Origin of the sequence: Arthrobacter sp. AL12, from assembly GCF_029960645.1 — a bacterium.
GTDB lineage: Bacteria > Actinomycetota > Actinomycetes > Actinomycetales > Micrococcaceae > Arthrobacter.
In genome coordinates this window covers 472,952-568,311 of the sequence record NZ_JASBQY010000001.1, presented here as the reverse complement: position 1 = coordinate 568,311, position 95,360 = coordinate 472,952, and the positions used below count along the sequence as shown (strand labels likewise).

Genomic DNA, 95,360 nt, shown 5'->3' with positions numbered 1-95,360 from the left:
ACTCCATCGCCGACGAACTCAACGACCGCCCACGAAAAGTTCTAGGCTTCTACACGCCCCGGGAAGCATTCATCAAGCTACTCAACGACAACGTTGCTTAGACGAGTTGACACCGCCGGCCCCTTGGACGCAGCGTGCCGCAATCCCAACAAGAAGCTGGGTTCCGAACTTTGGGGATGCTGCCCAACCGCGTGGTTCCGCCTGGTCAGTCCACTGTCACGGAACCCCCGGGAAGGGGAGTGCCGGTATCGCCCTGGCTCCGCTTGCCAGGTCTAGGACCGGGCCGGGGTGGGAAGGGTCAGGAGGCAGTCGGGCCGAAAATTGGGCGCGGTGCAGCGTTGGAGGCCGGGGTGGCGGTGAGGTACATCCATCCGCTAGTCAAAGTAATCATTATCCCAACCTCCTTTTCTGTTATGCCGTGGCTCCGGCTGTCTGGCCGGGCGACGAACGCCTCGACCCCGGCAGGACGCTCAGGGGTCAGAAGTAAAAATACACCAGGAATGCAGCGCTTGACTACCGCATTCATAAACTTTCTTGAAGTTATTCTCTAAATCGTGTTTATAGTCCCCAGCGGACCACTGCCGGGGTCTTCTTATCCCAGCCGAGCGTGCAGACTTTGGCGGTTCCCAGGATGAAGTGCCGACCCTCGTGTGGGTCGAGCCCCAGCCACCGGGCGGTGAGGATCCGGGAGAAGTGTCCGTGGGCCACGATCAGGACGTTGTCCAGGCCTGATTCCAGCACCCGCGCCACAATCTTGTCGGCGCGCGCGGCGACGTCGTCGAGGGCTTCGCCGTTCGGCACCCCGTGGGTCCAGATCAGGTATTCCGGGTTGTCCTTGCGGATGAGGTCCGAGCTGATGCCCTCGTAGTCGCCGTAGTCCCACTCGACCGCGAGCGGCTCCAGCTGGGCGTCGGGGAAGCCGGCAAGTTCCGCGGTCCGGCGTGCCCGCCGCAGCGGGGACGTCAGCACCAGGTCGAAGTCGACGGCGTCAAGGACCTTGCGTGCCTCCACGGACTGCTGCTCCCCCTCCACGGTGAGCGGGAGGTCGGTGAGGCCGGTGTACTGGCCGCTCTTGGACCACTCCGTTTCGCCGTGCCGCAGGATCCACAGCTGCGGGCGGGGGGCGTTGGAAGGTGCAATCACTTAGGACTCCTCAGTTGAGAGTGCGACGGCGGACTCGGGCTGCGCAGCCCACCATTCGTGCAGTTTGGCCTCGGCGACGGCGGGTTCCAGCGGGCCGTGCTCCATCCGTTCCTCCAGCAGGAACTTGTAGGCGCGGCCAACGACAGGGCCGGGCTTGAGTCCCAGGAGCTCCATGATGCGCCCTCCGTCGAGGTCCGGGCGGACGGCTTCCAGGGATTCCTGCTCCCGCAGGGCCGCGATCCGGGCCTCGAGATCGTCGTAGGCGAAGGCGAGCCGCTCGGCCTTGCGCTGGTTGCGGGTGGTCACGTCCGAGCGGGTCAGCCGGTGCAGCCGTTCCAGCAGCGGACCGGCGTCGGTGACATAGCGGCGGACGGCCGAATCACTCCAGCCTGCTTCGCCGTAGCCGTAGAAGCGCATATGCAGTTCCACCAGCCTGGCCACGGCCTTGATGGTGTCGTTGTCGAAGCGCAGCGCCTTCATCCGCTTTGTCGTCAGTTTGGAACCGACCATGTCGTGGTGCCGGAAGCTCACCGCGCCGCCCGGTTCGAAGCGGCGCGTGGCGGGCTTGCCGACGTCGTGCATCAGGGCAGCGAACCGCAACACAAAGTCTGGCCCGGGCACCGCGCCGGCGGCATCCGTTTCGAGTGCGGCGGCCTGCTCCAGGACCTGGAGGGAGTGCTGGTAGACGTCCTTGTGCCGGTGGTGCTCATCCGATTCGAGGCGCAGCGCGGAGACCTCGGGCAGCACGAAGTCGGCCAGCCCGGTGTCCACGAGCAGGTCCACCCCGGCCCGGGGGTGCGTCGCGCAAATGAGCTTGACCAGCTCCTCGCGGACCCGTTCCGCGGAGATCATGGTGATCCGCTCCGCCATCTGGGACATCGCGGCGCGGACGTCCTCGTGCACCGTGATCCCCAGCTGCGCCGCGAAGCGGGCGGCGCGCATCATGCGCAGCGGATCGTCGGAGAAGGAGGATTCGGGCGCCCCCGGGGTCGCGAGGACGGAGGCATGGAGGTCGCGGACGCCGCCGAACGGATCGACGAGCTCCAGCGCGGGCAGGCGCAGGGCCATGGCGTTGATCGTGAAGTCCCGGCGCAGCAGGTCATCCGTCAGCGACGTTCCGAACGCCACCGCGGGTTTGCGGGAGTCGGGATCGTACGACTCGGCGCGGTAGGTGGTGATTTCGATCTGGAAGCCTGCCTTGCGCATCCCGATGGTGCCATAGGCGCGCCCGATTTCCCAGTAGTTGTCAGCCCACTTCCTGATCAGGGCAACCGTCTGGTCCGGGGTGGCGTCGGTGGTGAAGTCCAGGTCGGGGGACACCCGGCCCAGGAACAGGTCCCGCACGGGCCCGCCCACAAGGGAGAGTTCGTGGCCGGCGTCAACAAACCGCTGGCCAAGCTCCAGGACCACAGGGTCTACCTGGAAATCGACAGTGTGCGGGTCAGTCTTGTGATGTGCGTGCGCCATAGTTTCTTAAGCTTGTCAGAAATCCCGGCCAGCACCACACCGAATGCTCCCCAAGTCCGGTCGCTGGCACCGAACCTAAGGGACGGAACGGGCGATCCACTTTCCCGGCCGTCCACTTTCCTGCCATGTTTAGGTCATCAAGTGCGGACAAGAGTCGTTAGAGTGGACTTCATGGCCCATCCCGTACCGAGCGCTCCCGGCAGGAGGACAAACGCACCGTTGCCGTCGGCAATCGGTGCCAATGTCGCGCCGGTGCAGCACTCCGGACAGGTTTCCCTCCCTACGGTGGAGGAAATCTCCGCCGGCGGCGTTGTGGTGGACACTTCCGACGGCGAACTCCGGGTTGCGATCATTGCCCGCCTTAACCGCGGCGGGCGGCTGGAATGGTGCCTGCCCAAGGGCCATCCGGAAGGCAAGGAAAGCAACGAGGAAGCCGCCGTGCGGGAGATCGCGGAGGAAACCGGCATCGAGGGCAAGATCCTCGCACCTCTGGGAAGCATCGACTACTGGTTCACGGTCAGCGGACACCGCGTCCACAAGACCGTCCACCACTACCTGCTGCAGGCCACGGGCGGGGAACTGACGATCGAAAACGATCCGGACAAGGAAGCCGTGGACGTCGCCTGGGTCCCCATCCACGAGCTGGCCCGGAAGCTCTCCTTCCCGAACGAACGCCGCATCGCCGACCTCGCCAAAGAAGTCCTGCCGGAACACCGCTAGGCCCCCGCAATCCCCTTAAGGGTCGCGGATAGCGCCGAAAGCCGTGCCCGGGTGAGACGATGAAGACGATGTCATCAGCCAAACCCACCCCCGCGCACTCCGGCCCCGCCGATTCCAAAGCCGTCCAATCCGGAGAAGTCCGTTCCAGCGCCATCATGGCTGCGGGAACGCTCGTCTCGCGTTTCCTGGGCTTCGCCAAGACCTGGATGCTGGCGGCCGCCCTCGGGCTGGGCTCCACAGTCAACGACACGTTCATCAACGCGAACAACCTGCCGAACCTGATCTTCCTGCTGGTGGCAGGCGGCGTCTTCAATGCCGTCCTGGTGCCCCAGATCATCAAGGCCAGCAAGGCTCCGGACAAGGGGGCGGACTACATCAGCCGGCTGCTGACGCTCGCTGTGCTGGTGCTGCTGACGCTCACGCTGGCGGTAACGCTGCTGGCGCCGTGGGTCATTGAGCTGACGACGCAGGGATACTCGCCGGAGCAGAAGGCCCTCGCGGTGTCTTTCGCGTTCCTGTGCCTCCCGCAGATCTTCTTCTACGGCCTCTACGCCCTGCTGACCCAGGTGCTCAATGCCCACGGCGCCTTCGGGCCCGCGATGTGGGCGCCGATCCTGAACAATATTGTCGCGATCGCGGGCCTTGGCATGTTCATCTGGACCTTCGGCGCCAATGCGGCCAATCCCCACACCCTGGACACCTGGGGCTCCACCCAAACCTTCCTGGTCGCGGGATTCTCCACCATCGGTGTCATCGCCCAGACCGCCATCCTGCTGGTCCCGGTCCTCCGGCTCCGGCTCGGGCTGCGGCCGCGTTTCGGCTGGCGCGGGGTCGGACTGGGCCAGGCTGCCAGGCTGAGCGTCTGGACCTTGGCGACGGCCGCCGTCGGGCAGCTGGCCTTCCTCTACGTCATGCGCATCGCCACGATCCCGGGCGCGGAACGGCTCCGGCTGGATCAGGCAGGGGATCCGGCCGCCGACACACTGCCGGGCAACGCCGTACTGGAAGTGGCGAGCCAGCTGTACCTGCTCCCGCACTCGATCATCGCGCTGTCGCTCGCCACCGTGCTGTTCAACCGGATGACCCGGGCCTCGCAGGACGGGGACCACGCCGCGCTGCGCAACGCGCTCTCCCACGGCCTCAGGACCATGGCCGTTGCCACGGTGTTCGGGGCCCTGGCCCTGTTCGCGCTGGCCGGGCCGCTGGGCATGTTCTTCTCCGGCGGGGTGCCCCAGGACGGAGTCATGCTGGCCCAGACGCTGACCATCCTGGCCCTCAGCACACCGTTCATGAGCGCCAACTTCATGATGTCCCGCGTGTTCTACGCCAATGAGGACGCCCGGACACCGTTCTTCATCCAGCTGGTGCTGGCCCTCGTGAACGTGGTTGCCGCCTTCAGCATCCAGTTCCTGCCGTTCGATCAGATCATCTTCGCCATCGCCGTCCTCTACACCGGCGGCAATATTCTGTCCGTGATCGTCAGCGCGATCTTCCTGCGCCGGCTCCTGGGGCACCTGGACGGCCCGCGGATCGCCAACGCCTATATCCGGATGGGCTACGCCGCGCTGGGTTCCGCGCTGGCCGGTGCCGTGGCCTTGTGGCTGATGGGCAGCTACAGCCGGGACGGCTTCGCCTGGAGCACCCCCGCCGCCGCTCTGGTGACGATTGTCGTCGTCGGGCCCGTGATGCTGGCGGCCTATCTGCTCCTGCTGAAGCTCTTCCGGGTGACCGAGCTGAGCGACCTGCTGCAGCCGCTTTTGGGGCGCTTGCGCCGCCGATCGGCTGCGGAGCCCGCTACCGGGACGCTTCCTGGCGGCGCCAGCGCCGCCCATCCGAGGCCAGAACGCGCCACTGTCGCGGTGGACACCGGACTCATTCCAAGGATTTCCGGGGAATTCGACGCCGCCTCCTTCCGAGCCGGTCCCGACCTGTCCGAACAGGACGAGCGTGCCGGGCGCACCGGACCGGAAGGCGGCTACCTCCCCGCCGAGGATCAGCCCAGTACCGCGGAGGGCGGTCTGGGCGGCGATGTCCACCTGCCCGGGCGCAGGACTTACCAGGGCCCTGCGGGGCACAACCCCTATTTCCCGTTCGGCGGCAAGAAGAAAAAATAGTAACCGGCCGGGTCCGTGGCGCTGTGCTTCCGTGGCCGGGACCAGCGCATCGGCTAGGATCGAAGACTAACAAGGGGAGTTGCAGACCAGGGGTCGACCGGCTTTACCGGACGGCCTGCGGTCACTGATGAAGTGATCAGCTCGGCAGCTCCCGACAGTCTAGGAGGAGCCCGTGTCCCACCCGATCGATGTCGGATCAGTACTAGGTGGCCGTTACAAGGTCACAGCCACTGTACTGACCTCACATGACCAGGATCTGGTGCTGGACGGTGTGGACCAGGTACTCAACCGTTCCGTGAGCATCCTTGTGGCCGGCCCCGACAATGCCGATCAGGTGGCCCAAAGCGCCCGCGAAGTCGCCACAGGGGAACGTCCCGGCCACGTACAGATCCTCGATCTGGGGGTCAGTGAGGACACGACCTACCTCATCACCAACCACACCTCGGCGGCTGACCTGCTGGACCTTGTCGTATCGTCCCACCCGCCCTACGTCGAGCCGTTCTTCACGGACACGCTGGGCAGCGAAATCTTCGGTCAGCCCCGCTCCCACGAGCCCGAAACCTACGACGGCCTCTACGACGAGGAAGAGGTGGACGCGGGGTACATCAACTACGGGCACAATCAGAAGCCCGCTGCGCCGGCGCAAAAGGCCAAGCCGGCGGTGCCGCCGGTTTCCCCGGCCCGACCTCCATTGCGTCCGGCCTCATCTCCCCCCGCCGCCGGCCCAGCCGGCGCCGCGGGGCTGGCTGGCGGTGCCGCAACGGGTGAAGCCGCAGCGCCGGCGTCATCCAGTGCGAAGTCCCCGGACACCGCACCCCAGGCGGCCGCCCCGCACGCGACGGCTGCCCAGCCGGTCCAGGGAGGCTCCCCGACACCCGCCGCACGTGACTCCGCGCCGTCAACTCCTGCGGAAAAACCAAAAGTGTCGTTATGGTCAGAGGACGACTATGACCAGCCCGCCCCCGACGCCCGGCGGAGTCCCCAGCAGGGTCAAGAACCGGCGGTTGCCGCTGCGTCCGGGAGTGCCTCCGCGGACCACGCCCCCGGGTTCTTTCCGGGCTCGGCCCCGAGCAGCGACTCCGCGGCAGATGATGAGTACTACGGCAAGGATGAGGAACCCCAGCGCGGACCCCGCTCCATGCGCTGGCTGGTTGGCGGATTGCTGGCCGCGGTCCTCGTCGTCGGCCTGGTTCTGGCCGTGACCAATCTCGGCAGTCTCTTCAAGACCACTCCTGAGCCCATCGCAGGCGGCACTACGTCCGCCAGCGCGCCCGGTCCGGCGTCGGCAAAGCCGTCAGGTACCGCCAGCGCCGCGCCGGCCTCCGGTCCGCCCGTCATCGAGGACGTTACACGGCTGGGCAACTTCGATTTTGCCGCCACCTATGACAGTGACCTGGTCAAGACCTTTGACGGCAATGCCGCGAGCTACTGGTCCGACATGGAATTCGCCACCGACAACTGGGGTGGCCTGACCGCCGAGGTTCCGCTCGTCGTCAAACTCCAGAGCCCTGCCGAGGTCTCCTCGGTGACGCTGAGCCAGCTGGGGGCCTCCGGCGGCAGCATCAGCGTCTTCACCAACGACCAGCCCTCGCTGGACGGCGCCAAGCAGGTGGGCAGTAACAGCTTCACTTCCCCGGCTCTGACGATGCCCCTGCAGGAGCCCACCACCGCCGAGTATGTCATCGTCTCCATCAAGACCCTGCCTAAGCTGGCCGCCCCGAAGACCCGCTACGGGTATGGCCTGCGTCTGGCCGAGATCAAGGTGCAGTAGCAGGGCCCGCGACCACAAGGGTTTCCCGGCGGTGCCCGGTGCCAGAACGGTATCCTGAGAGACGGCGTCCTTCCGTGATGCCCGAGTCCGACCGGAATATTCAGCACCAAGTGTTAGTTGTGCCATGTGGCCGGCCATCCAGGCGGGCGCATCGACAAAGGAAGAGGTTCACCGCTAAGTGAGCAACGCAGAAAACACCGCGTCCGAAGTACGTGATGTCATCATCGTAGGCTCCGGCCCCGCGGGCTACACCGCCGCGGTGTACACGGCGCGCGCCAACCTGAAGCCGCTGCTCCTGGCCGGATCGGTTACCGCCGGCGGCGAGCTGATGAACACGACGGACGTCGAAAACTACCCGGGTTTCCCGGATGGAATCATGGGCCCGGACCTGATGGAAAACTTCGAGAAGCAGGCTGCCCGGTTCGGCACCGAAATCCAGTTCGAGGACGTTACCGAACTGGAACTCGACGGCGACATCAAGACGGTCACCATCGGTTCGGGGGAGACCTTCCGGGCGCGCTCCATCATCCTGTCGACCGGTTCCGCCTACCGTGAGCTCGGGCTGCCGAACGAGAAGCGCCTTTCCGGGCACGGTGTCAGCTGGTGTGCAACCTGCGACGGTTTCTTCTTCAAGGGCCAGGACATTGCCGTGATCGGCGGCGGTGACTCCGCGATGGAAGAAGCACTGTTCCTCACCAAGTTCGCGAAGTCGGTGACCGTCGTCCACCGCCGCGACGCACTGCGTGCCTCCAAGATCATGGCCGACCGCGCCCTGGCCCACGAGAAGATCAGTTTTGTGTGGAACACCGGTGTTGAGGATGTCCTCGGACAGGAGAAGGTCACCGGTCTCCGGTTGAAGAATCTCTTGGACGGAACCGAGACAGAGCTCGCCGTCACGGGCGTCTTTGTGGCGATCGGCAACGATCCACGCACCGATCTCGTCAAGGGAAAGCTGGACCTGACTCCGGAGGGCACAATTGCCGTCGAAGGACGCACCTCGCAGACCAGTATCAAGGGTGTCTTCGCCGCTGGCGACGTCATCGACCCGACGTACCGCCAGGCCATCACGGCCTCGGGGTCCGGCTGTGTAGCCGCCCTCGACGTCGAGCACTACCTCGCAGACCTCCACGCCTAATCGGCGCGCAGCAACCTACCGAAAGAGAGACAGGGCCATGAGCAACGCAAAAGACGTAACAGACGCTAGTTTCGGCACCGACGTATTGGCTTCTTCCAAGCCGGTCATCGTGGACTTCTGGGCCGAATGGTGCGGCCCGTGCCGCAAGCTCGGGCCGATCCTCGACGAAATCTCGGTGGAATACAGCGAGAAGGTGGACGTCGTCAAGGTCAACGTCGACGACAACCCGGCAATCGCCGCCCAGTACGGCATCACCTCCATTCCCGCCGTCTACCTGTTCCAGGACGGGGAAGTGAAGGGCACCGTGATCGGGGCCCGTCCCAAGCAGTTCTTTGAGAAGGAATTCGCGGACGTTTTGTCCTAGGACAGATGCGGTCTGTGGCAGCACAGACCGGGTACCACAGTGGCCCCACTTCCGGCAACGGGAAGGGGGGCCACTTTTTTGTGAACTGATGAGGTGCTGGGCTTTTGTGCAGGTCTGGCCAGGCGCACATCAGCATAGGTGGCAGATAGCAGGCATGTAAAACAACCTTAATACGGCGCTTATGTCGGTAAAATTGCCTGATTCCCATTTGCCGCTTCAAGGCTACCCCCGCCCTGCCCTGGGTAGATGGTCAAGTTGTGCGGGGGATTCGGCGTGAGTCGCCGATGCCAACCAACCACGTTTCACGTGAAACAAGATGCGGCGCAGCCCGACCTGCCTCTACATCTTTGATTGCGCTCCGGTATGGGGGTTGGCGACAGTGACCCTTGTTTCACGTGAAACATCGGCATCGAACCTGTCGCCTGCTGTGCATATCACCGCCTTTGGCGCGAAGCTCCGGGCCTGATCCTCGACCCACACCCACGGCAGCGCCCCGGCCCGCTTTCTCTGTTCCGAGCACCGGGCCCTAGTCCTTCAGGAAACGGGCCGGCGACGTCGCCTACTGCCGACGGCATGCCGTTGCGATGCCGGGAAGGGGGACAGACCATTTCCTTCGGGATTGAGACCCTCACCCGCGGCGGATCCCGGGGTGCAGGGCGCTGCCTACTGTGCGTCACCATTCAATAGGCATCAGTTGTCCCTGGACCGCTAGACAGTATCGGCATATCAGAAAAAGTTGCCCCCAAACAGCAGCGGGATCGCCGGCAGGGCCCGCTGCTGCGCCCCTTGATCCAAACCGGATGGCGCGCGAAGAACGCCGGCTCAGCGCGTGCGCAATGTTTCACGTGAAACGTCCCCTCTCTGCCGAATAACTGGCACAGACTGCGGTTGCCGCGAAGCGTTGCGGAAGGGTTTGGCGCCTCGTGCCAGCGATCCGGGGGTATCAACGCTGTTTCACGTGAAACAATACCTCGCCGCAGGCCCCTAGTTGTCCTCTTTCGGTGCCTCGGAAGCACCACGGCGCTGAGGTCAACTGCCCGACGCATCGGCAGCTCCGTATTTCACGTGAAACATCCTTCAAGCAGGATCGTGCATCGGGCAGCGTTGCGGGGCGTTTCACGAAACGATTCGACGAAGCGGTGAACCCAAAGACCTGCCCAAAGACGCCAAAAGAGGACCAAAGAGACAGCACATGGCATGCCGGCAATTCGATACAGGACTCTCATCTACGAGCGGAACTAGACCCTGCGGCGCAAACCGGTGGATAGCGGATCTTACTTGGCTTGCTTGTGGACCTACCAAGAACCACCCTTGTTGACGGTCAACCCAGCATACGCCGAGGGGAAACCGCGGGTTGTGCACCGCTAAGGGTGCCTAAGCTGGATCACTCGCGTCGGGATGCCTCCATCGGTATTTGGAGCAGTGAATTGGGCGTCTCATGAGCGCGTTTCACGTGAAACATCATCATTCGCATCCACCCAGCGGCAATGCCGGCGCGCTGGGGGAGTTCCCGCTGCAGACGAGGGTCTCCATTGTGGCCTGAACCTGCCCTGGAAGCCACCACGCCGCCTTGTCGCGCCGTGGAGGACACACTATGGCCCTCCACCGCCACCGCGGCGGCAGAGACGTCGAGGCGCACGGGTTTCGAGGCACAACGGTCGTACGAGCGGAGGAGGGTCCGGGCGCCCGGACGCGCAAGACCGGGGTGCACCAAGGACCATCACGGACTTCGTGTCTGTCTGATCTTGCCTTCCCGTTGATGTAGGTAACCAGATAGGCCCCAGGTCTCTAGCTCCAAGACCATATTTCCCGCGGGACCCTGCCAAGCCAAGGGTGTTGTGTCCGCGTTCAGCCGCCGACGACGGCAGGCGGCGGGCGGCAGGTGGTAGGTGGTAGGCCAGTCTTGGATGCCGTACCCGGGAGGGGCAGGTGTGCAAGTCCTAGCCGGCTTCCGATCCCAGGAGGCAAGAACCATACCCGACAATCATCACATCAGCTGGCAAAGCCTCGACTTTTCAACGAGCGTAGAGAGGGGATCTGAGTTCCCAGAGATTACATCGTGCTACACCGAGCGAAGGCACTGCACCGGACCGAGTGCCGCGACCCGCAGCTCCCGCCGTGCGAAGGGAACCACATTCCGTCCAGTGATCTGCCACGTGGGACCAGACATCCCGCCCCTAGAGTGCTCCTTCCTGGGACAACGGGAGGACCGGCCGCAGCCGGCCCGGCTGCTGAAGCCGTTTCCCTGCACGAAAGCAGATGCTGTAGCAAGTGATCTTCGGGTAGGAGCCCAGGACTCGAACCCGTGGCTTCTCCAGGATCGACTCTCCCGACACAGGGTGGTATTCCGAGCCGACCAGAATCTTGCCTACGCCTAGCGTCGGCTCTTAGAAGCCTGCACGAACCGTCTCTTGACGTCCCAGCAGACGGAGAGCTCAGCCAGAGGGCTTTGAGTCCTCGCAGGCAACTCCGCAAGGGGTGGGCAGCCATAGTGCAGAGAGTGGCGTTGTTCAGCTGCCCTCCCGCGGCTGGAGCCGAGATGCAAGGGTGGGCCGTCGCCGGGTGGTACAGGTGGACAGTCCTCCGTTGCTTTGTTTCTGTAAACGGAGGGCCGGACGTTTGCTGCAGCTGGCCCGGGGGATCTCCGATGGACACTACCCACAGGTTTTTCCACAGATGTTATGCACATAGTTATCCACAGACCATGAGGGATTTATCACAGCCCCGTGCAGCGGTCCTGCACCCGGACGGGAGAGTCAGTCCATCTCCCACATCAGGACGCTGGGGAGCAGCGCTGCCAGCGGCCGGTGATCCTCAACTGCAGACACAACCGCGACCTGGATCAACCGGACGAATGCTGCATGAATCACCGAAAAATTAACCACCAGCAGGGGATTTAGAGAACGCGGCCGTGCGTGAATCAGCTCACGGTTCAGCTCGCGGCATTGTTTCACGTGAAACAGGTCAAGTGTCCTTCGTCGAACAGGTGGCTCCGCTGTTCACGCGGCGTCCACTGGCCCAGTGCCAGGGCATTCGTTCCAACCCGTTGGTCGAACCAATCCACAAAGTTATCCACAGCAATATCCACCGCCATTTCCAACGGTTTATCCACCGATTCCCCGATTCTTGAAGGCGCCTCATTGGGTCGGGGCACGGCGGGCTCACCACCCACCGACATCATTTGCACCGTTCTTCGACCTCCCAGAACTTCTGCCCGCCGCGATCAGGACGATGTCCCGCTGTCCCCTGCGGAGGGGGGCCGGCTGGGAACCAGACGGTTCCCGAACAGAATCCGAGTGGCCTCCTAACAAGCTGCCCCCTTCCTCAAGGGACAGCAGCGGCAGCACCTCCGTTGCGCAGCCTTCGAATCGGGCCCCACCCTGCGGCTGGCCGGAACTCCCGCGATCTTCATGATCGTCCCGGTCCGTCGTTTGCTGCCACTGTGGGGCCCTGGAGGGCTCTCCAAGCTCCAACAAGCCCCATGCTGATTCTCAGATCCACGGCTTAGCGACCAACGGCGCCCAGGGGCCCCTGATGCCCTCGGAGCCCTGTTGGACGTCAGCGGGCCGGACAGCGGCCGTGGCATCAACAAGGCGGCCAGCGGTCGCTCCTGCGGTGACTCTACTTCCGCTTTACAGCACTCCAGCGGTGCCGTGGCAGTCCATGACATGGCATGCAGTGCCGGCGACCGGAGCCCGGCAGCGCTGAGCAGACAGATGAATGCGGGTCCCTGGAAGGTGGGTAGAGGGAAAAACTCTTGCGCCGGGGAACCAAGAGCTCGAGAAGTAGCCGACTGTTCTCGGCCCACATAAGGGGCTCCGGGCTCCCTCGGATCCTTTCCGGGGAGTCAGTGTCTGTATCCGCGACATTCAGGCGTAGGAGCCGTTCCAAGCTGCGCTGGCAGCCGCTGGGTGGCCGCGCCGGCCCCGGTCGCGCCTGAGTCGGACCCGACTGGAGCGCCGTCCAGGAGCGCTAGGGCCGCCGGTACCTGCTCCTATCGAAGGCCAACATCACTGGATGTTTCACGTGAAACCCACCGTACCCACGTACCCACGTACCCACGTACCCACGTACCCACACCCTTGAACACACCTCGTTCCCGTTCTCTAGATCGAGCGCCAAACTCACCCTTAACCTACGAAGGTGTACGCGCCCGGCGGGGCTTGCCGACCGCACCATGGCGAGTTTGGCTCCACTCCCGGAAACGAGGAAGGTTCTTGGCCGTCTACGAACCGCCACTCTGTCTCCGTCGGCCAGACTCGGTGCTGTGATTGTTGTCTGCCCCCTCGGTGACGTCTCACTTCACTACGGCCTTCCAGGCGCCGGGCCCCAATTCCAACGACCGGTCGGGTGCCGCTTTGTTTCACGTGAAACAAAGCGGATACCCGTCCAGCCTAAACAACCGCCTCGAGGGTGACAAAGAGGAAGACTGGGAAACTCTCGTACTCAATGACAAGGCAGTAGGGGACTGGAGACCAAACTGGGGGGCTCATCGAGTGTTGCGACAGCCCCGGCAACCATCTAGTGGCCCGTCTATGTTGCCATCCTGCAGCGATGCCCACCGTTCTCTCACAATTGGCCGGTATATACGCACGTCCGCCCATGCGGTGCAAGGAACAAATACCGCTAGGGATCAATTTGTGTGCCAGGAAGCGCCCTGGTAGGAACCTGTTGGAGGTGCTGCTCATGCTCCTGCCTGTCAATTCCCCCGAAATAGGCAGGGGTTCATCCAATTCCATGCCCGACACCGGGCTGAACCCGCCAGCCGAATTGCACGTCATGTTCCGAAGGATACCGATCCGGAACGCACTCACCACCTGCGGAGTTTCCCTTGCCGGCTCCGGAGAGGTGGAAACTCCCGCGAAGCGTGTCTTCGCCAAGTCGGTGGGTCCCTTCTTGTTTCACGTGAAACAAGAGGATCCCTGTTCCTCCTGAGTGGACCAGATTAAGGGATCAGTGACGGACCAACGGTTCGTAGCCTGCGGTGATGCATACCCTTGCATAACAACCTGGGATGCAGTCTGCCGCCACCGACCCCCGGTTGGCAGGAATCCCTCAAGCTGGCAGTCCGGCTACCTTGGCACGATCGGGCATGCAGCGTGGACGAAAACGGCGCCTCACGGCAGCGGACATAACCCAGCCAACAACAAAGGGACCTGTTTCACGTGAAACAGGTCCCTTCGACGATGTGGTGGGTCAGCTGGAGGCTCCCGGCGACAAGACATCCATGATCCGGTTAAGGTCCTCCACGCTCGCGAACTCGATGCTGACTCGCCCCTTGCGTGCACCGAGGGAGATCTTTACGTTGGTGTCGAGCCGGTCCGAGAGCGAAGAGGCCAGGTAGTCCAGTCGCTCGTGCCGGGCCCCGGGACGCGGAATGTTGTTTTTCGGCGTCCCCGACGGATTTTGGTAGAGCGTCACGGCCTCTTCGGTCGCGCGGACCGACATGCCTTCGGCCACGATTTTCTGCGCCAGGCGTTCCATGGCGGCAGCATCCGGGAGTGCCAGGAGTGCGCGGGCGTGTCCGGCAGAGATCACACTGGCGGCCACACGGCGCTGGACCAGCGGCGGCAGCTTCAGCAGCCGGAGCGTATTGGACACCTGGGGGCGTGAACGACCGATTCGGTCGGCCAGTTGTTCGTGGGTGGTGCCGAAGTCCTCCAGGAGCTGCTGGTATGCGGCGGCCTCTTCGAGGGGGTTCAGCTGGCTCCGGTGCAGGTTCTCCAGAAGGGCATCACGGAGGAGGTCGTCATCGGTCGTGTCTCGGACGATGGCGGGGATGGTTTCAAGTCCCGCGGCCTGTACTGCCCGCCAGCGACGCTCGCCCATGACGAGCTCGTAGGGTTCTCCACCTTCTTCAGTTGAAGTGCGGACAACAATTGGCTGGAGGACACCGATTTCACGAACCGAGTGAACCAGCTCCGCCATGTCGTCCTCATCGAAGACTGAGCGCGGCTGCTTGCGGTTGGGGTGGATGTCGGTGACCGCGATTTCGGCAAAGCGGACGCCGGGTACCTCGACGAGGTCGACACCCCGATCCTCCGTCGAGGGAACCGGCACGCCGGCTGCCGCCTTCTGTGCGGCAGGCGTAGCTGATGCTCCCGCCGGCGTCTTACCCTTGGCCGCAGATGTCTTCCGTACCGTTGTCTCTTCTGCCTCGGGTACAGTCTTCGCGTCCGGCCCGTTGGAGGAGGGCCCCTCCGGTGCCGGCGTAGATGCGGGCGACTGCGGCTTTGCAGTTTCTTCCCCCTCGGGGACTCTGGCGTGTTCCACCGTGGCCGCGGCCTCTGCTGCCGGTGTCCGCTTTCGGGCCTCCGGAAAGAACAGATCCACGGGACGGGACGGCGCTGAACCGTTGCCGGCAGCCGCAGCGGAACTTGGAATGAGTGCCCCAAGTCCACGGCCGAGGCCGCGTCGCTTATCGCTCATGGATAAATCCCTCCATTGGAAGAGCCTGGCAGCACCGGGCTCTAGCTAGTGCAATTCTCGAAAAGATTCTAACGTTCCGCGATTTCGGCTGCGGCTTCCAGATAGGACAGGGCACCGCTGGATGAGGGATCGTAAGTCATCACGGTCTGCTGGTAGCTAGGAGCTTCGGAAATGCGCACCGAACGGGGGACGACGGCGCCGAGGACCTGCTCGGGGAAGTGTTCCCGTACCTCTGCTGCCACCTGGGCAGCAAGGTTGGTGCGGCCGTCGTACATGGTCAAGAGAATTGTGGAAACTACCAGATCCGCATTCAAGTGCTTCTGGATCATTTCGATGTTCTTCAGCAGCTGGCTCAGGCCCTCAAGGGCGTAGTACTCGCACTGGATCGGGATGAGCACCTCGCTGGCTGCACAGAAGGCGTTGACGGTCAGCAGCCCCAAGCTGGGCGGGCAGTCGATGAAGATGTAGTCAAGCCGCTCCTCACCGTTCTTCGCCCGCTCCGTGGCGTACACGTCAATCGCACGGCGGAGGCGCTGCTCGCGGGCAACGAGGCTGACCAGCTCGATCTCGGCGCCGGCGAGGTGGATGGTGGCAGGTGCGCAGATCAGCTTGGCGATGTCCGGGCAGGGTGCCACAACGTCCCGCAACGGGATGTCGTTGATGAGCACGTCGTAAATGCTGTCAACGTCGGCGTGGTGTTCAATTCCGAGGGCAGTCGACGCGTTGCCCTGCGGATCGATGTCGATGACCAGCACATTCAAGCCTGCAGCTGCCAGGGCGGCGGCAATGTTGACCGTGGTGGTCGTTTTGCCGACTCCGCCCTTCTGGTTGGAGACGGTGAAGATCCGGGTCTTCTCCGGCTTCGGAAGTTCGCGACCCAGAAGGCGTTCCCGGCGTTTGTTTTCACGGGCGAGCTCGCGGGCGATGGGGCTGGAATCGTCGATGGACTCCAGTACATTCGCGGGAGAGGCAACAGATGTTTCACGTGAAACGCCCGCCATGCCAGTGTTCTTCGCAACCGATACCGTGCGATTTCCGGTGTAAGCGGGAGCAACCGCGGGCGCAGCGAAAGCCCGTGCGGACCCCAGGGACACAAACGGGGGAATCCGTCGTGTGGAGGCTTCGCTACTGGTCACTGTGACACACTCACTCTCGTTCGGCTCTTTCTGCCGGTTACTAGCCTAACCTCTTACCCTTGGCGTCCAAGGGCAACGGGCTGAGGCTAGGCAATCTTTTGAGGCTTATTCACAACGATTCGGACAACAGTTGTGGGTTCTTCGAGGAGGTCCTCACCCACCAGTACAACGGAAGTCTGCTTACCGCCAAGCTTCCGGATCACCTTTGCGGCTTTTTCGATTTCCTCGCCGGCGCTGCGCCCTTTGATCGCGATAACTTCACCTTTGCCCGCCAGCAGAGGAATAGTCAGTCCTGCGAGATTGGAGAGGGCGGAAACGGCGCGTGCCGTGACAACATCGGCGTTCACCTTACCAACCGCCAGCTCGGCGCGGGTGCGCATGATGGTGACGTTGTCGAGTCCGAGGTCGTCCACGACTTCCTGGAGCCAGATAACACGGCGTTCGAGGGGTTCGATCAGGGTCAGTTCCAGATCCGGCCGGGCAATGGCCAGGCACAACCCGGGAAGGCCGGCTCCGCTGCCGACGTCGGCCACATGGCTTCCCTGGGCAATCTGGCTCTCGATGACGGCACAATTCAGCACGTGCCGGCTCCACAGCCGGGGCACTTCGCGGGGCCCGATCAGGCCCCGTTCCGTTCCGGATGTGGCCAGGTGTTCCACATAGCGCTTGGCCAGGTCCAGCCGATCCCCAAAGATCTTCTCGGCTGCCTGCAGTTCGGCGGGGGTAATTTCAACCATCAAGCTATCCGCGGTTTCACTCTGCGGAAACGACGATGTGGCGGTCGGCGCCTTCGCCTTCGGACTCGCTGATGAGCCCCAAATCGGCAACGGCATCGTGCACGATTTTCCGTTCGTAGGCGCTCATCGGCTCCAGAGCCACGGTCTCGCCGGATTCCTTCACGGAAGTGACGGCATCCTCCGCAATCTTCTGCAGCTCGCCGGCCCGCTCGGAGCGGTAGCCGCTGATATCCAGCACCAGCCGGGAACGGTTTTCCGTCGCGGAAAGCACAGCAAGCCGGGTCAGTTCCTGCAGGGCCTCGAGGACTTCGCCGTCCTTGCCTATGAGGCTGTCAAGGCCCGCTGACTCTTCCTCAGCGACGATCGAGATGTACGTGCGGCCGTTGCGTACTTCAATGTCAATGTCGCCGTCGATATCGGCAATGTCCAGCAGTTCCTCAAGGTAGTCCGCTGCGACGTCGCCTTCTTCTTCCAGACGGCTGGCGGAGGTGCCCTCGCCCTCGGAACCCTCAGACCCTCCAGCGCCGGCGTCCGAGTCAACGTTCTGCTCGTTATCCTGGACCGCACTCAGGGCGTCGTCCTGCGCTTCGATGGCTTCCGTGGAAATAGCGTGTTCGGTGCTCTCGGCGGACATTATTTCCTCTTCCTGTTCTTGCGTTGTGGCTGGACGCGCTGGCTCTTGGCCAACAGGGCCGCGGCGGCGGCGGCCTCAGCGGCCTCGGCCTCTGCTTTTTTGGCGCCCGACAGGGGCAGCGCCGGCAGACCCTTGGCGGCACGGCGTTCGGCCAGGGCCTTCGCGGCGGGGGATCCCGGCGTCGGCATGCGGCGGATCACGAAGAACTGCTGCGCCATGGTCCAGAGGTTGGTGGTGGTCCAGTAGATCAGGACGCCGATGGGGAAGTTGATGCCGCCCACGCCGAAGACGACCGGCAGGATGTAGAGCATCATCTTCTGCTGTTTCATGAACGGGCTGGCCATCGCCTCTTCGGACATGTTCTTGGCCATGATCTGCTTCTGCGTGATGAACTGCGAGGCCGTCATGGCCAGGATCATCACGATCGAGAGGATCCACACCGAAACCTCGTTGCCGCCGGGAGGGGTGCCGTGCAGCAGCGTGGCGGATAGTGGGGCACCGAAAATGCTGGACTCATCGAACTGAACCACCTGCTCGTGGCTCATGGCGCCGATGCCCTTGCCGCTGTTGGCCGCCGTCGTAATGCCGGAGAGCACGGTGAAGAGGGCAAAGAAGAACGGCATCTGGATCAGCATGGGCAGGCACGCCGAGAACGGGTTGGTGCCGTGCTTTTTGTACATGGCCATCTGTTCCTGGGCCATGGCCTGTCGGGACAGCTGGTCGGTCTTGCCCTTGTATTTGTCCTGCAGCTTCTTCAGATCCGGCTGCAGCAGCTGCATGCCGCGCTGGGCCTTGATCTGCTTGACGAAAACGGGAATCAGGGCGGCCCGGATCACCAGCACCAGCCCGATGATGGACAGCGTCCACGTCCAGCCGTTGGCCGCGGGCATGCCGAGGGAGCTCAGTCCATCGTGGAAGACCACCATGATGGCGGACACAAGCCACTTGAACGGAAACATGATTGTTTCAAAGAAATCCATACGATATCCCTATTCGTTAGGCCGCAGAGCGGCCTTCTCCATCAGTCTGAGCAGCCAGGTACTTGTCCGGATTGTTCAGCACAACAATTGTGGGGGTTCGGCCTGCGGGCCACTCGCAGTTACCGGCGGGGACATGGTCCACACCGCCGGCATTCCAGGGATGGCAGCGCACCAGACGCTTGGCCGCCAGCCAGCTTCCCTTGGCCGCACCGTGGACCGTGATCGCCTCAAGGGCGTAGGCCGAGCAGCTGGGGAAGAAGCGGCAAACCTGGCCGTACAGCGGTGAGATCACCTTGCGGTACGCCAGGAGCAACAGGATGAGGATATTGCGGGGCAAGTTCCAGACTGCCCGGCCAAGCCATACTGCTGCGGATTTTGCAGGAGGGACGACGGCGGCAGTTGAGTTATGCACGCGGGGTCCCTTCCTGTGTTGTCTCGTAAGAAACTGAAGAAGCAGCCTTCGGAAGGCGGCCGCCCAGCCGTTTCATGTTGCTTTCCAAGGCGGCGTCATAGTCTGACCGAAGCTGCTCGAAGCTGGCACCCGCCGCGGCGGGCAGGGCCCGGACCACGATCGCGAACCCGCTGCCGTGCTGCCGCAACGACAAGGCGCCGACTTCTCTCAGTCTCCTCTTAACGAGGTTCCTGACAACAGCGTTCCCGACACTCTTGGAAACGATGAATCCGATCCGGCTTGGTTCATCGGCAGCGAGAGCTGCCGTATATAACACTACGTTCCGGCGTCCATTGCGGACACCGGAACGTACGGTTGTTGAAAAATCGGTTGATGTCCTCAGACGGTTGCGGGTGGCCAGCACCTTTACACTCGCACAGGGATGTGGACCGACGAGTCAGTTATTTAGGCCGACAGCTCGATGCGACCCTTGCCACGACGGGCTGCCAGGATGGCACGGCCGGCACGGGTACGCATACGAAGGCGGAAGCCGTGCTTCTTGGCTCGACGGCGGTTATTCGGCTGAAAAGTCCGCTTGCTCACGTTAGTTACTCCAGTGGGATCAAAGGTGCGCCCACCCGATCAAGGGGAAGAACTGGTCGACGCTAAGTTTTGTATGTGCCGCTTCCCTCGACTCACAAGACGCTGGGCGTCGGGTGAGATTCAAATGAGGCGAAAAGCGTACACATGGGACTTCACAACGTTAGGGCTTGCCGCCCTCCCGAGTCAAACCGGGGGGCGCGCCGCGCATTTTCCACAGTTGTGGCTAAGTGCCGCTCCGGCCTGTGGATGAAGCGCATCACGCACCCCGTTTTCGAACTACAACGGTGTGATTATCCACAGGACAGATCCCAGCTATCTTCTGGCCTTTTGATCCCCTACAGTGGCTCAGTAGCCCATTATCCACGGACTGTGCATAACCCTGTGGATTATCCGGGGTCCAGTGCGCTGGATCGGCCCGTGCGGCTGCAGGTAATGAAGGCAAGCAAGTTTGAGGAACTGATTGATGACAGTAGACGAAGCCAACCAAGCCAACACTGTCGGAAGTTCCTGGCGGCGGGTCGTAAGCCTGCTGGAGAACGATCACCGTGTGTCACCCCGGCAGCGTGGCTTCGTCATCCTCGCCCAGGCCCAGGGCCTGATCGGTTCCACCCTGCTGGTGGCCGTGCCTAATGAACTCACCCGCGAAGTGCTGCAGACGCAGGTCAAGGAAGCCCTCGACGACGCCCTCCGGAGAGTGTTCTCCGACGAAATCCGTTGCGCGATCGACGTCGACACCGATCTGGTGCCGCTCCACACGGAGCCGGAGCCCGCCGTCGAGCTGTCCCTGGCGGCCGATCCCTCGGTGGAGCTGAAGCCGCAGCCGATGCTGCCCAGCACCTCCCACGAATTTGGCCGGCTCAATCCAAAGTATGTCTTCGACACCTTTGTGATCGGTTCCTCCAACCGCTTCGCCCACGCCGCGGCCGTCGCGGTTGCCGAAGCGCCCGCCAAGGCCTACAACCCCCTCTTCATCTACGGTGATTCGGGACTCGGCAAGACCCACCTGCTCCACGCGATCGGCCACTATGCCCGCCGGCTCTACAGCGGGATCCGGGTCCGGTACGTGAACTCCGAAGAATTCACCAACGACTTCATCAACTCCATCCGTGACGATGAAGGCACCAGCTTCAAGACGACCTACCGCAACGTGGACGTCCTGCTCATTGATGACATCCAGTTCCTGGCCGGCAAGGACCGGACGCTGGAGGAGTTCTTCCACACCTTCAACGCCCTGCACAACAACAACAAGCAGGTGGTCATCACTTCCGACCAGCCGCCCAAGCTGCTCGCAGGCTTCGAGGACCGGATGAAGTCACGGTTCGAATGGGGCCTGCTGACGGACATCCAGCCGCCGGAACTCGAAACCCGGATCGCGATCCTTCGCAAGAAGGCCCTCAGCGAGGGTCTGTCCGCCCCCGACGATGCGCTGGAATACATCGCCTCGAAGATCTCCAGCAACATCCGCGAACTCGAGGGCGCGCTGATCCGCGTCACGGCCTTCGCCAGCCTCAACCGCCAGCCGGTCGACGTCGCCCTGGCCGAGATGGTGCTCAAGGACCTCATCACCGATGACGGGGCCCAGGAAATCACCTCCGCGCAGATCCTCACCCAGACCGCCGACTACTTCAAGCTCAGCATGGAAGAACTCTGCAGCAAGTCCAGGACCAGGACCCTGGTGACCGCCCGACAGATCGCAATGTACCTGTGCCGCGAACTCACCGACATGTCCCTCCCCAAAATCGGGCAGGAGCTCGGCGGCCGGGACCACACCACGGTCATCCACGCAGACCGCAAGATCCGTGAGCTGATGGCAGAGCGCCGAGTGATCTACAACCAGGTGACCGAGCTGACCAACCGGATCAAGCAGCAGCAGCGTAATTCCTGATCTGATTCCTGACCTGACCAGCCGCGCACTCCTACCTTATTAACAGGCACCTGTGGACAAGCCTGTGGATAGTTAAGGGGACAACTGCGGTTAATGGGCTTAAAACCCTTAAGGCGCCTGTGGATCAGCGGCACGGCCAAAAATGTTATCCCCATCCACACCCTGTTTAAAACCTGCTCCACCCACAGTCCATGAACAGGGCTCAACCCCGGAATCGCACCGCCAAACAGGGTTATCCACAGTATCCACAGCAGTTATTAACACTACTAATCCCTAGAAAATGAAATTCCCTCAAATAACAACTTCGATCGACACCCGCAGACAGCCAGGACCGTCCCGGACCCCCGGCCGGAAACCAGCACCGGGCCGGCTGGGCCGAACCACACGGATGTAACCCGGGGATGGGAGAATCACACTTCTTGCGGCTAAGCTGTCTGCAGTGTGTCCGTCCTGGACATCTTTTGTGATTCCCTGCCGGGCCCATGGCCCGGCAAACAGCGATGACAGCAGCAATGAAAGGCGGCACCCTTCCGTGAAGTTCAGAGTCGAGCGGGACGTCCTGGCAGAAGCCGTGACCTGGGCCGCCCGGTCGTTGTCTCCGCGGCCGCCGGTACCCGTCCTTTCCGGCCTGCTCCTCAAGGCCGAAAACGGTACCGTCAGCCTCTCGAGCTTCGACTACGAAACTTCCGCCAGGCTTGAAATCGCTGCTGACATCACCACCGAGGGCACAATCCTGGTCTCGGGACGCCTGCTGGCCGAAATCTGCCGCAGCCTGCCGTCCGCACCAGTCGACATCGAAACCGAGGGAAACAAAGTCACCCTGAGCTGCCGGCGAAGCAGCTTCCACCTGGCCACCATGCCGGAAGCCGAATACCCGCCGCTGCCGGCGTTGCCGCCAATCAGCGGCACCGTCCCCGGCGACTCGTTCGCCCAGGCTGTGTCCCAGGTGATCATCGCGGCGAGCAAGGACGACACCCTGCCGATCCTCACCGGCGTGAGGATGGAGATCGAAGACGACCTCATCACACTGCTGGCCACCGACCGCTACCGGCTCGCCATGCGCGAGGTTCCGTGGAAGCCCGTCACCCCGGGCATCTCCACCAGCGCACTGGTCAAGGCCAAGACGCTCAACGAAGTCGCGAAGACCCTGGGAGGAAGCGGCGACATCAATCTTGCCCTCGCCGAAGACGACAGCCGGCTTATCGGTTTCGAAAGCGGCGGCCGCACTACGACGTCGCTTCTGGTTGACGGGGACTACCCCAAGATCCGCTCACTCTTCCCCGAATCCACCCCGATCCACGCGACGGTGCAGACCTCGGAACTGGTCGAGGCCGTGCGCCGCGTCTCGCTCGTGGCCGAACGCAACACCCCGGTCCGGCTCGCCTTCACCCAGGGCCAGCTGCACCTCGACGCCGGAACCGGCGAAGACGCGCAGGCCTCGGAAGAACTTGAAGCCCAGCTCACCGGCGATGACATCACCGTTGCCTTCAACCCGCACTATCTGATCGAGGGCCTGAGTGTCATCGAGACCAGGTTTGTGCGTTTCTCCTTCACCAGTGCCCCCAAGCCGGCCATGATCACGGCCCAGCAGGAGGCCGACGGCGAGGACCAAGGCGATTACCGTTACCTCGTCATGCCGGTCCGCCTGCCCAACTAGCCGGCAGCTGTTTCCGTTGATTTTATGGAGCAGCTGGGCCCCGCTGGCTGACGCCATCCCTTGAAACACCCCAGCGCAGAAATGAGTTCATCTAAGTGCACATCGGACTGATCGGCCTTGGAAAAATGGGTTTCAACATGCGCGAACGGCTGCGCAAGCGTGGAATCGTCGTCACCGGTTTTGATCGCAACCCCGAGGTTACCGACGTCACGAGCGTGGACGAACTGATCGCCGCCGTGCCTGCCCCGCGTCTGATCTGGGTGATGGTGCCCGCCGGCGAGATCACCGACGCCGTGATCACCGAACTCGGCGGCAAGCTCGACGCCGGCGACCTGGTTATCGACGGCGGCAACTCACGCTTCACGGAGGACCAGAAACACGGGGCTGCACTGGCGGAAAAGGACATCCGTTTCGCCGACTGCGGGGTGTCCGGCGGCGTCTGGGGACTGCAGAACGGCTACGGGCTGATGGCCGGCGGCGACGCCGCGGACATCGAACGGGCGATGCCGGTTTTTGACGCCCTTCGCCCCGAGGGTGACCGCGCCGACAGCTTCGTCCACGTCGGCGGGACCGGCGCCGGCCACTACGCCAAAATGGTCCACAATGGCATCGAATACGGGCTCATGCAGGCCTACGCCGAAGGTTACGAACTCCTGGCCGCCAAGGACATCGTCACCGACCTTCCCGGCACGTTCCGGGCCTGGCAGAAGGGCACCGTCGTCCGGTCCTGGCTGCTGGACCTCATGGTCAAGGCCCTCGATGAGGACCCCGGCCTGGAATCGATTGACGACTACGTCGAGGATTCCGGTGAAGGCCGCTGGACGGTGGAAGAGGCCATCGCCAACGCCGTGCCGGCCCCGGCCATCACGGCAGCACTCTTTGCCCGATTCTCCTCCCGTGAGGACAACTCCCCGGCGATGAAGATGGTTTCCGCGCTGCGCCACCAGTTCGGCGGGCATGCCACCCGCCCGGCCAAGTAGTCCTGCCCTGAAGTCCTGAACCCGGCGTGTACCTAGAACAACTTTCGCTCACAGATTTCCGCAGTTATGAACAGGTGGAACTGAGCCTGGAACCCGGGGTTACGGTGCTGGTCGGCTCAAACGGCATCGGCAAAACCAACCTGATGGAAGCCATCGGCTACCTGGCCACGCTCAGTTCACACCGGGTCAGTTCCGATGCGCCGCTGCTGCGGTTCGGCACTGAACGGGCCGTGATCCGCGCGAAACTGGTCCGCGGCGAACAGTCAACCGTGCTCGAACTGGAAATCAACAGTTCCCGCACCAACCGCGCCCGGATCAACCGCAGCAATCCGGTCCGGGCCCGGGACATCCTGGGGATCTGCCAGACGGTCCTGTTCGCTCCGGAGGACCTGGCCCTGGTCAAGGGCGATCCGTCCAGCCGGCGCCGTTTCCTCGATGAGCTCCTGGTCAGCCTCATCCCGCGGCACGCGGCCACCCGAAGCGATTACGACCGGGTGTTGAAGCAGCGCAACGCGCTGTTGAAGTCCGCCCGCGCCGGAAAATTCAGCACGGGGCATGAGGCCACCCTGGATGTTTGGGACCAGCACATGGCCCGGGCGGGCGCCGAGCTGCTGCATGCTCGGCTGGAACTGGTGGAACGGCTCCGGCCGCACCTGAGGAACTCCTACGCCCAACTGACTGATCGGTCCAAGGAAGCGGGAGCCATCTACCGCTCCACCCTGCAGGGTTCCGTGGAGGACGACGGCACGGCTCCGGCCGCCGCCTTGCGTGGCGGATCCGGGTCCGGTTCTGCCGCTGGCCCCGACGCCGCCGAGGACCTCCGGCTGCTCTCCGTCGACGAACTCACCGAACGCTACGTCCAGGCCTTCGCCTCCTCACGGCGCAAGGAATTGGACCGCGGAATCTCCCTCGTCGGCCCGCACCGCGACGAGCTCGAGCTGGTCCTGGGCGAGGCCCCCGCGAAGGGGTATGCCTCCCATGGTGAAACCTGGTCCATGTGCCTGTCCTTGCGGCTGGCCTCGTACTATGTGATGCTCGACGACGCCCGCACCGGCGGATCCGCCCCGATCCTGATCCTGGACGACGTTTTTGCCGAGCTTGACGTCCAGCGGCGGCGTAAACTGGCCGCAATAGTATCCGGGGCCGAACAGGTGCTCGTGACTGCCGCCGTCGAGGATGATATCCCGGCCGAACTGGCCGGGCGGCGGGTGAAGGTAATCCCGGGAGGAATCGATGAACGGGAAGATCGATGAATAAGGATACCGACGGCGGACTGCAGCCGGGCCGCGATCCCGACGACATCGACGCCGCCCAGTCGGCCCTGAATAGGATGCGCGAGGCGGCTGCGTCCCGCGGCGAAATCCGGCGCAAGGCCCCGCCGCGGCCAGGCAGCACCCCGCAGAAGACCGGCCGGAGTTCCGGCAGCACCCGCGGCTTCGGACAATTCCACGGCACCGGCCGGGACCCGATGGGGCTCGGCAAAGTGGTGGGCCGTCTCGTCGCGGAGCGCGGCTGGAGTTCCCCGGTCGCCGTCGGGTCGGTGATGGCCGAGTGGGCAACACTCGTGGGACCGGAGATTTCCGCCCACTGCACCCCGGAGAGTTTTACCGACACGACCCTCCACGTCCGCTGTGATTCCACCGCCTGGGCAACACAGCTGCGCCTGCTCAGCCTGAGCCTGTTGGAAAAATTCCGCACCGAACTCGGCGGCGGCGTCGTGACCAAGATCCAGGTCCTCGGACCTGCCGCGCCGAGCTGGCGCAAGGGTGGTCGGACCGTCAACGGACGCGGCCCCCGGGACACATACGGGTAACTGCGGATGGCGCTGCCCTGGGGTCCGCGGGCCCCGGCAGCGCCGGATCTGAAGCACTCCTTGCAAAAGTCTTGAAAAAACGGCAAACGGCGTGTAGGGCGCTCAGACGCGCCGGTGTCGTATAGGAACCCGCATCCGGTAGTCCTGGAGCCTTGCAGGTGGAGCCTGTGGCCTCCCAGCGGTACTTTCCTCCCCGTTTGGCCCGCTGGAATGCGGGTTTAGCCCCTATAGCACGGTAGAATCGTGGAAGATAACTGGGCGCCGGTGAAACGTTGACTGAGTCCGTTTCCGACGCAATATCCGCGTGCGGTAGACGGATCCTCGAGCCAGCATTACCACCGGTGGCATCAGTGACGTGCCCGTTGGCTGTGGCTGTTTCCTCCGGGAAGGGGCAACGGCCGGCCTATAACGAAAAAGAGGAGTCGAAAGCGCCTGTGGCTAACGACAATGCAGAGATCCCGGCAGTGGAAACAGTAGGGGCGGGAACGGCGGACACCCCGCCGGAAGCCGCAACTCCCCACGGCTACGGCGCCAGCGACATCACGGTGCTCGAAGGCCTGGAAGCTGTCCGGAAGCGTCCCGGCATGTACATCGGTTCCACCGGGCCGCGCGGTTTGCACCACCTGGTCTATGAAGTTGTGGACAACTCGGTGGACGAGGCCCTCGCCGGGTACTGCACCCACATCGAAATCGTGCTGCAGGCGGACGGGGGGGTCAAGGTGGTCGACAACGGCCGCGGCATTCCCGTTGACATGCACCCGACCGAGCACAAGCCCACCGTGGAGGTCGTAATGACCATCCTGCACGCGGGCGGCAAGTTCGGCGGAGGCGGCTACGCCGTATCCGGCGGCCTGCACGGCGTGGGCATCTCCGTTGTCAACGCCCTTTCGAGCCGCGTCGACACCGAGGTCCGCCGGCAGGGCCACGTCTGGCGGATGTCCTTCGCCGACGGCGGCAAACCGCAGGGCGGCCTGGTCCGGGGTGAAGAGGCAACTGAAACCGGCACCACCCAGACGTTCTACCCGGATGCCAGCATCTTCGAGTCAACGGATTTCGATTTCGAAACGCTCCGCGCGCGCTTCCAGCAGATGGCCTTCCTGAACAAGGGACTGCGGATCACGCTCACCGACGAGCGGCGCGCCACTGAGGAACCGTCCGCCGACGCGGACCTGGACCTCGACGCCGTACCGACCGAAGGTGAGGTCCCGGCCGAGTTCCACACCGTCGTCTACCAGTACGACGACGGTCTGCTGGACTACGTGAAACACCTCAACTCCGGCAAGAAGGTCGATGTGGTCCACGAGGACGTCATCGCGTTCGAAACCGAGGATAAGGAACGTCACATCGCCCTGGAAATGGCGATGCAGTGGACGAACGCCTACTCGGAGAGCGTCCATACCTACGCCAACACCATAAATACCCACGAGGGCGGCACCCACGAAGAGGGGTTCCGCGCCGCAATGACCTCGCTGATCAACCGCTACGCGCGGGAGAAGAGCATCATCAGGGAAAAGGATGACAACCTCACCGGGGACGACATCCGCGAAGGCCTCACGGCCGTCATCTCGGTCAAGCTGGCCGAGCCGCAGTTCGAGGGCCAGACCAAGACTAAACTCGGCAACTCCGAGGTGAAGGGCTTCGTCCAGCGCGTCGTCACGGACGGACTGGGCGACTGGCTCGAACGCAACCCCGGCCCGGCCCGCGACGTCATCCGCAAGGCCATCTCGGCGGCCCAGGCGCGGATGGCAGCGCGCAAGGCCCGCGACAACGCCCGCCGCAAGAGCCCGCTGGAATCCTTCGGCATGCCCGGCAAACTCTCCGACTGCTCCTCGAAAAACCCCGAGAAGTGCGAGGTCTACATCGTGGAGGGCGACTCCGCCGGCGGCTCGGCCAAACGCGGCCGCAACCCGGAAACCCAGGCCATCCTGCCGTTGCGCGGCAAGATCCTGAACGTGGAACGGGCCCGGCTGGACAAGGCCCTCGGCAACACCGAGGTCCAGTCCATGATTACCGCGTTCGGTACGGGGATCGGCGAGGACTTCGACCTGAGTAAACTGCGCTACCACAAGATCGTCCTCATGGCCGATGCCGACGTCGACGGCCAGCACATCACCACCCTGCTGATGACCCTGCTGTTCCGCTACATGCGCCCGCTGATCGAGAACGGCTACGTCTACCTCGCGCAGCCTCCGCTGTACCGGATTAAGTGGTCCAATGCCCCGCACGACTACGTCTACAGCGACCGGGAACGCGACGCGCGGCTGCTGTCCGGTCAGGCCGCCGGCCGCCGCATCCCCAAGGACAACGGCATCCAGCGCTACAAGGGCCTCGGCGAGATGGACTACACGGAACTGTGGGACACCACCATGGACCCCGATCACCGCACCCTGCTGCAGGTCACCATGGACGACGCCTTGGCCGCGGACCAGACCTTCTCCACCCTGATGGGCGAAGACGTCGAATCACGCCGAAACTTCATTCAACAGAACGCCAAGGACGTTCGGTTCCTCGATATCTAGCGGCCATAAGCCCTAAATATTCCCGAACCGATATATACCTGAAACGGAAAATATAGACTATGAGTGACGAAACACCAGAAGTTCCGGCTGGCATGGAGCCCGTTCTCGAGGGCACTGTCCTTGACACCGAGGTGCTGACCGACCGCGTCGAGCAGGTTGACCTGCAAACGGAAATGCAGCGTTCCTACCTCGACTACGCGATGGCCGTGATTGTGGGCCGTGCCCTCCCGGATGTCCGCGACGGACTCAAGCCGGTCCACCGTCGGGTGCTCTATGCGATGTTCGACGGCGGCTACCGCCCGGAACGGTCCTTCAATAAGTGTGCCCGTGTGGTCGGCGAGGTCATGGGCCAGTACCACCCGCACGGCGACACTGCCATCTACGATGCACTCGTCCGGCTGATCCAGGACTGGACCATGCGCTACCCGCTGGCGCTCGGCCAGGGCAACTTCGGTTCTCCTGGAAACGACGGCGCCGCCGCGCCGCGGTACACGGAAACAAAGATGGCCCCGCTGGCCATGGAAATGGTCCGCGACATCGACGAGGAAACCGTTGATTTCCAGGACAACTACGACGGCAAGAACCAGGAACCCACCATCCTGCCGGCGCGTTTCCCCAACCTGCTGGTCAACGGCTCCTCGGGCATAGCTGTCGGCATGGCCACCAACATCCCGCCGCACAACCTCCGCGAGGTTGCCGACGGCGTGCAGTGGTACCTGTCCAACCCGACCGCAAGCCGCGAGGAACTGCTCGAAGAGTTGATCGTGCGCATCAAGGGACCCGATTTCCCGACCGGCGCCACCATCCTGGGCCACAAGGGGATTGAGGACGCCTACCGCACCGGCCGTGGCTCGATCACCATGCGTGCCGTGGTCAGCGTGGAGGAACTCCAGGGCCGCACCTGCCTGGTGGTCACGGAGCTGCCGTACCAGGCCAACCCGGACAACCTGGCGATCAAAATTGCCGAGCTCGTCAAGGACGGCAAGATCTCGGGCATCGCGGACCTGCGTGATGAAACCTCGGGACGCACGGGCCAGCGCCTGGTGATCGTACTCAAGCGCGACGCCGTCGCCAAGGTGGTGCTGAACAACCTCTACAAGCACACCCAGCTGCAGGACAACTTCGCAGCCAACATGCTGGCGATCGTCGACGGGGTGCCCCGCACTCTGAGCCTGGATGCGTTCATCCGCCACTGGGTCACGCACCAGATGGATGTCATCGCACGCCGCACCCGGTACCGCCTCCGCAAGGCCGAGGAAGAAGCGCATATCCTGCGCGCCCTCCTCAAAGCGCTGGACGCGCTCGATGAAGTCATCGCGCTGATCCGGGCCTCAAACACCACCGAAGCGGCCCGCGACGGTCTGATGCAGCTCCTGGACATCGATGAGCTCCAGGCCCGCGCCATCCTGGACATGCAGCTGCGGCGGCTCGCGGCACTGGAGCGCCAGAAGATCCAGGACCGCCACTCCGAACTCGAAGCGATGATCACCGAGTACAACTCGATCCTGGCATCCGAAGAACGCCAGCGCGGGATCATCAGCACCGAGCTCGGCGAAATCGTGGCCAAGCACGGGGATGACCGGCGCACCAAGGTCCTGCTGGGCTTCGACGGGGACATGTCGATGGAGGACCTGATCCCCGAAGAGGAAATGGTCGTCACGATCACCCGCGGCGGCTACGTCAAGCGCACCCGCAGCGATAACTACCGCTCGCAGCAGCGCGGCGGCAAGGGCATCAAGGGCGCGCAGCTGCGCGGCGACGACGTCGTGGAGCACTTCTTTGTGACCACAACCCACCACTGGCTGCTGTTCTTCACGAACCTTGGCCGGGTATACCGGGCGAAGGCGTATGAACTCGTGGAGGCCGGCCGGGACGCCAAGGGCCAGCACGTGGCGAACCTGCTCGCGTTCCAGCCGGACGAGCACATCGCCCAGGTGCTGGACCTGCGGGACTACCAGCAATCGCCGTACCTGGTTCTGGCCACCAAGCGCGGCCTGGTAAAGAAGACCCGCCTCGAGGACTACGACACCAACCGCTCCGCCGGCGTCATCGCGATCAACCTCCGCGACGGCGATGAACTGGTATCCGCCCAACTGGTCTCGGAGACGGACGACCTGATGCTCGTCTCCCGCATGGGCCAGTCGATCCGTTTCACCGCGACCGACGAGGCGCTGCGACCGATGGGCCGGGCCACCTCCGGTGTCACCGGAATGAAGTTCCGTGAGGATGACGAACTGCTGGCTGCCGACGTGGTCACGGATGGCTCCTTCGTGTTCGTTGTGACCGAGGGCGGTTACGCCAAACGCACCGCGGTGGAGGAATACCGCCTGCAGGGCCGCGGCGGCCTCGGCATCAAGGTGGGCAAATATCAGGAGGAGCGCGGCCACCTCGTGGGCGCCCTGATCGTCCAGGAAGAAGACGAGGTGCTGGTGGTCATGGAAGGCGGCAAGGTGGTCCGTTCCTCCGTGGCCGGAGTACCGGCCAAGGGGCGGGACACCATGGGTGTCATCTTCGCCAAGCCGGACAAGAACGACCGCATCATCGAGGTGGCGCGCAACAGCGAACGGGGCCTCGAAACCGACGAGGGGGCCGAAGGCGAAGATACAGCCGAAGATAGAAATGACGCGGTTGAAAGTCAGTCATCGGCGGCCGATGACGTAACGTTGGCTGAAAATACCGGATCACATGAGGGGTCCGCAGAGGAAGAATCAGCACCGGCCCCGGAGTCAGATGAGTCATCAGGCAATGCCGAGCTGGACGAAGACAACACCGGAGGTAACGAGTGAGTAATTCCGACTCATATCCCAAGTCGAACAGCGGCGTTCCCGGCGGGGCGCGGCAGCCTGCCGCAGCGCCCCGGGTAGGTGCGCCGTCCCGTCCCGAGCAGCGGCCCGGGGTGGCAAGCGGCGCCACGGGCACGACACAGCGGCCGCAGGTGCCGGGACAGGGTCCCGCCCAGGGACGCCCGGTGACTCCCGGGCAGCGCCCCGCCACCCCAGGACAGCGTCCTGGCCAGAACGGTCCAGGTCAAAACCGCCCGGGTCAGAACACCACCGGGCTGATCAAACCGGCCCCCAAGGCGAAGGTCCGCCGCGCCCGCCTGCTGGTGAGCAAGGTTGACCCGTGGTCCGTGCTGAAGATGGCCTTCCTGCTCTCCGTGGCCCTGGGCATCGTGACCGTCGTGGCCGCGATAGTGCTTTGGACTGTCCTGGACCTGACGGGAATCTTCGACCAGGTCGACGGTCTGCTCGGCACCCTGGCCGGCTCCGAAGGCGGCGGCTTCGAATTGAAGAAGGTCGCCTCGCTGGGGCAGGTGGCATCCTTCGCGACCATCATCGCCGTCATCAACGTTGTCCTGCTGACTGCGCTCTCCATGCTCTCGGCCGTGCTGTACAACATCTCGGCCACCCTGGTGGGCGGCATCGGCGTCACCCTCACGGACGACTAAAACCTACAGTTTCCCCGGAATTTTCCCGGGGAAATGCCTCGATTTGAGATCGGGCCGGGATGTGCTGTAAAGTCGTATCTCGGCCCGATGAGGCATCGGGGCGTATAGCTCAGGCGGTTAGAGCGCTTCGCTGATAACGAAGAGGTCCCAGGTTCAAGTCCTGGTACGCCCACGGAATCTGTACGGATTCAAGTGGAGGTCCGGTTGATATTTGTTTATCGCCGAACCGGAACGGGGTGCATGTGAAGAAGTTGCTCGTTGTTGCAGCTACGATCGCAGGCGTCCTGCTCTACAGGAAAGTGCAGGAATCCGAGGCCCGGAAAACGGTCTGGAGTGAATCAACCGATACGGTTGACTAGCCCGGATTCCCGGATCGGGAGCCGGAAAACGGCTCACCGAACTAGGGTATGATAGTCGGGTTGCTTCTTATGGGGGCATGGCGCAATTGGTAGCGCACCTGCTTTGCAAGCAGGGGGTTCGGGGTTCGAGTCCCCGTGCCTCCACCATAGGAAAGGCCCCGGATCGCGGAAACGCGATCCGGGGCCTTTTGCATGTCCGGCAACTTTGCAGCCCATTTCAGGTCTGCTTCCGACGCAAAGCGGGGGCGCCGGCATCATTCCTTGGGCTTGGCGTAGTCGTCCATTCCCTGCCAGTCGATGAAGACGTACGGCTCGTCGCCGACGACCCACGCATCGTGCCCCGGCGGGATGATGCCGAAGTCACCAGGACCGAATTCGTTTTCCTCGCCGTTGTCCATCACGACTTTGAGGCGGCCGGAGATGGTGTAGCCCTTGTGGGCAACCATGCAGCTGTCTGTCTGGGCGATCGGCTTGACGTGCAAGGACCACATCCAGCCCGGCAGGAATGTCGCGCGTGCCACGGCACCGGCATCGAGATTAACGAGCTCCACCTGACCCATGCCGTCCTTGACGGGTCGGGTCTCCTCCGGATTGTCCAGGCTCTTGCGGACGGTTGAAGCCATGATGGTCTCCTTGTCAACGATGGTGAGACCGGATTTAAGACTGGCACCACCGATTGCCGCGGTCAAGGATGCGCGCGCCCCAGGTGGCAGCTGTGTGCCCCACTAGTGTTGGACCGTGAACTTCTTCCTTGCCGCCTTGGGCGTCCTCGGTGTGGCCTCCTCCGGGCCGCTCATTGCCGCCACCCTGGGGGCCACATCGGTCAGTGCCCTGGCGATCGCATTCTGGCGCAACGCCATCGGGTCGGTTGTCATGGCGGGGCCCGTGCTGGTCCGTAACCCCCGCCAGTTCGGCCGGGTCACCGGCCGGGAATTTCGCTGGTCTCTGGCGGCGGCCGTCGCCCTGGCGCTCCACTTCGCCTGCTTCATCACGTCCCTGCAGTTGACCTCGGTCGCGGCGGCCACCGCGCTCGTCTGCCTGCAGTCTGGCTGGATTGCAGTCTTCCAGCTCTTGCGCGGCGTCAAACACCGCTGGCCGGTCCTGGTCGGCCTGGGGATCGCGTTTGGCGGTGTCGTCGCCATTACCGGGTTCGATATGGGCACCTCTCCGGAGGCGCTGCTGGGTGATCTGCTGGCGGTGGCCGGCGGGGCCCTGGCCGGTGTCTACACGCTCGCCGGGGGCAAAGCGCGCCAGACCATGGGGACGGGCGTCTACACGACCCTGTGCTATGGAATGTGCGCAGCGGTCGTGGCTGTGCTGGCACTGTCCACGCAGCAGCCACTGGCAGGGTTCGAAGCGGCCGGCTGGATTGGCATCCTGGCGATCACGGTGTGCGCCCAGCTGATCGGTCACACCGCATTCAACCACCTGCTCGCCACCATGAGCCCGCTGCTGGTGTCCATGATCATCCTGCTGGAGATTCCGGGTGCCGCGCTGCTCGCTGCAGCGTTTCTGTCCGAGACCCTGCCGGCCGGGACCTACGCCGGCCTGGCGATGATCCTTGCGGGGCTCGCCGTCGTCGTCCTGGGGCAGCGAAGTTCACGCGCCGTGCGGCGCACGGCAGCCGGGCTGGCGGAGCTGGGGACGGACTGACGGCGACAGGCGGCGGCCTCAGGGCAGCCGCGTGCTACTGGCCGCCGCGGCGGGCAGGCTGGGCCGTATTGACCGTATGGATCGCCCGCAGCAGCTTCGCCGGGAAGTACACCGAGAAGAAGACCACCATCGGGGCCTTGAGCGCCATCTTCTTGACGTTGTGGGCTTTGTACGTGCGGTCGAAGCGCGTCACGTAGTAGCGGTAGTCGCGGGGAGAGTCTTCCAGCCGGCGTGCGGACATGCCGGAAATCATCTGCGGCCAGTACTGGATCCGGAGGTCGTGGTCGGCCAGGTGCAGGGACAAATCAATGTCCTCGTGCATCTCGTCCTTCTCATCCCGGCACGCCTCGCCCCGGATGATCTCCCACGCGGAACGGCGGATGGCCATGTTGGAGCCAAAGAGAAAGTGATACTGGTGTTTTGCGAGCTTGAGCATCAGCTGGCGCATCTTGTCATCGGCCTTGAGGCCGAAGCGACGCATGGGCATGTCGTAGTAGACCACCGGGCCGGTCGCCGCGTGGACGGATTTGTCCCGGAACGCCTTCTGCACCTGTTCAACCCAGTCGGGTTCCAGCACGGAGTCGGCATCGATCCGGCCCAGAATGTCCCCCGTGGCGTGGTCGAGGCCGAAATTGCGGGTGGGAATCAGGCCCTGGTCGCGGTCCTGGCTGAGCAGGATGATGGGGCTCTCCGGGTATTCCAGCTGCATCTGCCGGACGATGTCGGCCGTGCGGTCCTTGGACATGTTGTCGACGACGATGATCTCGTGCGCCGGGACTGACTGGTACACGGCGGCGATGAGGCACTGCCGGACGACGCTTTCCTCGTTGTACGCCGGGATGACGATAGACACAGCCGGAGTGTGCACAGCATCGTGTAAGGCATCCTCAGAGGATTTTTCGGGTGACATTCCCCCAAATTTAGCACCAACGCGGTTTTTCCAGTCCGGCGCCGGGCAGTTCCCCGGCTACGAACTGGTAAACATCAGGCGCAAATAAGGGAAGGATCCCGCCTCTGTGGCGGAATCCCTCCCTTAATGGCGGCCCGCAGGCTGTCTTAGCTGCCGGTGGTCTTGTCGGTGCCGTTGTTGCGGCTCGCTGCAATGTTCCGGACGGCCGTCTTCGCATCGGTGGCAACCTTGGCGGAAGCATCCTTGATGTCCTCAACAGCGTCTTCGGCCGCGTGCTTGGCCTTGTCAGCGGCGTTGTCGGCGGACTCTGCAACCTCAGCCGACGCGTCAGCGGCGGTGTCAGCGGCGGCGACCGTGGCTGCGCCGGCCTGGCCGGCAGCTTCCTTGACCGAATCCCTGACATCGCTGACGGTGGTGGCCGGAACGGGCGCCGGCGTGACCGGAGCGGGCGTCTTCCAGGGATCCTCGACCGGCCTGGAAGCCCGCCAGGCGGCAACACCGGCGGCAACTGCCGCGGCGATGATACCGAAGATCAACAGCCCGCGGTGCTTGGGCTTCTGCTTCTTGACCAGCTCACCGCTGACGGCCTTGCTTGCCTTGTTCGCGGCGACCTTGACGTGGCTCTTGGCGGTCCTCGCCTGCTCCTGGACGGAGTGGATGATTCCCGCTTCGCCGAGCCGCTGGGCAACCGCGTCCACATGCCCCGGAGCGCTCTGGAGCGTGCGGTGCACGGCATCGGAGGCGTGGCCGATCTGGTCCGAAAGCATCGGCAGGTACTCCACGACCACCCGGTCGCGCGCGTTGGCGATGACCGGCGTCGCTTTGTCCAGCGCCTCGTGCAGGCGCGGGGTGGCGCCCTCAACGGCGTCGTTGATCTTGGGGGCGAGCTGCGCAAGGCCGTCCTGGAGGCGCGGGGTTACGGTCGCAACACCGTCGGCGAGGTTGTAGGCCGCCGACTTGAGCCCCTCCTGAATCTTGGGAGAAGCGGTATCGAGTCCCTGCTGCAGGCGCGGAACGGCCCAGTTGACGGCTGCTTCAACCCGCGGGGTTGCCCAGTCCTTGGCGTTTTCTACTCCGGTGCTGACTGAATGCTCCAGCTCGCGGGCAATACGGTCCGTTTTCTTCACAACTACCTCCCGATTAATGTGACGATTCTGCTGTTAGCCTACGTGGCCCAGACCTCACCGGCTATTCTGCAGGCCGATTATGGGCGGATTTCACCCAGCGCGGAACTCGCGGACCGGCCCTGTAAGCGGGGGCCTGTCATGGAAGAATAGGCCCTATGACTGCCATCGCAACCGCAAAAGCAACCATCCACACGAGCATGGGCGACATTGTCGTCAATCTCTTCGGCAACCACGCCCCCAAGACCGTCGACAATTTCGTCGGACTGGCCACGGGCGAGAAGGCCTGGACCCACCCGGAGTCCGGCGAGGACAAGACCGGGACGCCGCTCTATGACGGCACCATCTTCCACCGCATCATCAAGGACTTCATGATCCAGGCGGGCGATCCCCTGGGCCGAGGCGTGGGCGGCCCGGGCTACAAGTTCGACGACGAAATCCACCCGGAGTTGACCTTCAACGAGCCCTACAAGCTGGCCATGGCGAACGCCGGCGTCCAGATGGGCCGCGGCACCAACGGCTCACAGTTCTTCATCACGACCATCCCCACCGGCTGGCTGCAGGGCAAGCACAGCATCTTTGGCGAGGTGGCAGACGACGAGTCCAAAAAGGTTGTTGACGCCATCGAGGGTGTCCGCACCGGAACGGGCGACCGCCCGGTCAAGGACGTCACCATCAACAGCATTGACGTAGAAAAGCTCTAAGCTCAGCGCATGAGCTACGGAATTCCGGCGGCAGAGCCGTCCGCGCAGGTCCCGGTGTGCCCGCGGCACCCGGACCGGGCCGCCTATGTGCGCTGCCAGCGTTGCGGGCGCCCCGCGTGCCCCGACTGTCAGCGGGCGGCCGCCGTCGGATTCCAGTGCGTTGACTGTGTCAACGAAGCAAAAAGCACGACGCCGGCGGTCAAGACCGTCTACGGCGGCGCCTTGGCCACCGGAAAACCCGTGGTCACGATCTCCCTCATCGGTCTGTGCGCCCTGGTCTTTGTGCTCCAGTGGCTGGTCCCCAACGACGGGATCTACCAAAACCTGGCGTTCGCGACCGTTTATGCCAGCCCCGAGTACGGGGTCTTCGAACCCTGGCGGATGGTGACCTCCGCTTTCCTGCATTCCCAGGGCTTTATCCTCCATATCTTGCTCAATATGTACATGCTGTGGGTATTTGGCCAGGCGCTCGAGCCTCTCCTGGGACGAGTCCGGTTCCTGGCGGTTTATTTGCTGTCCGCTGTTGGCGGATCGGTCGGTTATCTGCTGCTGACGCCGGGATACGTCCCGGGCCAGCCGCTGAGCGGCGTTGTCGGCGCTTCGGGCGCCATCTTTGGGCTTTTCGGTGCCATGCTGGTGGTCCAACGCCGCCGCGGTGGCGACACCAGGCAGCTCTGGGTGCTGATCCTTATTAACGGTGCCATCGGCTTTGTGGTCCCCTCGATCGCCTGGCAGGCCCACCTGGGCGGGGCCGTCACAGGCGCACTCTGTGCCGCCGTCCTGGCGTATACACCCCGCGGCCCGCGTCAGGGCCTGCTGCAGGCCGGCGGTCTGCTCTTGGTCCTGGTCCTGCTGATCGCAGTCTCAGCCCTCCGCGTCGCCGCCTGACCGCGCGGGGCGCCTCCTGCCGAGTCGCGCTGACCGCCACACCTTCTCCTGCCGGGCGGCGCTGACCGCCGCACCTTCTCCTGCCGGGCGGCGCTGACCGCCGCACCTTCTCCTGCCGGGCCGCGCTGACCGCACCTCGTGCCGTACTCGCTTCTCTTGCGGCGCCGCCCCTCGCGCAGCAGCCTCCACGCGCCGGCTGATCCTGCGGCTCTCCGTACGGCCAGTCCCTTTCGGGTTGCCCACAGCCTGTTCCTGTATTTCCACAGCCCGCCGTGTCCGGCGCGCCCCTTTTTTGGTGCTCTTCGCGCGCCCGCCCGGTGCCGCAGGGATGCGGCGCACAGACTCCCTCGAAGAGTTGTCCACAGGGGTTATCCACACTGTTGGTAACTTACACGCCTGTAGTTCATGTCCCAGTCCCGGATCTGAGGGCCACACCGGGCGATTCCGGAACGGGGCATGTTCGGATCTCCACAATTGTGGATAACCCCTGGGGTCGGGCCTGTGGTTAAGTGGACAACTTTGCGCCGGACAGAGGTCCCGTGCCTCAGAGCGCGACGAGGGACCGGAACAGGGGGCCAGGTTCCATACCCGATCATCTGCCCTGCCCTGTAATGAAATCTGATTTCAACAGGGTTATTCACAGTGTTAATAACCTGCCGTTTGAAGTATCCCCGACCGAATTGGCGCCAGCTGGCGCCGGAACCGCCGGAAATCCCCTCCCGCGGCCGGGTTATCCCCACCTGTGGATAAGTTGTGGGTACCGGGGGTGTTGCCAAGTGGATAACTTATCGGCGCCGGACCGCGGGCCGAAAAGACGCACACGTGCCGCCCCGGGGCTTCGCCATCCCACCCGCCGGGGACGCAAGGCGGACTTATCCACAGGGAATCCACAGTGTTAATAACTCACAGCGGTGTGATTCCTTGCGGAACGTCCTCCGGAACCGCTCTATGGGCGCCACAGTGCACGGGCACGGCCGCGCCCAGGAGCGGAAGGCGCCCAACGGTTATCAACAGTGTGGATAACTTTGGCCGAAGTTGTTCACACTGGCGCGGCGCTTAGCGTGGCCAGAGACCGGAGCTCCCGCGGCGGTGGCTGTCCAGCAGATGGGTGTCGATCATGCCGATGGCTTCCATCAGGGCGTACATCGTAGTGGGCCCGACAAACGCGAAACCCCGTTTCCGCAGTGCCTTGGACAGCGCGATCGACTCAGCCGAGGTGGTGGGAATCTCCTCGTGGGACCGCGGCTCGGGAGTGGAATCCGGCTGGAAGGACCAGATGAAGTCAACCAGCCCGCCGTCGTCCCGCAGTGCAATCGTTGTCTGGGCGTTGGTGACGGCTGCCCGGATCTTCAACCGGTTGCGGACGATCCTGGCGTCGAGGAGGAGGCGCTCAACATCAGCTTCCGTGAAAGCGGCCACCGTCTCGGGATGGAAGTCGTGGAACGCCGCACGGAATGCCGGCCGTTTCCGGAGGATTGTGGCCCAGGACAGTCCGGCCTGGAAGGCCTCGAGGCTGATGCGCTCGTACAGGCCCTGCTCGTCGCGCACCGGAACTCCCCACTCGGTGTCGTAGTACTCGCGCAGCATCGGGTCCACGGCCGCCCAGGGGGGCCGTGCCAGGCCGTCGTCGCCGATTACTGGGCCCGGTGTAGCCGGGTCCATCTGGACTCCTTCGCTCGCAGTGTGATCCGCTGTTCTCCGCTCGAGCCCCTGCGGGGGTGCGACATTAACGCGGAAGACCGGCACACAAGGGTGTACCGGTCTTCCGTCAGAGGCGGCGGGGCTCAGGAACGCCAGCGGGTGGTCATCAGGAAGCCGATGATGGCGATGCCGAAGCCGGCGATGATATTCCCGGATCCCCAGGCAGCCACCGGAAGTGTGCCTTCGCTGATGTAGAAGGTGATGATCCACAGCAGGCCAATGATCATCAGGCCGAACATCACTGGCTTGAACCAGACCGCATTGGGCTTGTTGGCCTGCACGGCGGAAGTCTGCGGCGTTTCGTGGGCAGTCCGTTTGCGGCGCTTTGACTCGGGCACGGGTCCTCCTAGGCGGCTGGAACAGGAGCGGGACCCTGGCTTGATATCCTGCAAGAAGGAATACCCCGGCGGTCAGCACTCTTGGTCATGTTGAAGTTCTTCTTCGGAGCCAATTCTAGCTGTAGTTCAGGCCACGGGAATGTCCGCCGCGAACGACCTGGATGGCACGATCCACTCAGCTCTCTGATTCAACGATTGGTTCAGCAAGGCACCCATGAGCACAACCAAGATTCTCGTCGTCGACAACTACGACAGCTTTGTGTACACCCTGGTGGGCTACCTCCAGGAACTCGGCGCGGAGACCACGGTGGTCCGCAATGACGACGTCACCCTGGCCGAGGCGGTCGAACTGGCGGAGGCACGCGACGGCGTCCTCATCTCCCCGGGACCCGGGAACCCCGGCGGCGCGGGCGTCTGCATCGAGCTGATCAAGTGGTGCGGCAGCCACAACAAACCCATGCTGGGCGTCTGCCTCGGACACCAGGCACTGGCCGAGGCCTACGGGGGAACCGTCACGCACGCGCCGGAGCTGATGCACGGCAAGACCTCCCTCGTGGAGCACCACGGCACCAGTGTGTTCGCCGGTCTGCCTTCGCCCTTCACCGCGACCCGCTATCACTCCCTGGCCGCCGTCCGCGAGAGCATCCCGGAGATCCTGGAGATCACCGCGGAGACGGGAACCGGAGTTGTCATGGGGCTCCAGCACCGCACCGCACCCCTCTGCGGAGTCCAGTTCCACCCGGAATCCGTGCTCACCGAAGGTGGCTACCAGATGCTCGGGAACTGGCTCGAATCGCTCGGCATGGCCGGCGCGGCCCAGCGTGCAGCATCGCTGAGCCCGCTTATCAAGCACTAGGCCCACCAGGAAGACTCAGCCGCCCTTGGTGGACGTCGGGGTCGGCGTGGGGGTGGGCGTGGGTGTGGGGCTCGGCGGCGGCGGTGGCGGCGGGGGCGGCGGGGCCTTGGCCACGGTGACGGAGACCGCCTTGCCTTGTTCCACGAGAGCCTCCGCAGCGTCGGACTGTCCGGTGACCTTACCCGGTTCGACCTGGGAATTTTCGACTTCCGTGGCAATCATGAGCAGGCCCAGCGCCTTGAGGGCCGCTTCAGCCTCAGCCTGGGGAAGCCCGACCAACTGTGGCACCACAACCTTGCCGGTGGAGACGATGATTTCCACGATGCTGCCAGCGGCCACGTTCTGGCCCGGCGCCGGGTTGGTGGTGATAACGATGCCGGCCGGGACCGAGGGGCTGTTGGCCATGGTGGTGCCCGGCGCCCCGGCCAGACCCTTCTGGCGTAGTACATCGCGCGCGGCGGCCTCCGTGCGCCCGGGCAGGTCGGCGGGGATGGTGATGACGCTCGGACCCTCGGAGATGTTGAGCGTAATGTCGGAATTCGGGTCCAGTGAGCTCCCGGTGGCCGGGACAGTGCCGACAGCGATGCCCTTGGCGATCGTCTCGTGCTGCATCCGGCTGAGCTGGGGTTTCAGTCCTGCGTTGTAGAGCTTCTGGAGGGCCTCGGTCTCGGTCAACGACGTCACCGACGGCACCAGGACCTTGGCTACCGGGGGCGGCTCCTGGTTCATCATGTTGTAGAGCCACAGTCCGCCTCCTGCCAGCACCAGGACGGTGACAATCACCAGGGCGGTGATCCACGTCCGGCGCCGGGACTGCTGACTCGGGGTGTGCTCGCGCTCGGGTGGCAGGACCAGCGGCAAGCTGCCACTATCCGCGGCGCCGTAGACGACACCTTGGGCCATCAAGGCGTTCTCATCATCAGCCGGGGTCTCCAGCGCGGGCCGGAGTCGCCCGGTTGGGGTTTCGTCGAGGAACTGCGCACCGGCCGCGGAGAAGGCGGCGGTTGGCGTGCCGTCCGGGGTCGGGACTGTGTCATTGGGGTCTGTGGGGGCTTCGCTCGCGGCCGGTGTGGCGACGCCAACTCCGCTCCGTGCGGCCCGGAGGGCACGGCGGAACGCCGCGGCGTCCTGGAACCGGTCCGCGCGATTCTTCTGCAGCGCCTTCATCAGCACGCTGTCCAGTGCCTCGGAGACGTCAGGATTCAAGCTGCTGGCCAGTTCGGGGATCTCACGCACATGCTGGTAGGCCACCGACACGGGGCTGTCGCCGATGAAGGGCGGGCGACCGGCAAGCATCTCGTACAACAGGCAGCCGGCCGAGTAGAGATCGCTGCGGGCATCCACGGTCTCACCGCGCGCCTGTTCCGGTGAAAGGTACTGGGCGGTGCCTACGACGGCCTGGGTCTGGGTCATGGTCGCTGCCGAGTCCGCCATGGCGCGGGCAATCCCGAAGTCCATCACCTTAACGCTGTTGGATTCCGGGCAGAACATCACGTTGGCGGGTTTGATGTCGCGGTGCACAATCCCGGCCTTGTGGCTGTAATCCAGGGCCGCGAGGACTCCCAGGGAGAAGTCAATCGCCTGGTCGATGCTGACTTCCTTGGCCCTGATCAGGTCCCGGATCGTCTTGCCGGAGACATACTCCATCACGATGTATGGCACCCGGACGGTGTCTTCGTGGTCGCCGGGGACCGCGTGGTCCCCGGTGTCGTAGATGGCCACGATCGAGGGATGGTTCAGCGCGGCCACCGCCTGCGCCTCGCGCTTGAACCTTGCCTGGAACTGGGGGTCCCGGGCCAGGTCGGGGCGGAGCAGTTTGACCGCCACGGTGCGTCCGAGACGGGTGTCGACGCCGCGGAAGACGTCGGCCATGCCGCCGCGGCCGATCAGCTCACCCAGCTCATAGCGCCCGCTAAGGACGCGCTGGGTGTTCACGGGGCCGCGGTCCTCCCGGTGCGATGGGGTGCGGGGTGAAGTGGACATAGTGGGCTACGTTCCCGTGGGGCTAGGGGTTGGTTCGGCAGCTGCGGCCTTGGCCAGTCGGTAGGTCACTAGCGAACCGGCGGGCACCATAGTGCCGGGAGCAGGCTCGGAACTGACAAAGGTTCCAGGCGCCTCTTTCTTATTCGTCGGAGTCACGTCGGCCCCCTTGGCCCAGCGCAGGCCTGCATTCTGGATGGCTTGCTGGACGGTGGCTTCACTAGCCCCGGACTGGAGAGTGGGGACCGTAACCGTCTCCGGAGCCTTGGTGGGCTCCGGACCCTTGGAGTAGGTCACGGTGATGGTCGTGTCGGGCTGGACCCGCCCGGCCGGGTCGATTTCCAGCACCGTGCCGGGGGCGGATTTGTCGAAGACTTCTACTCCGGTGACGCCAAGCCCCAGGCCAATCAGTTCAGTGCGGACTCCGTTGTATTGCCGACCCAGGTAGCTTTCCGGAATCAGGTTGATGGTGGCCGGTGTGGACTGCGTCGGTGCCGCGGAGCTGGTGGTGGGACTGGCGCTCGTGGTCGTGGGAGAGGCACTGGTGGTCGTCGCGGATGCACTGGTGATGGCGCTGCTGCTCGCCGGAGTCTGCGGGAACAGGATCCCGGCCTGGGTCAGCATGACGCCCACGACGGCGAAGAGCACCAGCAGGATCAGGGCAATCAGCGGCCAGGTCCAGGGGCTGCGGCCTCGGCGTTCCGGCACAGTGGCCGGTTCGTCGTAGTCGTCGTCCTCCTCATCTTGGACCCAATTGCGTTCCGCGGCGAGGGCGTCCGCACGCGACAGTGTGTTGCGGGCCCCGTATGCGCTGGCGGCAGCGGCTCCGGCAGCGGCCCCGGCGGCGGCGCCCGCTCCGGCGGCGCCGATCACGGGCAGGGCCGAGGTGGCCGACATCGAGCGGTCCGCAGCGCCGATGACGCCGGTTGCAGCCGTCGGGATGTCAACCGGTGCCGTGATCGGCCCGGTTGTTGCCTCGAAGAGCAGCATGCCCGGGACGGCGGCGTGGGCTGCCGCGATGTCGCCGTTGCGGATGGCCTCGGCGGCCTCGGACAATTTGAGGGCGTCGGCCGGGCGGTTCTTCGGGTCCTTGGCCAGCATGGACATCAGCAGGGCGCGGACCGGCTTCGGCAGGGTTTCCGGCAGCGGCGGCGGCGCGTCGTTGACCTGGGCCAGTGCGATAGCGATCTGGGATTCCCCGGAGAACGGGCGGTGCCCGGTGAGGCACTCGTAGCCGATCACGCCGAGCGCGTAAATATCCGAGGCGCCGGTAGCCAGCTGGCCGGTTGCCTGCTCCGGAGCCAGGTACTGGGCGGTGCCCATAACCTGGCCGGTCTGGGTGAGCGGGACCTGGTCGGCCAGTCGGGCGATGCCGAAGTCGGTCACCTTGACGCGGCCTTCCGGGGTGATCAGCAGGTTCCCCGGCTTGATGTCGCGGTGGACCAGGCCCTGGGCGTGGGCCGCCGAGAGGGCGCGGGCGGTCTGCGCGATCATGGACAGGGTGCGGTCCGGGGAGAGCACTTGTTCATGTTCGATGATGCTGCTCAGCGGCTGGCCCGGGACCAGTTCCATGACGAGGTAGGCGGAGCCTTCTTCCTCGCCGTAGTCAAAGACGTTGGCGATGCCCACGTGGTTCAGGAGCGCCGTGTGGCGGGCTTCGGCGCGGAAACGCTGGAGGAAGCCGGGGTCGCCCGTGTACTCCTCCTTGAGCACCTTAATGGCGACGATGCGGCCAAGGATCAGGTCTTTGGCTTTCCAGACTTCTCCCATGCCGCCGATCGCAATACGCGTGGTCAGCTGGAACCTGCCGCCGAGGGTGATTCCTGATGAAGGCCTCACTTTTTCAACACCGCCTCAAAAATCTTCTTCGCGTTCGGACTGGTTAGCTTTGCGCCGGTAGTGATGTCTACGCCTTCCATGACGATGGTGACAGCCACCTGCGGGTCATTCGCCGGGGCAAACCCGGTAAACCATGAGTTGTTCATGCCGTCGCCGAGTTCCGCGGTACCGGTCTTGCCGGCCACCTTCACGCCGGGCACCGCCGCGCCGCGGCCGATGCCCTCGCTGACGACACTGACCATCCACTCATTGATCTGCCGGGCAATCTCCGGCGTGGTGGAGGTCTGCAGGGCCTGGGGTTTCGGCTCGCTGATGGGCCTCAGGTCCGGGGAGCGGACAGCCTTGATCAGATTCGGCTGCATCTGGACCCCGCCGTTGGCGATCGCCGCTGTCATCTGGTTGATCTGCAGCGGCGTGGCCCGGACGTCCCGCTGGCCGATCGACGACTGCGCCAGGCTGGCGTCGTCCAGCTCTTCGGTCGGGAAGAAACTTGGCGCGGAGTCGAGCTTGAGCTGGTCGCCGAAGTCTTTCCCGAAGCCGAACTTCTCCGCCTGGTCCGCGATGGCCTTCTGTCCCAGGTCCAGGGCAATGCTGGCGAAGGGGGTGTTGCAGGACTGCTGCAGGGCGAAGGCGAACGTCGCCGTGTCGCGGCTGTAGCAGTTGCCGCCGGCGTAGTTGGGCAGCGTGTACTGGATGCCGGGGAAGGACATCTCCGCCGGGTTGGGCAGGACGCTGTCCTTGTTGTACTTGCCTGAGCTGAGGGCCGCGGCCGTGTCGATGAGCTTGAAGACGGAGCCCGGCGCCAGCAGCGCCCCGGTGGGGCCGCTGACGTTCTGGTTCAGGTTGATCCCGGGGACCTTGTTCAGGTCGGCAAAGTTGGCGGCCTCGGCCACGGGATCCTGGGTGGCGATCAGGTTGGGGTCGTAGGAGGGCTTTGACACCATCGCCAGGATCGCCCCGGTCTTCGGATTGGTCACCACGATCGATCCGCGCTGGCCATCCGGAATCAGGTCGTAGGCGAGCTTCTGGATCTCGGGATCGATCGTGAGCTCCACTGAGGCGCCCTTGGGCTGGTTGCCCAGGAAGAGCTGGCCGACCCGGTCCAGGAACTGCTGATCCGAGCTGCCCGCGAGCTCCTTGTTCATCGTGTTCTCAAGCCCGGTCACGCCGAAGCTCCTGGAGAAATAGCCGGTGATCCCGGCGTAGGGTTCCGGCTGGTTGTAGGTGCGCTGGAACGCGCAGCTCTCCGCGGCAGCAACGGACTCGGCCACCGGTGCGCCGCCCACGATGATGGCGCCGCGGTCGTTGCAGTAGTTCTGCAGGAGGGTGCGCTTGTTCCAGGCGTTGGCCTCCAGCTCATCCGCTCCGACCACCTGGACGTAGCTGAGGGCACCGAAGATCAGGACGAACATCGCGATCGCGGCGATCCAGGCATTGCGAATGGCTTGGTTCACAGCTTCACCGCCTCGGTCGGGGCGTCCGGACTGTTTCGTCCGGTGCCGGGCACGGTGGCCGGCTTCGAAGGCATGGCAGGCAATACTTTCTGTGGGTCGGGTTCCTCACCGGGAGCCAGCGGTGTGGTGTCCACCGGACCGCGCGCCGTGTGCGAGATCATCAGCAACAGTCCGACGATGATCCAGTTGGCCAGCAGCGAGGAACCGCCGGCGGCCAGGAACGGCGTGGTGAGGCCGGTGAGGGGAATGAGCCGGGTGACGCCGCCGATCACGACAAAGCACTGCAGCGCAATGGCGAAGGACAGCCCGGTGGCGAGCAGCTTGCCGAACGCGTCACGGGTGCCGAGGGCCGCGCGGAAGCCTCGGGTGAAGAGCAGCAGGTACATCAGGACGATCGCGAAAAGACCGATCAACCCGAGTTCCTCGCCGAAGGAGGCAATGATCATGTCGCTGTTGGCGAACGGAACCAGATTGGGGCGTCCCTGGCCGAGGCCGGTGCCGACCAGTCCGCCGTTGGCCATGCCGAACAGCCCTTCGACGATCTGCAGGCTGCCGCCGAAGGCCCGGCCGTAGACCTCGTCGGTGAAGGCGTTGATCCAGCCGTCAATCCGCAGGGCCACGTGGGAGAAGACGCGGGAGGCGACGAAACCGCCGGCAGCGATGAGCCCGACGCCGATGATGACCCAGCTGATGCGGCTGGTGGCGACGTAGATCATCACCAGGAAGAGGCCGAAGAACAGGATCGACGAGCCGAGGTCCCGCTGGAAGATCAGCACGCCGATGCTCACGAGCCAGGCAGCGATCATGGGACCCATGTCCTTGAACCGCGGGAACTGGAGGGGCCCGACTTTCCGCCCGGCCAGCAGGATGAGATCGCGGTTGGAGGAAAGATAGCCGGCAAAGAATATGGCGAGGGTGATCTTGGCGATTTCACCGGGCTGGAAGGTCATTGAGCCGAACTTGATCCAGACCCGCGCGCCCAGGATTTCACCGGCCGTTATGCCCGGAACCAGCGGAAGAATCAGCAGGAATGCGCTGGCAGCCAGGGAAATGTAGGTGAAGCGGCGGAGGATCCGGTGGTCCTTGAGGAACCAGATGACGGCGATTGAAACAGCCATGGCCACCAGGGTCCAGCGCAGCTGGTTGTTGCCCGTGTCTTCCCCGACCCGGTCCAACCGGTGGATCATGGCGAGGCCGAGGCCGTTGAGAGCCACCACCAGCGGAAGTATTACCGGATCGGCATATTTCGCCCGAAGACGCAGGACGATGTGGAAGGCGAGGGCCGCGGTGGCCAGCAGGCTTGACTGGAACCAGAAATCGGCGTCGAACGCCTTCTGCTGGTCCACCCCGACCAGGGCGTTGGCCCCAATGCCGACGGCCAGGGCCAGAACTAGCAGGACCAGTTCGACGTTCCGCCGCGGCCGGGGTGTGGAATCGATGGGTGTCATTTCCCTACCTCGCAGACAGGCGCGGTCGACGCCGGCGAAGGTGCCGCGGTGCCGGCCGCGCCGGGACTCGCCGTGGCACCCGGACCGGCCGTGGCACTGGGATCCGCGGTCGCGCCGGGCGTGGCAGGGGTCGGAGACGGGGTGATGCACTCGTCCGCGGGGGCGGTTGTGCCGGTGCGCTCAAGGTTTTTAACGATGCGCTGTGCGTCGTAGAGGTCCCGGGCAGGCACTGTCTGGCGCACCCGCTGCTGGGAAAATTCGGGAAGATCTGACATCCGGATTTCGGTCACCGCTTCGAGGGTGGAGAGCTGGATGGGTCCCAGGCGCTGGGAGACCCCGTTGAAGATGGCCACATGCTGGTCGTGCTCGCCGATGTAGTACCGGGTCTGGGTCCAGGCGTAGCCCAGCCATAGACCCACCGTGAGAAAAGCCACGATGGCCGCCGCGACGGAGACGGTCACCCAGCGGCGGGGCCGGCCGGCCTGCCGGTACTCTTCGGATTCCTCCCGCGCCTGCTCCGACTTGTGGGTCAGGACCGTAGCGGCCCGGCGGGCCATGGTCCGACCCGGAATGGTGGGGATGGAGCCGGACTCCGCGGCGGCCGCGGCAGCGCCCACGAGTTCGTGGGGGCGGCCGGCCAGCTCCTCGCGGAGCACCTCGGCGGACAGATGCTCACCCAGATGCGGGTCGGTGGAGGTTGGCAGTTCTCCTGTGTCGGGGGCATTCCCGGCCGGCTGACCGGCGGCTGCGCCGGCGTCCGGCCGGGTGTCTTCGGCTGTGGACGGTTCTGCGGTTGCTGCAACCATTGGGGCTATGGCAGCGTCCGCGGTCACGGTCACGGTCACGGCTGCGGTGGACGGCGGCGTCGACGGGACAATCTCGACGGCGGCGGTCCGGACGTCGTCGGGGGTCTGTTCGACGATTTCCAGCATCACCACGGTGACGTTGTCCGGGGCGCCGGCATCCAGAGTCAGATCAACCAGCAGCTCGGCGCATTCCCGCAGGCTCTTGGTCTCCCGGACGGTGCGCTCCACGACGTGGCCGGCGACGTAGTTCAGACCGTCCGAACAGAGCAGCCAGCGCTCACCCGGTTCGACCTCGAGCGTTGCCAGGTCCAGTTCAGGGCTGGCATCGACGTCGCCGAGGACGCGCATCAGGACGTTTTTGTGCGGATGCGTCTCCGCTTCTTCGGGGCGGAGCCGGCCTTCATCAATGAGGCGCTGCACGAAGGTGTGGTCCACGCTGACCTGCTCGAATTCGCCATTCCGGAGCCGGTACGCGCGGGAGTCGCCAATGTGGGCGAAGTGCAGCTTGCCCTCGGCCAGCAGGAGGGCGGTGACGGTGGTCCCCATACCGGCCAGCTTGGGATTGATGTGGACGAGTTCGGACAGCAATGAGTTGGCGGTCTGGATTTCGTCGGCCAGGACGGTGCCGGCGTCGCCGTCGTAATCGTCGCTGTCGAGATGGATCATGTCCAGCACCGTGGCGGCGGAGGCAACATCGCCGCCGGCGTGTCCACCCATTCCGTCGGCGACGACGGCAAGGTGCCGCCCGACGTACGCGGAGTCGTCGTTCTTCGCGCGCACCCTGCCGACGTCGGAACGCGCGGCGTAGCGCAGGATAAGCGGCCGCTTGGGGGCAGTCTTGCCTTCGGCCCTGTCTGCGGGGCGATCAGGGGCAGCCACGGCTACGGCCTCAATTCAATGACCGTCTTGCCGATTCTCACAGGGACACCCAGCTCTACGGGCAGTGCCCTGGTGAGTTGCTGGTCGGCCAGATAGGTGCCGTTGGTCGAGCCAAGATCCTCGATGAACCAGCGGCTGCCCTGCGGGAACAGGCGGGCGTGGCGGCCCGAGGCATAGTCATCCTCCAGCACAAGGGTGGCTTCCTGGGCGCGGCCAAGCAGGATGGGGCTTGCTGCGAGCGGGATCGTGGTGCCCTTGAGCGGGCCTTCGGTCACGACCAGTTGGCGGGGCTGTTGCCTGACGGGGGCCGCCGGCTCGGCCAGGGCCGGGTTTTTGCGGACCTGCCGCGCCGTGGGGGCGCCCGCTGCTGCCTTGCGTCCGATCATGAGGTCGCGCCGCATGGCGGCGACGATGCTGAAGATCAGCACCCACAGAAGCAGGAGGAAGCCGAAGCGCAGGGCAGTGATGGTCAGTTCGCTCATCGGCGGCCGCCTGGGCTGGCGGGCAAAAGTCGGAAGATGATCTTGGTCCGTCCCATTGTGATCGTGGAGCCGTCAGTGAGTTCCGAGGAACCCACGATCTTGTGGCCGTTTACGTAACTGCCGTTCGTGGAGCCCAGATCCACGGCCTGGGCAGTGCCCGGTGCCGTGCGGATTTCCAGATGGCGGCGGGAAACGCCGGTGTCGTCAATCAGGATGTCCGCTTCCGAGGAGCGTCCCAGCACGATCGCCGGCGCGTTCAAGGAGTAGCGCTGCCCGTCGATGTCCAGCACGGGCTGCATCCGGGAAGGCTGGCGCGTCGGCGCGGCCGGCATTCCGGCGTGCGTGGCCGGCTGGGCGGTTCCAGAGGGGGATGCGGTCTTTTCGGTCCGTGACTTGATCTCGAAGTCGCCGGCGCGGCGGTCCCCGTCACGGCGGAAACTGATCCGGACTGGACCCTGGAGGGTGTAGCCCTGGCTGCGCACGTGGTTGATGACCACGTCGCAGAGTTCTTCAGCCAGCGGGGTGCCCCATTCCTGGGCCCGCTGGAAGTCCTCGTCACTAAGGAGGACGTCGAAGACATTGGGGGCGAGGGTCCGTCCCGCGGCGATGGTGATGGCCTTGTTGTCGACCTCGCGGCGGAGGTGGCTGGCGATCTCAACCGGCTCGACCTGGGCACGAGAACCGGTGGAGAAGACTCCGCGGACGGCCTTTTCGATGCCGCGCTCGACTTTGTCCAGCAATCCCATGGTCCTTCTCCTTTCGTGACGGCTGCAGGGCAGCATTCGTTCCGGAACTCGGTTTCCCACATCTGCGGGAGCCCGCTGTCAGCGGGCACTCATACTTCAGATACTACTGGGCGAGTCTGGGAATGGCCTTAATGCGCGTCGGCACCCCGCGTCGGGAATGTGCGCCGGACCGGCCCTGACGTGCACTGACATCGGTTCGCTGTGCCCGCTGCTGACGACGTCCACGTGGCTCGGCGGGGTCCTGGTCCGGGTAGTGCCCGCCCGGAGGCCCTGCCCAGAGCGACCGACCCATCCCGGCCCGAGGGCCGATTGGTGTTTTCCGGCTGTTGTCCGTTATGCTTGATCTCGCTGCTTTTACGAGGTTCACGGCCCGACTATGGACCGACAACTACGTGGAAGAAGTTGCGCGCGAGTGGCGGAACGGCAGACGCGCTGGCTTCAGGTGCCAGTGTCCGAAAGGGCGTGGGGGTTCAAATCCCCCCTCGCGCACGCAAATGAAGGAACCCCGGTCTTAGGATCGGGGTTCCTTTTGCTTAACCCCGGGGACGCCAACATTGGCTGCTCATCACCCGAAAGCAACGCGGGGTCACTACGCGCCCATCCCGGAGGGGATTATGGGCCGGGACTGACCCCGCGTTGCTATCGGGGGGTCAGGCGCGGAGCGTCCCGAAGCGCGCGATCATCGCCTCCAGGCCCAGGTTGAAGGCGACGTCGGCGGGTTTGTCGTAGCCTTCCAGGTCCTGCCGCTTGACCGCTGCGGTGAAGTTCGGCGTCGAATCCGCCATGCTGCCGGAGTCAAAAATGTCCGCCGGCGCCGTGACGTCGTAGGCGGAGCCAAAGATGAAGGACTCCAATGCCACGATGGCGGACACGATCAGCCGCTGCGGGAACCCTGCGCGGCTGAACCCGGCGCTGACGGCCTCATACATGGCCAGCGTCTTGGGGGCATCGGTCACCGGGAGCACGGCGATCACCGGGATCAGCGGCGTGTGCTTGGAGAACACGTCGCGGTAGCTCCAGGCCCAGCTGCGCACAGCCTGGTCCCACGGGTCGGAGGCGAAGAGGGACACATCAACGAGCGAGGTCAGATGGTCCTGGACCAGCACCAGGACGTCGCGCTTGGACGAGACATGGTTGTAGAGGGCCGACGGCGCCACGTTCAGCGTCCGGGCCAGGGCAGCCATCGTGAAACCGTCATAGCCGCTCTTCCCGATGAGCTGCAGCGCCGCCGCGGTGATGCCGTCCTGGTCGAGGACGGCCGCCGCGGGCCTGCCCACCCGGCGGCGCGGTTTCGCGTCGTGGCGGTGCGGATCGGCGGGGGCGCTGGTGGATGCCGGCATTGCTGGCCTTTCTGCGGTCGATGTCCTGGGTGCTCCCATTGTGCCCCTACTTTACGGGCACTTTCCCGGCGAAAACTTAATGGTTCAGAGGTCTTCCCTGATGCTTTCGAAAGGTCTATAGTCAATCGTAAATGAACGGCATTCATTTAGTGGTCCGCATCACTACCGCGGCCGCAGAGAGGACATCATGCTGGAACTTGACCGCGACGTCGTCATCGTCGGAGCTGGCCCCGCCGGGCTGACCGCAGCCCGGGAACTAAAGAAGGCCGGCCTGAGCGTGGCCGTCCTGGAGGCGCGCGACCGTGTCGGCGGCCGCACGTGGACCGACACAATCGACGGCGCCATGCTGGAGATCGGCGGCCAGTGGGTCTCCCCGGACCAGACCGAGCTGCTGGCGCTCCTTGACGAGCTTGGCCTGCAGACCTACTCCCGTTACCGCGACGGCAAATCCGTCTACATTGGCTCCGACGGCAAGCGAACCCTCTACACGGGCGATACCTTCCCGGTCAGCGAAACCACGGCCGCCGAAATGGACAAGCTCACCGCACTGCTGGATTCCCTCGCCGCCGAGATCGGCCCCACCGAGCCGTGGGCGCACGCCAAGGCCCGGGAGCTGGACACTATCTCCTTCCACCACTGGCTGCGGGAAAACTCCTCGGATGAGGAAGCCTGCAACAACATCGGGCTCTTCATTGCCGGCGGAATGCTGACCAAGCCCGCCTACGCCTTCTCCGCGCTGCAGGCAGTGCTGATGGCCGCCTCCGCCGGATCCTTCACCCACCTCACCGACGAGGACTTCATCCTGGACAAGCGCGTCATCGGAGGAATGCAGCAGCTCTCCCTGCTGCTTGCCGCCGAGCTGGGCGAGGACGTCGTGCTGGACAGCCCGGTGCGCACCATCAACTGGGTGCCTGCCTCCGCAGGAGGTACTGAGGGAGCCGGAGAAATCGGAGCCCAGCGGGTGACGGCTGTTTCAGAGCGCGCCACCGTGAACGCGCGCTTCGTCATCATGGCCGTACCGCCGAACCTCTACTCCCGGGTCTCGTTCAACCCGCCGCTGCCGCGCCGCCAGCACCAGATGCACCAGCACCAGTCACTCGGCCTGGTCATCAAGGTGCACGCCGTCTACAGCACTCCCTTCTGGCGTGAGGACGGCCTCTCCGGAACCTGCTTCGGCGCCGGCGCCCTGGTCCAGGAGGTCTACGACAACACCAACCACGAGGACACCCGCGGCACCCTGGTCGGCTTCGTTTCGGATGAGAAGGCCGATGCCATGTTCGAGCTCAGCGCCGGGGAACGCCGCCGTGCCATCCTCGAATCGATGGCCGGATTCCTGGGTGACAAGGCCCTCGAGCCGGAGGTCTACTTCGAGTCGGACTGGGGCTCCGAGGAGTGGACCCGCGGGGCCTATGCCTCCAGCTACGACCTCGGCGGGCTGCACCGCTATGGCAGGGACCAGCACGCCCCGGTCGGCCCGATCTACTGGTCCTCCTCTGACCTCGCTGCCGAGGGCTACCAGCACGTCGACGGCGCGGTCCGGATGGGACGCCAGACGGCGGCCCGGATTGTCGCAGCCGCAGACCGCAGCTCCGTGGCCTCCCATTAGCCCGAACCTCCCACCCAACCCAACAGTTCAGAAAGGATCGGCCAGATGCGTTACGTAGTGGGGTATTCAGCCAATGCCAGAGGCCACGATGCCGTCAATCTGGCCGTATCGCTGGCACGCGGCCGCGGTGCCAGCCTGGATCTCGTCCTGGTGGTGCCAGAAGTCCAGCAGTTCGGCGCCGCCCATGCGCCCAAGGCAGGCTTCGAGAACCTTCTGAACGAGCAGGCACGCCAATGGCTCGATGAAGCCCTCGCCCTCGTCCCGTCCGACGTTCCGGCGCAGGCGCACATCCGCAGCGGCGACTCCGACGCCCAGACGCTGATCGACGCGACCGAGGAACTCGGCGCGGACGTCCTGGTCATCGGGGCCACCAGCACCGGCCTGTTCAAACGCTTCAGCATCGGTTCGGTGGCCAGCGCGCTTCTTCACGCGTCCACGGTTCCGGTGGCCCTGGCACCCCACGGCTACTACCGCCAGGAAGCCCTGATCCGGATCAGCTGCGGACTCGGCACCCGGGCGGGGGCAGAGAAGCTGCTCGATTTCGCCATCGGCATGGCGGCGAACCGGGCCGTCCCGTTGCGCGTGGTATCGCTGCTCGCACTCGACGGCGGCGACTCAACCGCCGCTGCGGTCGCCCGCGAATACGCGGAGAAGACCGTCGCGGCAGCGGCGCCGGTCAGCCCGTCGGGCGTCCAGCTGGCGGCCAAGACGGACGTCGTCGTCGCGCAGGGCCGGAGTATCGAAGAGGCCGTGGACGGCCTCGACTGGGAAGACGGCGAGGTCCTGGTCATCGGGTCGAGCCGCCTGGCCCAGGGCCGCTCCATCTTCCTGGGCAGCACGGCCAACCGGATCCTCCGCGCCCTGCCCGTGCCGATGCTCGTGGTGCCCAGCGGCTACGAACTCAAGCAGCAGAACCACACAACGTCGAATGACACGTCCGGAGAGGCACCCCAATGAGTACCGAACACGCGGCGGCCAAGGCCTCGCACGACACCCACGCAGGACTGAGCGCCAAGGGCCTCAAAGCCGGATCGGTCGGCCTGATCGGCGCCGTCGTCATCGGCGTGTCCTGTATTGCCCCGGCGTACACACTGACCGCGGCCTTGGGCCCGACGGTCGCTGAAGTCGGCGTCCAGCTGCCGGCCATCTTCCTGGTGGGCTTCGTCCCGATGCTGCTCGTCGCGTTCGGCTACCGGGAACTGAACAATGCCATGCCCGACGCCGGAACCTCCTTCACCTGGGCCTCGCGCGCCTTCGGGCCCTGGATCGGCTGGATGGGCGGCTGGGGACTGATCGCCGCGACGATCATCGTGTTGTCCAACCTGGCCGCCGTGGCCGTGGACTTCTTCTACCTCATGCTGGCCCAGCTGTTCGGCAATCCCGAACTGGCCGACCTGACCCTGAACCTGCCGCTGAACATCGCCACCACCCTGGTGTTCATCGCGCTGGCCTGCTGGATCTCCTACCGCGGCATGGAAACCACCAAGGGCGTGCAGTACGTGCTCGTAGCGTTCCAGCTCCTGGTTCTCGGCTGGTTTGCGGTCGCCGCTTTCAGCCACGTCGCCAACGGCACAGCTTTCGATGCCACCTCGATCAGCCCCGAGTGGTTCAACCCGTTCGCCGTCGAATCCTTCTCGGCCTTCGCCGCCGGCGTCTCCCTCTCGATCTTCATCTACTGGGGCTGGGACGTCACCTTGACCATGAACGAGGAAACCCGCAACCCGGAGAAGACCCCGGGCCGCGCGGCCACCGTCACCGTGCTCGTCATCGTGATCATCTACATGACCGTCGCCCTGGCCACGCTGTCGTACGCCGGCATCGGGGAGGAAGGCCTGGGCGCCGGAAACCCGGAAAACCAGGGCAGCATCTTCGCCGTCCTAGCCGGACCGGTCATGGGCCCGTTCGCCATCCTGATGTCCCTGTCCATCCTGAGCAGCTCGGCCGCATCCCTGCAGTCGACGTTCGTCTCACCGGCCCGGACGCTGCTGGCGATGGGCCACTACAAGGCGCTGCCGACCAAGTTCGGCCGGATCAGCCCTACCTTCAAGTCCCCCAGCTACGCCACGATCGCGGCGGCCATCGCCGCGGCGGGGTTCTACGTGATCACCCGGACCACATCCGAGAACGCCCTGTGGGACACCATCACCGCACTCGGCATGATGATCTGCTTCTACTACGGCGTCACCGCCCTGGCCTGCGTCTGGTTTTTCCGGAGCGAGGCCTTCAGCGGGGCACAGGCATTCTTCTTCAAGTTCCTCGCCCCGCTCGTCGGCGGCGTGATCCTGCTGGTGATGTTCGTCAAGACCGCCTATGACTCCATGGACCCGGCGTACGGTTCCGGATCATCCGTCGGCGGCATTGGCCTCGTGTTCGTCCTGGGCATGGGTGTGATCCTGCTGGGCGTGGTGCTCATGCTGGTCATGGCCAAGATCCGCCCGGAGTTCTTCAAAGGCAAGGTCCTGCCCACGCGGACCTAGGCCCGCGCCGCACCAGACCGGGAAGGTCCTCCGTCCGGCAGCCATTGGAAAGTAAGCAAACTTACCAATAGGCTGGCGGGAGGGGGACCTTCCCCCGTACGGAACCAGAACGAGGTGACAGCATGTCGGACGCAGAAAACATCAGCAAAGTTACGGACATCATCAACGATTCGCGGATTGGGATGTTCACCACCGTCAATGACTCAGGCGCGCTGGTCAGCCGGCCGCTGGCCGTCCAGGATGTGAAGGACGACGGCGACATGTGGTTCTTCACGTCCTCCACCACGTCCCAGGTCGCCCATGTCCGGGCGGACCCGCGCGTCAACGTCTCCTTCGGCAAGGCCACGGAATGGGTGTCGGTGGCCGGAACGGCGGAGGTCATCACCGACCGCCGGAAGATCCACGATCTTTGGAACCAGATGGTCGAGGCCTGGTTCCCGGACGGCCCGGACACCCCGGAGGTGGTCCTGCTGCGCGTCGATTCCGACTCCGCCGAATTCTGGACCAGCCCGGGCGGGACCGCCGCGACGGTACTGCAGTGGGTCAAGTCCAAGGTCACGCACAACCGGAAGACCGTGGCTGAAAGCGCCACGGTCGAACTTTAAGCCCTGCTCCGGCCTCTGGATCCCGGACTTTGGATCCGGCGGCGCCGGCCTACTCGATGATGTGGAGCGGAGTGTCCTGCCCGACACCGGCGGCCCGTTCGGCGTCGGCGAGGGCCTGTTCCAGCCGGTCAACCGCCGCGGCATAACCGGGGTCCCCGCCGCGGAGCTGCTCCGCGGCCTTCATTGCCCGGATCAGGGCGGCCGTCTCCGTCTGCCGCGGGTCACTCATTGCGGGGTAGTCGATGCTGTGCGCGGGGTCCAGTTCGTAGCGCTGCCACCGGGCCAGGGCGCGGCGGTGCCGGGCCGCAGCCGCCTCATTGCTGGCCACAATGTCCCGGGAGGCCCGGCGGGCCTCGCGCCGGCTGAAGACCCTGGGAGTCCAGAAGTAGGAGACGGCGGCAGCGGCAACGGCGAGAACACCCAGCAGCAGTCCGGCCCACGGTGCCGCCAGGGCGGAAAGGATGACGGCAGGAGCCACGATGGCGAGACCGGCGAAGACGTCCCAGAACACGGCGTCCGCCAGGCCATCGCTGGCGGCGGCCACATGCTTGCGGATGAGATAGACCGAGGCTCCGGACGCGCACACGACGACGACGGCCAGGGCCAGCAATTGCCAAAGCGCGACGGGGCCGGACTCGAACAGGGACGGCATTCCAACACCTCCAGGGATCCGGCCCGGACGGGCGCGGTTCCGCTGATTCCATTGGAATCCATTGGAGGCGGGCCGTCAATGGTCCCGGAACTGTGCGGGAGCCGGCCGCGGCGGGACCGGTTCACAGCAGGGTCCGTCCCGGCGTAGCCTAGGGCGCATGCGACTGAAAATGTGCAGTATCCACGTCAAGGACCCCGCCGCCGCGTTCGAGTTCTACACCGGAATCCTGGGCTTCGAGAGCCTCCTGGCCATGCCGGAGCACAACCTGTACATCGTGACGGACCCGGCCGGGTCCGGCGGTGGATCAGTCGGGCTCCTGCTGGAGCCCAGCGACAACCCGATCGGGGCCGCCTACATGAACGGATGCCACGACGCCGGGCTGCCCGCGATCGTCTTCGGGGTGACCGATGTCCGGGCGGAGTTCAAGCGGCTCACGGGCAAGGACGTGACATTCCAGGGCGAACCCTCCGACGGTCCCGGCGGCACCACGGCGGTGTTCGACGACGGGTGCGGCAACTTCGTCCAGCTCCACCAGGACTGAGGGCCGGGGCCGGCGGGATCGCTGGCGTGCCCCGGAAGGCGGCCAGGCTACTCGGCCGCGGTGCGGGCCTGCTTGGCGTCCTTCTTCGCAGCCTCGTCCTTGACCCGCTGGGCCTCGGCGCGGACGGCAGCGTGGGTGGAGCGTTCGGCGACCAGCCACGCGGGGGGAGCCTGCAGCAGCGCGGTGATTTCCGCCGTCGTCAGCGCTTCCTCGACGCCGCCGCGGGACAGGCCGCTGATGGAGACGTTGAGCTTCTGCGCGACCACCGGGCGGGGGTGCGGGCCGTTGCGGCGCAGCTCGGCGAGCCACTCCGGCGGGTTGGCCTGGAGCTCAGCGAAATCGGCGCGGCTGATGACCGAATCCTGGAACTCCTGGGGTGTTGCGGGCAGGTAGATGCCAAGCTTCTTGGCAACGGTGGCCGGCTTCATGGACTGGGAGTTTGCTGAGGTCATGCTTCAAGGGTATCCGGCCAGAGGCCGGCTGGGCACCGGCACTGAGCACTGACACCCGGCATGCGCCGGGCCGGGCGGTACTGTGAACATGTGTCCGCAGCAGAAGAAACACCCCAGACCCCCGACGAAACCGCCGCCGTCCCGGCCGAAGACGCCGTGCGGGAGTTGCGGTTTGCCTACGTCGCCGGCGTGACGCCCGGCAAGTGGACCCGGCGCTGGGAAGAGCGGATGCCCGATGTCCCGCTGCGCTCCTTTATGTCCGCGGAGGGCGCCCAGCTCACCGTGCTGCGCGACGGTTCCGCGGACCTGAGCTTCGTCCGGCTGCCGGTGGACCGCGCAGGCCTCAGCGTCATCGCCCTCTATGAGGAACAACCCGTGGTGGTCGCACCCAAGGGGCACGAAATCTCCGTGTTCGAGGAGGTGGCCTTTGCCGACCTGTCCAACGAGACATTCCTGGACGTTGCCGAACTCGGCGGACCGGAGATGGCCCTGCAGGTGGTGGCGTCCGGGGCCGGCCTGGTGATCCTGCCGATGTCCGTGGCACGCCACTTCAACGTCAAAGGCACCGTGGCGCGCCAGCTCACCGGGGCCCCGACGACTGAGATCGCCGTGGCATGGCCCAGCGACAGCACGGATGAGGTGATTGAGGAGTTCATCGGGATTGTCCGCGGCCGGACCGCCGCGAGCTCCCGCCAGCCCTCCGCCCAGCAGGAAAAGCCCAAGAAGGAACCGAAGCCGGACCGGCGCGGTCCCGCGGTCAAGAAGCCCAAGGTCGCGCAGCGCTACGCGCCCAACCCGGACAAGGGCCGCGGCAAGGGATCACGGAAAAAGGGCAAGCGCTAGGACGCTGCCCGCCCTGGAGGGCTACTTGGCGCAGGCATCCTGCAGTGATTTGACGGAATCGGAGGGAACCTGGTCGCCGGACTCGGCGATCTCCTGCAGCGGGGTCGTGATCTCGGCGGGCACGCCAGCGGTCTCGTCACCGGCGACCAGGCCGCCCAGCAGTTCCTTGTCCTGGACACTGACCAGGCCGTCCTCGACCAGCGTGCAGGCCTGCTTCTTCACTTCGCTCCCAGCCGCCGTGGCAACCTGGGAGGCGCCGTCGCTGACGGCTTTGTTCGCGGCGTCCTGCACCTGTCCGCAGCCCGTCAGGGCGATCATGAGGGCGGCGGCGGACAGGGCGGCAAGGCGGAGTTTCATGCCTCCACCCTAACAAGCGCTCCTGAGCGGAAGCTGGCCGCGGGCGGTGGCTGAAGGACCCTCGAAGGACCCTCGCCGGCCCTTCAAGGACCCTTGCGGGACCCTGGCCGGCCCCGGGACCGGCTGAGGCCGGGAGTCCGACCGCGCCGCCGGCGTCCGTTGCGCCGCAGTTTGTGACGCAGGAAACCTGCAGGAAATCTTCGCGGTCTACTCTGGCAACACCGCGGCGCCGCCAGGCCCGCGACCGCCGGTGTTGAAGGGATTCCGTCATGCATCTTCTGCCCCGTGAGCAGGAAAAGCTCATGATCGTGGTCGCGGCCGATCTCGCCCGCCGGCGCCAGGCGCGGGGGCTGCAGTTGAACTTCCCGGAGGCGGTGGCCATCATCAGCTACGAGCTGATCGAGGGCGCCCGGGACGGCAGGACGGTGGCGGAGCTGATGAGCTACGGCACCACAGTGCTCCGCCGCGGGGACGTCATGGAGGGCGTGCCGGAAATGATCCACGACATCCAGATCGAAGCCACCTTCCCGGACGGCACCAAGCTCGTCACCGTCCACGACCCGATCCGATAGGGGACCCGATGACTCCCGGAGAATACGTCCTCGGCCCCGAGCCTGTGCTGGTCAACGCCGGCCGGGAGGCGGTCGACGTCGTGGTGACCAACACCGGCGACCGTCCCGTGCAGGTGGGCTCGCACTTCCATTTCGCCGAAGCCAACGCCGCCCTGACGTTCAACCGGCGGGCCGCCTACGGACGGCGCCTGGACATCCCGGCGGGCACGGCGGCCCGCTTCGAGCCGGGGGACAGCAAAACCGTCCGGCTGATCGAACTCGCTGGCCAACGCGAGGTCTACGGCCTGAGCAACGCGGTCAACGGCACGCTTACCCCGATTGACGAAGGACGCGGATGAGCTTCGAACTATCCCGCCGGCAGTACGCGGACCTGTACGGGCCCACGACCGGAGACTCCATCCGCCTCGCCGACACCGGACTCTTCCTCGAAATCGAGAAGGACCTCACCGTGTACGGCGAGGAAGTGGTCTTCGGCGGCGGCAAGGTGATCCGCGACGGCATGGGCCAGAACGGCCAGGTGACCCGTGACGGTGTTGGTTCCGGCGGTGTTGGTTCCGGCGGTGTTGGTTCCGGCGGCGGAGTGCCGGACACCGTGATCACCAACGTCGTCATCCTCGACTACACCGGGATCTACAAGGCCGACGTCGCGCTCCGGGACGGCCACATCTTCCGGATCGGCAAGGCCGGCAACCCGCAGATCACCGACGGCGTGGACATCGTGATCGGCGCCAGCACCGAAATCATCGCTGGCGAGCGGAAAATCCTGACGGCCGGCGGCGTGGACTCGCACATCCACTTCATCTCCCCGGACCAGGTCCCCGCAGCCCTGTGCAGCGGCGTGACCACCATGATCGGCGGCGGCACCGGCCCCGCCGAGGGCACCAAGGCCACCACCGTCACCCCCGGCAAATGGCACATCCAGCGGATGCTGCAGGCGGCCGAGGGGCTCCCGATCAACATCGGCCTGTTCGGCAAGGGCCACGCCTCCGCCGTCGAGCCCCTGGCCGAGCAGATCCGCGCCGGCGCGATCGGGCTTAAAGTCCATGAAGACTGGGGCTCCACAACGTCCTCGATCGACACCTCACTGAAGGTCGCGGACCGCTACGACGTCCAGGTGGCCATCCACACCGACACGTTGAACGAGTGTGGCTTCGTGGAGGACACCATCCGGGCCATCGACGGGCGCGTGATCCACACTTTCCACACCGAGGGCGCTGGCGGCGGGCACGCCCCGGACATCATCAAGATCGCCGGGCTGCCCAACGTCCTGCCGGCCTCCACCAACCCCACACTGCCGTACACGCGCAACACCATCGAAGAGCACCTGGACATGCTCATGGTCTGCCACCACCTCAACCCGGATATCCCGGAGGACATGGCGTTCGCGGACTCCCGCATCCGCGCTGAGACTATCGCCGCGGAGGATGTGCTTCAGGACCTGGGGATCTTCGCGATCACCTCTTCGGACTCCCAGGCCATGGGCCGGGTGGGCGAGGTGGTCATCCGTACCTGGCAGGTCGCGGACAAGATGAAGAAACAGCGTGGCGTGCTCAAAGATCCTGACGGCGGCGTGCACGGCGCGGCGTCCGGGCTCGGCGCGGAGAGCGACAACTTCCGGCTGAAACGCTACGTCGCGAAATACACGATCAATCCCGCCATCGCGCAGGGCATGGCGGACTCCATCGGCTCGGTGGAGGCCGGGAAGTTCGCGGACCTGGTGCTCTGGGACCCGGCGTTCTTCGGGGTCAAGCCGGAACTGGTGCTCAAGGGCGGGCAGATCGCCTATGCGCTGATGGGCGACGCCAACGCCTCCATCCCCACCCCGCAGCCGCGCACCATGCGGCCGATGTTCGCCGCCTACGGCAAGGCCCTACAGCAGTCCTCCATCACCTTCCTCTCCCAGGCCGCCATCGAAGCCGGGGTCCCGGCAGAGCTGGGCCTTGAAAAGGTCATCCGGCCCGTGTCCGGCATCCGCAGCCTCACGAAAGCGGACCTCAAGTACAACGGAGCCACCCCGGAGATCGAGGTGGACCCGGAAACGTACAGGGTGACGGTCGACGGCGAGGACGTCACCTGCGAACCCTCCGACGTGCTGCCCATGGCGCAGCGCTACTTCCTTTTCTAGGCGTCCAGAGGAGACAGGAATGATCATCGAAAAGGTCCTCGGCAACACGCACGACCTTCCCCCGGGTCCGGACCCGTATGCCGGGCTGCACCGCGAAAAAGTCGTGCTCCCCAGCGCCCAGCTGGTCAAACGCGTCCAGCGCGTCACCACCGACCACGGCAAGGAGCTCGGCATCCGCCTCCCCTCCGGTTCCGGGGACCTGCGCGACGGCGACATCCTGCACGTCGCGGAGGCCAACATGATCGTGGTGTCGGTGCTGCCCACCGACGTCCTCGTCATCGCGCCGCGCTCCATCCACGAGATGGGGGTGGTGGCGCATTCGCTCGGCAACAGGCACCTGCAGGCCCACTTCTTCGACGCCTCCGCCGAGTACGGTGCCGCCGTGATGGTCTGCCAGTACGACCACACGGTGGAGGACTACCTCAAACACGTCGGAGCGCCCTACGACCGCCAGGAGCGCGTGATGCCCGTCCCCTTCCGCCATGCCGAGCACTCCCACTAGTCCGGCGCCCTACCAGCTGGCGCTGCAGCAGCTGTGTGATTCGGCGCTGCCCACCGGGGCGTTCGCGCACTCGCTGGGGTTTGAGAGCTACATCGACCGCGGGCTGGTGCACGACGAGGAGTCGTTCGGGGTGTGGCTGGCGGCATTCGTGGCACAGCAGCTGAGCTATTCGGACGCCCTGGCCATCCGGTTTCTCTATGAGGATGTTCCTGTTGCTGAACTGGATGCCTTGCTGACGGCCCAGTTGCTGCCGCGGCAGCTGCGCGAGGCCAGCATCAAAATGGGCACCCGGCTCCTTGAGATCGGCGCGGAGATTTTTCCGTCCCCGGAACTGGCGGAGTACCGGGCGCTGGTGGGTTCCGGCCGCGCCGCCGGCCACCAGCCGCTGGCCTTTGCCGTCGTCGCGCGTTCCCAGGGCGTCCCGCGGCCCGAGGCCCTCGCCGCCTACCTGTTCGCCGCGGTCACGTCGCTGACGCAGAACGCCGTCCGGGCCATCCCGCTGGGGCAGAACGCCGGCCAGCGGCTGCTGCGGAAGGCGGCCGACGACGTCGCTGCCGCGGTCAGGCGGGCAGGCCGCCTGGACCGGTCCGACTTCGGTGCGGTCAGCCCCGGCCTCGAAATTTCGCAGATGCGGCACGAGCGCCAGCGTGCCCGCATGTTCATGAGCTAGGCACCAACGAAATATGTCTGGAGAAGAATATGTCTGAGCCCGTCAAAATTGGCATCGGCGGCCCGGTGGGCGCCGGCAAGACCCAGCTCGTGGAGCGCCTCACCCGCCACATGAGCCGGGAAATTTCCATGGCTGCGATCACCAACGACATCTACACGATCGAGGACGCCAAGATCCTGGCAGCCAACGGGATCCTCCCGATCGACCGGATCATCGGCGTGGAAACCGGCGGCTGCCCGCACACCGCCATCCGCGAGGACACGTCGATGAACACCGCGGCCATCGAGGAGCTCAAGCAGCGGCACCCTGACCTGCAGGTGATCTTCGTGGAATCCGGCGGGGACAACCTCTCCGCCACGTTCAGCCCCGAACTCGTGGACTTCTCCATCTACATCATCGACGTGGCCCAGGGCGAGAAGATCCCGCGCAAGGCCGGCCAGGGCATGATCAAGTCCGACCTTTTCATTATCAACAAGACCGACCTCGCGCCGCACGTCGGCGCGGACCTCTCCGTGATGGAGCGGGACTCGCGAGAGTTCCGGGGCGGGAGGCCGTTCTGTTTCACCAACCTCAAGACTGACGAAGGACTGGAACGCGTCATCGAATGGATGCGGCGCGATGTCCTGATGCTCGACCTGGCGTCATGAGCACGACGGCGGCCGTTGAACTCCTCGCGGGTGCCTCACCTATGGGGGAGCTTGAACTGCGGATCGCCGTTCGCGGGGAGAAGTCCGTGGCTGTGCATCAGTTTCACCGTGGCGCCTTGCGGATTTTACGGCCGCATTACCTGGATGACTCGGGACAGGTTTGTTATGTTGTGGTGAATCCTGGCGGGGCGTATCTGGGGGCCGATCTCTACGTCATCGATGTGGAGGTGGCGGACGGGGCGAGGCTGCTGCTCACGACGCAGGCGGCCACCAAGATCTACCGGACGCCGGACTCCTTTGCCGAGCAGCGGATGCGGCTGCGACTGGGGGAGGGGTCACAGCTGGAGCTCGCCCCGGATCAGCTGATCGCCTACCGGGGTGCCAGCTACCGGCAGAACACGCACATCACCCTGCACCCGACGTCGAGCCTGGCCATATCCGAGGTCATCACCCCCGGCTGGTCGCCGGACGGCGCCTCGTTCCGTTACGACGAGCTGCGGCTCCGGACCGAAATCCGGGTCGAGTCCGGGGGGAGGAGTGGACTGCTGGCCCTCGACAACCTGCTGATCCGGCCGCCAACGCACGACGTCACAGGGATGGGGTTCATGGAAGGCTTCAGCCACATGGGATCCCTGATTGTCGTCGACCGGCGGGTCAACCAGGCCCTTGCGGACGAACTGCACGTGCTGACCGGCGGCCTTGAGGCCTACACAGGAGTCTCATTGACTGCCACAGTTGATGGCATCAGCGGTCTGGTGCTCCGGTCCCTCTCGAACAGCACCGAAGAACTTAACCGGCTCCTGGGCGCCTGCAGTGCCCTGCTCCGGCAGCGGTGGCACGGCACGGCGCCCCTGGACCTAAGGAAATACTGATGACCACGTTGACCGGAGTCACCGCCCTGTACCGTCGGCGCGAGCAGCTCCCGCTGCGGACCCGGCTGTTGGTCACCTTCGGTGCGGTGCTGGCCCTGCACGGGGCCGCCGTCGTGCTCCTGCTTGCCGGTCTGGTGACGGCCGGCGGGCCGCTGGCGCCGGGCCTGGTGCTGACGGCCTATCTGGCGGGCATCAAACACAGCTACGACTGGGACCACCTCGCCGCCATCGACAACTCGACCCGGACGTTCGTGGCCCAGCGCCGGGACCCGGTGAGCGTCGGGTTCGCCTTCAGCCTGGGCCACAGCTCGGTGGTTGTCCTGGCGGGGATCCTGGTGGTCGGCGGCGCCGCGGTGGTGGGCCAGTTCATGGAGGCCGGCACCACCGGAAACCACGTGCTGGGGCTGATCGGCAGCGGCGTCTCGGGGATCTTCCTGCTGGCCATGGGGCTGTTCAACGGATCCGCGTTCATCCGGGCCGCGCGGGCCTACCGGAGCGTTCAGGGCGGCGGAGCGGTGCGGGAGGATGATCTTGAGGCGCAGGGATTCGTCGCCCGGATGCTGGCAAAGCCGCTGTCGCGTGTCCGGCGGCCGCGGAACATCTACGTCCTCGGCTTCCTGTTCGGGCTGGGCTTCGACACGGCCACCACGATCGGCCTGCTGGTGATGGCGGCGGCCGCATCCCTCGCCGGGGTCTCCCCGCTGGCCCTCCTGGCGCTTCCGCTGGCCTTCACCGCCGCCATGACCCTGTGCGACACCGCCAACGGCGTCGCCATGCTGCGCATGTACAGCTCCGCCCTCCACAATCCGCAGCGGACGCTGGGGTTCAATGCGCTGATCACCGGCATCTCCGCCGTGTCGGCCCTGGCTATTTCCTTCATCACCCTGGGCGGGTTTTTCAACGCGGCCTTCGGGCTTGAGGATCCCGTGACCAGTTGGCTGGGCGACGTCGACCTGGGCGAAGCAGGGCTGCTGCTGGTGTTGTCCCTGTTGGCCGCTTGGGGAGTGGCCTTCATGCGCGGACGTCTTTCCGCGCCGCCTGGCAAGTAGCCGACCGGCGTCGCGGGCGTGCCCGTCCGGCGGGCGGGAGGTGAGTCCCGCCCGCCGGTGTCGTCTCAGCCGAAGCTGGCGACGTAACTGGGCACCCCGACGGCGTCCGTCGAGACCGGCGCGCCGGTGTCGTTGATGACGTGGTCCAGCGTCCCCGCACCGAGGTTGACGCTCAGCAGGCTGTGAAGCTTCACTCCGGGTGTGACCGGCACCTCGAAGCCCCTGGTGGCGTGGATCGTGGGGTCGACGTTGTTGTAGACGTAGCTTCCGCCCCCCCATAGTTCGTGGGTCTTGACCGAATCGGCGATCTTGAAGCCGGCCCAGCCCAGGACCCCGTCATGCTGCCAGGCAGCCTGGTTGGGCGCGTCGTAGGGCAGTTCGTTCTGGAAGAACACCGTCTTGCCGTGCTCGCCGTTCCAGATGACGTTGTACTGCTGGTAGTGCTCCACGAACAGGCCGGTGGCCGTGACATGGTCGCCGTTGATGATAACGCCGTTGTCCCCGGTGTTGGTGGTCCAACCGACGCCGTTGCCGTGGTCCGCCCGCCACGCCCAGATGTGGTCCAGGAGCACGTTGTCGCTGTTGACTTCCAGGCTCACCGAGGCCTGGCCAACATGCGGGCCGCCGATACGGAAGAACACGTCGTGGAGCGTGGTGGGGTTGGCCGGATCGCTGTGGTTCGTTGAGTTCGTGGCTCCGCCGGCCTTAGGATTTTTGGCTTTACCGATGCGCATCAGCACGGGCGAGTTCACTTCGCCGGCATCCACCGTGACGGCGGCGATATCGACGCCGGGGACATCCGCGACGGTCAGCGGAACGGCGCCATTGACAGCGGTCAGGGTGGCCATACCGAGCCCGAGCACGACGGTGTTGGCGCGCTTGACCTCAATGCTTTGGTCGACGTCGTACACCCCGGGGGTCAGCAGCAGGTTTTTGCCGCGAGCCAGCTGGGAGTTGATGGTCTTGACTGAATCGCCGGGCCTGGCCACGTAGAAATCGGACAGCGGGATGCTGCGGCCGGCCGTCGGGCCGTTTTCCCACGTGGTGCCGGCGGAGTCCGTGCGAACCGCGGGAACGAAGACGGCGTACTGGCCTGCGGCCTCGAGGGTTAGGTAGGGCTTCTCCCGGCTAACCGGGGTGCTCGCCAGGGTGGTGTACGGCGGATTCGGGAAGGACTGCTCCGGGGCGCCCTCCACACCGGAGAAGACCTGGTTCCAGACCCCGTTGGACCAGTCGCCGATGCTGCTGTCCCGCACGAAGTACTGCTGCTGTGATCCGTTGATCACGGGTCCGGTCTTCGAGTCGGAAATGAACCCGCCGCTGGCATACTGCGGTCCGGCAGTGCAGTAGTCCATCAGGGAAAGGTTGCCGCCGGTGACATTGACCCGCCGCATGGGGGAGGCCTGCGAGGCGGCCCAGAAGTTGGCCGAGCTGCGGCAGCCCTCGAGGCCGGTGACGTTGATGGTGAGGTTGGACAATGAGCGCCAGAAGTTGTTCAGGGCAATGCAGTTGTCCGCGGTCAGGCACCGGTTGTAGACATCAACGTGCCCGTTGATGGTGACGTCGGTGGGTGCGGCGCCCAAGCCGGCAACCTCCGTCGAATAGCCGACCTGGACGATGAGGGGCTCCGCGGCGGTGCCATAGGTGCCGGGCTTGAACAGCAGGGAGTACCGCTTGGATCCCATTTCGTCGTCGACCTGTTCGGCCGCAATGGCGTCGACGGTGGCCTGGATCTCGGCCACGGGCATGCTGGGGTCAAAAATCCGGACGTTAGGACCGAAGCCCGGGTCCACCACCTGCGGGACGGCCGGTACCGCCGGGGAGGCGGCCTGGGCCGGAGCAGGGGCGGGGGCCTGCGGTGCGGCAGCCACCGAGGCGGCCGCGACTCCGCCACCGGTGCCGATGAGGCTGATGAGGAGGACGGCAGTGCCGGCGATGGACCGGGCGCTGAGGCGCCGCGGCTGCGGAATCTCAGCCGGGACGGCCGCGGGGCGGACGGGGAATTGGGCTAGCGGCATTGCTGGTCCTGTTCTTTGGGGGCGGATTCGACGCGTGCAGCGGGAAGTCGCAATCGATCACCCACAACTATGGGAGCGCTCCCGCACTGGAGCGTAACACCGCCCACGTCCACGGGCAAGGGTCGAATCCAGGGGCCGGACCCGCTCTTGACAACAGGATGTGAGGTGGGACACCATGTTCATGAGAGCGCTCCCACACGGACCGCCCAGTTAGCCGCCAGTGGTGCGGCTGACCCCATCCGGCCACCGCTGCCTCCGGCGCTGTAGCCCGGATGGAATTTTGACGAAGGAGTCTTCCCTGTGAAAAACCCCAGCAAGTTCTCTGCGCTGTCGGCCGCGGCCGCCTGCCTGGCCCTGTCGCTCACGGCCTGCGGTTCCTCCGCCCCCGAGAAGGCCGGCGCCGATGGAGCCACCGGTTCGAAGCCGGTGACACTGACCGTTGGAACGTTCAACGAGTTCGGCTACGAAAAACTGTTCGAAGAATACGAAACGCTGAACCCGAACGTCACGATCGAGCACAAGAAGGCCGCTACCACCAACGAAGCCCGTGACAATCTGACCACCCGGCTGGCAGCCGGATCGGGTTTGTCCGACATCGAAGGCGTTGAGGTCGACTGGTTGCCCGAGCTGCTGCAGTACCCCGACCGCTTCACCGACCTGAGCGACTCGGCTGTTGAAGGTCGTTGGCTGGACTGGAAGACCGATGCTGCGAAGACTGCTGACGGTAAACTCCTGGGCTACGGCACGGATTCCGGTCCGGAGGCTGTCTGCTACAACGCCGATCTGCTTAAGAAGGCCGGCATGCCCACCGAGCGCGAGGAAGTCGCGAAAATGCTCGGCGGAACGTGGGACAGCTACTTCGAGGCCGGCAAGAAGTTCAAGGCTGCCAGCCCGGACTCCGCGTGGTTCGACTCCGCGGGCGCCATCTACCAGGGCATGAGCAACCAGCTCGAAAAGGTCTACGAGGAGGAGGACGGCACCGTCATCGCCACGGACAACCAGAAGATCAAGGACACCTACAACCAGGTCCTGGGCGCTTCCACCACGGACGGGCTTTCGGCCCACCTGGGCCAGTGGAGCGATGACTGGGCCGCCGGTTTCCAGACAGGCGCCTTCGCCACGACCCTCTGCCCGGGCTGGATGCTCGGGGTCATCGAGGGCAACGCGGCCGGAGTTACGGGCTGGGACGTGGCCAACGTCTTCCCGGGCGGCGGCGGAAACTGGGGCGGCTCGTACCTGACGGTCCCCACCCAGAGCGAAAACCAGGCCGAGGCCAAGAAGCTGGCCGGCTGGCTGACCGCCCCCGAGCAGCAGATCAAGGCGTTCACCGCAAAGGGCACGTTCCCGAGCCAGAAGCAGGCACTGGAAAGCAGCGAACTGCTGGGCCAGACCAATGCCTTCTTCAACGGTGCCCCCACCGGCCAGATCTTCGCCGAGCGGGCCAAAGCCGTTGACGTGACGCCGTTCAAGGGCACCAAGTTCTTTGCCATCAACGACGCCATGCAGCAGGCCCTCACCCGCGTGGACGTTGACAAGACCGATGATGCGGCCTCGTCGTGGGAAAAGTTCGTCACAGCCGTGAAGTCCCTGTAAGCCATGGCGGTTACGGACCAGGTCAAGCCCCGGGCCGCCGGTGCTGAGGCACCTCCGCCGCAGGGCGGCGGCAGGGGTGTCCGGCGCCTGGCGTTCTCCCAGCAGGTCTCCAAATGGGACGTGAAACTCTCCCCCTACCTCTACATCTCCCCGTTCTTCCTGCTGTTTGGCGTCACGGGCCTCTTCCCGCTGCTGTACACGGGCTGGGTTTCGCTGCACAACTGGAACCTCATCGGCGGACAGGGGAAATTCACCGGCCTGGACAACTACGCCTTCGTCCTGGCGCAGCCCTACTTCTGGAACGCCGTCGGCAACACCCTCAGCATCTTCCTCCTCTCCTCCGTGCCCCAGGTCATCATCGCCCTGGTGATAGCGGCGGTGCTGGATGCGAACCTGAGGGCCAGGACGTTCTGGCGGATGGGGGTCCTGGTTCCGTTCGTCGTCGCGCCGGTGGCCGTGGGACTGATTTTCAACAACCTTTTCGCGGACCAGTTCGGGCTGGTCAATGAGATGCTGAAGGCTTTTGGCCTGGATCCGGTCCGGTGGCATTCCGAGTCGCTCGCCAGCCACACGGCGATCGCCACCATGGTGAACTTCCGCTGGATCGGCTACAACGCCCTCATCTTCCTTGCGGCAATGCAGGCGATCCCGCGGGATGTGTTTGAAGCTGCCACGATCGACGGCGCCGGCCGGCTGCGGCAGTTCTTCTCCGTCACCGTTCCCATGCTGCGGCCCACCGTGATCTTCGTGGTCATCACCTCCACCATCGGAGGACTGCAGATTTTCGATGAGGCGCGGGTTTTCGACCAGTCCGGGCTGGGCGGGGCTGACAGGCAGTGGCAGACGCTGACCATGTACATCTGGGAACTCGGCTGGGGCCAGCGGAACTTCGGCAGGGCCTCCGCCGTGGCGTGGCTGCTCTTCGTGATGATCGTGCTGATAGCCCTGCTCAATTTCATCATCACCAAGCGCATCGCAAGCCAGGGAGGCCGCAAATGAGCTCCATCCCCATGATTGAACAGAGCGCCGGCAAGGGCGCGGCCCGGGCCGCGGCACGGCGGGGGCCCGGCGCCGGGCGCAAAGCGGGCTCCTCCAGCGTCCGCCGGCCCGGCTTCCTGACGTACGGGTTCCTCAGCGCCGTCCTGCTCGCATCCATTTTCCCGCTCTACTGGTCCTTCCTCGTAGGCAGCCATGACAACACCGTCCTGAGCCGCGGCATTCCGCTGCTGCCGGGCGGAAACTTCCTTGCCAACGCGGGGAAGGTCTTCGACAGCATCCCGTTCTGGAAGGCCATGGGCAACAGTCTCATCGTCTCCAGCGTGACGGCGGCATCCGTTGTGGTGTTCTCCACCCTCGCCGGATTCGCCTTCGCGAAGCTTCGGTTCCGGGGAAGCAAGGGGCTGCTGGTTTTCGTCGTCGCCACCATGGCGGTCCCGACGCAGCTGGGTGTTGTCCCGCTCTTCATTGTGATGTCAAAGCTGGGCTGGACCGGCTCGCTGTGGGCTGTCATCGTCCCCGGTGTCGTCACCGCCTTCGGGGTGTTCTGGATGACCCAGTATCTCCGGGACGCCCTTCCGGACGAGCTCATCGAAGCGGTGCGGATGGACGGCGCCTCGATGATCCAGGCCTTCTGGTACATCGGATTTCCGGCCGCCCGGCCCGCGGCCGCGATGCTGGCCCTGTTCACCTTTGTGGCCACCTGGACGAACTTCTTCTGGCCATTCATCGTCCTGGACCCCTCCAACCCCACGCTGCCGGTGGCGCTGCAGCTGCTGCAGGCCGCACACTTTGTGGACTACTCGGTGGTGCTGGCAGGTGCGGTTCTGGCCACCGTCCCACTGCTGGTGCTGTTTGTCGCTGCAGGCCGCCAGCTCGTTTCCGGAATTATGCAAGGAGCAGTAAAAGGATGAACACCACCGCGCTAGCATTCCCCGAAGGCTTTCTGTGGGGAGCGGCCACCGCCGCCTACCAGATCGAGGGGGCGGCCCAGGACGGCGGCAGGAAGGACTCAATCTGGGACACGTTCTGCCGGGTTCCCGGTGCGGTCACCGATGGCCACAACGGCGACGTCGCCTGCGACCACTACCACCGCACCGCCCAGGATGTGGCTTTGATGAAGTCGCTGCACCTGAAGGCATACCGGTTTTCGGTGTCATGGGCCCGTTGCATGCCGGACGGCAGGACACCGAACCCTGAGGGGATCGCCTTCTACTCCCGTCTGGTGGATGAACTGCTCGCCGCAGGCATCACCCCCTGGCTGACGCTCTACCACTGGGACCTGCCGCAGGCCCTGGAGGACGAGGGTGGTTGGGCCAACCGGGAGACCGCCCGGCTTTTCGCCGCCTACGCCGCCGTGCTGCACGAGGCGCTGGGCGGCCGGGTGCGGATCTGGACCACCCTCAATGAACCCTGGTGTTCGGCGTTCCTGGGCTACGCCGCCGGCGTCCATGCCCCGGGCCGGCAGGAACCGGCGGCGGCCCTGGCAGCAGCCCATCATCTGCTGCTCGGCCACGGGCTCGCCGTGGCGGAACTGCGCCGGCGGGATCCGGATCTGAGCCTTGGCATCACCTTGAATCTCACCGTGGCGGATCCGGCCGACCCCGCCTCCGCGGATGACCGGGACGCGGCCCGCCGTATTGACGGGCTGCACAACCGGATCTTCCTCGATCCGCTCTTCCGCGGCGAGTACCCGGCGGACGTGCTGGACGATGTGGCGGGCCTCGGTTTCGACACGGTCGTGCAGGACGGTGACCTGGCTGCCATCTCCGCGGCGGTGGACCTGCTGGGGGTCAACTACTACCAGGGAGAGGCGCTTACCAAGTCGGCTCCCCCTGCCGGACATCCGGAATATCCGGACCCTCCGGAAACGGTGACGACGACGGCGCAGGCGGCCCCGGAGTCTGCCGCCCGGCCCGCGGCGTCGCCGTTCGTCGCCGCTGACGGTGTGCACTCGGTGCCACGGGGGCTCCCGGTGACCGGCATGGGCTGGGAGGTCCAGCCCGAAGGCCTGTTCCGGCTGCTGGTGCGGCTCCAGAACGAATACACGGGCCCGGCCGGCATCCCGATCTACATGACGGAGAACGGTGCTGCCTATCCGGACGTTCCCGACGCGCAGGGTTTCGTCGACGACCAGGACCGGCTGGCCTATTTCGACGCCCACCTGCGCGCGGTGCGGGAGGCGATCGATGCCGGCGCGGATGTCCGCGGCTACCTCGCCTGGTCGCTGCTGGACAACTTCGAGTGGGCCTACGGCTACCACCAGCGGTTCGGGCTGGTCCGGGTGGACTATGACACGCTGGAGCGGATCCCCAAGGCCAGTGGCCTCTGGTATGCGCAGGTGGCGGCATCGAACGCTGTCCCGGCCAGCAAGATGGCCTCGCACGTGGGATGACCGGGGATGTCGTATTCTCAAAGTGATGAACGAACAGATCCACCGGGGCGTCCGGCCAGAACCGGCGAGGCCGAGCCCTACCCTTGAAGACCTCGCGAAGGCGGCGGGCGTGTCCCGCTCGACCGCCTCGCGGGCCATCAACGGAGGCTCCCGGGTCAGCCCGGAAGCGCAGGCAGCCGTTGACGCCGCCGTCATTGCCCTGGCCTACACCCCGAACCCGGCCGCACGCAGCCTGGTCACCCGCAGGACTTCGTCAATTGCCTTGGTCATCAACGAACCCGATGCCCGCGTCATGATGGACCCGTTCTTCGCCGCCGTTATCACCGGTGTGACGGAGGCACTGCGCGAGACGGAAATGCAGTTGGTCCTGCTTATGTCCCGGGCCGGCGGCGATCCGTCGCGCACGGTCCGCTACCTGCGCGGCGGCCACGTCGACGGAGCCATTGTGGTCTCACACCATAAAGCCGATGGCTGGACCGAGGAGCTCGCCGCGTCCGGGCTTCCCACTGTCTTCATTGGGCGGCCCTGGGACGAAAATCTCGGAATCCACTACGTTGACGTGGACAGCTTCCAGGGCGCCCGGCTGGCAGCCCTTCACCTTGCGGCAAGCGGGCGCACTCGGCTCGGAACCGTCACGGGCCCGCTGGACATGACGGCCGCAGCGGACCGGCTCGCCGGCTGGCACGCGGGCCTCCGGGAAGCCGGACTCCCGCCGGGACCGGCCGCCCACGGAGACTTCACGGCCACCGGAGGCGCCAAGGCCACGGAAGAGCTGCTGGCCCAACACGGCCTGGACGGCATCTTCGCCGCTTCAGACCTGATGGCCCGCGGGGCGATCACGGCCATCCAGGCGTCGGGGCGGTCGGTGCCCGGTGACGTCGCTGTCGTCGGTTTTGACGACCACGTGTCGGCTACGGGCGAGCTGCCCCTGACCACGATCCATCAGCCAATGGTGGAAATGGCCACGGAAGCGGGCCGTCTCCTCCTCGCCGACATCGAAAACCCGGGAGCGGACCGGGATCCGGCGATCTACCCGGCGCGGCTGGTCGTGCGGGCCAGCAGCGGGCCGAAGGCCGGATAGGCCGCGCCGCACGCGGCGCGGGGAGTGCACGCTTCTTCGGTAGATTGGATCCATGCCGATGACTGCCGCGCTTGAAGGGATCTCCGACGAGGTCCAGGCGACCCACGCCCACACCGGGTCGTGGGTGGCTGCTGTGCTGCGTTCGCGCATTTCGGCGGGCCAAATCGCCCCGGGAACGAAACTCTCCGAGCAGAGACTCTCCGAGGTCCTGGGCGTCTCACGGAATACGCTGCGGGAGGCTTTCACCGTCCTCGCCGGTGAGTCCGTGGTGCGGCGCATTCCGAACCGCGGTGTGTTTGTGTCCGCGCCGCAGGCCGAGGACGTCCGTGAAATCTACCGCGTCCGCCGGCTGATCGAACCGGCGGCCGTGCTCTGGGGGGAATACCGGGCAGAGACCCTGGATGCCCTCGATGTCGTCATCGACCGGGCCCGCGCCGCCCTGAGCGCGGGGGCCGTGACGGAGATGGCCGATGCCAACCAGGACCTGCACAAGGCGCTGGTGGCGCTCTCCGGGAGTGCGTCAGTGGATGAACTCATGGACAGGGTCCTCGCCCAGATGCGCCTGGTCTTCCACGCCATGGCCACCACGACGGACTTCCACAGCCACTACGTGGAACGCAACGCCGCCCTCGTGGCGCTGCTGCGCGCCGGCCGCCGGGACGAGGCCGCGGCAGAGTTGCGCAGCTACCTGGACGCCGCCGAGCACGAACTCCTGATGCACATCGGCGCCCAGTAATCTACGGGACCTGGTACGAGGTGTCGCGCGCGTCCGTGATGAGCATGTGCCCCGGGGCATGGCCGATTGCCAGTGCCGGCCTTGACTCCATCACGGCTGCCTGCGGCGTCACCCCGCACGCCCAGAAGACGGGCACATGGCCGTCCGGGATCCGGACCGGGTCGCCGAAGTCGGGGCGGCCCAGATCCGTGATGCCTAGTTCGGCGGGGTTGCCGACATGGACCGGCGCGCCGTGCACGGCCGGATAGCGGGAGGTGATGCGGACGGCGTCGGCCACCTGGGAGGCCGGAACGGGCCGCATGGAGACCACCAGCGGGCCGGCCATTTGTCCGGCCGGTTCGCAGCGGACGGACGTGCGGTACATGGGCACGTTCACTCCCTGGTCGATGTGGGCCACCCGGATGCCGTTGTCCTGGAGGGCGGATTCGAAGGTGAAGCTGCAGCCCACAATGAACGTCACGAGATCATCGCGCCAGTGGGCCGTGATGTCGGTTGGTTCGTCGACTTTACGGCCGTCTTGGTACACCACGTACTTGGGCACGTCCGCGCGGATATCACCTCCGGCCAGCAGCGCACCGGAGGTCGCGCCGGCGTCCAGCACGCCCAGGACAGGGCAGGGCTTGGGATTGCGCTGGGCGAACAGCAGCACGTCGAAGGCCTGCGCCTTGGGCACGATAATCAGGTTGGCCTGTGCGTAGCCGCTGCTCCAGCCGGAGGTCGGCGTCACGAGGCCGGCGCGGAACAGGGCCCGGGCCTCTGCCGGGAGCAGCCCTTCCGGGTCTGCGGGGCGGGCGATGCGGGACGGGGCGTTCACCTCGGGAAGATTCATTGGTTCTAGGCCCACAGCTTTGCCAGGCTGGTCAGCGAGCTGTAGCCGAGGAACAGGGTCAGCAGCCAGGCCACGATGCCAATGACCAGCAGGCCCTTGGGGTAGACATAGCCGTGCAGGAGGTCCCGGCGGCGCCAGGCCACCCAGAGCAGGACTCCGAAACCGACGGGGAGGATGAGGCCGTTAAAGGCGCCCGCGAAGATGAGAAGCTGCTGCGGGGCCTGGCCGATCAGCAGGTAGGCCACGGTGCAGAAGGAGATGAAGCCGACGGTGATCAGGTTGCGGGTGCGGTCCTTGGTAGTGGACTTCGTCACGAACGAGACCGAGGTGTACGCGGCACCGATCACGGAGGTGATGGAAGCTGCCCACAGGATGACACCGAAGACGCGCATGCCGATGTCTCCTGCTGCGGCCTGGAAAGCGGAGGCGGCAAGGTTGCTGCCGGTCAGGGCCACGCCGCCGGCGACGACACCGAAGATGGCCAGGAAGAGCAGGATGCGCATGACGCAGGTGACCAGGATCCCCACGATCGAGCTCTGCGTGATCTGTTTGACGTTTTCAACGCCGGTGACGCCGGTGTCCAACATGCGGTGGGCACCCGCGTACGTGATGTAGCCGCCGATCGTTCCGCCAATGAGGGTGGTGATGACCAGGAAGTCGACCTTCTCGGGCATCACGGTGTTCTTGAGGGCCTCACCCAGCGGCGGGGCCGACACCACTGCCACGTACAGCGTCATCAGGATCATCAGGGCACCCAGGATCACCACGATCCGGTCGAGGGCGACCCCTGCCCGCTTGCTGAGGAAGATCAGGATGGCCAGCACCGCGGAGATGGCCCCGCCAATTTTGGGGTCCAGTCCCATCATGGCGTTGGTGCCTAGCCCGGTTCCGGCGATATTGCCAATGTTGAAGACGATTCCACCCATGAAGACGAGCGCGGCGAGGAACCAGCCGACGCCCGGGAGGACCTTGTTGCCGAGCTCCTGGGCCCGCAGGCCGGAGACACCGATGATCCGCCAGACGTTCGCCTGCACGGCAATGTCGACCAGGATGGAGACCAGGATCGCGAAGGCGAAGGCGGCGCCGAGCTGGACGGTAAAGGCTGTGGTCTGGGTGATGAACCCCGGGCCGATGGCACTGGTGGCCATGAGGAACATGGCGCCCAGCAGGGCGGAACGCCGGGCGGCCGGTTTGAGGGCGGCCTTGACGGTGGTGGTTTCCATGGGGGTCCCAACAGTTGGGTGACTGGCGTCACAACGATTATCTCCCGCAACTGTACCGACTGTTGAACAATCTGCGCAAGGAATTGTTCAACAATTTTAATTCGACCTGTTCCGATCCCAGTGAACTCCCGGGCCTCCGGCGGGTCAATTTTCGCTCAGTCGCCGTGGACCCCGCGCTGTTTCTCCTCCGAGTTATTCAGGTAGGCCAGCAGTAGGTCCCCGGCGCGGTCCAGCTGGCCGGCCTCAAGGGCCTTGCAGATTTTCTCGTTGTCGTCGAGGTAGCTGCGGTAGAAATGCGCATCTACGGTGGCCTTGTGAAAGAACAGCCGCATCTCGGCCAGCACCTGGGCCATGATCGCATTGAGGCGCCGGCTCTCTGCCAGTGCCACGATGGCCCCGTGGAAATGCTGGTTCGCGCTGCCGAGGGCTTCCTCGTCGTCCGCGGCCGCCGCGGCCTTGCCTTCCTCCACGGCCGCGCGGACCGCCGCCACCCGCTCGGGGCTTCCCCCGCCGCGGATCGCGCTCACTTCAATGAACCGGCGCACGGTGTAGACGTCGTGGATCTCGCCCGGCCCCAGGGTCGCGACGAACACGCCGCGGTTGGGATGCCGGACGACCAGCCGCTCGGCCGCGAGTTCGGCAAAGGCCTCGCGGATGGTGTTGCGGGAAACGCCCAGCTCCTCGGAGATGGTTGATTCAGTCAGCCGCGCGCCCGGCAGCAGCAGCCCTTCCGCCAGCTGCAGCCGCAGCTCGGCCGCGACCCGGTCCGCCACGGAGGGGGTGGCCACCCGCAGCCGGGCCGCCGACCCCAGGGCCGTACCCGCGGTGCCGGAGGCCTTGCTGCGCCCGGCGGCGGTAGGGCCGGGAATGCCAGGGAGTCCTGATTCGGCGCTCGTCATAGATGCGAATCTACACGATCGTCACATCGTGGAATTGAAGAATTGTTGAACAATTCTGAGATTTGGTGCATCCTAGATAGAGGAACCCCATGAGACGAGGATCACAAATGGCAACCATCGACCTGAACAGCGACGTCGGCGAATCCTACGGACGCTGGAGCCTGGGAGATGACACCGCGATGTTCCGTTCGGTTTCCAGCGCGAACGTGGCCTGCGGATTCCATGCCGGCGACCCCAGCGTGATCCGGAAGACCTGCCGCGAGGCGGTGGCCGCCGGCGTCGTGATCGGCGCCCACGTCGGCTACCGCGACCTCGCAGGTTTCGGCCGCCGCTTCCTGGACATCGACCCAATCGAACTCGCGGACGACGTCGTCTACCAGATCGGCGCGCTGCAGGCCCTGGCCGCGGCGGAAGGCGGCAAGGTCACCTACGTCAAGCCGCACGGCGGTCTGTACAACGCGATTGTGGCGCACACGGCGCAGGCGAAAGCCGTCGTCGACGCCGTAAAATCCGTCGACCCGGACCTGCCCATCCTGGGCCTGCCGGGCTCCGAGGTGCTCCGCCTGGCCGAGGCCGCCGGCCTTCGGGCCGTGACCGAAGCCTTCGCGGACCGGGCCTACAACCCGGACGGCACGCTGGTGTCCCGCACCCTGCCCGGCGCCGTCCTGCACGACCATGCGGAGGTCACTGAGCATGTCCTGCGGATGGCCTCCGATTCCGCCGTCCGCACCATTGACGGCTCCATCCTGAAGATCCGTGCAGAGAGCATCTGTGTGCACGGCGACTCCCCGGGGGCCGTCACCATGGCCGCCGCAGTCCGCGCGGCCCTGACTGCCGCCGGCATCAGCACCGCCGCATTCGTCCACGCCTAAGCGGCGCGGACCCCCTCGAAGCACCGCCAACGATGAAGGCAGCTCATGATTGATACAGCAGGGCAAACCCTGGCAGTACAGAACGTCCGCTCCGTGCGGGCCGTGGGAACCCGCGCGGTACTGGCCGAGCTCTCCGGAACCCCGGACGTGCTGGCCCTGCAGGCACTGCTCGTTGAGAACCCGCTGCCGGGCCAGCTGGACGTCCTCGCCGCGGCGGAGACGGTACTGGTCACCGCGGATTCGCCGGCGTCGGCCCGCCGGATCGCCGCGCGGCTGCTCCAGCTCGACCTCATTGCCCCCGCGCATCGGGAGGGCGAGTTGGTGTTCATCGACACCGTTTACGACGGCGAGGATCTCGCCGAGGTGGGCGAGCTGACCGGCCTCGGAGCCGAGGGCGTGATCGCGGCCCACACCGGGCAGATCTGGACCGTGGCCTTCGCCGGCTTCGCCCCGGGCTTCGGCTACATGGTGGGCGAAAACCAGCTGCTCGAGGTGCCGCGGCGAAGTTCCCCGCGCACCGCCGTCCCCGCCGGTTCGGTGGCGCTGGCCGGGAACTATTCGGCCGTGTACCCGCGCCGCTCGCCCGGCGGCTGGCAGCTGATCGGACGCACCGGCGCCGCCATGTGGGACCTGGACCGGGAACAGCCCGCACTGGCCGCCCCCGGCCACCAGGTGCGGTACCGCGCGGTTCGCGACACCGTCACGCTGGCGCCGGAACACCCGGCCCAGGTTCCTGCTCCCGAGCTGGCGTCCGGACTGCAGGTCGTCGCGCCGGGGCTGCAGAGCCTGATCCAGGACCTGGGCCGCCACGGCCACTCGGGCCTGGGCGTCTCCGCGGCCGGCGCGCTGGACCGGGCCTCGCTGCGCAGGGCCAACCGCCTGGTCGGGAACGCGCCGTCGGCCGCCGCGGTGGAGACCGTCGCCGGCGGGCTCACGGTGCAGGCCGTCGGGGACCAGGTCCTCGCCGTCGCCGGGGCACCCGCGGAGCTGACCATCGAGACGCCCCACGACGCCGACGCCGGCTCCGACGACGTCGACTTTGACGCCGACGGGGCCGGGTCCGGCCCGTCCTGGCGGAACGTCCCGATGGCCACCCCCTTCGCCCTGCTCGACGGTGAAACCCTGACCATCGGTGCCCCGGAGAGCGGCTTCCGTTGCTACCTCGCCGTCCGCGGCGGCGTCGACACCGCCCCGGTGCTCGGCAGCCGCTCCACCGACACCATGTCCGGGATCGGCCCCGCCCCACTGGCCGCCGGCCAGCTCCTCGCCGCCGGCGGGGAGGCCGAGTCCGGCGTCGTCGGCCACCCCGAACTGCAGCCGGAGTACCCAGGAACCGGCGTCACCGTGCTCGAAGTTGTCCCCGGCCCCCGTGCCGACTGGTTCGATCAGACGGCCTTGGACTCGTTCACGGCCCAGGACTGGGACGTGAAGCCACAGTCCAACCGGGTGGGCATGCGCCTGCAGGGAACCCCGCTGCAGCGCACCCGCCAGGGCGAACTCGCCAGCGAGGGCACCGTCGCCGGCGCCCTGCAGGTCCCCCCGGAAGGACTCCCCGTGCTCTTCCTGGCCGACCACCCGATCACCGGCGGCTACCCGGTGATCGCCGTGGTGGTGGACTCACAGCTGGACCGCGCCGGCCAGGTTCCGATCGGCGGGAAGATCCGCTTCCGCTGGGCCGAATCCACCCTCAGCGGCACCGCCACCACCGAACCCGTCACTCCCGAAGAAGAAGCGAGTTACTGATGCGCAAGGTCCTGATCGCCAACCGCGGTGAAATCGCCGTCCGGATCGCCCGGGCCTGCGACGACGCGCAGCTGGCCTCCGTCGCCGTCTATGCGGACATCGACGCCGACGCCCTGCACGTCTGTGCCGCGGACGAAGCCTACGCCCTGGGCGGCAACTCGCCCGCGGACACCTACCTCAACATCCCCAAGCTGCTCGCCGCCGCGGCGGAATCCGGCGCCGACGCCCTCCACCCCGGCTACGGCTTCCTGTCAGAGAACGCCGACTTCGCCCAGGCCGTCCTCGACGCCGGCCTCACCTGGATCGGTCCCACCCCGGAGGCCATCCGGCTGCTCGGCAACAAAATCACCGCCCGCGAGACCGCCGTCCGAGCCGGCGCCCCGCTGGTCGCCGGCAGCGACGGCCCGGTGGAATCCGCCGCCGAGGCCCGCGCCTTCGCCGAACAGCACGGCCTGCCGATCGCCATTAAGGCGGCCTTCGGCGGCGGCGGCCGCGGCATGAAGGTGGTCCGCGCCCTCGACGAGGTCGAGGAAGCCTTCGACTCCGCCGTCCGGGAGGCCGTCGCAGCCTTCGGTCGCGGCGAATGCTTCGTGGAGCGCTACCTCGACCGGCCGCGCCACGTCGAGGCGCAGGTCCTCGCGGACACCCACGGCAACGTTGTCGTCGTCGGAACCCGCGACTGTTCGCTCCAGCGCCGGCACCAGAAGCTCGTGGAGGAGGCGCCCGCACCGTTCCTCAGCGACGCACAGACCCGCCAGATCTACGACGCCGCCAAGGCCGTCTGCCGCGCGGCCGGCTACTCCGGCGCCGGCACGGTGGAATTCCTGGTCGCCGCGGACGGCACCGTGGCGTTCCTCGAGGTCAACACCCGGCTCCAGGTGGAGCACCCCATCACCGAGGAAACCACCGGGATCGACCTCGTGCAGGAGCAGTTCCGCATCGCTGCGGGGGAGCCGCTGCGCATCACCGCGGACCCGGCGCCGCGCGGCCACGCCTTCGAATTCAGACTCAACGCCGAGGACGTCGGGCGCGGTTTCCTGCCCTCGCCCGGCACCGTCGAGGAGTTCCACGGCCCCACCGGCCCCGGCATCCGGCTCGACACCGGCGTCCGCTCCGGCTCCTTCGTCCCGCCGCAGTTCGACTCGCTGCTGGCGAAACTGATCGTCACCGGCGCCGACCGGCAGCAGGCGCTCCGCCGCGCCCGCCGCGCCCTCGCCGAAATCAGCATCACCGGGGTGGCCACCGTGCTCCCGTTCCACCGCGCCGTGGTCGAATCCCCGGACTTCACCTCTGAATCCGGCCTAGGCATCCACACCCGGTGGATCGAAACCGACTTCGCGGACACCATCTCCGCCGACCCGCGCTTCAGCACCGCCGCGCCCGACGGCGAACGCCGCACCATCACCGTCGAGGTGGACGGCCGCCGGATGGCCGTCGGGCTGCCGGCGGATCTGCTGGACGGCTGGGCACTGTCTACTCGGACTCTGTCCGGGGGCCCCCTGCTGCCCGCCGGCGTGTCCGTGGAAGGGGCGTCCGACGGCGGAGCTGCCGCCCCCCACCCCGGGGAGCTGCGCGCCGGCATGGCCGGGACCGTGGTGAAGTGGCTCGTCGAACCGGGCGCCGAAGTCGCGGCGGGGGACCCCGTCGTCGTACTGGAGGCGATGAAGATGGAGACCCAGGTCCCGGCCCACCGCAACGGCACCGTGACCGGCTTCCGCGCGGAGGCCGGCGGCGTCGTTGCTGCCGGCGCGGTGCTGGCCCTGATCGGGTAGCCGCTGCTTGCTGCGGGCCGGCCGGGCGCAGCTTCGCATGTTGTTCGTCGGTGAGCGGGTCCGGAGGGGGTCGTGAGAAAATATAGTAGGAAGTCCTAGTAATAACTGGGCCGCCGTACTACATTGATTCAATATCTACACTTCGGAGGACTGGGTATGTTTGAACTCAACGAGGACCAGCAGTCGCTGGTTGCGATGGTGCGGGACTTCGCCAACGGGGCTCTGGCACCGAACGCCGCGAAATGGGACGAGACCAAGCACTTCCCCGTGGACGTGCTGCGCGAAGCCGGCGCCCTGGGGATGGGCGGCATCTATGTGCAGGAGCAGTTCGGCGGCTCCGGGCTGACGCGCAGCGATGCGGTGCTGATCTTCGAGGAACTGGCCAAGGCTGATCCGACGATTGCCGCCTACATCTCCATCCACAACATGGTGGTCTGGATGATCGACTCGTTCGGCAACGATGAGCAGCGCGCACAGTGGGTGCCGCAGCTTGCCTCTATGGAAGCCCTGGGCAGCTACTGCCTTACCGAGCCCGGCGCCGGGTCCGACGCAGCCGCGCTGAGCACCAGGGCGGTGCGCGACGGCGAAGAGTACGTGCTGAACGGCGTCAAACAATTCATCTCCGGGGCCGGGTCGTCGAGCTTCTACATCGTGATGGCCCGCACCGCCGACAACGGACACCGCGGCATCACGGCCATCGTTGTCCCGGCGGGGACCCCGGGCCTGTCGTTCGGTCCGAACGAGAAAAAGATGGGGTGGAACGCCCAGCCGACCCGCCAGGTTATTTTCGACGATGTCCGGGTTCCGACTGCCAACCGCCTCGGAGACGAAGGCAGTGGCTTTGGGATCGCGATGAAGGGGCTCAACGGGGGCCGCGTCAACATGGGCGCCTGCTCCCTGGGCGGCGGCCAGACTGCCCTGGACAAGTCGGTGGCCTACCTCAAGGAACGCGAGGCGTTCGGCGGGCCGCTGATCAACCAGCAATCCCTGCTGTTCCAGCTGGCCGACATGGAAACAGAGCTCGTGACCGCCCGGACGCTGCTCTGGCGGGCAGCGGACGCGCTGGACCGCGGCGCGCCCGACGCGGTCAAGCTCTGCGCCATGGCCAAGAGGGTCGCCACGGATGCAGGGTTCAACGTCGCCAACAGCGCCATCCAGCTCCACGGGGGCTACGGCTACCTTTCCGAGTACGGACTGGAGAAGATCGCCCGGGACCTGCGGGTCCACCAGATCCTCGAAGGCAGCAACGAGATCATGCGCCTGATCATCGGCCGCACGGTAGCCGGCACCTAGCCAAGGAGGCGGCCAACGTCGTCCGCTGCGCGTCCCCCGACAGTTGGCGGCCCCTTAACCCTGCTTCAGAGGTTCCTCGGCTGCCCCTTGTGTCGCGGCCCAGCTGGCCAGCAGCCGCAGCGCGTCCCCGGTGGGGGAACCGGGCTCGGCGGTGTAGACCAGCAGCGACAGCCCCGCGTCGGCCGGGAGATCCAGGGACTCGTACATGAGGTGGAGGTGCCCCACCACGGGGTGCCGAAAGTGCTTGAGCCCGGTGTAGTGCAAGCGCACGTTGTGGGCCGCCCACCGGGTCCGGAACTCCTCACTGCGCGTGGACAGCTCACCGACCAGGTCGGTCAGGCCCCGGTCGTAGGGGTCCCGGCCGGCTTCGGTCCGCAGGATCGCCACCGTGTCATTCGCGGCGCGCTCCCAGTCCGGGTAGAACCCGCGGGAGCGGTCGTCCAGGAAGAGGAACCGCGCAAAGTTGGCCGGCCGGACGGGGCTGCCGTACATCTCGGAGTACATGGCCCGGCCAAGCTGGTTGGCGGCAAGGATGTCCAGCCGCCCGTTGCGCACGAACGCCGGGGCGCTGGTTATCGCATCGAGCACCAGCTGCACGCTCGCCCGGACCGGCTGGGTGGCGGGGCGGCGGCGCTGCGGCTTGCGGCTGGTGCTGGCGGCTCGGGCCAGGTCGAACAGGTGGGCCTGCTCCGCCTCATCCAGCTGCAGCGCCCGCGCCAGGGCTTCCAGGACTCCTTCGGAGACTCCGGAGAGGTTTCCGCGCTCCAGCCGGGTGTAATACTCGACACTGACCCCGGCCAGCATGGCGACCTCGCCGCGGCGCAGTCCGGGGACGCGGCGGTTGCCGCCGTAAACGGGCAGACCCGCCTGTTCCGGGGTGATTTTCGCCCGCCGGGTGGCCAGGAAGTCCCGGGTCTCGCTCTGGTTGTCCATACCTTCAACGGTAGAGGGTGCGGCGCCGTAAGGGAGTCCCTGCCAGTACCCCTCACAGCAGGGCCTCCCTCCGCGCGGCCTAGTGGTGTTTGATGGATAGAGCCCCCGATGACGACCGGGCCGAAAGGCCGCACCTGACCGGTTCCGGACGCCGGGGCACCCCCCACACCATCCACAAGCAGGAGATCCATGCTTACCGTTAATGCTTACGCCGCCCCCTCCGCGACGGAATCCCTCGTTCCGACCACCATCGAACGCCGGGACGTTGGCCCGCATGACGTCCTGATCGACATCAAGTTCGCCGGCATCTGCCACTCCGACATCCACACCGTCCGCGGCGACTGGGGCCCCCAGCAGTTCCCGCTGGCACCGGGGCACGAGATCGCCGGCATCGTTTCGGAGGTCGGCTCGGCCGTGACCAAGCACGCCGTCGGCGACCGGGTCGGCGTCGGCTGCATGGTGAATTCCTGCCGCGAGTGCGTCAACTGCCAGAAGGGCGAGGAGCAGTACTGCCTCGCCGGCAACACCGGCACGTACGGCGCCGTGGACCGCGACGGCACCATCACCCAGGGCGGCTACTCCACCCATGTGGTGGTGACCGAAGACTTCGTCGTCACCATCCCCGAGGGCATCGAGCTCGACGTCGCCGCGCCTCTGCTCTGCGCCGGCGTCACCACCTACTCGCCGCTGCGCCACTGGAACGCCGGCCCCGGCAAGAAGGTCGCCGTCGTCGGACTCGGCGGGCTGGGACACATGGCCGTCAAGATCGCCCACGCCATGGGCGCCGAGGTGACCGTGCTGTCACAGTCGCTGAAGAAGCAGGAGGACGGGCTGAAACTGGGCGCGGACCACTACTACGCCACCAGCGACGAAAACACCTTCACGGATCTGGCCGGCTCCTTCGACCTGATCATCAACACCGTCAGCGCGAGCATCGACATCAGCTCCTACCTGCAGCTGCTGAGCCTCGACGGCGCCCTGGTGAACGTGGGCGCCCCGGCTGAACCGCTGCCCGTGAACGCGTTCGCCCTGATCGCCGGACGCCGGTCCTTCGCCGGGTCCATGATCGGCGGCATCCGCCAGACGCAGGAAATGCTGGACTTCTGCGCCGAGCACCACCTCGGCGCCGAGATCGAGGTCATCCCGGCCGACAAGATCAATGAGGCCTACGAGCGCGTGCTCGCCTCCGACGTGCGGTACCGCTTTGTGATCGACACCTCCACGCTGGGCTAGTCCGCACTGCCGCGGCAAGGAGCCAGGGGAAGGGCCCGGCCGGTGCCATCCGGCCGGGCCCTTCCCGGTAAGAGTTCGCGCAGACCACGGGGGTGCTGGCCACCGCGGTTCTCGGATCCAGCGCCGTGGACCGGGGGCTTCGCGGCCTAGAGTCCGCTCAGGGTGTCGATATAATCCAGCGTTTTGGGACTGACATGCCGCACGGCCGCAAGGGCCTCCCGGAGAACAGGTCGCGTGGCCGGGTCAATGAGCGCGCCCCTGAGTTCCATGACCGTTTCGATGCCCTGGCCCTCGAGCACCCGCGTGATGTCCTCGACCTGGGCCAGGCGGCCCGGAGAGGGCCAGTCGATGACTTCCGAGAGCTTCCCCGTATCCACGTGCCGCCGGAATCCGCTGGTCGTGGCGGCATCCGGCCAGGCCGCAATCAGAGCGTCAACGCGCGGCTTGACGGTCTCATGGTAGTTCTGCCGTCGCTGCAACGTGGCATCAACGATGATGGCCCCGATGTGGTCCCACCCACGGCCGGTTGCGGCCGGGGCGTCTATGCCGGGTGAGTCCGTCGGTGCCGCATTGTCGGCAGCATCATTATTGCTAGTCATAGGTGAATACTTCCACGTGTAGGCGCTGAGCGTGTGGAGGCGTCAGCCGAGCGTGGAGGGCATCCCGCAGGGGCCGAGGTGGACTGCAGTGAAATCGTCGGACGGGCAGGGTGACCCAGCCAGGCTTCCTTCTCTGGCCGATATAGGCTGGACGGGACGCTGGCCCGCCGGGCCGGCCCGCCGGCCTTCCCTGGCCGGCCGGGAACGGACGGAAGGCAATCGTCGCCATGAACGAACCTGGCTGGGTCCAGCACGCCATCTGGTGGCAGGTCTATCCCCTCGGCTTCGTCGGCGCGGAAAAGACCGCGACGACGGAACCCGCCGCTGAGCACCGGTTGCTGGACCTTGTCCCGTGGCTCGACTACGCCGTGGAACTGGGGGCGTCGGGGCTGGCCCTTGGCCCCATCTTCGAATCGGAGACACATGGGTATGACACCACGGATTACTTCCGGATCGATCCCCGGCTCGGGTCCGAGCAGGACTTCGATACCCTGGTGGCAGAGGCACACCGCCGCGGGCTGCGCATACTCCTCGACGGCGTCTTCAACCACACCGGGCGTTCCTTCGCGCCGTTCCAGGATGTCCTTGCCCGCGGACCGGGGGCGGACACCGCCTCCTGGTTCTCGCTGGAGTGGCCCGACGTTGCCGCGTCGGGTGTCGAACCGGCGTATCGCGACTTCGAGGGCCACCACCACCTCGTGGCGCTCAACCATGACGAGCCGGCGGTCGCCGATTTCGTCGTCGATGTCATGGAGCACTGGCTGCGCCGGGGTGCGGATGGTTGGCGGCTCGACGCCGCCTATGCCGTCCCGTCGTCGTTCTGGGCCCCGGTCACGGCGCGCGTCCGGTCCTCCCATCCGGACGCCTACTTCGTGGGCGAGTACATCCACGGTGACTATGCAGCGGAGGTCAGCTCCGGTGGACTCGATTCCGCCACGCAATACGAGCTCTGGAAAGCGGTCTGGAGTTCGCTCAACGACGCGAACTTCTTCGAACTCGCAGCCGCCTTCGAACGACACAACGCGCTCCTGGGCTCCTTCGCACCGCTCACCTTCATCGGCAACCACGACGTCACCCGCATCGCGAGCAAGCTCACCGATGCGGCGCTGGTACCGCACGCCGTCGTCGTCCTGCTCACGGTCGGCGGAACGCCGTCCCTGTACTACGGCGACGAGCAGGGCTACCGGGGCGTCAAGGAGGACAGGGCAGGGGGCGACGACGACGTGCGGCCGCTCTTCCCGTCTTCCCCCGACCAGCTCTCGGCCCTGGGCGGATCCATCTTCGCCGTGCACCAGGAGCTCATCGGGGTGCGGAGACGGAACCCGTGGCTGCACCGTGCGACCACGGAAGTCCTCCAGCTCGCCAACGAGGTGCTTGCATACCGCGTCGCGGTTGGCGCCGATGCACTCGTCGTTGCACTGAACCTCTCGCACGAGACCCAGCGGATCAGCGCCGCGGGCGCCACCTCCGTGCTCGCCGGAGAGGCGACACTCGACGTCGGCGCGAACGCCGTCCTCGTGCCGGCGCGGGGGTGGGCCGTCCTCGGCTAGGCCCCCTGCGAGAGGATGCTCTAGAAATGGCCCGGTTTCGGGGTCCGGATGCCTTCCCGGGGGTAGCCTGTGGTTGGGATGGCCGACCACCAGGAGGACGACATGACCTGCACCAGATCAGCCGATGGGACGGTAATCGCTGTCGACAGAACCGGAACCGGGCCGGCCCTTATCGTGGTGGTGGGGGCCTTCGGCGATCGCCAGTCGAAGAAGTCGCTGTCGGTCGGGCTTGCGGACCGCTTCACGGTCTTCGAGTACGACCGTCGCGGCCGAGGCGAAAGTGGACCGGTCGGTGACGTCACGGTCGAACGCGAGGTCGAAGACCTCGCCGCGGTCGTAGCGCAGACAGGGGAGAGCCCATTCGTCTTCGGCGATTCCTCGGGCGGCGCCATTGCCATCGCGGCTGCAGCCGCCGGGATCGAAGTTCGAAAGATCGCCGTCTATGAGGTGCCATACACGCAAGGTCCCAGCTTCGCGTTCGCGGACGAACTCTCGGCGCTGGTCTCCGCCGGCGAACGGAGCGAGGCCGTCGAGCGTTTCTTGATGCTCGTGGGTACTCCACCGGAAGCCATCGAGGGCATGAAACAGGGCCCGTTCTGGCCGCATCTGGAATCGATTGCGGCAACTCTTCCCATCGACGTCAGACTGTGCAATGACGGCCGCGTACCGAAAGACCAGCTGGCCAAGGTCACAGTCCCGCTCTTGGCACTGGCCGGCGATCGTGGTCCCTGGGCGGTGAATGTGGCGAACTCCATCGCAACGGCAGCGCCCCGCGGAGGATCGCAAATTCTGGCCGGTTACGGGCATGACGTGCCGGACGCGGTGCTCAGCCGGGCTGTGTCGGCATTCTTTGACTGACGCCGTCGACCGGTACCAGCATCGCCGACTGCCCCCCGACGGGCCGTTAACGCGGAGCGCACCCGTGGTTTCCAGCCCTGTCCACCCGGCTTTCGACTCAGAGGGAAATGCTGCGGTTGATGACCTTGTCCGCTGTCTCATAGATGGTCTGGTTGTGGGCCCGGGCGTAGCCGCGCAGCAGCGCGAAGGCCGCGCTCATGTCGACATTGGAGGTGTGGGCGATCACGCCCTTGGCCTGTTCGATCAGGATGCGGCTGTTCAAGGCCCGCTGCAGCTGTTCGTTGATCAGGGCGCTTTCCCTGGCGGCGCGTTCCTGCAGCAGGGTTATGGTGGCCACGTCAGCGAAGGCCTGGGCAATCGCGGCGTCATCGGCGGTGAGGGGACCGGCCTCGTGGCCAAAGAGATTCAAGGCGCCGATGGTGCGGCTGCGCAGGCGCATAGGGACGGCGTGCAGGGACCGGAATCCCTGGGATAGCGCAGAGGACTGGAAGAGGGGCCATCGGGAACCCTGCGCCGCGATGTCGTCGATGGCCACCACGGCTCCGGTCCGGTAACAGTCCACGCACGGTCCCGCACCAGCGTCGAGCTGGAGGACTTCCACGAGCTGGCTTTCCTCGCTGGTTGAGGCCATTACCTGGAGGTCTCCGGCCGGATCGACCAGCACAAGTCCTGCGGCGGCGGCGTCGAGAATGCCAACCGATTCATCCACCAGCGTGTGGAGGAGGTCGAAGACGTCGTAGTCCGCCACTAATGTGTCCGCTATCTTGACGAAAGCGGCACTCACGCGTCCTGCGCGGCTTAACATCGCCATATCCGGATTCTACTGCACGCGCCCGTCGCAGCCGCCTCCGGTTGTGAAGTCAAGGCTTCTGCTGACGACCTCCCGGGCGACCTCCCGGACGGTACGGTCATTGGAAAAAGCATGAGCCCGGATCAGCAGAAGTGCGTCCCGCGCCGACGTCCCGGCCTGCGCCAGGACCATTCCCGTGGCCTGGTGCACCTCGCGCCGTGACAGGGGAGAGCCATCCGGCGGGTCGGCAGTGCCGTCTTCGGGTGCGAGGGTCAGGAGCTGGCGCAGCAGGAGCCAGGTTGCGGCGTCGGCGAGCTGCAGGGCTCTGGAATGCTTTGCCGGGCTCAGCCGGCCGGATTCGGTACTGTAAAGCTCCACGACGCCGATATCCAACGCGCCGAGCGCGAGCGGGAAAACGAAGATTGCCGCAACATCCAGCTCCAGCAGGGATTTTGCAAAGACCGGCCAGGCGGCGTGCGGCCCCCTGCGCACATCCGGCAGGAGCACGGGTCCGCGGGTTCGCAGGGCTTCCCAGCGCGGTCCTTCCCCCAAATCGAACTGCAGCTCATCGATCCTTGCCGCCACTGCGTCGCTGGCGCAGACCATTGTCTCCGGGGCCAGGCCGGAGAACACGGAGATGGAGGCCCCTGAGACCGGCAACGACTCAACGAACCCGGTGCAGAGGCCGGCGTCGAGTCCCTGTGCCACCGAGTCCGTGCCATCACCCATGCCGGGAACCCTGCGCGGCTGAACCAATGACGCCGAATCTCCCCGCCGGGGCAGATGGGTGCCGCTCAATCGGCCGGTACAAAATACTGGCCATGGGGTCGCCTCCTCGGCCTGGTCGGAGTGCCAACAATCGCTAGGGAACCACCCAAGTGTTTGTTCAGTCTATGCCTGCTTACCATCGAGCCTGCTGGCGGCATCAGTTCCCCATTTCTGCCATGGCTGTCGCAGCGGCATGGACCTGCCCCGGCGCCCTACCGTCTTGAGTCAAGATCAGATAAACTGCCTGTGTTGCCCTGGACCCCGGTAGCGCCATTACTTGGCGAAATATCCAGGAGGATCCCACCGATGCCAGGCAACCCCATCCTTAGACCCGCGTCCGTACACCCCTTCCACCGTTCCGGGGCCATCACCGATGATCCGCGCCCCGAACGCGGGAAACAGAACGAACAGCAGCTCGGACAAACGGACGACGGCGGGCAGGCACCAGCGCCGCCGGCCCAGGCCCGGCAGCAGGTGCTGGCGGCAGAACTGGCAGACTTCCTGTGGAAACGGCAGGAACCGGGACTTGACCAGCCGCCATTGTCCACCGGCGGCGGCAGTGGTGAGCAAGATTCCGGGATGTGGCGGGATCAGCTGTTGGCAGAGATCGAAGGCCTCGCTGCGACGCTGAAGGAGAAGGTGGCCCGGTACTCGTTGACACAGGCACCACAGCCCGCCGAACAAGCCGCGGGAGCAGCCAGCGAGACCGCCGTGTTGTGGATTCAGGACGCCCTCGAGGATATTGCCGCGACGGCCCTCGGCATCGAGATGGCGTCACGCGAACTGTTCATCCGGGCAGGTTCGAACGGGGAGCAGGATTCGACAAGCGAAACAGCCCACGAACAGACGCCACGGACCGCCGAATGACCGGTCCCACCGGGGCCGAATGGACCGGTCTCGTTGAGTTTCTCGAAGCGCGCATCGCGGAGCAGGAAGCAGCCGTCCGGGAGGGCACCTTCGCGGGCACCGCCGATGTCCCTGAAAGCGATGACCAAGTCTCTTTGGGCCAGCTAATGCTGGACGAGTGCGCCCAGAAGCGGGCAATCATTGCCAGCTGGACGGAAGCTGCCGACGCCGAAGGGATCGCCGACCTCAGCCAAGCCGAAGGAACAATTGCCATCGCCCGAAGGTCGATGCTCACCATTCTCGCGGGCTCCCATCGGGAGCATCCGGATTACGACCGGGCCTGGTCGCCGGCCCTGCCAACAGGAATGCCCGGAGGAGCCGCGAAGGCCTGAGACGCCTAGCGGCTGCTCACCTGACCAAACAGCTTCGCGATTGGTGCGAGCAGGATCGGACGGGCGGCGTACCACCCGGCTACCGTGACGCCGAGGGCGGCCGCGAAGAGCCAGAACCCGACCCAGTTCACCACGTCGGTGCCGCCGAACATGTGGTTCAGGTTCCGCAGCGCTCCGGTCGAGAACACCAGGAACACGTGGATGAGAATGAACAGCACGAAAAACAGCATCGTCGGGAAGTGGAGCGCGCGCGCAACCTCCACCGGGTAGATCCTGCTCAGCGTCTTCGCGTTCTTCGGCCAGAACTCGCTCATGCGCACTCCCGTGATGACCGCGAGCGGGGCCGCAATGAACACCACGATGAAGTACATCAACTGCTGCAGGCTGTTGTAGTTCACCCAGCCGTTCTCAACGGGCCAGTCGAGAGTCATGTACTGCAGCAGCGCGGACAGCGCGTTCGGGAACACCTCCCAGCTGGTCGGTACGATGCGCATCCAGTGGCCGGAGGCAAACAGCAGCACCACAAAGATGAGACCGTTGGCCAGCCATAAAATGTCGAGCGACTGGTGCAGCCAGAGGGTGATGCTGATTTTCTTGCCGCCGCGCTTCGGCGTCCAGAACGCCGGCGGCTTCTGCTGGGTGCGCACCTGATAGCCGGAGCGAATGATGAGCACCATCAGGAAGAGGTTCAGGAAGTGCGTCCACTGCGCCCACCACGGGAATCCCGGCTCGGCGGTCGCGGGCAGGTGGTATTCGCCGGGGTATCTTTCGAGGAACTCCGGCACACCCGGCAGCGTCGTCACACCCCGCGCGGCGAGCACAAGAATCGCTGCGGCGGCCACGGCGCCGACCGCGAGGAGCACGACGCGCCTGATCCACTGGCCCAGGGTGCGCGAACCGTAGAGCCGTGCCTCGGCCCGCGGAGGCACGGGTTTTCCAGCGGCAACGGACTGTGCCACCGGTGCCGGGGCGGCTGTGACGGCGGGTGCACTCGCGGCCGCTGCCGGCTCCACCCTGGTAACGGTCTCCTCCACGCCGGCAGCCGGTGCCTCGGCAACGGTCTCCACCACCACCCGGGCAGCTGGCGCCTCGGTCCCGGCGATGGGTCCGGGAGCTGCCTCCACCGCAGGAGCACCAGCGACCGCCGGAGCTAGCCCCGCCGGCGGCCACGGTTCACCGCCGGGGATCCGGGGCAGCCCGCGACGAAGCGGTGTGGTTCCCGTCGTCAGGGTGGCCGGTGCGGTGGCTGGGGCAGCTACAACCGACGTCGCTGCCGGCACTGCTGCTTGCTCAGCAGCATCTGCAGCAGCCCTTGCCGCCGGCGTCGGTGTGACGCCGGCGGCGGGAGCACCGGACAGAGCCGGCACCTGCACCGAAATCTCGCCCGCCGGCGGCCAAGGCTCGCCGCCCGGCACGCGCGGCAGGCCGCGGCGAAGCTGCCGCACCCCCGCGGCGCCTGCGGTCACGGCAGGGACCGGAGCGGACACCACCGTCGCATCCGCTGCCGTTTCCTCGGACGCGGCAGCAGCAACGGGGACGGGGGCGGAGGGCATTGCGGCCGCTGGTCCGGCGGTGACCGGCCCGGCCCCGGAAACAGGCGCCGAAGGGGCTCCCGCCGTGACAACTCGTGCGGGCGCCTGGCCTGCCGGAGGCCAGGGTTCCCCGCCTTCGACGCGCGGCAGGCCCCGCCGGATCGAGCCAGACAGGGGTGCCATCACTGGTTCTTCCGAGCCTCAAGGGCGCTGATCAGCTGGGGGACAACCTTGAAGAGATCTCCGACCACACCAAAGTCGGCGATCTCGAAGATCGGCGCGTCGCCATCCTTGTTGATGGCGACGATCGTCTTCGCGGTCTGCATCCCCGCCCGGTGCTGAATCGCGCCGGAAATACCCAGCGCGATATACAACTGCGATGACACGGAGACCCCGGTCTGGCCGACCTGATGCGACTGCGGGATGTAGCCCGCATCCACCGCGGCACGCGACGCGCCAATGGCAGCGCCGAGGGTATCGGCGAGCTGTCCAACGAGGGCGAACTGTTCCTCAGACCCGAGGCCGCGGCCACCCGCTACAACCTTCGCCGCGCCACGCAGTTCCGGCCGCGACGTGGCAACGACGGCCTCATCGAACGAGTCGATCCGGGCGGCCGGCTTCCCGGAAGCCGTCACGGCCAGGGTCTCCGACGCTGGCGGCTGAGCCGTGGCACGGGCTTCGATGGCGCCCTGGCGAACCGTAATGACCGGCGGCCCGAACGTGGACGTTGACGTCACATCGTAGGCACCGCCGTAGACGGAGTGGTGGGCCACGATGCCCTCGTCATCACGGGAGACACCGATCGCATCGACGGAAACCGCAGCCCGCGCACGAGCAGCGTAACGGCCGGCCAGGTCGCGCCCGTTCAGAGAATGCGAAATCAGGATCGCTTCCGGCTGCACCAGCTCCACCGCGGCGGCAAGCGCGTCAACGCCCGGCACACCGAGCTCGGAAGGATCCGGAGTCTCCGCGATCAGTATCTGCGCGGCACCCAGGGCTGCGGCCTCCGCGGCGGCGGCGCTGCCTGCCCCGGGTGAGGCGAGTACCAACGCAATGGGCGTGCCAACTGCGGCGGCGGCCCCGAAGAGCCCGGCGGCAGTCTTCTCGAGTTCACCCGAAGCCTGGCTTTCGACGACGACGAGGATCGCGTCACGAGGGAATTCAGTCATGTCGTTATTCCTTAAGCCAGTCGGTTGTCTATAAGGAAGGCAGCGAGCTTCTCGCCGGCGTCGCCCTCGTCAATGATCTTCACGCCCGCCGTGCGCGGCGGCTTCTCTGCAACGGTCAGCATGATCGAACGCGCCGCGTCCGGGTCGTCGGCCGTGATCCCAAGGTCCGCGAGGGTGAGGACCTCGAGGGGCTTCTTCTTCGCCGCCATAATTCCTTTGAAGTTCGGGAAGCGCGGACCGGGAAGCGCCTCGGTAATGGAGATCACCGCAGGCAGGTTCGCTGACACCTTCTGCACGCCGGATTCAACGGGACGGGAGCCGGACACCGCGCCGTCGCTGATCTCTACGGAGCTGAGGCCGGTGGCAAGCGGCACGTCAAGCAATTCTGCAAGCATCGCGGGAATCACGCCGCCGGAACCATCGGTGGAGACGTTGCCGGTGATCACAAGGTCAAACTCGACGCGACGGATCGCTGCCGCGAGGGTTTCCGCCGTAAGCCCGAGATCCGCGCCCCGGAGCGCTTCGTCAGAGACGTGGATGGCGCTTCCCGCGCCCATCGCAAGCCCCTTGCGTATCGTTGCCGTGGCACCCTCGGGAGCGAGGGAAAGGACCACGACCTGTGTGCCCTCGTTCGCGTCGGCGTACGTCAGCGCCAGTTCCAGGGCCCGCTCACCAATCTCATCAATGACCGCCTCGCTGGCTGCGCGGTCGGCGAGGCCTGTAGCAAGGTTCAGTTTGCGGTCCCCATAGGTGTCGGGGACCTCCTTTACGAGGACGATTATCTTCATCGATGGCTCTTCCTGTGGCGGGCGTGTCTCGCTGAAGGAGACATGCCGAACTGGCGCATTTTTCTTGCAGTGCTATCTGCCAGTCTAGGGACGCGATCTCCCGATCAGGACGCCGCTGTGGAGTGCCGCCGACTTTGTGTCAGACGCAGGGGTCGAATTCGGTAGGCTGAGGCCAGCCGTGTCTTCGACACCAACACGGCTACGTCATAGAGCCGCAAGCGGCTGCTTGAAGCATTCCATCGACAAGCCGACAGGGATTATTGATGCATGGGTTGACCCGGTGACTGACTTGGTTCGGTGGGGTCGAGCTTATTTCGCCATGCAGGCGATTGCCGGTTTCTCCTGGTGGGCCGCGGTCTTCGTGGCGCCCGTGGTGCGCCGGGTGACTCTCGGTAATCTCGACCCGGCCGCGGTGGCGGTCTTCGATATTCCACTGTTTGTCGTCGCCTCGGCCGTGGCGGCTTCCGGCGTCAGGGCTGCCGCGGTGGTGGCCACTGTCTGGACAGGCGTCGTCGCCGCCGCACTGGCGGTATATGCCACGATCACCACCGAAGCGGGCTGGGGCGTACTGAGCATGGGGGCGGCCGCCGCAGGTTCGCTGATTGCGCTCTGCCTCGTCCTGCTGGGGCGCGTACCGACCGAGTGGATCGTCCGCGGTCCGTTCGCATTCCGTCCCGCCAGCAGCCGCCGGACCGCGGCAGCCCACGTGGCTTCGACATTTGGGCAAATCGTCCTCTTCTGGGGGTTCTTCCTGGTGGTGATTCCGGCCGCCTTGGCGTTTCTCCAACAGCGGTGGGCGGTGACGCTCCCGTTTCCGTGGGTTGCAGGTCCTGTCGGTGTCACGGTTCTCGTGCTCGCCAGTGCCCTTGGCGTCTGGTCGGCCGTAGTGATGTCGACGCTGGGAGCCGGCACGCCGTTGCCGTCGGCGATGCCCAATCGTCTGGTCATCGCAGGGCCATATCGCTGGATTCGTAATCCGATGGCTGTCGCGGGCATTGTCCAGGGCGCCGCGATCGGACTCATCCTGCAGTCATGGCTCGTCGTCGCCT

At 65.7% G+C, this 95,360-nt stretch carries 86 protein-coding genes and 3 tRNA genes (1 of these 89 cut by a window edge); 51 read left to right on the top strand and 38 right to left on the bottom strand.

Translation table 11 applies throughout. The annotated features are described in order from the left end of the window. Window positions 1-558: 558 nt before the first annotated feature. A complete protein-coding gene (locus tag QK291_RS02710; protein ID WP_282378878.1) occupies window positions 559-1,143 on the bottom strand; it encodes a histidine phosphatase family protein in 585 nt (194 codons plus the stop codon). Next, window positions 1,144-2,610 (bottom strand): CCA tRNA nucleotidyltransferase, encoded by a 1,467-nt coding sequence (locus QK291_RS02705; protein ID WP_282378876.1) that lies wholly within the window; start codon window positions 2,608-2,610, stop codon window positions 1,144-1,146. A 219-nt stretch (window positions 2,611-2,829) separates the two neighbouring features. On the opposite strand from QK291_RS02705, the gene QK291_RS02700 reads away from it, so the two are divergent. The 5 genes from QK291_RS02700 (at window position 2,830) to trxA (ending at window position 8,714) form a co-directional block, all read left to right on the top strand. Further along, window positions 2,830-3,330, top strand: coding sequence for an NUDIX hydrolase (locus QK291_RS02700; protein WP_282378959.1), 501 nt, complete (start codon window positions 2,830-2,832; stop codon window positions 3,328-3,330). A 59-nt stretch (window positions 3,331-3,389) separates the two neighbouring features. Next, entirely contained in the window at window positions 3,390-5,444 is a 2,055-nt protein-coding gene (gene murJ / locus QK291_RS02695) for a murein biosynthesis integral membrane protein MurJ (protein ID WP_282378874.1), read from the top strand. Between the two features lie 172 nt (window positions 5,445-5,616). Next, complete coding sequence (locus QK291_RS02690; protein WP_282378871.1) at window positions 5,617-7,215, top strand: ABC transporter substrate-binding protein; 1,599 nt, start codon at window positions 5,617-5,619, stop codon at window positions 7,213-7,215. A gap of 178 nt (window positions 7,216-7,393) precedes the next feature. Continuing rightward, window positions 7,394-8,350 (top strand): thioredoxin-disulfide reductase, encoded by a 957-nt coding sequence (gene trxB / locus QK291_RS02685; RefSeq protein WP_282378869.1) that lies wholly within the window; start codon window positions 7,394-7,396, stop codon window positions 8,348-8,350. A 37-nt stretch (window positions 8,351-8,387) separates the two neighbouring features. Next, window positions 8,388-8,714, top strand: a complete 327-nt coding sequence (trxA, locus tag QK291_RS02680) for a thioredoxin (protein WP_282378867.1) — start codon at window positions 8,388-8,390, stop codon at window positions 8,712-8,714. A 2,950-nt stretch (window positions 8,715-11,664) separates the two neighbouring features. Here trxA and QK291_RS02675 read toward each other — a convergent pair. From QK291_RS02675 to rpmH, 9 genes are all read right to left on the bottom strand, one after another. After that, window positions 11,665-11,826 (bottom strand): hypothetical protein, encoded by a 162-nt coding sequence (locus tag QK291_RS02675; protein WP_282378864.1) that lies wholly within the window; start codon window positions 11,824-11,826, stop codon window positions 11,665-11,667. A gap of 2,084 nt (window positions 11,827-13,910) precedes the next feature. Next, on the bottom strand, window positions 13,911-15,143 hold the full coding sequence (locus QK291_RS02670) for a ParB/RepB/Spo0J family partition protein (protein WP_282378861.1): 1,233 nt from the start codon (window positions 15,141-15,143) through the stop codon (window positions 13,911-13,913). Window positions 15,144-15,211: 68 nt separating this feature from the next. Beyond that, entirely contained in the window at window positions 15,212-16,279 is a 1,068-nt protein-coding gene (locus QK291_RS02665) for an AAA family ATPase (RefSeq protein ID WP_282378858.1), read from the bottom strand. An 86-nt stretch (window positions 16,280-16,365) separates the two neighbouring features. After that, entirely contained in the window at window positions 16,366-17,016 is a 651-nt protein-coding gene (gene rsmG, locus QK291_RS02660; RefSeq protein ID WP_282378855.1) for a 16S rRNA (guanine(527)-N(7))-methyltransferase RsmG, read from the bottom strand. A gap of 16 nt (window positions 17,017-17,032) precedes the next feature. Beyond that, complete coding sequence (locus tag QK291_RS02655; RefSeq protein WP_282378853.1) at window positions 17,033-17,650, bottom strand: R3H domain-containing nucleic acid-binding protein; 618 nt, start codon at window positions 17,648-17,650, stop codon at window positions 17,033-17,035. Continuing rightward, window positions 17,650-18,630, bottom strand: coding sequence for a membrane protein insertase YidC (gene yidC / locus QK291_RS02650; protein ID WP_282378850.1), 981 nt, complete (start codon window positions 18,628-18,630; stop codon window positions 17,650-17,652). Before yidC ends, QK291_RS02655 begins: the two co-directional genes overlap by 1 nt. A gap of 16 nt (window positions 18,631-18,646) precedes the next feature. Next, window positions 18,647-19,042, bottom strand: coding sequence for a membrane protein insertion efficiency factor YidD (gene yidD, locus QK291_RS02645; protein ID WP_282378847.1), 396 nt, complete (start codon window positions 19,040-19,042; stop codon window positions 18,647-18,649). Continuing rightward, the gene (gene rnpA / locus QK291_RS02640; protein WP_282378844.1) at window positions 19,035-19,445 is read right to left on the bottom strand and encodes a ribonuclease P protein component; all 411 of its coding nucleotides are present in this window, start codon (window positions 19,443-19,445) and stop codon (window positions 19,035-19,037) included. Before rnpA ends, yidD begins: the two co-directional genes overlap by 8 nt. Before the next feature lie 41 nt (window positions 19,446-19,486). Continuing rightward, window positions 19,487-19,624, bottom strand: a complete 138-nt coding sequence (gene rpmH / locus QK291_RS02635; RefSeq protein WP_062008104.1) for a 50S ribosomal protein L34 — start codon at window positions 19,622-19,624, stop codon at window positions 19,487-19,489. Window positions 19,625-20,087: 463 nt separating this feature from the next. On the opposite strand from rpmH, the gene dnaA reads away from it, so the two are divergent. The 11 genes from dnaA to QK291_RS02580 all read left to right on the top strand — a co-directional run bounded on the left by dnaA (window position 20,088) and on the right by QK291_RS02580 (window position 32,432). Beyond that, window positions 20,088-21,509, top strand: coding sequence for a chromosomal replication initiator protein DnaA (dnaA, locus tag QK291_RS02630; RefSeq protein WP_282378832.1), 1,422 nt, complete (start codon window positions 20,088-20,090; stop codon window positions 21,507-21,509). A gap of 532 nt (window positions 21,510-22,041) precedes the next feature. Further along, window positions 22,042-23,166 (top strand): DNA polymerase III subunit beta, encoded by a 1,125-nt coding sequence (dnaN, locus tag QK291_RS02625; RefSeq protein WP_282378829.1) that lies wholly within the window; start codon window positions 22,042-22,044, stop codon window positions 23,164-23,166. A 95-nt stretch (window positions 23,167-23,261) separates the two neighbouring features. Next, window positions 23,262-24,146, top strand: a complete 885-nt coding sequence (gnd, locus tag QK291_RS02620) for a phosphogluconate dehydrogenase (NAD(+)-dependent, decarboxylating) (protein ID WP_282378827.1) — start codon at window positions 23,262-23,264, stop codon at window positions 24,144-24,146. Between the two features lie 26 nt (window positions 24,147-24,172). Further along, window positions 24,173-25,399: a DNA replication/repair protein RecF gene (gene recF / locus QK291_RS02615; protein WP_282378825.1), complete on the top strand. Its 1,227-nt coding sequence runs from the start codon at window positions 24,173-24,175 to the stop codon at window positions 25,397-25,399. Continuing rightward, the gene (locus QK291_RS02610; protein ID WP_282378823.1) at window positions 25,396-25,959 is read left to right on the top strand and encodes a DciA family protein; all 564 of its coding nucleotides are present in this window, start codon (window positions 25,396-25,398) and stop codon (window positions 25,957-25,959) included. The genes recF and QK291_RS02610 overlap by 4 nt, the downstream gene beginning before the upstream one ends. Before the next feature lie 434 nt (window positions 25,960-26,393). Further along, a complete protein-coding gene (gene gyrB / locus QK291_RS02605; RefSeq protein WP_282378820.1) occupies window positions 26,394-28,478 on the top strand; it encodes a DNA topoisomerase (ATP-hydrolyzing) subunit B in 2,085 nt (694 codons plus the stop codon). Between the two features lie 59 nt (window positions 28,479-28,537). Continuing rightward, complete coding sequence (gene gyrA, locus QK291_RS02600; RefSeq protein ID WP_282378818.1) at window positions 28,538-31,264, top strand: DNA gyrase subunit A; 2,727 nt, start codon at window positions 28,538-28,540, stop codon at window positions 31,262-31,264. Next, window positions 31,261-31,926: a DUF3566 domain-containing protein gene (locus QK291_RS02595; protein ID WP_282378816.1), complete on the top strand. Its 666-nt coding sequence runs from the start codon at window positions 31,261-31,263 to the stop codon at window positions 31,924-31,926. The genes gyrA and QK291_RS02595 overlap by 4 nt, the downstream gene beginning before the upstream one ends. Window positions 31,927-32,024: 98 nt before the next feature. Continuing rightward, a tRNA-Ile gene (locus QK291_RS02590) sits at window positions 32,025-32,098 on the top strand. Window positions 32,099-32,168: 70 nt separating this feature from the next. Continuing rightward, a complete protein-coding gene (locus tag QK291_RS02585) occupies window positions 32,169-32,285 on the top strand; it encodes a DLW-39 family protein (RefSeq protein ID WP_282378815.1) in 117 nt (38 codons plus the stop codon). Window positions 32,286-32,356: 71 nt separating this feature from the next. Next, window positions 32,357-32,432: transfer RNA gene (locus QK291_RS02580), tRNA-Ala, on the top strand. A 107-nt stretch (window positions 32,433-32,539) separates the two neighbouring features. Here the strand turns inward: QK291_RS02580 and QK291_RS02575 are convergent. Further along, window positions 32,540-32,908 carry a cupin domain-containing protein gene (locus QK291_RS02575; RefSeq protein WP_282378814.1) on the bottom strand — a complete coding sequence of 123 codons (369 nt, stop codon included), beginning with the start codon at window positions 32,906-32,908 and terminating at the stop codon, window positions 32,540-32,542. Window positions 32,909-33,023: 115 nt separating this feature from the next. On the opposite strand from QK291_RS02575, the gene QK291_RS02570 reads away from it, so the two are divergent. Next, complete coding sequence (locus tag QK291_RS02570) at window positions 33,024-33,938, top strand: DMT family transporter (RefSeq protein ID WP_282378811.1); 915 nt, start codon at window positions 33,024-33,026, stop codon at window positions 33,936-33,938. 34 nt (window positions 33,939-33,972) lie between these two features. Here QK291_RS02570 and QK291_RS02565 read toward each other — a convergent pair whose 3' ends face one another. Then, window positions 33,973-34,848: a glycosyltransferase family 2 protein gene (locus tag QK291_RS02565; RefSeq protein ID WP_282378809.1), complete on the bottom strand. Its 876-nt coding sequence runs from the start codon at window positions 34,846-34,848 to the stop codon at window positions 33,973-33,975. A 146-nt stretch (window positions 34,849-34,994) separates the two neighbouring features. Beyond that, complete coding sequence (locus QK291_RS02560; RefSeq protein ID WP_282378807.1) at window positions 34,995-35,975, bottom strand: hypothetical protein; 981 nt, start codon at window positions 35,973-35,975, stop codon at window positions 34,995-34,997. Between the two features lie 155 nt (window positions 35,976-36,130). On the opposite strand from QK291_RS02560, the gene QK291_RS02555 reads away from it, so the two are divergent. Together QK291_RS02555 and QK291_RS02550 are read left to right on the top strand one after the other, a co-directional pair. After that, window positions 36,131-36,676: a peptidylprolyl isomerase gene (locus QK291_RS02555; RefSeq protein ID WP_282378805.1), complete on the top strand. Its 546-nt coding sequence runs from the start codon at window positions 36,131-36,133 to the stop codon at window positions 36,674-36,676. Between the two features lie 9 nt (window positions 36,677-36,685). Further along, window positions 36,686-37,564: a rhomboid family intramembrane serine protease gene (locus tag QK291_RS02550; protein ID WP_282378804.1), complete on the top strand. Its 879-nt coding sequence runs from the start codon at window positions 36,686-36,688 to the stop codon at window positions 37,562-37,564. A 1,056-nt stretch (window positions 37,565-38,620) separates the two neighbouring features. Here QK291_RS02550 and QK291_RS02545 read toward each other — a convergent pair. Both QK291_RS02545 and QK291_RS02540 read right to left on the bottom strand, forming a co-directional pair. Continuing rightward, window positions 38,621-39,226 (bottom strand): DNA-3-methyladenine glycosylase I, encoded by a 606-nt coding sequence (locus tag QK291_RS02545; RefSeq protein ID WP_282378802.1) that lies wholly within the window; start codon window positions 39,224-39,226, stop codon window positions 38,621-38,623. Window positions 39,227-39,348: 122 nt separating this feature from the next. Then, entirely contained in the window at window positions 39,349-39,603 is a 255-nt protein-coding gene (locus QK291_RS02540; protein WP_282378800.1) for a cell division protein CrgA, read from the bottom strand. A 214-nt stretch (window positions 39,604-39,817) separates the two neighbouring features. On the opposite strand from QK291_RS02540, the gene QK291_RS02535 reads away from it, so the two are divergent. Continuing rightward, window positions 39,818-40,459 carry a gamma-glutamyl-gamma-aminobutyrate hydrolase family protein gene (locus QK291_RS02535; RefSeq protein ID WP_282378799.1) on the top strand — a complete coding sequence of 214 codons (642 nt, stop codon included), beginning with the start codon at window positions 39,818-39,820 and terminating at the stop codon, window positions 40,457-40,459. Window positions 40,460-40,474: 15 nt separating this feature from the next. On the opposite strand, the gene pknB is transcribed toward QK291_RS02535, so the two are convergent. From pknB to QK291_RS02500, 7 genes are read right to left on the bottom strand one after another with little or no spacing between them, the layout of a single operon-like run. After that, a complete protein-coding gene (gene pknB, locus QK291_RS02530; RefSeq protein WP_282378797.1) occupies window positions 40,475-42,442 on the bottom strand; it encodes a Stk1 family PASTA domain-containing Ser/Thr kinase in 1,968 nt (655 codons plus the stop codon). A gap of 6 nt (window positions 42,443-42,448) precedes the next feature. Beyond that, window positions 42,449-44,278: a protein kinase gene (locus QK291_RS02525; protein ID WP_282378795.1), complete on the bottom strand. Its 1,830-nt coding sequence runs from the start codon at window positions 44,276-44,278 to the stop codon at window positions 42,449-42,451. Further along, complete coding sequence (locus QK291_RS02520; protein WP_282378793.1) at window positions 44,275-45,732, bottom strand: penicillin-binding protein 2; 1,458 nt, start codon at window positions 45,730-45,732, stop codon at window positions 44,275-44,277. Before QK291_RS02520 ends, QK291_RS02525 begins: the two co-directional genes overlap by 4 nt. Then, window positions 45,729-47,180: an FtsW/RodA/SpoVE family cell cycle protein gene (locus QK291_RS02515; protein WP_282378791.1), complete on the bottom strand. Its 1,452-nt coding sequence runs from the start codon at window positions 47,178-47,180 to the stop codon at window positions 45,729-45,731. Before QK291_RS02515 ends, QK291_RS02520 begins: the two co-directional genes overlap by 4 nt. Continuing rightward, the gene (locus QK291_RS02510) at window positions 47,177-48,865 is read right to left on the bottom strand and encodes a protein phosphatase 2C domain-containing protein (protein ID WP_282378789.1); all 1,689 of its coding nucleotides are present in this window, start codon (window positions 48,863-48,865) and stop codon (window positions 47,177-47,179) included. Before QK291_RS02510 ends, QK291_RS02515 begins: the two co-directional genes overlap by 4 nt. Window positions 48,866-48,867: 2 nt before the next feature. Next, window positions 48,868-49,347 (bottom strand): FHA domain-containing protein, encoded by a 480-nt coding sequence (locus QK291_RS02505; protein WP_224048084.1) that lies wholly within the window; start codon window positions 49,345-49,347, stop codon window positions 48,868-48,870. Continuing rightward, window positions 49,344-50,093 (bottom strand): DUF3662 and FHA domain-containing protein, encoded by a 750-nt coding sequence (locus tag QK291_RS02500; protein WP_282378781.1) that lies wholly within the window; start codon window positions 50,091-50,093, stop codon window positions 49,344-49,346. Before QK291_RS02500 ends, QK291_RS02505 begins: the two co-directional genes overlap by 4 nt. A 406-nt stretch (window positions 50,094-50,499) precedes the next feature. On the opposite strand from QK291_RS02500, the gene QK291_RS02495 reads away from it, so the two are divergent. After that, a tRNA-Leu gene (locus tag QK291_RS02495) sits at window positions 50,500-50,582 on the top strand. Window positions 50,583-50,743: 161 nt separating this feature from the next. Here QK291_RS02495 and QK291_RS02490 read toward each other — a convergent pair. Further along, complete coding sequence (locus QK291_RS02490) at window positions 50,744-51,433, bottom strand: TetR/AcrR family transcriptional regulator (RefSeq protein WP_282378779.1); 690 nt, start codon at window positions 51,431-51,433, stop codon at window positions 50,744-50,746. Window positions 51,434-51,620: 187 nt separating this feature from the next. Between QK291_RS02490 and QK291_RS02485 the strand changes: the two genes are divergently transcribed. The 4 genes from QK291_RS02485 to QK291_RS02470 all read left to right on the top strand — a co-directional run bounded on the left by QK291_RS02485 (window position 51,621) and on the right by QK291_RS02470 (window position 56,121). After that, window positions 51,621-53,039 carry an NAD(P)/FAD-dependent oxidoreductase gene (locus tag QK291_RS02485; RefSeq protein WP_282378776.1) on the top strand — a complete coding sequence of 473 codons (1,419 nt, stop codon included), beginning with the start codon at window positions 51,621-51,623 and terminating at the stop codon, window positions 53,037-53,039. Window positions 53,040-53,084: 45 nt separating this feature from the next. Continuing rightward, window positions 53,085-53,996, top strand: coding sequence for a universal stress protein (locus QK291_RS02480; protein WP_282378774.1), 912 nt, complete (start codon window positions 53,085-53,087; stop codon window positions 53,994-53,996). Then, entirely contained in the window at window positions 53,993-55,516 is a 1,524-nt protein-coding gene (locus QK291_RS02475) for an APC family permease (protein ID WP_282378772.1), read from the top strand. Before QK291_RS02480 ends, QK291_RS02475 begins: the two co-directional genes overlap by 4 nt. Before the next feature lie 122 nt (window positions 55,517-55,638). Further along, complete coding sequence (locus QK291_RS02470; RefSeq protein WP_282378769.1) at window positions 55,639-56,121, top strand: pyridoxamine 5'-phosphate oxidase family protein; 483 nt, start codon at window positions 55,639-55,641, stop codon at window positions 56,119-56,121. Between the two features lie 49 nt (window positions 56,122-56,170). Here the strand turns inward: QK291_RS02470 and QK291_RS02465 are convergent, their stop codons facing one another. Then, a complete protein-coding gene (locus QK291_RS02465) occupies window positions 56,171-56,773 on the bottom strand; it encodes a hypothetical protein (protein WP_282378766.1) in 603 nt (200 codons plus the stop codon). Window positions 56,774-56,930: 157 nt separating this feature from the next. On the opposite strand from QK291_RS02465, the gene QK291_RS02460 reads away from it, so the two are divergent. Beyond that, complete coding sequence (locus QK291_RS02460; protein ID WP_282378764.1) at window positions 56,931-57,314, top strand: VOC family protein; 384 nt, start codon at window positions 56,931-56,933, stop codon at window positions 57,312-57,314. Window positions 57,315-57,361: 47 nt separating this feature from the next. Here the strand turns inward: QK291_RS02460 and QK291_RS02455 are convergent, their stop codons facing one another. Continuing rightward, the gene (locus QK291_RS02455) at window positions 57,362-57,766 is read right to left on the bottom strand and encodes a DUF5997 family protein (protein ID WP_282378762.1); all 405 of its coding nucleotides are present in this window, start codon (window positions 57,764-57,766) and stop codon (window positions 57,362-57,364) included. Between the two features lie 90 nt (window positions 57,767-57,856). Here QK291_RS02455 and QK291_RS02450 point away from each other — a divergent pair, with 90 nt between their 5' ends. Continuing rightward, a complete protein-coding gene (locus tag QK291_RS02450; RefSeq protein WP_282378760.1) occupies window positions 57,857-58,609 on the top strand; it encodes a LysR family substrate-binding domain-containing protein in 753 nt (250 codons plus the stop codon). Window positions 58,610-58,630: 21 nt separating this feature from the next. Here QK291_RS02450 and QK291_RS02445 read toward each other — a convergent pair whose 3' ends face one another. Beyond that, complete coding sequence (locus tag QK291_RS02445) at window positions 58,631-58,966, bottom strand: hypothetical protein (protein WP_282378758.1); 336 nt, start codon at window positions 58,964-58,966, stop codon at window positions 58,631-58,633. Between the two features lie 269 nt (window positions 58,967-59,235). Between QK291_RS02445 and QK291_RS02440 the strand changes: the two genes are divergently transcribed. The 8 genes from QK291_RS02440 to QK291_RS02405 are packed head-to-tail and all read left to right on the top strand — an operon-like array spanning window position 59,236 to window position 65,403. Further along, a complete protein-coding gene (locus QK291_RS02440) occupies window positions 59,236-59,538 on the top strand; it encodes an urease subunit gamma (RefSeq protein WP_282378757.1) in 303 nt (100 codons plus the stop codon). Window positions 59,539-59,546: 8 nt separating this feature from the next. Beyond that, window positions 59,547-59,876, top strand: a complete 330-nt coding sequence (locus tag QK291_RS02435) for an urease subunit beta (RefSeq protein WP_282378756.1) — start codon at window positions 59,547-59,549, stop codon at window positions 59,874-59,876. Further along, the gene (gene ureC / locus QK291_RS02430; protein ID WP_282378754.1) at window positions 59,873-61,663 is read left to right on the top strand and encodes an urease subunit alpha; all 1,791 of its coding nucleotides are present in this window, start codon (window positions 59,873-59,875) and stop codon (window positions 61,661-61,663) included. The genes QK291_RS02435 and ureC overlap by 4 nt, the downstream gene beginning before the upstream one ends. Before the next feature lie 19 nt (window positions 61,664-61,682). Next, window positions 61,683-62,165, top strand: coding sequence for an urease accessory protein UreE (gene ureE, locus QK291_RS02425; RefSeq protein ID WP_282378753.1), 483 nt, complete (start codon window positions 61,683-61,685; stop codon window positions 62,163-62,165). Then, the gene (locus QK291_RS02420) at window positions 62,146-62,835 is read left to right on the top strand and encodes an urease accessory protein UreF (protein ID WP_282378752.1); all 690 of its coding nucleotides are present in this window, start codon (window positions 62,146-62,148) and stop codon (window positions 62,833-62,835) included. Before ureE ends, QK291_RS02420 begins: the two co-directional genes overlap by 20 nt. Before the next feature lie 29 nt (window positions 62,836-62,864). Continuing rightward, a complete protein-coding gene (ureG, locus tag QK291_RS02415; protein WP_282378750.1) occupies window positions 62,865-63,482 on the top strand; it encodes an urease accessory protein UreG in 618 nt (205 codons plus the stop codon). Window positions 63,483-63,523: 41 nt separating this feature from the next. Then, window positions 63,524-64,354, top strand: coding sequence for an urease accessory protein UreD (locus tag QK291_RS02410; RefSeq protein WP_348994547.1), 831 nt, complete (start codon window positions 63,524-63,526; stop codon window positions 64,352-64,354). After that, complete coding sequence (locus tag QK291_RS02405) at window positions 64,354-65,403, top strand: nickel transporter (protein ID WP_282378744.1); 1,050 nt, start codon at window positions 64,354-64,356, stop codon at window positions 65,401-65,403. The genes QK291_RS02410 and QK291_RS02405 overlap by 1 nt, the downstream gene beginning before the upstream one ends. Before the next feature lie 65 nt (window positions 65,404-65,468). On the opposite strand, the gene QK291_RS02400 is transcribed toward QK291_RS02405, so the two are convergent. After that, entirely contained in the window at window positions 65,469-67,421 is a 1,953-nt protein-coding gene (locus QK291_RS02400) for an adenylyl cyclase (protein WP_282378742.1), read from the bottom strand. A gap of 300 nt (window positions 67,422-67,721) precedes the next feature. Between QK291_RS02400 and QK291_RS02395 the strand changes: the two genes are divergently transcribed. Genes QK291_RS02395 through QK291_RS02370 form a run of 6 tightly spaced genes read left to right on the top strand, consistent with a single transcriptional unit; the run spans window position 67,722 to window position 74,222 of the window. Beyond that, on the top strand, window positions 67,722-69,014 hold the full coding sequence (locus QK291_RS02395; RefSeq protein WP_282378740.1) for an extracellular solute-binding protein: 1,293 nt from the start codon (window positions 67,722-67,724) through the stop codon (window positions 69,012-69,014). A 3-nt stretch (window positions 69,015-69,017) separates the two neighbouring features. Beyond that, window positions 69,018-70,013 carry a sugar ABC transporter permease gene (locus tag QK291_RS02390; protein WP_282378738.1) on the top strand — a complete coding sequence of 332 codons (996 nt, stop codon included), beginning with the start codon at window positions 69,018-69,020 and terminating at the stop codon, window positions 70,011-70,013. Further along, complete coding sequence (locus QK291_RS02385) at window positions 70,010-70,924, top strand: carbohydrate ABC transporter permease (protein ID WP_282378735.1); 915 nt, start codon at window positions 70,010-70,012, stop codon at window positions 70,922-70,924. Before QK291_RS02390 ends, QK291_RS02385 begins: the two co-directional genes overlap by 4 nt. Beyond that, window positions 70,921-72,405, top strand: coding sequence for a family 1 glycosylhydrolase (locus QK291_RS02380; RefSeq protein WP_282378733.1), 1,485 nt, complete (start codon window positions 70,921-70,923; stop codon window positions 72,403-72,405). Before QK291_RS02385 ends, QK291_RS02380 begins: the two co-directional genes overlap by 4 nt. A 25-nt stretch (window positions 72,406-72,430) precedes the next feature. Further along, a complete protein-coding gene (locus QK291_RS02375) occupies window positions 72,431-73,486 on the top strand; it encodes a LacI family DNA-binding transcriptional regulator (protein WP_282378731.1) in 1,056 nt (351 codons plus the stop codon). Between the two features lie 58 nt (window positions 73,487-73,544). Beyond that, entirely contained in the window at window positions 73,545-74,222 is a 678-nt protein-coding gene (locus QK291_RS02370; protein ID WP_282378957.1) for a GntR family transcriptional regulator, read from the top strand. Between the two features lies 1 nt (window position 74,223). Here the strand turns inward: QK291_RS02370 and QK291_RS02365 are convergent, their stop codons facing one another. From QK291_RS02365 to QK291_RS02355, 3 genes are all read right to left on the bottom strand, one after another. Then, window positions 74,224-75,051: a putative hydro-lyase gene (locus tag QK291_RS02365; protein ID WP_282378729.1), complete on the bottom strand. Its 828-nt coding sequence runs from the start codon at window positions 75,049-75,051 to the stop codon at window positions 74,224-74,226. Window positions 75,052-75,056: 5 nt separating this feature from the next. Continuing rightward, window positions 75,057-76,274: an NRAMP family divalent metal transporter gene (locus QK291_RS02360; RefSeq protein WP_282378727.1), complete on the bottom strand. Its 1,218-nt coding sequence runs from the start codon at window positions 76,272-76,274 to the stop codon at window positions 75,057-75,059. Between the two features lie 155 nt (window positions 76,275-76,429). Further along, the gene (locus tag QK291_RS02355; RefSeq protein ID WP_282378725.1) at window positions 76,430-77,173 is read right to left on the bottom strand and encodes a GntR family transcriptional regulator; all 744 of its coding nucleotides are present in this window, start codon (window positions 77,171-77,173) and stop codon (window positions 76,430-76,432) included. Between the two features lie 107 nt (window positions 77,174-77,280). Between QK291_RS02355 and QK291_RS02350 the strand changes: the two genes are divergently transcribed. The 4 genes from QK291_RS02350 (at window position 77,281) to QK291_RS02335 (ending at window position 82,853) form a co-directional block, all read left to right on the top strand. Then, entirely contained in the window at window positions 77,281-78,045 is a 765-nt protein-coding gene (locus QK291_RS02350; RefSeq protein ID WP_282378723.1) for a 5-oxoprolinase subunit PxpA, read from the top strand. Between the two features lie 45 nt (window positions 78,046-78,090). Further along, entirely contained in the window at window positions 78,091-79,788 is a 1,698-nt protein-coding gene (locus QK291_RS02345; protein WP_282378722.1) for a 5-oxoprolinase/urea amidolyase family protein, read from the top strand. Beyond that, window positions 79,788-81,560: a biotin carboxylase N-terminal domain-containing protein gene (locus QK291_RS02340; protein WP_282378721.1), complete on the top strand. Its 1,773-nt coding sequence runs from the start codon at window positions 79,788-79,790 to the stop codon at window positions 81,558-81,560. Before QK291_RS02345 ends, QK291_RS02340 begins: the two co-directional genes overlap by 1 nt. A gap of 156 nt (window positions 81,561-81,716) precedes the next feature. After that, window positions 81,717-82,853 carry an acyl-CoA dehydrogenase family protein gene (locus QK291_RS02335; protein WP_282378720.1) on the top strand — a complete coding sequence of 379 codons (1,137 nt, stop codon included), beginning with the start codon at window positions 81,717-81,719 and terminating at the stop codon, window positions 82,851-82,853. A gap of 54 nt (window positions 82,854-82,907) precedes the next feature. Here QK291_RS02335 and QK291_RS02330 read toward each other — a convergent pair whose 3' ends face one another. Then, window positions 82,908-83,786, bottom strand: coding sequence for a helix-turn-helix transcriptional regulator (locus QK291_RS02330; protein WP_282378718.1), 879 nt, complete (start codon window positions 83,784-83,786; stop codon window positions 82,908-82,910). A gap of 189 nt (window positions 83,787-83,975) precedes the next feature. Between QK291_RS02330 and QK291_RS02325 the strand changes: the two genes are divergently transcribed. Further along, window positions 83,976-85,019: an NAD(P)-dependent alcohol dehydrogenase gene (locus QK291_RS02325; RefSeq protein WP_282378715.1), complete on the top strand. Its 1,044-nt coding sequence runs from the start codon at window positions 83,976-83,978 to the stop codon at window positions 85,017-85,019. A gap of 146 nt (window positions 85,020-85,165) precedes the next feature. On the opposite strand, the gene QK291_RS02320 is transcribed toward QK291_RS02325, so the two are convergent. Beyond that, the gene (locus QK291_RS02320; RefSeq protein ID WP_282378714.1) at window positions 85,166-85,618 is read right to left on the bottom strand and encodes a hypothetical protein; all 453 of its coding nucleotides are present in this window, start codon (window positions 85,616-85,618) and stop codon (window positions 85,166-85,168) included. Window positions 85,619-85,845: 227 nt separating this feature from the next. On the opposite strand from QK291_RS02320, the gene QK291_RS02315 reads away from it, so the two are divergent. Together QK291_RS02315 and QK291_RS02310 are read left to right on the top strand one after the other, a co-directional pair. Next, window positions 85,846-87,168: an alpha-amylase family glycosyl hydrolase gene (locus QK291_RS02315; protein WP_282378713.1), complete on the top strand. Its 1,323-nt coding sequence runs from the start codon at window positions 85,846-85,848 to the stop codon at window positions 87,166-87,168. 78 nt (window positions 87,169-87,246) lie between these two features. After that, window positions 87,247-88,026 (top strand): alpha/beta hydrolase, encoded by a 780-nt coding sequence (locus QK291_RS02310; protein ID WP_282378712.1) that lies wholly within the window; start codon window positions 87,247-87,249, stop codon window positions 88,024-88,026. 97 nt (window positions 88,027-88,123) lie between these two features. On the opposite strand, the gene QK291_RS02305 is transcribed toward QK291_RS02310, so the two are convergent. Beyond that, window positions 88,124-88,837, bottom strand: coding sequence for a GAF and ANTAR domain-containing protein (locus QK291_RS02305; protein ID WP_282378711.1), 714 nt, complete (start codon window positions 88,835-88,837; stop codon window positions 88,124-88,126). A 9-nt stretch (window positions 88,838-88,846) separates the two neighbouring features. Then, window positions 88,847-89,545, bottom strand: a complete 699-nt coding sequence (locus tag QK291_RS02300) for a GAF and ANTAR domain-containing protein (protein ID WP_282378710.1) — start codon at window positions 89,543-89,545, stop codon at window positions 88,847-88,849. Window positions 89,546-89,890: 345 nt separating this feature from the next. On the opposite strand from QK291_RS02300, the gene QK291_RS02295 reads away from it, so the two are divergent. Next, window positions 89,891-90,451 (top strand): hypothetical protein, encoded by a 561-nt coding sequence (locus tag QK291_RS02295; RefSeq protein WP_282378709.1) that lies wholly within the window; start codon window positions 89,891-89,893, stop codon window positions 90,449-90,451. Further along, complete coding sequence (locus QK291_RS02290) at window positions 90,448-90,822, top strand: DUF6221 family protein (RefSeq protein ID WP_282378707.1); 375 nt, start codon at window positions 90,448-90,450, stop codon at window positions 90,820-90,822. The genes QK291_RS02295 and QK291_RS02290 overlap by 4 nt, the downstream gene beginning before the upstream one ends. A 5-nt stretch (window positions 90,823-90,827) precedes the next feature. Here the strand turns inward: QK291_RS02290 and QK291_RS02285 are convergent, their stop codons facing one another. The 3 genes from QK291_RS02285 to QK291_RS02275 form a co-directional block, all read right to left on the bottom strand. Further along, window positions 90,828-92,375, bottom strand: a complete 1,548-nt coding sequence (locus QK291_RS02285) for a cytochrome b/b6 domain-containing protein (protein ID WP_348994545.1) — start codon at window positions 92,373-92,375, stop codon at window positions 90,828-90,830. Window positions 92,376-92,536: 161 nt separating this feature from the next. Next, a complete protein-coding gene (locus QK291_RS02280; RefSeq protein WP_282378703.1) occupies window positions 92,537-93,523 on the bottom strand; it encodes an electron transfer flavoprotein subunit alpha/FixB family protein in 987 nt (328 codons plus the stop codon). A gap of 11 nt (window positions 93,524-93,534) precedes the next feature. Next, window positions 93,535-94,311: an electron transfer flavoprotein subunit beta/FixA family protein gene (locus QK291_RS02275; RefSeq protein WP_282378701.1), complete on the bottom strand. Its 777-nt coding sequence runs from the start codon at window positions 94,309-94,311 to the stop codon at window positions 93,535-93,537. A gap of 319 nt (window positions 94,312-94,630) precedes the next feature. On the opposite strand from QK291_RS02275, the gene QK291_RS02270 reads away from it, so the two are divergent. Further along, window positions 94,631-95,360 carry the 5' portion of an isoprenylcysteine carboxylmethyltransferase family protein gene (locus QK291_RS02270; RefSeq protein ID WP_282378955.1) on the top strand. Its footprint extends 182 nt past the window's final position, so only the first 730 of its 912 coding nucleotides appear in the window; its start codon is at window positions 94,631-94,633; its stop codon lies off the right edge, out of view.

Coding starts and splice junctions, on each gene's coding strand:
- QK291_RS02705 (WP_282378876.1), bottom strand. CDS start 2,610: ATGGCGCACGCACATCACAAGACTGACCCGCACACTGTCGATTTCCAG.
- murJ (WP_282378874.1), top strand. CDS start 3,390: ATGAAGACGATGTCATCAGCCAAACCCACCCCCGCGCACTCCGGCCCC.
- trxA (WP_282378867.1), top strand. CDS start 8,388: ATGAGCAACGCAAAAGACGTAACAGACGCTAGTTTCGGCACCGACGTA.
- QK291_RS02670 (WP_282378861.1), bottom strand. CDS start 15,143: ATGAGCGATAAGCGACGCGGCCTCGGCCGTGGACTTGGGGCACTCATT.
- rsmG (WP_282378855.1), bottom strand. CDS start 17,016: ATGGTTGAAATTACCCCCGCCGAACTGCAGGCAGCCGAGAAGATCTTT.
- QK291_RS02655 (WP_282378853.1), bottom strand. CDS start 17,650: ATGTCCGCCGAGAGCACCGAACACGCTATTTCCACGGAAGCCATCGAA.
- yidC (WP_282378850.1), bottom strand. CDS start 18,630: ATGGATTTCTTTGAAACAATCATGTTTCCGTTCAAGTGGCTTGTGTCC.
- dnaA (WP_282378832.1), top strand. CDS start 20,088: ATGACAGTAGACGAAGCCAACCAAGCCAACACTGTCGGAAGTTCCTGG.
- QK291_RS02610 (WP_282378823.1), top strand. CDS start 25,396: ATGAATAAGGATACCGACGGCGGACTGCAGCCGGGCCGCGATCCCGAC.
- gyrA (WP_282378818.1), top strand. CDS start 28,538: ATGAGTGACGAAACACCAGAAGTTCCGGCTGGCATGGAGCCCGTTCTC.
- QK291_RS02575 (WP_282378814.1), bottom strand. CDS start 32,908: ATGGCTTCAACCGTCCGCAAGAGCCTGGACAATCCGGAGGAGACCCGA.
- QK291_RS02565 (WP_282378809.1), bottom strand. CDS start 34,848: ATGTCACCCGAAAAATCCTCTGAGGATGCCTTACACGATGCTGTGCAC.
- QK291_RS02555 (WP_282378805.1), top strand. CDS start 36,131: ATGACTGCCATCGCAACCGCAAAAGCAACCATCCACACGAGCATGGGC.
- QK291_RS02550 (WP_282378804.1), top strand. CDS start 36,686: ATGAGCTACGGAATTCCGGCGGCAGAGCCGTCCGCGCAGGTCCCGGTG.
- QK291_RS02545 (WP_282378802.1), bottom strand. CDS start 39,226: ATGGACCCGGCTACACCGGGCCCAGTAATCGGCGACGACGGCCTGGCA.
- QK291_RS02535 (WP_282378799.1), top strand. CDS start 39,818: ATGAGCACAACCAAGATTCTCGTCGTCGACAACTACGACAGCTTTGTG.
- pknB (WP_282378797.1), bottom strand. CDS start 42,442: ATGTCCACTTCACCCCGCACCCCATCGCACCGGGAGGACCGCGGCCCC.
- QK291_RS02515 (WP_282378791.1), bottom strand. CDS start 47,180: ATGACACCCATCGATTCCACACCCCGGCCGCGGCGGAACGTCGAACTG.
- QK291_RS02505 (WP_224048084.1), bottom strand. CDS start 49,347: ATGAGCGAACTGACCATCACTGCCCTGCGCTTCGGCTTCCTCCTGCTT.
- QK291_RS02500 (WP_282378781.1), bottom strand. CDS start 50,093: ATGGGATTGCTGGACAAAGTCGAGCGCGGCATCGAAAAGGCCGTCCGC.
- QK291_RS02490 (WP_282378779.1), bottom strand. CDS start 51,433: ATGCCGGCATCCACCAGCGCCCCCGCCGATCCGCACCGCCACGACGCG.
- QK291_RS02485 (WP_282378776.1), top strand. CDS start 51,621: ATGCTGGAACTTGACCGCGACGTCGTCATCGTCGGAGCTGGCCCCGCC.
- QK291_RS02480 (WP_282378774.1), top strand. CDS start 53,085: ATGCGTTACGTAGTGGGGTATTCAGCCAATGCCAGAGGCCACGATGCC.
- QK291_RS02475 (WP_282378772.1), top strand. CDS start 53,993: ATGAGTACCGAACACGCGGCGGCCAAGGCCTCGCACGACACCCACGCA.
- QK291_RS02470 (WP_282378769.1), top strand. CDS start 55,639: ATGTCGGACGCAGAAAACATCAGCAAAGTTACGGACATCATCAACGAT.
- QK291_RS02465 (WP_282378766.1), bottom strand. CDS start 56,773: ATGCCGTCCCTGTTCGAGTCCGGCCCCGTCGCGCTTTGGCAATTGCTG.
- QK291_RS02460 (WP_282378764.1), top strand. CDS start 56,931: ATGCGACTGAAAATGTGCAGTATCCACGTCAAGGACCCCGCCGCCGCG.
- QK291_RS02455 (WP_282378762.1), bottom strand. CDS start 57,766: ATGACCTCAGCAAACTCCCAGTCCATGAAGCCGGCCACCGTTGCCAAG.
- QK291_RS02445 (WP_282378758.1), bottom strand. CDS start 58,966: ATGAAACTCCGCCTTGCCGCCCTGTCCGCCGCCGCCCTCATGATCGCC.
- QK291_RS02440 (WP_282378757.1), top strand. CDS start 59,236: ATGCATCTTCTGCCCCGTGAGCAGGAAAAGCTCATGATCGTGGTCGCG.
- QK291_RS02435 (WP_282378756.1), top strand. CDS start 59,547: ATGACTCCCGGAGAATACGTCCTCGGCCCCGAGCCTGTGCTGGTCAAC.
- ureC (WP_282378754.1), top strand. CDS start 59,873: ATGAGCTTCGAACTATCCCGCCGGCAGTACGCGGACCTGTACGGGCCC.
- ureE (WP_282378753.1), top strand. CDS start 61,683: ATGATCATCGAAAAGGTCCTCGGCAACACGCACGACCTTCCCCCGGGT.
- QK291_RS02420 (WP_282378752.1), top strand. CDS start 62,146: ATGCCGAGCACTCCCACTAGTCCGGCGCCCTACCAGCTGGCGCTGCAG.
- ureG (WP_282378750.1), top strand. CDS start 62,865: ATGTCTGAGCCCGTCAAAATTGGCATCGGCGGCCCGGTGGGCGCCGGC.
- QK291_RS02410 (WP_348994547.1), top strand. CDS start 63,524: ATGGGGGAGCTTGAACTGCGGATCGCCGTTCGCGGGGAGAAGTCCGTG.
- QK291_RS02405 (WP_282378744.1), top strand. CDS start 64,354: ATGACCACGTTGACCGGAGTCACCGCCCTGTACCGTCGGCGCGAGCAG.
- QK291_RS02400 (WP_282378742.1), bottom strand. CDS start 67,421: ATGCCGCTAGCCCAATTCCCCGTCCGCCCCGCGGCCGTCCCGGCTGAG.
- QK291_RS02390 (WP_282378738.1), top strand. CDS start 69,018: ATGGCGGTTACGGACCAGGTCAAGCCCCGGGCCGCCGGTGCTGAGGCA.
- QK291_RS02385 (WP_282378735.1), top strand. CDS start 70,010: ATGAGCTCCATCCCCATGATTGAACAGAGCGCCGGCAAGGGCGCGGCC.
- QK291_RS02380 (WP_282378733.1), top strand. CDS start 70,921: ATGAACACCACCGCGCTAGCATTCCCCGAAGGCTTTCTGTGGGGAGCG.
- QK291_RS02375 (WP_282378731.1), top strand. CDS start 72,431: ATGAACGAACAGATCCACCGGGGCGTCCGGCCAGAACCGGCGAGGCCG.
- QK291_RS02370 (WP_282378957.1), top strand. CDS start 73,545: ATGACTGCCGCGCTTGAAGGGATCTCCGACGAGGTCCAGGCGACCCAC.
- QK291_RS02365 (WP_282378729.1), bottom strand. CDS start 75,051: ATGAATCTTCCCGAGGTGAACGCCCCGTCCCGCATCGCCCGCCCCGCA.
- QK291_RS02360 (WP_282378727.1), bottom strand. CDS start 76,274: ATGGAAACCACCACCGTCAAGGCCGCCCTCAAACCGGCCGCCCGGCGT.
- QK291_RS02355 (WP_282378725.1), bottom strand. CDS start 77,173: ATGACGAGCGCCGAATCAGGACTCCCTGGCATTCCCGGCCCTACCGCC.
- QK291_RS02350 (WP_282378723.1), top strand. CDS start 77,281: ATGGCAACCATCGACCTGAACAGCGACGTCGGCGAATCCTACGGACGC.
- QK291_RS02345 (WP_282378722.1), top strand. CDS start 78,091: ATGATTGATACAGCAGGGCAAACCCTGGCAGTACAGAACGTCCGCTCC.
- QK291_RS02340 (WP_282378721.1), top strand. CDS start 79,788: ATGCGCAAGGTCCTGATCGCCAACCGCGGTGAAATCGCCGTCCGGATC.
- QK291_RS02335 (WP_282378720.1), top strand. CDS start 81,717: ATGTTTGAACTCAACGAGGACCAGCAGTCGCTGGTTGCGATGGTGCGG.
- QK291_RS02330 (WP_282378718.1), bottom strand. CDS start 83,786: ATGGACAACCAGAGCGAGACCCGGGACTTCCTGGCCACCCGGCGGGCG.
- QK291_RS02325 (WP_282378715.1), top strand. CDS start 83,976: ATGCTTACCGTTAATGCTTACGCCGCCCCCTCCGCGACGGAATCCCTC.
- QK291_RS02320 (WP_282378714.1), bottom strand. CDS start 85,618: ATGACTAGCAATAATGATGCTGCCGACAATGCGGCACCGACGGACTCA.
- QK291_RS02315 (WP_282378713.1), top strand. CDS start 85,846: ATGAACGAACCTGGCTGGGTCCAGCACGCCATCTGGTGGCAGGTCTAT.
- QK291_RS02310 (WP_282378712.1), top strand. CDS start 87,247: ATGGCCGACCACCAGGAGGACGACATGACCTGCACCAGATCAGCCGAT.
- QK291_RS02305 (WP_282378711.1), bottom strand. CDS start 88,837: ATGGCGATGTTAAGCCGCGCAGGACGCGTGAGTGCCGCTTTCGTCAAG.
- QK291_RS02300 (WP_282378710.1), bottom strand. CDS start 89,545: ATGGGTGATGGCACGGACTCGGTGGCACAGGGACTCGACGCCGGCCTC.
- QK291_RS02295 (WP_282378709.1), top strand. CDS start 89,891: ATGCCAGGCAACCCCATCCTTAGACCCGCGTCCGTACACCCCTTCCAC.
- QK291_RS02290 (WP_282378707.1), top strand. CDS start 90,448: ATGACCGGTCCCACCGGGGCCGAATGGACCGGTCTCGTTGAGTTTCTC.
- QK291_RS02285 (WP_348994545.1), bottom strand. CDS start 92,375: ATGCCCTCCGCCCCCGTCCCCGTTGCTGCTGCCGCGTCCGAGGAAACG.
- QK291_RS02280 (WP_282378703.1), bottom strand. CDS start 93,523: ATGACTGAATTCCCTCGTGACGCGATCCTCGTCGTCGTCGAAAGCCAG.
- QK291_RS02275 (WP_282378701.1), bottom strand. CDS start 94,311: ATGAAGATAATCGTCCTCGTAAAGGAGGTCCCCGACACCTATGGGGAC.